Here is an 86,616-nt window from a genome sequence, read left to right on the forward strand (position 1 = left end):
GCTTTGCCCAAGATAGGTGAGGGGCGCTAACCAGCCATGAAAGAAAAACTCAAACTAGTCAAAAATCTTCTCGAAAAGCGCTCCGCCCGGCGGAAAGAGGGGAAGTTCGTGGTCGAGGGACCGCATCTGGTGGAAGAAGCCGGCCAGCGGATCGAGTTCATCGTCTACGCGGAGCGCTTGCCGATCGTCGAAAAGTTGATCGGGCTTAGCGTGCCGGCTTATAAGGTCTCGAGCAAAGAGTTTGCCGCGCTATCGGAAGTTGATGCTCCGCAAGGTGTCCTGGCGGTCGTCCGAACATTTCAGTCTAAGCTCGATGAGTTGTTAAAGGGCGCCAAGACTTTGATCGTTTACTGTGCCGGGATACAGGACCCAGGGAACCTCGGGACTATTATTCGCTCGGCTGACGCTCTTGGGGCGACCGGAGTTATTCTTTCCAAAGGGACAGTTGACCTGTATAACCCGAAAGTCGTTCGCTCAACGATGGGCTCTCTTTTTCACCTGCCGCTGGTGACGGTCGAGGACGACGCGGAAACCATCAAGCAATTAAAGAAGAATAATGTTAAAATTATTGCTACATCGGCTGAAGCGGAAAAGAGTTGTTCTGACACCGAGCTAAAGGGACCGGTAGCAGTTTTGATCGGGAATGAAGGTGCCGGATTGGCCGAGGAAATCATTGAACTGGCAGATGAAGTGATCAAAGTTCCAATGGCAGGGAAGGCCGAATCGCTGAATGCCAGTGTGACCACGGCGATTTTGCTTTACGAGATATCGAGGCAGCGTAGCGGCGGTCTTTAGACCGCCATTATTTGGCGACCTGAAGGTCGCCGCTACATTCCGAATTTTACCCCTCTCCCTCTGGGAGAGGGGGGGCAGGTTTAGCGTTGGCGGGTGAGGGCTTAAATATAAATGGAAAATAAGATCAAACAACTGACGGATGAAGCATTAAACGTCATTGCCGGGGCGCAGACGGTCGCGGCGCTTGATGAGGCGCGGATCCGCTTTGCCGGCAAGAGTAGCGAGTTAATGTCACTTCTCAAGTCGCTCGGTTCATTATCTCCTGAAGAGCGGCCCAAGGTCGGCGCTCTGGTCAACGCGGCCAAGCACACGATCGAAGGGGCGCTTCGCGACCGCCACGATATTCTCCTGCAGGGTGAACAGTCGCAAAAGATCGCCGCGGAAAAAGTTGATGTCACATTGCCGGGGAAGGGGATCCGCCGCGGCAAGTATCATCCCTTAACCCAGGTTATGGAAGAAGCCAAAGGGATATTCTTCCGGCTCGGCTTCGAAACGGCCGAAGGACCGGAGGTTGAGACCGAATATTACAATTTCGATGGCCTGAACATTCCGCCGTATCATCCGTCACGCGATATGTGGTCGACCTTCTTCATTAAGGACGATACTCTGCTCCGGACCCACACTTCGCCGGTCCAGGTCCGGGTGATGGAGAAAAGAAAGCCCCCGCTGGCGATCATCGCTCCGGGACGCGTTTACCGCTGCGATTCTGACGCCACCCATTCGCCGGTCTTTCACCAGCTGGAAGGGTTTCTGGTCGATAAGAAGGTGACCTTCGGCGACCTGAAAGGGACGCTGACCGAATTTCTCCGCCAGATGTTTGGCCAAGAGCGGAATGTCCGTTTCCGGCCGAGCTTTTTCCCGTTCACCGAACCGTCGGCCGAGGTCGACGTCGAATGCATGATGTGCGCGGGAAAAGGGTGCCGGCTCTGCAAAGAGACCGGTTGGCTGGAGGTCCTTGGTTCCGGGATGATCGACCCGAACGTTTTTAAGTCGGTCGGCTACGACCCGGAAAAGGTGAGCGGTTACGCTTTTGGCATGGGGATCGACCGGATCACCATGTTGAAATACGGTATTGATGACATTCGTTTGCTTTACGAGAATGATCTCCGCTTTTTGGAACAATTTTAATGAGAGTACCAATAGAGTGGCTAAAAGAGCTGATCAGTTTTCGCGCCAGTGCCGACCAACTGGCGGAAATGATGACGATGGCCGGCCTGGAGACGACCGTCCAGCCGAACGAGGTCCTCGAGATCGATATCCTCCCTAACCGGGCCGACTGCTGGAGCGTCCGTGGGATTGCCCGCGAAGTTTCGGCTTTGACTAAATTCAAGGTCCATAAGGCCAAAGCCAAAGTTAAAGAAACTGGCCGGTCGATCAAGGACGCGGTCAAAGTTGAAGTGCGCGATAAGGATCTCTGTCCCCGCTATATGGCGCGAGTGATCGAGAACGTTAAGCTCGGCGAATCGCCCGAATGGCTGAAAAAAAGGTTGGAGCTGGCCGGGATGCGGGCGATCAATAATGTCGTCGATGTGACCAATTATCTAATGCTCGAGCTCGGCCAGCCGATGCACGCCTTTGACGCCAACCTGGTCAAAGATAAGTTCATTATCGTTCGCCGGGCCAATCCGGGCGAAAAAGTTGTGACGCTGGACGGGAAAGAACACGAACTGCCGAGCGACGTGCTGGTCATCGCCGACCCGGATAAAACGATCGCAGTCGCCGGAACGATGGGCTGTGCCAATACCGAGGTAACTAACGCGACCAAAACGGTCATCCTTGAATCGGCTTACTTTAATTCCGTCTCCGTTAACCGGACATCCAAATTACTCAAGACCAGGACCGAGTCGTCCGTTCGTTTCGCTTACGGAGTTGACTGGGAGGCGGTGGAAGAGGCGCTCGATCGGGGTGCGGCGCTGATCGCCGAGCTGGGCCGGGGCGATGTCCTCAAAGGTAAGATCGATTCGATCGGCCAGGCGATGAAACCAAAAGTTATCGAATTGCGTCCCGAGCGGGTGAACGCCATCCTGGGGGCGGATATTACGGAAGGCGACATGATCAGCATCCTGAAACGGCTCGGTTTTGAGGTCAAGAAAGCTGAAGGCAAAAAACTAAAAGTCGAGATCCCGTTATTCCGGGCGATGGATATTGAGCGGGAGATCGACCTGGTGGAAGAGATCGCGCGGATCTGGGGCTTTAACCGGATCGAACCGACCCTTCCCAACACTTCTTTTCCTGGCAAAGAGGTCGAGCGTTTCGACCCGTTCCTCGCTAAGGTCAGGGAAATACTGACCGGGGAAGGGTTGGATGAGGTCCAAAGCTACAGCCTGATCGGCCCGCGGGAACTGGCCCAGATCGGCTATCCGGCTGATCAAACGGTCAAAGTGTCCAATCCCCTGACTGTTGAGCAGTCGGTCCTCCGGCCGTTGCTTTTGCCCGGAATGCTTAATGTCCTGAAGCATAACCAGAACCGGCAGGTCGAGAATGTCATGATCTTTGAAATAGGGCGGGTCTTTAAACCGTCCAAAGAGAAACTGCCGCTGGAAGGGTGGCGGGTAACCGGACTCCTGTGCGGACGGCCTTTCATGTCGGCTCTGGACAAAGGTGAGGTCGATTATTTCTTTGTTAAAGGGGTCGTCGAGAACCTTCTGGCCGGTCTCGGTATAGAAATGCCGGCGATCGCTCCGTCCGAACACGCGCTGCTCCAACCGGGGAAGGGGGCGGAACTGGCTGGGATCGGTCAGTTCGGAGCGCTTCATCCCGACATCGCGCGAAGAGCTGAATTGACCAAACCGGTTTTTTTCTTTGCCTTTGACCTCGACGCTCTGTTTAAATTAAAACCGGCCGAGGCCCGTTACCAGCCGTTGCCGAAATACCCAGCCGTCGATCGCGACATCTCGATGTTCATCCCGGCCGGCGTTTCGAACCAGCAGATCGTTGAGATGGTCGAGGCGATCGGAGGAGAGCTGGTCGAGGCGGTCTATCCCTTTGACAAGTTCAACGAGAGCATCGCTTACCGGATAATTTATCGTCACCCGGAGCGAACACTGACCGAAGAAGCGGTCAATGCCCGCCACCAGCTCGTTATTAAAGAACTGACCTCGACCCTCAACGTTCGGATAAGGATGTGACCGATGGCTGACCAAAGCCCGATGGTCAAGCAATACCAGGAGATCAAGGCCCTCCACCAGGACGCTATCCTGTTTTTCCGTCTGGGTGATTTTTATGAGATGTTTTATGAGGACGCGGCTCTGGCTTCTCGCGAATTAGACCTGACGCTGACCGGCCGCGGCAAGGATGACAACCGGATGCCGATGTGCGGGCTCCCTTACCACGCGGCCGAAGGTTATATCGCCAAGCTGATCGAGAAAGGTTACAAGGTCGCGATCTGCGAACAGGTCGAAGATCCCGCCCAGGCTAAAGGTTTGGTTAAGCGCGATATTGTCCGGATAGTTACCCCCGGGACGGTCTTCGAAGCCTCCATGCTGGCCGAGAAGAGCAGTAATTACCTGATGGCGGTCAACCACGATAAGGGGAACTTCGGTTTGGCTTACGTTGACGCGACCACCGGCGAGTTCAAACTGGCTGACTTTGCTTCGTTCACTCAGCTGGCGGATGAGATCGCGCGGGTCAGTCCTGCTGAATTGCTTGTTTCAGATGTTTTTCCGCAAAACCTGGAACCGCGACGTTCAGTCGCAGGTTCCAAGTATAAAGATATTTACGACGGCGCGACGGCCGGCGAGAAACTTCTCGAGCATTTCCAGGTCAGGTCGCTCGAATCGTTCGGTTTAACGGGGAAAGAAACGGCGCTGGGTGCGGCGGCCGCCATTATCGATTATTTGAAAGAGACGCAGAAGACGCGCCTCGACCATATTAACAAACTCCAATATTACCGCCCGGCCGATTTTATGTTCATCGATACAGTGACCCGGCGAAATTTAGAATTAGTCCAAACGGCCCGCGATAAATCGGCGCGGGGGAGCTTGCTCAATGTCCTTGACCGGACGCGGACGCCGATGGGAGGGCGCTTGCTCCGGCAATGGCTCCTCCAGCCGCTCTTGAATGTGGCGGCGATCAATGCTCGTCTGGACGCGGTGGAAGAATTGTTCCATCACGGCTTGAACCGCGCCGAGTTGAGCGCCGGCCTGAAAGATATCTTCGACTTGGAACGGCTGACCGGAAAAATCGCCAACCGTTCGGCTAACGCCCGCGACCTGGTCGCCCTGAAAGAATCGCTTCGCCAGCTCCCCAAGATCCGCGCCATTCTCTCCCGCTGTCAGGCTAAACTGCTGACCGATGGCGTGCTGGCCAGTGATACGGAACATTTTTCCACGGTCATCCAGCTGGTTGACCAGGCCATTGTCCCCGAACCACCGCTCCTCCTGAAAGAGGGTGGTTTGATCCGGTCGGGATACAACGCTGAACTTGATGAACTGAAGAGCGCTTCCGGCGGCGGCCGGCAATGGATCGCGGAACTAGAGGCGCAGGAGCGCCAGCGGACCGGGATCAAGTCGCTCAAGGTTGGCTATACCAGGGTCTTCGGTTATTACATCGAGGTATCGAATTCCAACCTCGAGTGGGTGCCGACCGATTATATCCGCAAACAGACGCTGGTCAATGCCGAACGATTCATCACCCCGGAATTGAAAGAGAAAGAGTCGTTCATCCTCAATGCCGACGAGCGCTTGCAAGAGTTGGAATACCAGCTCTTCGGCGCGGTGCGTGATGGGGTGGCGGCGCATGTGCGCCAACTGCAGACGATGGCGGCGAAAGTCGCCGAGATCGACGTTCTCCTCTCTTTAGCCGAAGTGGCGGTGGAGAACCGTTATTGCCGGCCAGTTTTTGAGGATGTAGGGACAGGGCTTGTCCCTGTCCGTGGACAGCCACAAGGGCTGTCCCTACATATAAAAGAATCCCGCCATCCGGTCGTCGAAAAAACTTTAGGCGAGTTCCAGTTCGTCCCCAACGATGTCCGAATGGCCGATGATTCCCGCTTCCTCCTGATCACCGGACCGAATATGGGGGGGAAGTCGACTTACATGAGACAGGTGGCGCTGATCAGCCTGTTGGCGCAAATGGGTTCGTTCGTTCCGGCGCAGCAAGCGGAGTTATGCCTGGTCGACCGGATCTTTTCCCGGATCGGGGCGATGGACGATATTTATTCCGGACAGTCGACCTTTATGGTCGAAATGACCGAGACCGCCAATATCCTAAATAACGCGACCGAGAGGAGCCTGATCATCCTGGACGAGATCGGGCGGGGGACCTCCACTTTTGACGGGATGTCGATTGCCGCGGCGGTGGCCGAGTTTATCCACCAGAAGATCGGCGCCAAGACACTGTTCGCTACTCACTACCACGAGCTCACCCAACTGGCCGAGAAACACCCGGGGATGAAGAATTTGAATTTGCTGGTCACGGAATCGGGCGACCAGGTGACTTTTCTGCGCAAAGTGGGTGAGGGGCCGGCGGACCGGTCATACGGCATCCAGGTGGCCAAGTTGGCCGGCTTACCGCCGGAAGTAGTGGCCCGGGCCAAGGAAGTCTACGCGACGCTGGAAATGGTCGAGAACGACCTCGGACAAAAAAAGCCCTCCACAATCAAGAAGAAATCAGGTAAAATAAGTCCGGTCACTAAGGCGCAAGCCAGTTTGTTTTGAAAGGAGTAAAGTAATGAAGAAATTGTTAGTTGTCAGTTGTTTGTTGTTGGTCGTTAGTTCAGTCGCCTGCGCGGCAGTTCCCGAGATCGTTGGTGGGGTGCGCGATGGTTTGGCGATCGGCCTGCAACTAGAGAGCAGTGTGGCCAGAAATCTAACGATCAGGGGTGGGATCGAATTCGATTCCGGCTCTCAACCGGTCGTTGCTTTTCTCGGAGGGAAAATACCTTTGACCAGCTTAGGGCGGATGCCGTTAGCGCTCGGTTTGGGCCTGGTCGGGTATTTCGGGAACAACAAAAACGATGTCGGCTTTTCTCTCTCTTTTGTTTTTGCCCGTTTCCTGGATATTGAACCGCTCTTCCTGGAAGTCGGTGTTGACGTGGCCGGTCACGGCCGGCCGCTGGCCCAGCTCGGTTACAAGGTCTATTAAGCATGAAAAAGGCGCTGACTTTAGCGCTGGCCTTGGTTGTCTTGAGCGGTTTGGCTTGGGCCAGCCATAATGAGATCACGGGTGGGTTCCGCAACGGGTTGGCGTTCGGATTAAAATACGAAGAGACCAAATTTGGCAGTCTGGCCTTGAACTACGGGCTGGAAGCGACGACCGGAGAGGATTTTTCCTTTACCGGTGACAACCCTGTGATCCTTTTTGGCGGGGTAGAACTTCCTTTATTCGAACTTGGCCCCAGAAAAATGCCGACCTCGCTGGAACTGGGGTTGGTCGGTTATTCCGGCAATCAGTCGCAACTCGGTGTTTACGCCTCGGTCATGGTCGATAATTTAAATGGGATAGAGCCGCTCGATCTTGAGGTTGGTTATGATTATTTTGGCGATCACGGCCACGTGACGCTCCAACTCGGTTATACTTTGGTCAGCGACCTGACGTCTACGCACTAATACCCGGGGACGACCTCAAAGCTGTCATATTGGTGGTCAAAGATCATGACCAGCTGATTGAATATCTCGCCGTAGCTCTGTTTGCCAGTGCGGCGCTGCAGCTCGATCATCCACTGCGCGGGTGGCGCGGGGTCGCCCCGGCCGGCGCGCATTTGCATCAGCTCGATCAGGACAAGATGGTCGCCCGGCTCCTCGGTCAGCACGCGGCGCGCGGCCAGGGCAACTTCGGCCAGGCCGATCCTTTTGGTCAGAGTGTGGATCATCGCCAGTTGCCCGATGGTCGTAATGATATGACGGGTCTCGGGGTTGACCCGGATGGCGGTCAGTTCGCGGCGGGTCGTCTCGATCGTTTCATTGAACGATCTGGCGAGATAATCGCGCGGCAGGCAGGGTCCGCACAGGGTCTGATAAATGGTCTTAAGGCGAGCCAGGTTTTGCCCGTAGAGCTGGGTGGTGGCTGATAACATTTGATGTAAACTTTCTTCGTCCAGGTTGAGTTTTCTTTCCCGGAGGTACGAGTTGGTTATGGCGACAGTGGCCGCGTCGACCAGTTCAGTAGTTTCGCCGGAGAAAAAGATGACCGGGGAGTGGCGTCCGGCTTTCCCGGTAGTCATCAGTTGGTAGAGGCCTTCGCCCAGGATCAGTGGGGCCAGCTCCAGGACCAGTCGCGGGCCGGCTTGAAGAAAAACGTGGATCTCCCGGCTATCCGGTTCGAGCTCGACGATCGACCGGTTGTTGTCCCTGGCCTCGAGCCCGACCAGTAGTTCCAGCGGGAGATTGTTCCGGGTCAGGCGGTGGAAATTATCCAGGATGCCGTGCAGGTCTTGCAATAATTTTGAGACGTTCTTCTGGGTCCAGCCTGCGAAATAGAGCTTGGTCTGTCCCTGAAAAAGCTTGCTCGCGGCTTGTGTGTTGGCCGGGATGGCCAGGCATCGGTTACGGTCGATCTTATTGCTGGGCATGGTTACACTCTTATCGCTCCGCCGGGACAATGATTTCAGCTCATTTGACAGTGAAAATAGCGGGGTGTACTATATGCGTCAGGAGGAAACGAAATGAAAAAACAATTATTGATTGGGTTGCTGGTCGCGGGGTTGGTCTTGCCGGGGTTGGCGTTCTGGGGTGCTGGGCAAACCTGTAAGGTGACGGCCGATACCTGGATCTATCAGTTCCGGCTTAATAAAAATTACGGGGATGGTTACGGCTGGAAAGATATTACCGGTCCGGTCGCGACCGCGACGCCACGCATTTTTATCGGCTGGGGAGGAAGCGACAAGAAGATCGGCCTGCTAAAGTTCGACCTGACCGGACTCAATAAAACTAAGCCGGTCAAGAGCGCCTCGGTCCTGCTCTACAATTGTTTTGCCGGTTCCGCTGCCGCCCAGCTGGTCGATGTTCGGATGATCACCGCCCCCTGGACAGAGAGCAAGGTTACTTATCAGAACAGGCCAAGTGCCGGCGCGGTCCTCTCGACCACCAATCTGCAGGGTTCGCGCAATTATAAAACAGAAGGAAAATGGTATAAGTTTGACGTCACCAAAGCGGCCCAGGCCTGGCAAAAAGGAACAGCCAATAACGGGGTCATGCTTGATCCACAGGGTGATGGGGGCGTTGATTTTGAGTTCGTCTGCAAGGAGTCGGCCGGCGGAGCGGAACGCGGTCCGAAGCTCGAGATCAACTACTAAAAGACCGCCGTCGGTTTGCCGGGCTGGTGCTGGTCATAACGGATCGCGCCCCAGTCGGCCAGTTGTTTAGTTTGTTTGGCTAGTCGGACCGACTTCTTGTAAGCCGGTGAGTTGATCTTGGCCAGCCACTCTTTCTTCTCTTTTTCTATGGAGACAAAGGCGATCTCGTGCATGGCGTAGCGCAGAATTCTTAAATAACGGTCGTAGGGCGGGACCGCTTTGTAAACGTAGATCAGGTCCATTAACTCGCCTGTCCGCCGATATTTATGGTACCACTTGGTGGTGGCGAGCAGACGATGGGTGTAATAAATATTCCCGTAGATAGAACGAAAGCCGTAGCGGCCATTGCTGATGCCGGTCAGGTTATAGGTATTCTTGGGGTAGTGCCGGCCATAGCCGCTCTCCGCGCCGGATATTGCCACGTACAAGCGGTAATCGAGGCCGAAACGGTCGGCGCAATGGACGATCTCCTGGGTATGGCTGACCAGCGGACTGCCGGGATAGCGCTCCAGGAACTTTTTCAGTTTAACCGCCCGGAAATCTATGGCTGCGCCGGTTGAGACCAGCGCCAGGACCAATAATCCGGCCGTAATGAGCTTTTTGACCATATAGTTATCTCGTCCGACCGTGCCGTCGATTTCAACCTGACCATTATATGATATAATCTGCCCCAGAGGTGCAATTATGGCTAAAGAAATTTCTGACGCGGATTTCCCAGTGGAAGTAGAACAAGCAAAAGGGGTCGCTTTTGTCGATTTTTGGGCGCCGTGGTGCGGGCCGTGCCTGAAGATGGCTCCGGTTTTCGAGAAGCTGGCGGCCAAATATCCTCAGATCAAATTCCGCAAGGTTAACACAACAGAACATATGCAAAAAGCCGGCCAATATGGGGTTAGCGGGATACCGTGCATAATCGTTTTCCGGGACGGGAAAGAGATCGACCGCCTGGTCGGATTCCGGCCGGAAGAGGCGTTTGAGGCGGAAGTGAAAAAATATGCGAAGTAAAACAAGCAGGTACCAGGGACTGGGGGCCAGGATATTATTAATAGTATTACTGTTAGCTTCAGTCGCTTGGGCTGGGTCGAAGGCGCCGCAGGCGGCGTCAAATAATACCAACCTGGCAGCAGCCTTGAAGTCCGGCCAGCCGGTTATTGCCAAGCTGGGGGCTGACTGGTGTCCGCCCTGCCGGGCGATGAAGCCGGAGCTTAAGGCGCTGGCGGCCGAACAGCAAGGGAAGATCGTTGTCCTTGATCTCGATATCGACCAGAATCGCCAGTTGGCCAGGGAATACAAGGTTAACCTGATCCCTACAACTTTGTTCTATTCGAAGTCCGGCCAATTTAAAGATAAAAAGACCGGCTTTATGTCCAAGACGGAATTGCTGGCCAAGGCCCGGGAGCTCGGCCTGGTCAAATAAATGGACTTCGGCAATCCACTTCTGGCTTATCTGGCCGCCTTTACGGCCGGAGTCCTTTCTTCCGCCAGCCCCTGCGTGTTGGCGGTCATTCCCCTGATCATCGGTTATGTCGGCGGCTATTCGGAAGGCGATTGGAGACGGTCGGCGCTCTATTCCGGCCTTTTTTCGGTCGGTCTGGCCGTGACTTTCAGTCTTCTGGGGGTGATCGCCGGCCTGACCGGTTCTTTGGTCGGCGATATTGGGGTTTATTGGAAATATCTCGTAGCGGCAGTCGCGATCGTGATGGGGCTCCAACTTCTCGGCTTGTTCCAGCTTCCTTCATTCGGAGTAGGGCAGAGTGGCCGCTTTAAACCGAAAGGGTTGTGGGGGGCACTGGCGCTTGGTCTCCTTTTTGGCCTGGTCATCTCTCCCTGTGCGACCCCCTTCCTGGCCATAGTTCTGGCCTATGTTGCTGCCAAGCAAAACACGATTTATGCCGGCACGGTCCTTTTTGCTTATTCGCTGGGTTATACGGCGGTGATCTTTATCTGCGGCCTATCGACCGGCATTGCCGGCGCGGTCCTCCGCTCGGAAAAGCTGCAAAAAGGTTATGAACTGGTCAGGAAAGCGAGCGGCCTCATCCTGGTCCTGGCCGGGCTATATTATTTAATTAACGGACACTAAAAAGTTAATTGCCCGCGTCCCGTTTTCGCGTTATAATCACTTCGTGCAGATCGTTCTGGCCGGTTATAACCTTGACGCCGAAGTCCTGGCTGAATTATTGCAAGCCGCCCCCCGCGCGGATGCCACGCCGGAGACCCTCTCGGCCGCTTACGCCCGGATCTCCCGCGATCCCCGGCCAATCACCGAGTTGCGCCGGGCGGCCCGCCAGGAAGTGGAGAAAGCGCGCCGCAGTAACGCCAATATCATTTTCAAGATGGGGCACCATTCGGTGGCCGAACATGCCGTTTTTAATTTTGACCTGATCGATGTCTCCCGCCTGGCCCTGGAGGAGATCGAGAAATTCCGCCTCTGTTCCTATACGGAAAAATCACAACGCTACCAGAAGCTCGAGGGCAACTTTATCGTTCCGGAAGAAATACGAACCACGAACCACGAACCACTATTCACGTCCCTTCTCGCCAAGCAGAATAAATATTATGGGGAACTCCTCGCGCGGGGGATCGAGGCGGAGGACGCCCGCTACGTGACCCCCCTGGCCACGACCGGCCAGGTCGGGATGACGCTTAATGCCCGCAACCTGGAACTCCTGCTCCGCCGTTTTGCTTCGAGCCAGTTGGCGGAAGTTCGCCAGATCGGGCAAACCATGTATGAACTCGTCTCGAAGATCGCTCCGTCGATCATCCTCTTTACCGCGGCCAACGATTTTGACGGCAAGACCTACGCGGAGTTAAGGGCTGGGGTTAAGGGGAACCGGAAAAGAAAACTCTCTGCCCGCTGTCAGTTGGTCGATTATACCAGGGATGCCGACCTAAAATTGATCGCCGCGCTCCTGCACACTTCGACCGGGACATCTTTTATCAATTGCCGCCGGCTGGCGAAAGCGCTGTCCAAAAAGGAGCGGCTGGAGTTCGTCAAAAAAGCCTGCCGTCATATGGAATTCTACGATTCGACTTTGCGCGAGTTTGAACATGTCGTCCTGACTTATGACCTGGTCATGTCCTCCAGTTGTTTCGGCCAGATGAAGCGGCACCGCCTGGCGACGATCACCAGCCAGCCTTACCAGGTCGAGTTGGGAGTGACCGTCCCGCCCAAACTGCGGGCGGCGGGTGAAGAAAATAATTATTTGCGATTGATGGCGGAGACGGAAGAAGTTTTCCGTCAACTGGCCGCAACCGTGCCGGCGGCGGCCCCCTACGTCCTGACCGGCGCCCACCGCAAACGTTCCCTGCTGACCGTCAATGCCCGGGAGCTTTACCATATCTCGCGCCTGCGCGAAGATAGCCATGCCCAGTGGGAGATCCGCGAGGTCAGCGCCGAGCTGACCCAGTTCGCCCGGCGGGTCATGCCGCTGACGATGCTGACCATTGGCGGCAAAGATAGTTACGTCGCTGTTTACCGGCAGGTCTTTGGCCGGGAGCCGAAGATCGCGCCGCCGAAAGAGTAAGCGGAGGTGAAAAAATAAATGAATACCGGTATCACTATCACCCTGATCATTTGCGGGACGATCGTCCTGGTCACCATTATCGCGCTGCTCTTTACCATGTGGGTCATTACCAAAGGGATCGCCATGAGTGAAAGGAAGTAAATGACCAGCCAACCCGTCTCCCTGGCCATTCTTTGGCATATGCACCAGCCGTTCTACAAGGACCTGGTAACGGGCGAGTATATCCTCCCCTGGGTCCGCCTCCACGCGGTCAAGGATTATTACGACATGGTGGCGATCCTCGACCGCTTCCCCGAAGTGCGGATGACCTTTAACCTGGTCCCGTCGCTGATGAGCCAGATTGAGGACTACGTTAATAATAAAGTATCTGACCGCTTCCTCGATCTGACCCTGAAAGAGCCGGCCGACCTGACCCTGGACGAAAAGGTTTTTATTCTGCAGAATTTTTTCATGGCCAACTGGGATAACATGGTCAACTGTTATCCCCGCTACCATGACCTCCTCCTCAAACGCGGCCGTTTTGTCGCCCCCGCCGAGCTGGTCCGGGTCGCCCGGCGCTTTTCCGCCCAGGAATTAATGGACATTCAAGTTTGGTTCAACCTGACCTGGTTTGGCTTTATCTCTAAGACGGAGGATCCGGTCATTCGCTCCCTGATCGCCAAAGGGAAATACTTTACCGCCCAGGACAAACAACTGGTCATTGCCAAACAATTTGAGGTGATGGGGAAGATCCTGCCGAAATACCGTGAACTGGCCGGGCGGGGGCAGATTGAGCTGACCACGACCCCGTTCTACCATCCGATCCTGCCGCTCCTCTGCGACAACGCCGTCGCCCGGGAGGCGATGCCGTTTATTAAACTGCCGGAGGCTCCGTTCCGCCATCCCGAGGACGCGGAGACCCAGATCCGCCTGGCGGTCGAGTACCATGAACAGCGTTTTGGCGTTAAACCGAACGGGATGTGGCCGTCGGAAGGTTCGGTCTCGGAAGAGATCATCCCGCTGGTCGCTAAGTATGGGATCAAATGGTTGGCGACCGATGAGGCGATACTCGAGCGCTCGGTCCACAAGATCGAAATGCGTTCGCGCACCCTGTCGGCGGTCGAGCTCTGCCAGCCGTACCTGGTGGAGAAGGACGGCTGTCAAGTGGCGATGATCTATCGCAACCACTTTATTTCCGACCAGGTCGGTTTTGTCTATTATCGCTGGCCGGAGCACCAGGCGTTGGATGACTTTGCCGGCCATCTCAACAACATCCGGATCAGCCTGCCGGAAGACGGGCGGCGCTATCTGGTCCCCGTTATCCTCGATGGTGAGAACGCCTGGGAATATTATCCCGGCGGCGGCAAGAGCTTTCTGGAAGCTTTCTATCATAAGCTGGCTAGTAACTCCCAGGTCAAGACGGTCCGCGTCTCCGACTACCTGGCTGAAAATCCGCCCCAGAAAAAGTTGAGCCGCCTTTTTGCCGGTTCCTGGATCAATAACAATTTCAAGATCTGGATCGGCCACGACGAGGATAACCTGGCCTGGGATTACCTGAACCGGGCCCGCCTGGCCCTGCAAGGGATCGACAACCCAACCGCCTGGCAGGAACTCTACATTGCCGAAGGGTCCGACTGGTGCTGGTGGTACGGCGACGACCATTCTTCGGAGAACGACGCGGCCTTTGACGCCCTCTTCCGCAAGCATTTACAGAACATCTACCACCTGATCGGCCGCCAGCCGCCGAAATATCTGGATACGCCGATCAAACAGCTTAGCCAGGTCCGGCCGATCAAGGAGCCGGTCTTCCTGATCCAGCCGGAGCTCGACGGCGAGATCACCAATTATTATGAGTGGCTCCCCGCCGGTTGCTTTGACATCACCAAGGCGCGCGGGGCGATGCACCAGATCGAGACGCTGCTGAAGGAAATATATTATGGCTTCAGCCGGAGCGATCTCTACGTCCGCCTTGGCGTCAATGTTTTCCTGCGCAGCGCGGAAGCCCGTTCGTTTTCCTTTGCCGTCTTGGTCCACGGGCAGCCGGAACGGAAAGCCGAGCTCTCATTTGACGGAGATAAGAACCGTTTTGTCTTTAAACTTTTCTGGCTGGGGGAGGACCACACCTGGTTGGAGGAGCGGGAGTTGGCGTCGTTTGGCGTCGGTCGGATCATTGAATTAGGGGTCCCTTTTACCGCTCTGGAGGCCAAGCCGGGCGATCGGCTCGAGTTCACCGTCGTCGTTTACAAAGAGGGGCAGGAAGTGGAACGCTGGCCGAAGGGCGGGGGGATTAGCGTGGCCGTTCCAACCGAGACTTACGAAGAGGAGCAATGGTACGTTTAACAACATCCAACTTCAAACATCAAACTTCAAAAACAAGGAGTTCGATTATTTAAAATGAAGAAAGTTAAGTTCCTGTTCGGGATCCATTGTCATCAGCCGGTCGGTAATTTTGAGCACGTCATGGACGAGTCGTATGAGAAGTCGTACCTCCCGTTCATCCAGGCGATGGACGCTCATCCCAGGGTCAAGTTCGCTATCCATTACAGCGGCATTCTCTACGACTGGTTCCTGGACAAGCATCCGGAGTTCATCGATTACCTCAAAAAGCTGGTCAAACGGGGCCAGGCCGAGATCATGACCGCCGGCTACTACGAGCCGATCATCCCGATCATTCCGGACGAAGATAAGCTCGGGCAGATTACCCGCTCCAACGAGTTCATCAAGGAGAAGTTCGGGGTCGCCCCGCGCGGCCTCTGGCTGACCGAGCGGATCTGGGAGCCGCACCTGCCCAAGATCCTGGCCCAGGCCGGCATAGAATATGTGATGGTCGACGATCAGCATTTTATTTCGGCCGGGGTCCCCCCGGAAAAATTACTGGGGCATTACATTACCGAAGAGGAGGGGGCGACCCTCAAGATATTTCCCATCAACAAGACGCTGCGCTACCTGATCCCGTTCAAGCTCCCCGAAGAGACGATCAATTATCTCCGCTCGATCGCGACCGAAGACGGGCGGAACGCCGGGATATTGGCCGATGACGGCGAGAAATTCGGGGTCTGGCCGGGGACCCATAAATGGGTGTTCGAAGAGGGGTATCTGGAAAAACTGCTGACCAGGCTGGAAGATAACTCGGAATGGATCGAGTCTATGACTTTTTCCGAATATTTGGAAGAAGTGCCGCCGCAGGCGCGCATCTATCTGCCGACCGCCTCTTATTTTGAAATGATGGAGTGGTCATTGCCGACCGAATCGGGCCGCCGCCTGGCCAAGATCACGGCCGAGCTCAAGCAGCAGGGTAAATTCGAGGAGTACAGCCAGTTCTTTAAGGGGGGCTTTTTCCGCAACTTCTTCGTCAAATATCCGGAATCGAACAACATGCACAAGAAAATGCTGCAGGTCAGCCAACGACTGCAAACCCTGAAAAAAGGGAAATCGCTGATCGGCGAAAGTGAACGGGAAAGCCGGCTCAAAGAGGCGCAGGCGGAACTCTATAAGGGGCAATGTAACTGCGCTTACTGGCACGGGGTCTTTGGCGGCCTCTACCTGAATTATCTCCGCCACGCGGTTTACGAACATTTGATCAAGGCGGAGAACCTGCTCGATAAATACGCCCGGGCCAAGGATGATTACGCCGAGATCGCCGTGACCGATTTTGATAAAGACGGTTTTGACGAGGTGATCCTCTCCAATAACCTGCTCAACCTTTATTTTTCGCCGAACTACGGCGGGGCGCTGTTTGAGCTGGATTATAAACCAAAGGCGTTCAACCTGATCAATACCCTGGCCCGGCGGGAAGAGACCTATCATCACAAACTGCGCGAGGCGCCTAACGCGCCGGGGAGCCACAGCGGCGCGGGGACAGCCTCGATCCATGAGATCGTCGCCGCCAAGGAAGAGGGCCTGGACCGGGCGCTTAATTACGACTGGCATCGCCGGCTTTGTTTCCTCGACCATTTCCTGGCCGAGGGGACGACTTTTGAATCATATCGCCGGGCGAGCTATCACGAGGTCGGGGACTTCACGATCAGGCCGTACGAGTTCATGCCCAAACGGCGGGGGAGCGAGACCGCGCTGGTCCTGCGCCGGCTGGGGAAGGTCCACGGCCAGCCGGTCAAAGTGGAGAAAGAGGTCACTTTTTACGCCCGGCAATCGATCGTGACCGTGGAGTATCAGATAACCAATCAGGGAAAAGAGCCGCTGCAGGCCTGGTTCGGGATCGAATCGAACATCAATTTATTGGCCGGACGGGCGGACGATCGCTATTATGAGATAGCAGGGGTTGACCTGACCGACCGGGCCCTGGCTAGCGTCGGAGAAAATGACGCGGTGCGGGTGGTCAAGTTCGTTGACAAGTGGAAAGGCTTTAGTGTATCATTTGACTCAAGTCAACCGGCGCTTTTGTGGCGCTTCCCGATCGAGACCGTCTCGCAATCCGAGTCTGGTTTTGAGAAGAATTTTCAGGGTTCATCCTTGCTCCACAGCTGGCGATTGGCGCTCGCCCCGGATGAGAAGTGGCACGTCAAGATAGTTTTACGCATTGAGGAGGGTTAAGCATGCCTGAGCTACGTAAAGATCCGATCTCCGACCGCTGGGTAATCGTTTCGACCGAGCGGGGAAGACGGCCGACCGATTTTGGCGGGACTACGGTCGCGGCGGAAGGGGAAGGCAAATTCTGTCCCTTTTGCGGCGGGAACGAAGCCAAGACCCCGCCCGAGATCATCGCCTGGCGCAAAGCGTCGACCGCCCCTAATACCGCTGGCTGGGATGTCCGAGTTATTCCCAATAAATTTCCCGCGTTGATCATTGAAGGCGACGTCAACCGGACCGGGACCGGCATCTACGACATGATGAGCGGGATCGGCGCGCACGAAGTGATCGTCGAAACCCCCCGGCACGACGAGACTATCCCCGACCTGGCTGATGAGCACGTGGAGAAGGTCCTCTGGGCGTACAAACAACGGATCCTCGATCTGGAGAAAGACAAGCGCTTCCGCTATATCCTGGTCTTCAAGAATTACGGAACAGCGGCCGGCGCCTCGCTCTCCCATCCGCACTCGCAGTTGATCGCCACGCCGATCACGCCGCGCTACGTCAAGATGGAGCTGGCCAATTGCCGGGCTTATTTCCAGGAGAAGGAGCGGTGCATTTTCTGCGACATGATCCGCCAGGAACTCGGTTCAGGCGAACGCCTGGTCTACGAGAACGAGTATTTTGTCTGTTTTGCCCCGTTCGCTTCGCGTTTTCCCTTTGAGATCTGGCTGATGCCCCGCCGCCATGAGGCCGGTTTCCAGATGATGCCCGATGAAGAGCGGTCACAGCTGGCCCGCTGTTTGAAAGACGTCCTGATGCGGCTCAAGAAGACGCTGAACGACCCGCCGTATAATTATGTCCTCCACACGGCGCCTAATTCCGTGCCGCGTCCGGGTAAACCTGATTACTGGGGGACGATCCAGTACGATTTCCACTGGCATATCGAGATCATCCCGCGGCTGACCAAGCAGGCCGGCTTTGAGTGGGGTTCCGGGCTCTACATCAACCCGACTGCGCCCGAAGAGGCGGCGAAGTATCTGCGAGAAGTAAAGATCTGACATGGTCAGGTAAACTGTATGGCGGAAAAAAAGAAAGCGGTCAAAACCGCTCAAGTGAAAAAACCACAGAAAAAACCACGGGCCGGGAAAGCCGCTCCGGTCAAGAAAACTCCGGTTAAACGTGCTCCGCGCCGCACCACTGTCAAACCACCAGTTATCAATCAATTTCCCGAACCCCAGGAACAACAGATCGAAGAGAGCAAGTACTATGCCGGCCCGGTCATCCAGAAATTAGCTGAAGAGCGGCCGGCCGAATTGCCTTCGGGTTACGGCGATAACCGGATCGTCCTGATGGTCCGTGACCCCTTCTGGCTCTACGCTTATTGGGAGGTCAACGAGGCGCGCCGCCAGGCGATCGCTCGCGAAGTCGGGGCGAGCGCTCTGGCCAATGCCCGCGAATTCCTCCGGGTTTACGATACCGGCGACTGGCGCAGTTTTGACATTGCAGTCCACGGCGGCGCGCGGACCTGGTATTTCAAGGTCCCGGTGCCGAACCGGAGCTATTGCGTCGACATAGGTTTCCTGCTGGCCGACGGCCGCTTTATCGCCGCCGCCCGCTCGAACTGGGTGACTACGCCGCTCGACCGGATGTCCGACGTGATCGACGAGCAATGGCTGACGCCTGACTGGGAGCGGCTCTACGCCCTGTCGGGTGGTTTCGGCATCGGCCGCGGCTCGGAAGAGATCCGCGAAATGATGAGGAAACGGTTCAACGAGGAAGGCTCCTCCGGCTGGGTCTCGTCCTTTAGTTCCCCGGTCAGGAAAATAGGGGAGCGGCCTTTTTGGCTGGTGGCTAATTGCGAACTGATCGTCTACGGCGCGACCGAGCCGACGGCGACCGTGACCGTGCAGGGCCATAAAATTGACCTCCGGGCCGATGGAACTTTTAGCCTGCGCTTCACACTGCCGGACGGCCAACAGGTCATCCCGATCGAAGCGATCCGCGATGACGGCGCCGAACGGCGCAAGATCACCGAGGTCGTGGAAAGAAAAACGGAATAACCCGGCATGGCAGAGCAGGGTTATCTCGCGCTCGTTCTCCACGCCCATTTGCCGTACGTCCGCCATCCGGAGTACGAAGATTTCCTGGAAGAAGATTGGTTCTACGAAGCGATCACCGAGACCTACCTGCCGCTCCTCAAAGTCTTTGAAGGTTTGGTGGATGACGGGGTCGACTTCCGCCTGACCATGTCGATCACCCCGACGCTCGCCTCGATGTTCATCGATCCGCTGCTGCAGGAACGCTACCTTAATCACCTCGAACGGCTGATCGAGCTTACGGCTAAGGAGATCGAGCGGACCCGCTGGCAGCCGGAATTTAACGAACTGGCCAGGATGTATAACCGGCAGTTGATCGAGGCCCGGGAGCTTTTTGCCGGCAAGTACGGCCGGAATTTAATTGTTGCCTTCAAAAAATTCCAGGACCTGGGGAAGCTCGAGATCATCACTTGCGGCGCGACCCACGGTTTTCTCCCCTTAATGGATATCAATCCGAAGGCGGTCCGGGCGCAGGTCAGGATCGCCGCCGCCCAGTACGAAAAACTGTTCGGACGGAGGGCGCGGGGGATCTGGCTGCCGGAATGCGGCTTCCAGCCGGGGCACGACGAGATACTGAAGGAGGCCGGCCTCCGTTATTTCCTGGTCGATACCCACGGCATCCTGCATGGCACCCCGCGGCCGAAATACGGCGTTTTCGCCCCGATCTACTGCCAGTCGGGAGTGGCGGCCTTTGGCCGGGACATGGAATCATCCAAACAGGTCTGGAGCGCCGTCGATGGTTACCCGGGCGATTACAATTACCGCGAGTTCTACCGCGATATCGGCTTTGACCTTGATTATGATTACATCCGGCCCTACATCCACGTCGACGGGACGAGGATCAACACCGGGATCAAATATTTCCGCATCACCGGCCAGGTCGATTTGGCTTTCAAACAACCGTATAACCGCCAGTGGGCGCTTGACCAGGCCGCCGCCCACGCCGGCAATTTTCTCTTCAACCGGGAGAAGCAGGTCGAGCACCTCAACGGTTACCTTGGGAAGAAGCCGTTGATCGTCTCGCCGTATGACGCCGAGCTTTTCGGCCACTGGTGGTATGAGGGCCCGGATTGGCTGAACTTTCTCTTCCGCAAGGCCTATCACGACCAGCAGACCGTCAAGCTGACGACCCCCACGGAGTATCTTGATTGGTACCCCAGGAACCAGATCGTTACCCCGTCGATGTCTTCCTGGGGTTACAAAGGTTACGCCGAGGTTTGGCTGGAAGGGTCAAACGATTGGATCTACCGCCATCTCCATAAAGCGGCCGACCGGATGGTCGAGCTGGCGAGTGCCTATCCTCGAGCTGAAGGCCTGCAGTCGCGAGCCCTCAACCAGGCGGCGCGCGAGCTCTTGCTCGCCCAATCGTCTGACTGGGCCTTTATCATGAAGACGGCGACCTGCGTCCCTTACGCCGTCAAGCGGACGAAAGACCATGTCGAGCGCTTTACCCGGTTATATGAGATGATCAAGTCCAACGCGATCAGCGAATCATACCTGGCGCAACAAGAGTGGAAAGATAATCTCTTCCCCGACCTTGATTATAAGGTGTACTCATGAAGGCGATCGTCCTAGCTGGTGGGCTAGGGACTAGGTTGCATCCCCTGACCGTTAACTTGCCCAAGCCGATGGTCCCGGTCGCCAACCGGCCGATGATGGAATATGCCATCTACCTTTTGCGCAAACACGGCTTCAAAGAGATCACCGCGCTCCTTTATCACCAGCCCGAGATCATCAAGAACTATTTTAACAACGGCGAGAAATTTGGCGTCAAGCTGAACTATGTTGAGGCTAAGGAGGATTACGGGACGGCCGGCGCCGTCCGTTTTGCCGCCCAGAGTTTCCGGGGGTTGCAAGCGCCTGTCCTCGTCATCAGCGCCGACGTTATCACCGATTTTGACCTGGAGGCGGCGGTTAAGTTCCATAAGGAAAAGTCCGCCCTGGCGACCTTGCTCCTGACCCGCGTCCCCAATCCCCTCCCTTACGGCATTGTGATCACCGACAAAGGGGGGAAGATCACGCGTTTCCTGGAAAAGCCGTCCCCAAGCGAGGTCTTTTCCGACACCGTCAATTGCGGCATTTATATCCTGGAGCCGGCAGCGATCGACTTTATCCCGCCAGGGAAGGGGAGCGACTTCAGCCAAGACCTTTTCCCTAAGCTGCTAGCGGCCGGCAAACCACTCTATGGTTATATCGCAACCGGCCTCTGGAAAGATATTGGCAGCTTAAAGGAATACTCCACGATCCACGACGATCTCTCGGGGGGGAAGCCTTACCAGATCGCCAAGGGGGCGAAAGTCTCTCCTTCGGCCAAACTCAAAGGGGTGGTGGTGATCGGCGAGAATAGCGTGATCGGTGATGAGGCCGTGCTGGAAGATGTTTCGATCGGCAGTCACTGCCGGGTGGAGCGGGGTGCGCTGCTCTTTAAGTCGATCCTCTGGGAGCGGGTCCAGGTCGGGGCCGAAGCGCAATTGTTCAAGGCGGTCGTCGCCAGCGGCACGGTCATCGGTGAGCGGACCATCCTGGAAGAGGGGTCGGTGATCGGTGCGGAGTGCAATATCGGCCGCGACGCCGTGATCAAGCCGTACGTCAAGATCTGGCCGAACAAGGTGATCGAAGAAGGGGCGGTCGTGACCAGCTCGATGCTCTGGAAAGAGCGCTGGACCAAGAGTATTTTTGGCCCGTTCGGGGTGACCGGTCTCTGCAACATTGAGATCACGCCGGAATTCGCCGCCTCGCTGGGCGCGGCCTATGGTTCCGTCCTGGGGAAAGGGGTATATATTTCCACCTCACGCGATTCTCACAAGGCGTCACGGATGATCTACCGGGCGCTCGTTTCCGGCGTCTTGTCAGCCGGGGTCAATATCTCCAACCTGGAAGAGGTGCCGATCCCCGTTAACCGTTACGAGCTCAAGGCGCTCAAGAGCCGCGGCGGGTTTCACGTCAGGAAATCGCCGTACGACCCGTCGGTCGTCGACATCAAGTTCTTCGACCAGGACGGGATGGACCTCCCGTCGTCGCGCGAAAAGAAGATCGAACGCCTTTTCTACGGCGAAGACTTCCAGCGGGCCGGGATCGAAGAGACCGGGGAATTGACCTTCCCGTTCCACCGGGTGGCCGAGTCCTACAAGGAAGGGATACTCAATTGCCTGGACCGCGAGGTCATCCGCGCGGCCAATTTTAAGGTCGTGGTCGATTACGCCTGCAGTTCCGCGGCCAATATCTTCCCGGCGATACTAGGGGAGCTGGGGATCGAGGTCATCTCGCTCAACGCGCATATCGACGAGACCAAGATCACCAAGAACCGGGTGATGTTCGAGAAAGGGTTAAAGCAGTTGTCGCAGATCGTCAAATCGCTTAACGCCGACCTCGGGGTGATGCTCGATACCGGAGCGGAAAAGATCTTTCTTTGTGACGAGCGGGGGAATATATTACAAGAAAATCTGGAACTGGCCGTCATGACGGTCCTGATCGCTAAAGCCAAGAAAAACGCCCAGATCGCCGTGCCGGTCAAGGCGAGCCGGATCGTCGACGCGCTTGCCCTTAAATACGGAGCGAAGATCATCCGGACCAAGACGAGCACCCGCGACATGATGGAGGTTTCGACCCGGCCGGATATCGACCTGATGGGGGAGACCCAGGGCGGCTTTATTTTTCCCGAGTTCCAGCCGGCCTTTGACGCGATGTTTGCCACCGCCAAACTTTTAGAGGTCATCTCGCGTGCCCAGGTCAAGCTCTCCGCGGTGGCCGCCGAAGTGCCGAGGGTCAACATGGTTTGCAAGGAGATCTCCTGTTCGCCGGAAATGAAGGGAACTGTCCTGCGCAGTATTATCGACGGTTGCGGCGAGCATGAGGCCGACCTGACCGACGGGGTCAAACTTTTCCACGGCGAGGATTGGGTGCTGGTCCTGCCGGACCCGGTCCGCTCGACCGTCCATGTCTGCGCCGAAGCGGGGAGCGATCGTGACGCCCAGAAGCTGGCCAACGAGTATGTCGAGAAGATCGATTCGATCTTATGAAAATATTATATCTTGCCTCTGAAGTCGTGCCGTTCGCTAAGACCGGCGGCCTGGCGGATGTGGCCGGCGCGCTCCCCAAGGCGCTAGCCGAGATCGGCCACGATATCCGCATTTTCATGCCGAGATACAAGAAAGTTGACCGGTCGGCCAAAACTTTGCCTGGGACCAAGGTGCCGGTCTATTTTTACGAGAACGAAAAGTATTTTGGCAGCCGGGAAGAGCTCTACCAGGTCAAGGGGGTCGATTATCCCGATAATCTGGAAAGGTTCTCGGCCTTCTGCCGGGCGCTGCTCCCTTTCCTGAAAGAGATCAACTGGAAGCCGGACATTATCCACTGCAACGACTGGCAGTCGGCGCTCGTTATAGCTTATCTAAAAGTTCTTTATAAAGACGATCCATTTTTTGCGCGTACGGCCGCCGTTTACTCCATCCATAATATGGGTTATCTGGGGATGTTCCCCAAGGAGAAACTGCCCCTGACCGGCCTGGGGCCGGAGCAATTTGTCCCCGAGAAGCTGGAGTTTTGGGGCGATCTCGCTTTGACCAAGGCGGGCTTTGTTTACGCCGATGTGATCAATACGGTCTCCGAGACCTACGCGAAAGAGATCCAGACCAAAGAGTTCGGCCAGGGGCTGGACGGCCTGCTCCGTTTTAGGTCGGGCGACGTTTACGGCATCGTCAACGGCATCGATTACGACATCTGGAATCCCGCCACGGACAAAAATATCCCGAAGCGCTACAGCCCGGCGACCTTGTCCTTGAAAGTCGAAAATAAGATCGAACTGCAGAAGCAAAATAATCTGCCGCAGAAAAAAGAGACGCCGGTCATCGGCCTGATCACCCGGCTGGCCGACCAGAAGGGTTTTGATATTCTGGCCGGGGCGCTGGAGGGGATCATAGAAGAGCACTGCCAGATCGTTATCCTCGGCGTCGGCGACCGGAAATACCACGAACTGTTATTGAAAGCCAGACAAAAATATCCCGATTACGTCGGGGTCAATCTCAAATTCGACGCCCTCCTGGCCGAGCTGATCTATTCCGGCTGCGATATGTTCATGATGCCCAGCCGTTACGAACCGTGCGGCCTGGGCCAGTTGATCGGTTTTAAGTACGGGACGATCCCGATCGTTCGGAAAACCGGCGGCCTGGCCGACACTGTCCATGATTTTGATCCCAAAACGGGAGCCGGGGAGGGTTTTGTCTTTGAGGAATATAGCTCAAAAGCCCTGTTAAATTGTGTTAAAAGGGCGATCGAAACGTTCCATAAGAAGACCAGTTGGAAAGCCTTGCAGGGAAAAGTGATGCAGCTCGATTACTCCTGGGACGCTTCGGCCAAGAAGTATGTTTCTCTTTATATGAAAGCGCTGGCCAAGATCGGGATCGCGGCGCTCTAAAGATCTATCGTAAGATCGCCTAAGTAAGAGATCATCAATGCCATATATTTATCTCCCATCATATCCGAATCACCGGTTTTATCAATGAATGAATTGCGGTCGAGAAGGTAGCTGGCAAATGCATAAGCGAAATCTTCTTTTTTAGTTTTTTTAGCGCTGGGGAATTTGATCGTTGGGAACGGGCTGTATTCCGTGATAAAATCCCGGTCGTCGGAGCTTAGAGGTTTGCCGTTTTCATCAAAGGCAATCGTGTCGAACCCGCCGTGATCGCAGGTATTTATAAAAACATTGTGGCCGACCTCGTGCATCAAAGTGTATTTCCAGAGCCGCTGGCCGTTAAAGATCAGAGGTTCCTTGTCATCGCCATGCCAGTTGAGGTTGATAACAATGCGGCAGTCGGCTGACGATGTTCCGTCGGATGATTCGCGGGTCTCGCAAACATAATCGCCGGCCGCATCGTTGATCGCTTTGTCGCCCAAAATTATGGTGCTTATGCCTTCAGTCGCGCAGGCAGGCAAGGCCTTGATCAGCAGCTGGGTGCGGGCGATGAGATCATTCTCATCTTGTTTATAGGTTTGGCTTTGGACGATCACTTGAACATCGTGCGGCTGGCAGACTCTTTCTTTGAACTTCAGGCACTGTTCCGGCTGGATCACTTGGCCGGTACAGGCGGCGCCCTGGAGGGCCAGGGGAATGGCCGCCAATTTTAGAGCTCTACAGGCGATGGCTCGAATGTTGATCATATCCGATATATTATCGCTATAATCCGCGCAGAATTTCATAGCTAAGATCGGTCTTGCCCCCCTCTGAAAATTATCGTATAATTGAACATTATGTACCGTCCACAGATCAAAGTCCTTGACTGCACTATCCGCGATGGCGGGCTGATCAACGAACATCTGTTCGAAGATAAGTTCGTCCGGGCGGTCTATCAGGCCGTGGCCGCCTCCGGGGCCGACTACGTTGAACTAGGCTATCGCGCCTCGACCAAGTTCTTTTCCCCCGACAAGTACGGCAAAGCGAAGTTTTGCACCGAGGATTTCGTCCGCAAAATGATCGAAGGGGTCGAGACCAAGGCCAAGATCTCGACCATGGTCGATATCGGCCGGGTCTTGCCGGAAGATATCCCCTTAAAAAAAGACAGTGTGGTCGACATGATGCGGGTCGCCTGTTACGTCAAAGATATCGATAAGGCGATCGAGCTCCTCAAGCATTGCGCCGATAAGGGTTATGAAACGACCGTAAATATCATGGCTATTTCCACCGCCCTGGCCCCGGACCTGGAAGAAGCGCTGGCCCAGTTGGCGAACACGCCGGTCAAGGCGGTCTATATTGTGGACAGCTACGGGGCCTTGTTCTCCGAACAGATCCATTTCCTGGTGGCGCAATACGCCAAGCACCTGGCTCCGAAAGGGATCGAGGTCGGCATCCATTGCCATAATAACCAGCAGCTCGGTTTTGCCAACACGATCGAGGCGATCCGCAAGGGGGCGAACTTCCTTGACGCGACCATTTTCGGCATCGGCCGGGCGGCCGGGAACTGCCCGCTGGAGCTTTTACTGGCTTTCCTGAAGAACCCCAAGTACCGCCTCGATCCGATCCTTGACGTTATCGAACAGGAATTTATCCCCCTCCGCCAGAAAATAGAGTGGGGGTACTTGATCCCCGATATGATCACCGGCATCCTTAACCAGCACCCGCGCGCGGCGATCGACCTCCGTTCCGGCAAGGAAAAGAAAAGTTTTTCCGAATTCTACCGCAGTCTGCTCAACGACGCGGAGTCGATTTAACATGTCAGGACACTCCAAGTGGGCGACGATCAAGCATGCTAAGGCGAAAACCGACGCCCAGCGCGGCAAGGTTTTTACTAAGATCATCAAGGAAATATCGACCGCGGCCAAGATCGGCGGCGGCGACCCCAACGGGAACCCTCGTCTCCGCCTTGGTATCGATAAAGCCAAAGCGGCCAATATGCCCAACGATAACATCAAGCGGGCGATCGAGAAGGGGATCGGCGGCGGCGAGGCGGTCATGGAAGAACTCAATTATGAAGGCTACGGCCCGGGTGGGGTCGCCCTGATGGTCGAAGTGATGACCGATAACCGGAATAGGGCGGCGAGCGAGATCCGGAGCATCCTGGAAAAGCACGGCGGTAACCTGGGCGCCAGCGGCAGTGTCTCCTACCTCTTTAAGCGGAAAGGGAGTCTCGTCCTGGATAAGGCCGGGGTGGACGAAGAAAAGCTGATGGAGGCGGCGCTCGAAGCCGGGGCGGAAGATGTCCTTTCCGAAGAGAGCGAGATCGAAGTGGTGACTACTCCGGAAAATTTCTTGAAGGTTCGCGACGACTTAAAAGCGAAGAATTTTGAGCTGACCAGCGCGGAAGTGACGATGATCCCCGAGACGACCGTTAAATTGACCGGCGAGGCCGCCCAGAAAATGCTGAATCTGATGAACAAACTGGAAGACCAGGACGACGTCCAGGCGGTCCACGCTAACTTTGACATCTCCGACGAAGAAATAGCCAAGTCCTCATGAAACTGGTCGCCGATCTCCATGTCCACTCCGTCTCCTCGGGCCATGCTTATTCCACGCTAGAAGAATACGTCACTCAAGCTAAAAAGATCGGCTTAAAGGGTTTTGCCCTGACCGATCACGGGCCGGCGATGCCTGGCGCCCCTCATTACTATCACTTTGCTAACATGAGGATGATTCCGCGGCTGATCAGAGGGGTCCGCGTGCTGCGCGGGATCGAAGCTAATATCATTAATGACCAGGGAGAGATCGATATCAAGCCGGTCGATATAAAATGGGGAGAATTGGACATAGTTATTGTCGCGATGCATCCGCGTTGCGGTTACGAGAACCAGGGCGAGGCGAAGAACACTGCGGTCATGGTCCGGGCGATCCAAAACCCGGTGATCAACATTATTGCCCACCTGGATAATCCGCAATTCCCGGTCAATATCAAGGAAGTTGTCGCCGCCGCTAAGGAAAGAAAAGTTGTCCCAGAATTGAATAACAGTTCGCCGCTTTCCCGCCCCGGCAGTGAAGCCATGGCCCTCGAACTGGTGAATGCGGTCAAAGCGGTTGATTGGCAGTTGGTGCTGGGGACCGACTCGCACATCGCTTCGATGTTGGGGGATTTTACCATTGCCAAGAAACTCCTCAAAAAAGTCGGCCTAAAGGAAAAGAATGTCGTTAATACCTCATGGGCAAAAATAGAAAAATATCTCCTTTCCAGAAAAAAGTTTACCGGGTAGTCAAAAAGATCCCGCGCGGTGAGGTCAGGACCTACGGTTGGGTGGCGCGGCAGATCGGCCAACCCGGCGCGGCCCGGGCGGTCGGTAACGCCTTGAACAAAAATCCTTTTGCGCCGATCGTCCCTTGCCATCGGGTCGTGGCCAAAAATGGCCCGGGGGGATTTGCCTGGGGGGCCAAGGCCAAGGTACAATTGTTACGAAGTGAGGGTTATAAATGCTAGCTAAAAGAATAATTCCTTGTCTCGATGTGACCGCAGGCCGGGTCGTCAAAGGGGTCAAATTCGTCGACCTGATCGATGCCGGCGATCCGGTCGAACAAGCCATCTTTTACGACAAAGCAGGGGCCGATGAGCTCGTTTTCCTCGATATCACCGCTTCGTCCGACAAACGCTACATCATGCTCGAGGTCGTCCGCCGCGTAGCGGAGAAGGTCTTTATTCCGTTCACCGTCGGCGGCGGGATCAACGATCTGGAAACGATGCGTGAGATACTGTCCGGCGGTGCCGATAAGGTCTCGGTCAATACTGCGGCGATCAAAGACCCCAGCCTGATCACCCGGGGGGCGGAGAAATTCGGCAGTCAGTGTATCGTCGTTGCCATTGACGCCAAACGAATCACGAACCACGAACCACGAACCACGACGCCGAAATGGGAAGTATATACGCATGGGGGGAGGACGGCGACGGGGCTGGATGCGGTAGAGTGGGCGAAGAAGGCGGAAAAATTGGGCGCTGGAGAGATCCTTCTGACCAGCATGGATTGCGACGGGACCAAGAATGGCTACGATCTGGAACTTACTCGGGCGATCGCTGACGCGGTCAACATACCGGTCATCGCCTCCGGCGGGGCCGGGACAAAAGAACACATCTATGAGGCATTTTCGCGCGGGAGCGCTGACGCGGCCTTGCTCGCTTCGCTCCTCCATTTCCGCGAACTGACGATCAGGGAGATCAAGGACCATCTGGAAGCGAAAGGAATTACCGTAAGACGGTAATGACTAATGTCTAATGACTAATGACGAATTAAGGAATATTAATCGAGAATTAAACCGGATTCTCCCAAGAAAAGGGAAGCTGGCGAAGGCGATGCGGTATTCGGTCCTGGCCGGGGGGAAAAGGTTCCGGCCGCAACTTTGCCTGCTGACCGCTAAAGTGCTTGGTGGTCGGCCGAAAAAAGTTTTGCCGTTCGCCTGCGCAGTAGAGATGATCCATACTTTTACGCTGGTCCATGACGACCTGCCGGCTATGGACAACTCGGACCTGCGCCGCGGCCAGCCGACCTGCCATAAAGCCTTTGGCGAAGGGGTGGCGATCCTGGCCGGAGACGCGCTCAGTACGCTGGCTTTTAAACTGATCGCCCGATATCCGACGGCGGTTGAAGAGCTGTCCAGGGCCTTGCTTGAAGTGGTCGAGGGACAGGTGGCCGATCTCGAATCGGCCAACCGGCAGCCGACGCTGGCCGAGTTGCGCCATATCCACGGCTGGAAAACAGCGGCCCTCCTCAAGGCGTGCGTCAGAGGGACGGCCAAGATCTGCGGCGCGACGCCGGGTGAGATCCGGGCGCTAACCGCCTATGCCAAACATCTCGGGCTCGCTTTTCAGATCGCCGATGATATACTTGATGCCACGGCGAGCGAAGCGGAGCTGGGGAAGCCGGTCCGGGCGGACGAGAAGAAAGGTTATGTTTACCTGGTCGGACTCGACCGTTCCCGGCGGATGGCCGCTACGGAGAAAGATCAAGCCATCAAGGCTTTAAGAATTTTTCGTGGCAAAGCAGCGCCGTTGGTCGAATTGGCGGAGTTTGTTCTGATCAGGAAGAAATAGGGAGACCAGCAGCCCTCATCTAGACTCGTTGAGGATTAAGACCTTCTCCCAGGGGGAGAAGGGTTTTAAATAAAATATTGAAAGAAGTATCCGATAGGTTTGAAAAGATAATCGAAAATCCCTCTCCCTCTGGGAGAGGGGGGATACTATGCGTCAGCGGGTGAGGGCTGTAAATTATGTTCTATCCAAACATTAACGAATTTAAGAAGTTAGCCCGAAAAGGGAACCTCGTGCCGGTCTACAAGGAGATCGTCGCCGACTTGGAGACGCCGGTCTCGGCCTTCAAGAAGATCGAAGGGGAGTATTCTTTCCTCCTCGAATCGATCGAAGGGGGGGAGAAGATCGCCCGTTATTCCTTTTTAGGGACCTGTGCAAAAAAGCAATTACTGACTTTTAGTTCCCTGGAAGAAGTTCGCGCGGCTTTGAAAAAGTATCGTCCGGTCGAGACGAAAGGCTTGCCGCGCTTCACCGGCGGCCTGGTCGGTTATATCAGCTACGATGCCGTCCGGGAGATCGAGCGGCTTCCCGATAAGAACTTAGACGATCTGAAAATGCCCCAACTCCAGTTCCTGCTGGCCGACGCTTTTCTCGCGTTCGACCACGTCAAACATAAGATCCTGATCATTGCCAATGCCCACATTACCGGCGGTTCCGATGAGGCTTATCGCTTGGCCTGCGCCAGGATAGCGGGGCTGGAGCGGAAGCTCAAACGGAAATTATCCGGGACCAAGGATGAGCTGGAGGTTCCCGCCCATTCAGAGCTGAAAGCGCCGGCCAGCTCTAACCTGACCCGGGGAGAATACGAAGCGATGGTCCGGCGGGCCAAAGAATATATCCGGGCCGGCGATATCATCCAGGTAGTTCTCTCACAGCGTCTGGAGATCAAATGTCCGGCCGACTCGCTCAATGTCTATCGAATTTTACGGATGATCAACCCGTCGCCTTACATGTACTACCTTAAATTGGGGAAGACGAGGATCATCGGTTCCTCTCCGGAAGTAATGGTTCGCTTGGAAAAAGGGGAGGCGACCTTGCGGCCGATCGCCGGAACGAAACCGCGCGGCCGGGACGAAGCCGAGGACCAGAAATTGGCCAGGGAACTGCTGGCCTCGGCAAAAGAACGGGCCGAGCATATCATGCTGGTCGATCTAGGCCGGAACGACCTCGGCCGGGTCTGCGCTTACGGCAGCGTCAAAGTGACCGAAGAGATGTCGATCGAAAAATATTCTCACGTCATGCATATCGTCAGCAATGTCACCGGTCAGCTCCAGCCCGGGAAAGACGCGATCGACCTGGTCCGCGCCTGTTTTCCGGCGGGGACCGTCTCCGGCGCCCCCAAGGTCCGGGCGATGGAGATCATCGACGAGCTGGAGAACCGGCGGCGCGGCCTCTACGCCGGCAGTGTCGGTTATTTCAGCTTTTCCGGCGACCTTGATTCAGGGATTGCTATCCGGACAATTTTAATACGTGACGGCCGGGCCTTTGTTCAGGCGGGAGCGGGGTTAGTGGCCGATTCCGTGCCGGCCGAGGAATATCAGGAAACATTGAATAAAGCCCGGGCGCTGCTGGCGGCCGTGGAACTGGCCGGATGATCAATTTCCGGATGCTGAAGCTGTCGGACCCCGCGGTCTGGCTGGCGGTCGGCGGTCTTCTGCTGTTCGGTTTCCTGGCGATCTTTAGCGCGACCTATCGCTTGCAGATCAAAATCGGGGCCGACCCTTTTACCTACGTTATCCGCCAATTTCTCGCTTTGCTTGTAGCCGGAGCGGGGATCTCTTTTTTTGCTTATCTCGACTACCGGCATTTGCAGAAGGCGGCGGCTGTTTTATACGGGCTGACGCTGGTCCTTCTTCTGGTGGTCTTGTTCGGCGGCGCGGCCGCCTCCGGCGCGCAGCGCTGGATCGCCCTGGGTCCGCTCTCTTTCCAGCCGTCAGAACTATCCAAGCTGACCCTCATCATTATCCTGGCCGCTTTCCTCGCCCAGCGCCAAAAAGTTTCCGGCCTCTGGGAGACAGGGATTATGCTGGCGCTGGTCGGGCTCCCTTTTCTAATGATCTTTAAACAGCCTGACCTGGGGACGGCGCTGGTCTTTATCGCCATCTTTGTCGGTATGCTGGCTCAAGCGGAATCTTCGCCGCGCCTGTTGATCCTCCTGGTGACGCCGTTCCTTTCCGTTCTCCTGCGACCCATTCTGCCGCTCTGGCTGGCCTATCTGGCCGTGCTCGTCCTGGTCCTTTTTTTGACCAGGGCCGAGTGGCTGGACTGGCTCCTGGTCCTCGGGGTTAACATCGGGGTGGGAGTTGCGGTACCTTATATGTGGGCGATGCTCAAGGGATACCAACAAAACCGGATAATTGCCTTCCTTAACCCGGCGGCCGACCCTTATGGCGCCGGTTATCATACGATGCAGAGCAAGATAGCCATCGGCGGGGGCGGCTTGTTCGGCAAAGGGTTCCTGCACGGCTCGCAGACGCAATTGCAATTCATTCCCGAACAGCATTCCGACTTTATCTTCTCGGTGATCGGGGAGGAGTTTGGCTTGCTCGGTTCGCTCCTGGTCGTTGCCCTGTTCGGGGTGCTGATTTGGCGGGCGCTGGTCATCGCCGACGGGGCTCGCGATCGTTTTGGGAAAATGCTGGCGAGCGGAGTGGCGGTCATGCTCGTCTTTCACGTCTTGGCTAACATCGGGATGGCCCTCGGCTTGCTGCCGGTAGTGGGGATACCTTTGCCGCTGTTAAGCTACGGCGGCTCGTCGCTCTTCATGACCCTGGCCGCCCTCGGGATATTGCAGAGCGTGGCGATGCGCCGGCATAAGCTGATATTTTAGCCCTCATCCGTGGCGTTGAGGATACGCACCTTCTCCCAGAGGGAGAAGGTGTTATGCAAGGCAACATACCCTCTCCCTTTGGGAGAGGGTGAGAGTGTTAAGGGAGTCGGGTGAGGGTTGGGTGATCCCTACAGCTTGAACTTGGCTTCGGTCACGCCGAGCGCCTCGAAGGTCTCCCGGCCGACGGAGACCACGACCTTGCGGCAGGCGATCCACTCTTCTCCCCGTTTCATAAAGACATTCCCGGAGAGGGTCAGTAATTCCTGCCGCTCATCGTAGAAGGCAGTCTCGGAACGGGCAGTCCGACCCTGTTGCTGTACCTCGACACTGCCGGTCGCGCGGGCGTCGCCCGTTTTGGTGGCAAAGAAGATCTCGTTTGCCAGGACGACAGTTTTGCCTTTTAAAATAGCCTGTTTGTCAGGACTGTTCAGCCTGGTCAGGGAGCCCGTCCGCAGAGCGGCCTCCGCTTTTTCCAGGATAGTTTTGGTCCGCCCGCTCAACGCCAGACGTTTCTGCCGGCGGGAGTAGGTTCCGGCGTCGGCGGCCGAAAGTTTTTTTCCCTGGGCGACCTCCAGGCTGCCGGCGAGGTTGAGGTCGCGATCGATATCGAGATAGAAGGTTGCCTGCCGGCATTTGATCCTGGTCTTCTGGGCGCTTTCTTTCAGGCTCATGTCGACCTGGCCAGTGGCGGTCATTTGCTCGGCTTCCCCGAGATATTCGAGAGAATCGGCGTTGATCAAGCCGTCGCGGCGGTCAATTTTGACCCCGCTGGTCAGCAGGGCGCTCTTTTTCTCGTGGTCGATGGCCATGTTCCCTGCCCGGATCACTCCGTTGCGCTCGGTCAGGACGACATGGCCATCGAGCCAGCTCTTCTTTTCCGCCGGGACGAACTTAATATGGTCGGCGCGGATGCTGACCCATTTACTTTTATTCGGGTTGGACCGGCCGACCCGGCCGAGATCGAGCCGGGTGCGGGCGTCAAATGCCTCCACGATCTCGCTGTGGCGGAAGGTCAGGCCGCGCGGCGCGGCCAAGTTGGCCAGGACCGGATGGCCCTCTTTGTCGTAAATGCGGCCGGCGGTGATCCCCTGCAGGGTGGTGACCTCCTGGGCCTTGTCGGTCCAGGCATAACCAACTTTAAGCTCCCAGAGCCTTTTTCCCTCACGCCGCCCTTCGATCCTGGTTTGCCGGAACTCGGCTATCTTTTCGAGCTTAGTGTCGTTGAAGAAGGTCGTGTCGCGGGGGGAGATGAGAAAGTAAGCGACACCCAGGACCCCGAGGGAGAAAAGGGCGGCCAGGATGATCACTTTCCAGGAGGAGGACTCTTCCATGGCGAGGATTATAGCACGAGTTGCGCTTTACCCGTGCTGATGATATAATTTTCGAAAGTCCAAAGTTTAGAAGGGGGAAAAGAGATGGCAGTTAAGGTTGGGATCAACGGTTTCGGTCGGATCGGTCGGCAGGTTTTGAGCGCGATGGCGGCTAAAGGTGTCTTGGGCCAGGAAATCGAGGTCGTGGCGGTGGTCGATGTCAGCACCGACGCGAAATATTTCGCTTACCAGATGAAGTATGATTCCGTCCACGGGCGCTTCGAGGGAAGCGTTCGCGCGGCGGCCGAAGATGTCCTGGAGGTCAACGGCCAGAAGATCAAATGCGTCATGGCGACCAAGGAGCCGAGCCAGTTGCCGTGGAAAGAGCTTGGCGTAGAGGTCGTCATCGAAGCGACCGGCCTCTTCACCGACTCGGAAAAAGCCCAAGGCCACCTGGCCGCTGGCGCCAAGAAAGTCCTGATCACAGCACCGGGCAAGGGCGAGGTCAAGACGATCGTCATGGGGGTCAACGACGGCGAATATGACCCGGCCATCCACAATATCATTTCCAACGCCTCCTGCACCACCAACTGCCTGGCGCCGCTCGTCCATGTTATCCTCAAGGAAGGGATCGGCATTGAGACCGGCCTGATGACGACGATCCATGCCTATACCGCCACCCAAAAGACCGTTGACGGCCCGTCCAAAAAGGATTGGCGCGGCGGCCGGGCGGCAGCGATCAATATCATCCCGTCGACTACCGGCGCGGCCAAAGCGGTCGGCGAGGTGCTGCCGGCGACCAAGGGGAAGCTGACCGGCATGGCTTTCCGCGTCCCGACCGCCGATGTTTCGGCTGTCGACCTGACTTTCCGTTCGCTCAAGGATTCCTCGATCGAAGAGATCGACGCCCTGCTCAAGAAGGCGAGCCAGAGCTATCTCAAGGGGATACTTGGCGTGGCCGACGAAGAAGTGGTCTCTACCGATTTTATCCATGACGACCGCTCTTCGATCTATGACTCACTGGCCACCTTGCAGAATAATCTGAAGGGAGAGAAACGCTTCTTCAAGGTCGTTTCCTGGTATGACAACGAGTGGGGTTATTCCTGCCGGGTTGTTGATCTCCTGAAACTGATCGCCAGCAAGAAGTAGTCAGTCGATCATGGCCAAACAGACAATCGAGGATATTAAAGAGTTAACGGGCCGGCGGGTGCTGGTTCGTGTTGACTTCAATGTCCCGCTGGATGAGAAACAGGCGATCGGAGATGATACCCGCATTCGGGCCGCCATTCCCACCATTAAATACCTGGCGGATAAAGGGAGCAAAGTTATCCTGGTCTCCCATCTGGGGAGGCCAAAAACCGGGCCGGAAGATAAACTGCGCCTGGCCCCTTGCGCCAAACGGCTCGGTGAGCTGCTGAAAAAAGAGATTAGTTACGTCAAGGATTGCCTCGGTCCGGAAGTGGAAGCGGCTGTCGGCAAAATGAAGGCCGGCGACATTCTCCTGCTGGAGAATGTCCGGTTTTACAAGGAAGAAGAGAATAATGATCCCGAATTCGCCAAAAAATTGGCCGCGCTAGCCGACGTCTATGTCAACGATGCTTTTGGCACGGCCCACCGCGCTCATGCCTCGACCGAAGGGGTGACCAAATACCTAAAAGGGTATGCCGGCTTCCTGATGGAGAAGGAGATCAAGTTCCTCGGGCAGTTGATGGTTAACCCGGCCCGGCCTTTTGTGGCTATCCTGGGTGGCGCCAAGATCTCCGGGAAGATCGAGGTCATCCAAAATCTAATGAAAAAAGTCGACGTTTTGATCATTGGCGGCGGGATGGCTTACACTTTTTTTAAAGCCCGCGGGGTAGAGGTCGGCAAGTCGATCGTCGAAGCGGATAAGGTCGGCCTGGCCAAAGAGATCCTAAAAACAGCGATCGACCGCGGCATTCCTTTCATGCTCCCGATCGACCACATTGTGGCCGACAAATTCGGCGCCAACGCCAACTCCCAGCACGTTACCCGGGCCGGGATACCGGCCGACTGGCAGGGGATGGACATCGGTCCGGAAACGATCACCAAGTTCGGCCACGCCATCAAGAAAGCCAAGACGATCTTCTGGAACGGCCCGATGGGGGTCTTTGAATTTGATAAGTTTGCCCAGGGAACGCTTGAGATCGCCAAAATGGTCGCGGCGGCGACCGGCCAGGGGGCGATCTCCGTGATCGGCGGAGGGGATTCGGTCGCGGCAGTGGAAAAGGCCGGCCTGGCCGACCAGATGACCCACATCTCGACCGGCGGCGGCGCCTCACTGGAATTTGTCGAAGGTAAGGTTCTTCCTGGAATTGCTTGTTTGCAAGATAAGTGACGTGGGGCAGTAGCTCAGTTGGGAGAGCGCGGCGTTCGCAATGCCGAGGCCAGCGGTTCGATCCCGCTCTGCTCCATATCTAAAAATAAGAGGTAATTAATAATTATGAAAATAATATTGATGCTGGCCCAGTTCCTGACCGCGGTTTTTCTGATCGGGGCTGTTCTGCTCCATGCGGCCAAAGGGGAGGGGTTAGGCGGCATCGGCGGTTCGGCGAAATTGTTCGGTAGTCCCAAAGGGATGGAAGAGGGGCTGGACCGGATAACCTGGGGTTTGGCGATTGCTTTCATGGCGATCTCATTGCTGCTGGCTATCATTAAAGCGTAAACAGGAGGTCTTTATATGGATTCATTTAATCTGGCCTGGTCGCAGCTCTATCCGCTTCTGATCAACGTCAAGATCGCCCTCGTCATCGTCCTGGTCGGTTATCTCCTGGCTCGCGGAATTAGCCTGGCCGTAACTTACCTGCTTAAGTTGGTCCAGCTCGACCGCTGGCTTAATCAGGTTGGTTTCAATTCTCTTCTGGAAAAAGGCGAGGTCCGGCGTTCCTTTTCGGAATTATGCGGTAACGCCCTCTACTGGTTGGTCATTTTCATTACGGTTATCGCTACAGCCAAATGGCTTGGCTTGATGATTGGTCCGGCATTGCGCGGTCTCTTGGCCTATTTCAGCCTGGTCATCATTGCCACTATGATCATGGGCTTTGGCCTCTTTTTCGCCGCGCTCTTTGCCGCGAGCATTAAACTGATCATGTTGAATTTAGGCATTGACGGCGGCAGGACCCTGGCCCGGGTCGTTTATTATCTTGTCATTACCGTCACCTTCATCGTTGCCCTGGCCCAGCTCGGGGTGAGAGCGGACCTGCCGCGGATGGATGTAGTTATTGGTGCCGTTGGCCTGGCTGCGGCGATCGCTTTCGGCCTCGGTTGCAAGGACATGGCGGCCGATTTTCTGCACAACCTGTTCAAGGGCAAATAACAGTCCTGCGATAAGTTCGGGACAAGGAGGTGAATAAATGAAAAAGTTCGCGTTTATTTTTGCGTTGATTATTTGTGTTGCTTCGGTTTCTTTTGCGGCACCGGTTAGCAAAGCGCCGGCTAGTAAAGCGCCGGCAGCGGAAGCTGTTTCATCGTCGATGGGGATGACGGCTATCAGCCTTAACTCGCTGGTCGGATTTCCATCCCTGCGCTTTGGCATGGGCAGCTGGAGCCTGGAAGTTGGCGGAACGATCGCTTCTCCCGCGGCCGGAACAACCAATGTTACGGTTGGCGGCAGAGCGGATATCCCGCTGAACACGATTTCCGACGAGCTGAGAACATATATGGCGCCGACACTGGTCCTGACATCAGCGGCCGGAACGTCAGTGATCACGGCCAGTTTCCTGCTGGGAGCCGAATATATGTTTGCTCCGCATCTGGCCATTTTTGCGGATCTGACAGCCTTTACCTTGACTTCGGCTGCCGGCACGACCACCTGGGGAGTGGGGACGAACTCCGCGCTGATCTACACGGGTGGACGGCTCTATTTCTAGCATTTATCGAATTGGTTTTAAAAAGCCCCCCGAGCGAATGGTGAGCGAGTCCGCCTCAGGCGGACGAGTCGAACCAGAGTCGAGGGGCTTTTTGTTGTCTTGTTAACCGTTGGAGACTGTGTTAATATTTATCGAACAAAAGGGAGGTGAAAAATGAAAAGAGTTTTAACATTTAGTTTGATCGCGATGTTGGTTTTGACGACGGCGTCCTTTGCGGCAGTGAAAAAGACCGTGAAACCGGCGGCCACCACCAAGACCGCCACGCCGGCCCCCGTCCGGGTAGAGAACCCGACCCCGGCGGATTACGGCACGACCGGCCATGTCGCCCAGAGTGGCGGCCTGGTTGTTTCGCCTAAACTCGGTTTCGGCACCGGCGGCTTGAATTCTTTCTTCCTCGGCTGTGAAGTAGCTTACCCGGTCATGCCCTCGGTTGACGTGATGGGTGAGGTTGAATATTACATGGTTTCCGGTGGTTCGATCATCACCGTGGCCGGTAATGGAGTCTATCATTTTGCCCCGATCGCCGGGGCGCCTGGTAACTTCTATGCTGGCGGCGGGCTCCTCTACCAGTCGATCGGCGGGGTCAATGCCTCGGCTATCGGTTTCCAGGGATTCGGCGGGATGGATTACCAGCTTGCCGGTTCAGGCACGGTCTTTGGGCAGATTAAATATGCCATTGCCAATTACACGTTCTCAGTCGGCGGCATTAGCTTCAGCACTTCTTCCGGCGGTTTAGTCCTGGAAGGCGGCTATCGCTTCTATCTCTAAATTATCGGCCGATAATTAACAAAGGCTCCCCGACGCGGGGAGTCTTTTGTTTTACCCCTAACCCCTCTTCTCCCCTTCCCCCTTATTAAGGGGGAAGGGGATGGGGGATAGGGGTGAAGGCGCTGAGTTTTCGTTGCTTCAACTCGCAAATTATTGTAAAATTATCAGGTGATCATCCCGATATTTACTTTTTTCTCCGCGGCAGTCATTTCCCTGCTGGTCACTTTCCCGGTCATCTGGTTGCTCCAGGTCTGGCATCTTGGCCAGCCGGTGCGGACGGAGGGGCCAGCCAGCCATCAGGCTAAAAGCGGGACCTTGACCATGGGAGGGGTCGGCTTTGTCCTGGTCATCCTGGCCATGACCGTGGTGCTGATCGACCTCGAGCTCTATCCGCAGTATTTGGCTCTCTTCCTGCTGACCTTGGCTTTTGCGGTTATTGGCCTGGCCGATGATGCCTGTAAGGTTTTTTTCCGCCGTAATCTCGGGTTGACCTTCTGGCAGAAGATATTAGTCCAGGGTGTCGTAGCGGCAGTTTTTGCTCTGGTCATGACCTTATTGGGACAGAACCTTACTCTGGGTGGATGGTTGGGGAGGTATGGGTTTGCCAATCCTTATCTCTACCAGTTGTTGGTGATCTTCCTAGTGGTCGGTTCCGCGAACGCGACCAACTTGACTGACGGCCTGAACGGCCTGCTGGCCGGGACAGCGAGCGTCGCTTTCCTGGCTTTTGGGATACTGGCCTGGCAAATGAACTTACCCCAAGCAGTGACTTTTGCCCTGGTCTGTTCCGGCGCGGTGACGGCTTTTCTTTACTTCAATTTCCCGCACGCCCGGGTCTTTATGGGTGATGTTGGGTCGCTCGCCCTGGGGGCGGCCCTGGCCGGGTTAGCGGTAATTATGCACGGGGAGCTCCGGCTGGCGGTGATCGGGGGGATCTTCGTCCTCGAGGCGTTATCGGTCATCATCCAGGTCGGTTCGTACAAGCTTATTAAGCGGCGGGTCTTTAAGATGAGCCCGCTCCATCATCATTTCGAGCTGATGGGGATAAAAGAGACGACGGTCGTGGTTGGGTTTTGGGTGTTTGGGGTGATCTTAGCGATCATAGGGTTATGGATCTAAAAGGGAAAAGGGTAACGGTCTTTGGGTTGGGGAAGAGCGGCCTGGCGGCGGTGCGGAAGTTAGCGTCACTGGGGGCCAGGGTTCTGGCAACCGAGGCCAAGCCGTCGCTCGATCCCGAGGTGACGAATGAGCTTCGCCGGCTCGGGGTTGAACTCGAGCTCGGTGGCCATACCGCCCGGAGCGTCACCGGTGCTTCGCTGATCGTGGTCAGTCCTGGTGTCCATCTCGATCTGCCGGTACTGGTTAAGGCCCGGGATATTGGGGTGCCGATCATTTCCGAACTTGAGCTGGCTTATCGTTTCCTGACCCGGCCGATCATCGCCATTACCGGGACCAACGGCAAGACGACCACGACCACGCTGATTGGCGAGATGCTGAAAGCAGCCGGGAAGAGGGTCTTTGTCGGCGGTAATATCGGCCAACCGCTGGTCGATCTGGACGATTCAGATCTTGATTATATCGTGGCCGAGGTCAGCAGTTATCAACTGGAATCAAGCGAAACCTTCCATCCCAAGATCAGCGTTATCCTGAACATCCAGCTGGACCATATCGAGCGCCATCACACGATGGCTTCGTATATCAAGGAGAAACAAAAGATCTTCCGGAACCAGGCAGGTGACGATTATCTGGTATATAATCAGGATGACCCAGAGGTAGTTGAGATGGTACGAGGGGCGAGGTGTGAGGTACGGGGGTTCTCAAAAGCCAAGACTGGGGAAATCATCACCATCAAGCCGAGCGAGATCAAGATGCCGGGGAGGCATAATCTGGAGAACGCCCTGGCGGCCGCGCAGGCGGCTTACTTGTGCGGCGTTTCCAAGGAGATCGTGGCTGAAGTATTGCGGACCTTTCCCGGGGTCGAACATCGGATAGAGTTTACGGTTAGCCGCCGCGGGGTCGATTTTTATAACGATTCCAAGGGGACCAACCCTGATTCGACCCTGGTGGCGATCGAGACTTTTGCCGGGAAAAAGAAGATGGTCCTGATCCTAGGTGGCCGGGACAAGGGGACCGATCTGGTCCCGCTGGTCGCGCAGATCAAGGCGTTCGTCAAAGAGGTCGTGCTGGTCGGGGAGGCTACGGAAAGATTTGCGGCTGCTCTGAACAGCGCGGGCTATACCAAAGTAGTGCGGGCCGGGTTCTCCCTGGAAGAAGCGGTCAAACTGGCTTATCGCGCCGCCTCGCCCGGGGAGATCGTTCTCTTCTCGCCGGCCGGCGCCAGTTTCGATATGTTCAATAATTATGAGGAAAGGGGTAGGGTGTTCAAGGAATTATGCCGAAAGCTAAAAGACTAGATCACCTCTTTTTACTGGCCGTTCTTTTCCTGCTGGCGCTCGGCACGGCGATGATCCTCTCCGCCAGTCCGGTCATGGGGATGAAGTATGGTGATACCTTTTATTTCATCAAGCGGCATCTTTTTTTCCTGACCCTCGGCTTGGCGGCCATGTTCTACGGCTTGAACCTGAACTTGGATAATTTGAAAGCGAAAGCGCCGCAAATTCTGCTGATCGCAATCGCTTTGCTGGTCGCTGTTTTTGTGCCGGGGGTCAGCCGGAAAGTGCTCGGGGCGTCACGCTGGATCGACCTCGGGATCATCTCTTTCCAGCCTTCGGAATTGATCAAATTCGCCATGGTCGTTTTTCTGGCGAAATGGCTATCGGAAAATAAAACTAACATCGGAAGCTTTACTCGCGGCTTCCTCCCCCCACTGCTGATCTTTTCTCTGATCGCTCTCTTGATCATGAAGCAACCTGATATGGGGACCGCTTTGACCATCGGGACGACCGTCTTTGCCCTGCTCCTGCTGGCCGGGGCGTCATATCTTCATCTCGGGTCGATCGGCTTGCTCGGGATCATCGGTGTATTGGCCTTGAGCATCACCAGCCCATATCGCCTAAGGCGTTTGACCTCCTATCTTGATCCGTGGAAAGACCCGCTCGGTTCCGGTTTCCAGGTGATCCAGTCGCTCTTGGCGGTCGGGTCCGGCGGGGTGCTCGGCCTGGGCTTGGGCGCCTCGCGGCAAAAGTTTTATTACTTGCCGCAGCAATTCACCGATTTTATCTTTGCCATTCTCTGCGAAGAGCTCGGCTTGATCGGGGGTTTAAGCGTCCTGATCGCTCTGGCTGTTTTTGCCCACCGCGGTTTCCAGATCGCTCTCCAGACCAAGGACCTCTTTAAACGTTTGCTGGTCGGCGGGATCGTCTCCTGGCTGACGGTCCAGGCTTTGCTCAATATTTCGGTCGTCCTCGGCCTGGTCCCGACCACCGGCATCCCGTTGCCTTTTATCAGCTACGGGGGGACCGCGGCGATCATCAACCTTTTTGCGGTCGGTGTTGTCCTGAACGTTTCGAGGCAACCGTGAGCGTCCGGCGAGTCGCCATTGTCGCCGCCGGGACCGGCGGGCACATTTATCCCGGCGTAGCGGTAGCCGCGGCACTGCGGGAAAAAGACCCGGCAGTTGAGGTCCTCTTTATTGGCAGTCTGAAGGGTTTAGAAAAAGAGCTGGTGACGAAAGCCGGCTGGCCGATCAAGCTGGTCCGGCCGCAGGTGGCCGTCGCTTTTTTCCAGGCGCTGATGATCCTCCGCTCTTTCCGGCCGCAAGCTTTATTGTCGACCGGTGGTTTGATCAGCCTGCCGGTGGTCCTGGCGGCTAAGCTCTTAGGTGTGCCGCTCTTCATCCAGGAGCAGAACGTCCTGCCTGGCGCGGCTAACCGCTTTGGCGCGAGATTGGCCAAAGAGGTCTTCCTCTCTTTCCCCGAGTCGCTCCAATATTTGCGGGGAACGGTGGCCGGCAATCCTGTCCGGCCGGAGATCATCCGGGCCGAGCGAGCTGCTGCCCGTCAAGCCCTCCACCTTACTGGCCAGAAAAAAGTTCTCCTGGTGATGGGTGGGAGCCAGGGGGCGAGGAGCATCAATCAGGTGGTCATCGATTCTTTACCCTCGATCGATGGCGAGCGTTGGGAGCTCTTTCACCTCATTGGGCCGCGGGATTTTGGCGGGCGCGAGCTGCCGGAGCGTCCCTTTTACCACCCCCTGGCTTACCTGTATAATGTAGGGGATCTCCTGGCGGCGGCCGACCTGGTCATTAGCCGGGCCGGTGCTTCGGCCATCGCCGAATTTACCGTGCGGGGCTTGCCGATGGTCCTGGTCCCGTATCCCTATGCGGCGGATAATCATCAGGAATTGAATGCCGCTGCGGTCGAGTCAGCCGGAGCCGCGCTCGTGGTCAAGAACGAAAAACTTACTCCCGCCAGTTTTATCTCGGCCCTGGCCGACGCGGAAAGTGAATTACCCGCCATGGCGGCGGCCGCGCGGCGCCTGGGGAGGCCGGAGGCGGCCAAACTGATCGCGGAAAGGATACTTAATGGGTCTTGATCTCGAACGGAACAGGAATATTCACCTGGTCGGAGTAGGGGGCTGCGGCATGTCCGGCATTGCCCGCGTTTTGCACGAGATGGGCTTTAAGGTCAGCGGCTCGGACAGCAAAGAGGGGACGAATACGATGCGGCTTAAGGACCTGGGGGTCAAAGTCTACATCGGCCACGAGGCTTCCCAGGTGCGCGATGCCGATATCCTGGTCTATTCTTCCGCGGTCAATATGGAGAACCCGGAGCTGCGGGAAGCGCTGGCCAAGGGGATCAAACTGGCCCGCCGGGCGGAGGTCCTTGCTTGGATACTCGAACGTTCGGAGCACCGGATCGCCGTCGCCGGCACGCACGGCAAGACGACGACCACGGCGATGATCGCCCGGGTGCTGGAAACAGCCAAAATGAACCCGACCTACCTGATCGGTTGCGACATGGATTACGCCGACGGCAACGCCAAGTTGGGCGACGGTAATATCATCGTGGTCGAAGCGGACGAGTCCGACAGCTCGTTCCTCTATTACGAGCCGACCGTCGAAGTGATCACGAACATCGAAGCCGACCACATGGAGCATTTTGGCAGCATGGACGAGTTGCTGGCCACGTTCGAGCGTTTTGCCGAGCGGACGGCGGAAGACGGTCTGATCGTCATTGACGGGACCGATCAGAATAACCAGCATTTGATGGAGCGGGTCAAAAGGGACTACCTGACTTACGGGCTCGACCCGGCGATGGACTACAGTGCCGGCGAGATCAGCTACGAGAATTTCTGTTCGACCTATACGCTGTTGCGGGGCGGGGAGCCGGCGGGGGAAGTTAACCTTTCGGTCCCCGGCTGGCAGAATGTCCTGAACAGTTTAGCGGTCTTTGCCGTGGCACAACATTACGGCCTCGAATTAGGGGTAGTGGCCAATGCTTTGAAGTCGTTCGTCGGGGCGCGGCGGCGTTTCTCGACCGTCGGCGATCAGGACGGGATCTTGGTCATCGACGATTACGCTCATCATCCGACCGAGATCAAGGCGACTTTGAGCGCGGCCCGCTCCGGCTGGCCCGGACGGCGGATCATCTGTATCTTCCAGCCGCACCGTTACACCCGGACCTTTCTCCTGCGCGATAAATTCGCCGGTGCCTTCGGCGACGCGGACCGGACGATCATCACCGATGTCTATGCCGCTTCCGAAGCGCCTATGCCGGGAGTTTCCGGCAAGACGATCGTCGAGTTGCTGGACCCGGAGCGGACCGAGTATATCCCCAAGAAAGAATTGATCGCCGAGCACCTGGTCAAAGAACTGCGCGCCGGCGACATAATCATGACCCTGGGGGCGGGCGACATCCATACGGTCGGCAAAGAGATCCTGGCCCGCTTGAGGATGAAACCGTGAGACTGATCAGGAACGAACCGCTGAAAAAACATACCTCCTTCCGGGTCGGCGGCCCGGCCGATTATTTTTGCGTCCCGGAAAATGCCGAGCAGCTTCGCGCGGCCCTCCATTTTGCCCGCGAGCGGCGTCTGCCGGTAGCGGTCATGGGGGCGGGTACCAATCTCCTCGCGCTCGACCGAGGGTTCCGCGGCCTGGTCGTCAAGCTCGGTGGTGGGCTGGTGGGGATGAAAGCCAAGGGGCGTTATCTTTACGTCGGCAGCGGGGTCCCGCTCCCCAAATTGGTCCATTATGCCGTCGGGAAAGGGCTGGCCGGTCTCGAGTTCCTGGCCGGCATACCTGGTTCGGTCGGCGGGGCGGTGGCGATGAACGCCGGCGCTTGGCAAAAGTCGATCGGCGCGGTCATCTCGCGGGTCAAAGTCCTCGACGCCCGCGGGCAGGAAAAGGTCTTGAGCAAAAAAGCGCTCCATTTCTCTTATCGCCGCAGCGTCCTGCAACGCCGTAAATTGATCGTGACCGAGGTCGTCTTGCGCCTCCGCCGGGGGAAGCGGCCGGTCATGAAAAAGAAGGTCCAGGAATATCTCAAACTGCGTGCTCATCGCCAGCCGCTCGGCAGTCCCAATGCCGGCAGCGTCTTTAAAAACCCGCCGCGTAAATTCGCCGGCCAATTGATCGAGGCGGCCGGCTGTAAAGGGTGGCGGGTCGGTGACGCCCAGGTCTCGAACAAGCACGCCAACTTTATCGTTAATTTAGGCGAGGCTAAAGCGGCCGATATTATCAAGCTCATGACTAAAGTTCAGAAAGCGGTAAAAAGGCGGCTTGAGCCGGAGATAAAGATCATGGTAAAATCAAATTATGGTTACTAAAGAAAAGATCAAAGAATTACAGGCGCAAGCCGTTAAACTCCGCCGCCACATCATTGAGATGACCTGCGCGGCCGCTTCGGGCCATCCCGGCGGCTCGTTGTCGGCGGCTGACATCGTGGCCGCCCTCTATTTTTCCGTGCTAAAACATCGGCCCAAAGAGCCGGCCTGGGCCGACCGTGACCGCTTTGTCATGAGCAAGGGGCACGCGGCGCCGGTCCTCTATGCCGCGCTGGCCGAAGCCGGTTATTTCCCGGTCGATTACCTCAAGACCTTGCGCCGGATCGGCAGTTCCCTGCAGGGGCACGTTGACATGCTTTCCTTGCCGGGGATCGAGATGTCGACCGGTTCGCTGGGCCAGGGTTTATCGGCGGCCAACGGGATGGCGCTGGCCGGGCGCCTCGATAAAAAAGCTGGCCGCGTTTATTGCCTGATGGGCGACGGCGAATGCCAGGAAGGACAGGTCTGGGAAGCGGCCATGACCTCGGCCCATTACAAGCTGGACAATCTGACGGCGATCATTGACCACAATAAATACCAGATCGACGGGCGGATCGAGGATATCAAAAATCTGGCGCCGCTGGCCGACAAGTGGCGCGCTTTCGGCTGGAACGTCTTGACGGCCGACGGCCATGATTTCGGATCGATCCTGGAAGCGCTGGCCCGGGCCGAACAGGCCAAAGGTAAACCAACGATGATCGTTGCCGACACGGTTAAGGGAAAAGGGGTCAGCTTTATGGAAGCGAAGCCGCTCGATTATCACGGCAAAGCGCCGACGAAGGACGAAGAGAAAAAAGCGATCTGTGAGATCTGCCAGATTAAAGAATTTGAAATATGAACGAACCTAAAATGCTCGCAACCCGTGATGTCTATGGCCAAGTCCTCGTTGAACTGGGGAAGAGCAACCAGAACATTGTGGTCCTTGATGCCGACCTCTCATGTTCGACCAAGACCGCCGGATTTGCCAAGGCTTTTCCGGAGCGCTTTTTCAATATGGGGATCGCCGAGCAGGATATGATCGGCACTGCCGCCGGCTTGGCTGCCGCCGGTAAGATCGCCTTTGCTTCGACCTTTGCTGTCTTTGCTTCCGGCCGGGCCTGGGACCAGATCAGGATGTCGGTCGCTTACACCCGATTGAACGTCAAAGTCGTGGTCACTCACGCCGGCATTACGACCGGTGAGGACGGGGCTTCCCACCAGGCGAACGAAGATATCGCTATTATGCGCGCCTTGCCAAATATGACAGTTGTGGTCCCGGCGGATGGGGTGGAGACGGAGAAAGTTATCAAGGCGGCGGTTGAATTCAACGGCCCGATGTATATCCGTTTGAGCCGGCCCAAGACCAAAGTCATCTACGACAACCCGAATTATGATTATCAGATCGGACGAGGGGTCGTCATGCGGGAAGGACGGGACGCGACCATAGTTGCCTGCGGCCTGATGGTCGGGGTTTCACTGTCAGCGGCCGAACTCCTGGCCAAGGAAGGGCTCAATGTCCGGGTAGTTAATATGCATACGATCAAGCCGCTCGATGTTCCCCTGATCATCAAATGCGCCGCAGAGACCGGGGCGATCGTCACGGCCGAAGAACATTCGATCATCGGCGGGTTGGGCGGGGCGGTGGCCGAGGTCCTGGTCGAGAACGCGCTGGTGCCGATGGCCCGGGTTGGGTTGCGCGATACTTTTGGCGAGTCCGGCCAGCCGGACGAATTGCTGGTCAAATACGGTTTAACGGAGAAAGAGGTCGCCGCGGCGGTCCGGGTTGTTGTTGGGAGAAAAAAGTGACGGCGGTAGGGTATTCGCAGCCCTCACCCTAGACGAGTTGAGCTTGTGCCCCCTCTCCCAGAGGGAGAGGGGTAAAAAAAGTAGCGGCGGTCTTTAGACCGCCATTTGGATGGCGACCTGAAGGTCGCCGCTACATTTCGGAACCGATCGTTGCAAGGTGAATAAAGGCCGCCATTTAGGAGCAGCATGAAAAGACCAAGTTGGGACGACTATTTCCTCAAGATCACGGCTGACGTGGCCGAGCGGGCGACCTGCGTTAAGCGGCAGGTCGGCGCGATCATTGTTAAGGACCACCGGATACTCTCTTCCGGTTATAACGGCGCCCCCAAAGGTTTTGACCATTGCACGGATGAGACCTGCATCCGCAAGCAGATGAACGTCCCTTCCGGCCAGCGGCACGAGCTCTGCCGCGGCCTGCACGCCGAACAGAACGCGATCATCCAGGCCGCCTGGCACGGCGTCAAGATCGAGGGGGGGACTCTCTATTGCAACTATCAGCCGTGCGTCATCTGTGTTAAAATGATGATCAACGCCGGGATCGTACGGGTCGTCTATGCCGGCGGTTATCCCGACGAGTTGGCCCAAGAAATGCTCAAAGCTTCGGACATGGAGGTTGTGAAATATGAGAGTAGGTTATCTCGGTCCTGAAGGGACTTTTTCCGAAGAAGCGGGGAAGGTCTATCTCCGCCGCTTAGAGGGGAAGACCGAACTCTTTCCTTTTAGTACTATCCACAGCCTGTTGCTGGCCGCGCAGCACGGCAAGGTAGTTGAAGCCGTTGCCCCGATCGAGAACTCGATAGAAGGGACTATCTCCGCTGTGACCGATATGCTGGCCAAAGAGGTCTCGCTGGTCATCAGACAGGAATTGGTCCTGCCGGTCTACCATTACCTGATCGCCCAGAAGGGAGTCAAGCTGAACCAGGTCACCGATGTGATCTCTAACCCGCCCGCTCTTGACCAATGCAAAGATTTTATCCGCCGCCAGCTTCCCCACGCTAAACTCCATCTCTCCTACAGCACGGCTGATGCCGTTAAACAGGTCGCTTTTTCTCTGGGGGAGAGGGTCATCTCGCATGGCAAGGTCAAGGGGAGTGTCTTCGCGGCGATCGGGACCGCGGCCTCGGCGAGGCTTTACGGCTTGAGCGTGGTGGCCAGAAAGATCAATGCCCATGATAATCAGACCCGTTTTATCGTCCTGGCCAAAAAAGACCATCCGCGGACCGGCCGGGATAAGACCTCAATAGTATTTTCCATTGCCGCGGACCGGCCGGGCGGTCTGCATGATGTTTTGAGCGAATTTGCCATCCGTGACATCAACCTGACCAAGATCGAATCGCGCCCGTCAAAACGGGCGTTAGGTGACTACTATTTCTTTGTCGATATGCAGGGGCACCGCGAGGACAAGGTCATTGCCGACGCCCTGCGCGAGATCAAGCGCAAGGCCTCTTTCCTCCGGCTGCTCGGCTCCTACCCGAGGGCGAAGTAACATGGCGGAAGAGCGATCAGGTCTGCTGGAAGGGATGCTGGTCGGCGGTTTGCTTGGGCTGGCGGTGGGGGTCTTGTTCGCCCCGGCGGCCGGCGAGAAGAGCCGGGCGTTCCTGAAGGCGAAACTGGAAGAGGCCGGCCTGGAAGGGCTGGTCGATAAATTCTCGGAAGCACTGACGGCCGGCCAGGCGGAAGTCGACCGGGCCTTGCAAGAAGACGAGATGACGGAAGGGGAGGGAGTTTAATATGCAGTTGTATCTGATCAATATCCTGTTCTTCTGCCTGATCCTGTTGGTACTGGCCTTGACCGTGGGGGCCGTGCAGCTGGTCATTATCCTGGTCGATGTTCGGAAGACCTCGAGCGAGATCAGCAGCAAAGTCCGGATGGTCGCTTCGCTCTTTGATATCGTGACGATGGTCGTCGGTGGGCTGGGTTCGGCTAAGCGGAAAATGAACGATTCTTCCCTGGCCGCTTTTGCCGCCGGGCTAAAGAAGTCTTTCGAAGTCCTGTTCAAAAAATAAGGGAGGAAATGAAATGGGAAAAATGAGCGGTTGGTTAAAGACCCTGACTTTCGGTGGTTTGCTCGGTTTGGTTGCCGGGTTGTTGTTCGCCCCGACCAAAGGTGAAGAGACCCGTGAAAAACTGCAGGGCGCCCTGGCCAAAGGTAAAGAGAAGTTCCAGGAGATCAAGGGCGATTTAACGAAGAAGGACAACTAACTCTTTTTGTTATGGCTCAACAGCGACTGGCGCAACTTGTTCGGGCGGCGCTGGCAGCCCTCGGCGTACCAGAGCCGCTCCCCTTTAAGGTCGAGAGCTCCCCGCGCAAGGAGTACGGCGATTATGCCGTCAACGCGGCGATCATCGGCGCGAAGAAGTTTTCCCGCAATCCTCTGGAGCTGGCTGCCGAGCTGTCGGCCAAGATCAAGGAATTGGATGCCGGCCAGCTCATCGCCAAACTTGATATAGTCAAACCCGGCTTTATCAATATTTTCCTCAAAGACGCTTACCTGCAACAAAATCTTTGCCAGATTATTGAACAGGACCATAACTATGGGATGGGAAAGCGACTGACGATTGACGACGGACGACCGATGACTGTTTTGCTCGAGTTTGTTTCAGCCAACCCAACAGGACCCCTCCACGTCGGCCACGGCCGCTGGGCGGTGGTCGGCGACGTGATCGCCCGGCTCCTGCGGGCCGATGGCTGGGCGGTCAGTACCGAATTCTACGTCAATAATGTCGGCAATCAGGTCGAGAAACTCTGGCTCTCCGTCCAGGCGGCCCGGGCCGGCCAGCCTGTTCCGGAGGGGGGCTATGGCGGAGTTTATATCAAAGACGTCGAGGGGGAGACCAAGGCAGAAGCCCTGGCTTCGATCCTGGCCGGGCAGAAGCAGGCGCTGGCCCAGGTCGGGGTAAGTTTTGATAATTTCTTTTTTGAAAATACATTACATGATGCTGGCAAGGTCCGCGGAGCGGTCAAACAGTTAGAGGTGATGGGGAAGACGGTCATCGAGGGTGGGGCGGTCTGGTTTAAATCGCAGGAGATGGGGGACGACAAGAACCGGGTCCTGATCAAGGAAGACGGACTGTCGACCTATTTTGCCGCCGACATCGCTTATCATCTCGATAAGTTCCAGCGCGGTTTCCACCGGCTGATCAACATCTGGGGAGCCGACCACCACGGTTACGTCAAACGGTTGAAGGCGGCGCTCCAGGCGCTTGGCCTGCCGGTCGAGAACTTCGATATTATCATCGGCCAGCTGGTCACGCTCTACCGGGGGGAGGAGCCGGTCAGGATGTCGAAGCGGACCGGCGAAATGGTCACCCTCCAGGAAGTGCTCGATGAGGTCGGCTCGGACGCGACCCGGTTCTTCTTCGCGGCGACCGACGTTAACTCCCATCTTGATTTTGACCTAGAACTGGCCAAGAAAAAATCGAACGATAATCCGGTCTACTACGTCCAGTACGCGCACGCGAGGATTTGCAGTATCCTGAAGAAATCCGCCTCACCCCCTTCCGTCCCCCTCTCCATCAAAGATGGAGAGGGGGAAACTCCGACGATAGTCGGAGAGGGGGTGAGGATTGATCTATCCGCATTGAAGCATCCGGCTGAGCGAGAACTAATGCTTAAGCTGTTAACCTGGCCAGAGATGGTTAGCCTGGCCGCGCGACTGCGCCAGCCGCACCGGATCACCGAATATGGCAAGGAGCTGGCGATCGTTTTTCACCACTTTTACGAGCAGTGCCGCGTGCTGGGTGATCCGTCGAGAATAGTGCTGGTAAATGCTTCTCGAATCACCCTCCGGAATGTGTTAGAATTACTGGGAATAACGGCCCCGGAATCAATGTAGCGGAGCGGAGGGTCCCGGCAATGAAATACGCGTTTTTTAAAGATAAAATAGTCCCGTTTAGCGAAGCCAAGATCGGTATCATGACCCACGCTTTTAACTACGGGACCGGCGTCTTCGAAGGGATCCGCGGCTACTGGAACGCCGAAAAGAGCCAGATGTATATCGTCAAGCTGCGGGAGCATTATGAGCGGCTGGAACGATCGACGAAACTGGCGCTGAAAAGCACGCTTAAATACTCCCTCTCGGAACTGGAAAACATCACCGTCGAACTGGCGAGAAAAAACGACTATCGCGAGGACATTTATCTCCGCCCGATCTATTATAAATCACAGGAAAAGATCGGTCTGGGGCTGATCGGCGTAGAAGAGGATTTCTGCCTCTTTGTTTCGCCCTTCGGCGCTTATCTCGACATAACCAAGGGGATCAGGGTCTGCGTTTCCTCCTGGTGGCGGATCTCCGAAAAGTCGGCGCCGCAGGGGGCCAAGATCACCGGCAGTTACTTTAATTCTTCGCTGGCCAAGGCGGAAGCGCTGGAAAAGGGTTTTGACGAAGCGATCCTCCTGTCGCACGAAAAGACCGTGGCCGAGGGGTCGGGCGAAAACCTATTTATGGTTAAGAATGGACAACTGGTTACCCCGCCGCTTTCGGAAACGATCCTCCCCGGCATTACTCGGGTTTGTGTCATGACCCTGGCGGCCAAGGAGCTGGGAATCAAGACGGTAGAACGGCAGGTGAAGCAGGCTGAACTGTACACGGCCGATGAGCTCTTTTTCTGCGGCACCGGCGCCCAGATCTCGCCGATCGTTGATGTCGACGGCAAAAAGATCGGCGACGGTAAGCCCGGTTCGATCACGCGGAAATTACAGAAAATTTATTTTGCCGCGGCGCGCGGCGATAATCCCAAATACGCCGATTGGGTTACGCCGGTTTATTAGTTACCGGCCGTTTTCTTAGGTCGTGGGCAAAGATTTCTTTATGAGAAGCATAATAATTTTTGGGCTTTTGATCTTTTCTCTTTTTGGACCGGCCTATGCAGCTGCCGATTATTATGTCGACCCCGCCGGTTCAAATTCTAATGACGGCTTGACCGCCGGCACGGCCTGGAAAAACCTGACCTATGCGGCGACCATGTCGGCGGTCGGCGACACCATTCACGCGGCGGCCGGGACGTATAATGCGGCGCTCGGTGAAGTTTTTCCGATAACTGTAGCCAACCGCACAATAACCTCAAGTGCCTCGAACCTGGCGACGATCGATGCTGGTAGTTCAGATAATAATATGCTCAACGTCGGGGCAAATACCACACTAGAGGGCCTGACGATCAAGAAAACCTCGACTAACAACTACGCGGTGAATGTGACGGGTGCCAACGTCCAATTATTGACCAGTATCGTTTCGGGAGGAGCCAGTTCCCTCTATTTAACCAGCGGTGCCGATTACTGTCTGGTCCAGGGTAATGCCATCAATAATTGCGGTAGTAATGTTTACTATCCGATTTATGCGGCCAGCGGAGCTGATTATTTGATCTTCAGGAACAATACTATAACTAATTCATATGGCAATAGTTCTGCGACCGGTATTTACCTGATAGGAATTTCATATGCCACGATCGAAGGCAATACGATAACGGCTGACAACGGTATTTACATGTCTGGTACCTGTACCGGCTTTGATATTAAGACCAATAAATTGATCGGCTACAGCAATAATACCAATGCTTACGCTGGTATAATAACCAGGGGGAACGGGGCAATAACCTCGAACGAGGTGCGGGGCTATCTGAACACAGGTGTCGGCAGCATCTATATCACCGGCGGTAATGATCCGGTCACGATCAGCAAGAATACGATCGTCGATAACGCTGTCGGTATCCGTAATGTTTCTAGCGGGGCGGTAACGGTCAAGAATAATATCATCGCCGGCCGGACAAGACCGGGGAAATATTATGATAACAGCGTCGGCCTTTACAATAACACTTCAAACGGTTCGATCAACAGCTCGTACAACCAATTATTCAATGTCGAAACGGGTTATTACGTGGCTTATGGGACGATCAACGGGCGGACGAATGATGCGACGGCCTGCCCGCGCTTTGCCAACCCGGACGCGAACAATTATTTACTTTGCACCGACTCGCCGTGTTTGAACAGCGCCGATCCGGCCGACGGGGGTAACCGGGGCGCCTACGGTGGCGCCGCGGCCAGTTCGGGGATAGTCGCCGTCTCCTACGTCAGCAACAGCGGGAATGATTCGACCGGGGACGGCAGTCTGGGCAGTCCCTGGAAGACGATCGCCAAGGCGCTGGGCTCGACCGAAGGGACGGTGTACGTGAGGGGCGGGACGTATAACGCGGCGGCGGGCGAGACCTTTCCGTTGACTTTGGAAGTGAGCCAGGGCTTGAAGCAGTACCTGACGGAGGCGGCGACGATCGATTCGGCGGCCGCGACTGTCTCGACAGTCATGCTGGGGACGGGCGCGACGCTGGACGGCATCGCGATCAATAACACTGCGAGCGGGGATTATTATGATGTAAGCATACTCGGGCCTTATTGTCAGGTCTTGAACAGCACTCTGACCAAAACCAACGGCTCCGCGATTTATATAAACGGATCGGCCTCCCAACTGTCGGACGGCTCCGACAACTGCCTGGTGCAGGGGAACACGATCACCTACGGCGGGTGGTACTATCCGATCTATGCGGCCGGCGGGGCTGATTATTTGATCTTCAAGAACAATACGATAACAAACTCATACGCCGGCGTTTATTCGAACGGCATTTACTTGGCCGGTAACAGCAATTCTTATACCACGATCGAGAGCAATACGATAATGGCTGATGTCGGTATTGGCATGGCCTACACCTGCAGTAATTTTGATATTAAGACTAATAAATTGATCGGTTACAGCAGCAATACCAATGCCGCCACGGGTATCCAAGTTAATGGGACCGGGACAATCATTTCGAACGAAGTGCGGGGCTATCTGAACACCGGTTACGGGGGCATCCATTTTACCGGCGGCGGGCCGATCACGATCAGCAAGAACACGATCGTCAATAACGCGGTAGGGGTCCGCAACGTTTCCAACGGGGTGGCGACGGTCAAGAATAATATCATCGCCGGCCGGACAAGGCCGGGGAAATATTATGATAACAGCGTCGGTATTCTTAATGCCGCGTCCGGCATGACCAACAGTTCGTACAACCAGTTGTACAATGTTGAAATGGCTTATTATATTGTTTCTACCGGCACGATCAACGGGCGGACGAACGACGCGACGGCCTGCCCGCGCTTTGTCAACCCGGACGCGAACAATTATTTACTTTGCACCGACTCGCCGTGTTTGAACAGCGCCGATCCGGCCGACGGGGGTAACCGGGGCGCCTACGGTGGCGCCGCGGCCAGTTCGGGGATAGTCGCCGCATCCTACGTCAGCAACAGCGGGAATGATTCGACCGGCGACGGCAGTCTGGGCAGTCCCTGGAAGACGATCTTCAAAGCGCTGGGCTCGACCGAAGGGACGGTGTACGTGAGGGGCGGGACGTACAACGCGGCGGCAGGAGAGACCTTCCCGTTGACTTTGGAAGTAAGCAAGGGATTGAGGCGGTACCTGACGGAGGTAGTGACGATCGATTCGGCGGCCGCGGCTGTGACGACGGTCATGCTGGGGACGGGCGCGACGCTGGACGGCATCGCGATCAATAACACTGCGAGCGGGGATTATTATGATGTAAGCATACTTGGGCCTTATTGTCAGGTCTTGAACAGCACTCTGACCAAAACCAACGGCTCCGCGATTTATATAAACGGATCGGTCTACCAACTGTCGGACGGCCCCGACAACTGTCTGGTCCAGGGGAACACGATCACCTACGGCGGGTGGTACTATCCGATCTACGCGGTCGGCGGGGCCGATTATTTGATCTTCAGGAACAATACGATAACGAATTCATACGCCGGCGTTTATTCGAACGGCATTTACTTAGTCGGCAACAGCAGTTCTTACGTCACGATCGAAGGCAATACGATAACGGCTGATGTTGGTATTGGCATGGCCAACACCTGCAGTAATTTTGATATTAAGACCAATAAATTGATCGGTTACAGCAGCAATACCAATGCCGCCGCAGGTGTCCAAGCTTACGGGAGCGGGACAATAACCTCGAACGAAGTGCGGGGCTATTTGAACACCGGTTACGGCGGCATCTATATGGTCAGCGGCAATCCGATCATCAAGAAGAACACGATCGTCAAAAATGTTATTGGTATACGAATTGTCGGCGGCACGGCCACGAGTGAAAATAATATAATAATAAACAAACCGACCGGCGGGGCTCCCGATGCCGGCAGTTACGGCATCAAGCGGGTTGGCGGCACCATTACGTCATTATACGACGATGTCTGGAATAATGAGACCAGTTGGTCGCCGGCGACAATTTCGGGGGTTGGGACCATCTCGGCGGATGCCGTGTTCGTTGACCCGACAAATAATGATTTTCATCTTCAAGGCAGCTCTCCCTGCATCGATGCCGGAGATCCAACGTCTCCGCTCGATCCCGACGGCAGCCGCGCCGACATGGGAGCTTACTCTTATTACCAAACCGATTTTACCGGGCCGGCAGTCGAAGTTACCTCACCGGTCGGCGGGGAAAAGTGGCAAGGTGGATCGTCTCAAAATATAACCTGGACCCTTTCTGATTCGAGCGGCATTAAGGCAAACTCCGTTAATATTTATTATTCGACCGATAGCGGGGCAACTTATCCGAACACGATCGCGACCGGCGTCGCTACCAATGCGGCCTACCCCTGGAATCCGGTGCCGAGTTTGGACTCGTCGATCGTCAGGGTCAGGGTCACGGCCCAGGACAATTCGGCTGCCCATAGTACAGGAACAGGAGAAAGCGCGGCGAATTTCACGATCGACTCAACGGCGCCGAGCGCGCCGACGCTGTCAACCCCGGCGAATAACAGTTATGCTACAAGCCCCACGCCAACTTTTACCTGGCAGGCGGCGACTGATAGCGGCTCGGGAGTGGGCAGCTATGAAATAACGATCGATTCGACGGTGACGACGCAGGGGGCGACAACGACTTACACGCCCGGGACGGTACTTTCGGAAGGCGCTCATGCCTGGAAGGTGAGAGCCAAAGATGCGGTTGGCAATTGGGGCGCATTTTCGTCCACCTGGATCGTGACGGTCGATGTAACCGCGCCGAGCGCTCCGACACTGTCGACCCCGGCGAATAACAGTTACGCTACAAGCACTACGCCGACTTTTACCTGGCAGGCGGCGACGGACAGCGGTTCAGGTGTTGGCAGTTACGAAATAACGATCGATACGACGGTGGCGACCCAGGGAGTGACAACGACTTATACGCCCGGGACGGCGCTGTCGGAAGCCGCCCATACCTGGAAGGTGAGAGCGAAGGACGTAGCCGGCAACTGGGGCGCCTTTTCGTCCACCTGGACGGTGACGGTCGATGCGACCGCGCCGAGTGCGCCGACACTTGTAACCCCGGCCAATGGCGCTTCTGTCGCGACACCTACGCCGACCCTGACCTGGGAAGCGGCAACGGATAGCGGTTCAGGCATAGGGAGTTATGAAGTTACGATCGACACGACAGCGGCAACTCAAGGGGCGACAACGAGTTACACTACTCCTATTTTGACCGAAGCCGCGCATACCTGGAAGGTGAGAGCGAAGGACATAGCTGGCAACTGGGGGGGCTTTTCTTCCACTTTCGGTTTGACTGTCGACCTGACCGGGCCGGGGATCACGGGCATCACATTAAAGGACATAACAAGTGAAAGCACGCGTTATACCAATTTGCCGATAATTACGGTCGAAGCCGCCGGGACCAGCGGCTCGCCGGCGCAGATGCGCCTGGCGGAAAACACCGGCTTTTCGACCAATGATTCCGGCTGGCTGGCCTATGTTAATCCAACGCGATATTCTCTGACGGCCGGAGATGGCGGCAAAACCGTTTACTACAAATTGCGGGACAATGTTTCAAATGAAAGTGTAGTGGTGACAGCCGGTATCACCCTGGATTCAACGGGCCCGGGCGCGCCGGTCTTAGTTACGCCGGCAAATGGTGACACGACAATCGAAACGACGCCAACTTACAGCTGGAGTGCGGCGACCGACGCGTTAAGCGGAGTTATCAGTTATGAGATCAAGGTTGATACGACTGCGACTACCCTTGGGGCGGTAACAAGCTATGTCCAGCCGACGGCACTGTCGCTGGCCGCTCATACATGGCAGGTGAAGGCGAAAGACGGTGCGGGCAACTGGGGCGATTACAGCGGTTCGTGGAGCTTTACTGTTGTTACTGCAACCACCACAACCACTACTACAACTACCACTACGACAACGGCCACCACAACGACGACAACTGTTGCGGGAGCAACCACGACTACCACTACCACAACAACTACGGTTGCCGACACGACTGCGCCCACAGTCGTGGTCAATATCGAGGGTGTTGCAGTCAAGGATGGCGATCATATCGGCAAACAGCCGACTTTTGAAATCACGCTTAATGATAATCTGGCGCTGGATACTTCTTCGATCAAGGTCTGGCTTGACGGGAACATTGTTTCGTCGGCTAAAGCGACGGCGGCTACGTCCGTTACCAGCACAAAGCTGCAGATCAAACCGACGACCGAGCTAGCGGACGGCTCCCACACTTTGAGGATCGAGACCAAAGACATGGCCGGCAATCAAGTTGTTAAGGCATTTACCTTGCTGGTCTCTTATGAGAGCGCGGCCAAGGTGCTGGGGAATGTCACGGTCTCGACTCCGGTCTTTTCGCCGGCCAAGGATCAAACAATGTCAATGGCTTTTAATCTGACCAAGGATGTGAACACGATGTTTTTGATGGTCGGGCCGGGCGGTGAATCGGTCTGGACGCGCCGGTTCACGGCCGGAGCCAACGGCGCCAGGGCCGGTTATAACGAAATAAAATTCAACGGCGTTTCGGATATAAGCGGCACCCAACTCGCCAACGGCATCTATGTTTATAAGATAGTGGCGGAGGGCAAAGTGATCGGCTCCGGCCATCTTGTCGTGTTCAATCAATAAACATGGCCTTGCCTTTAAAACGCGCATTATTACTTATTATTTTTGTCACGGCGTTTAGCTGCGCCGCCTCGGCCCAAACCAGGGTGGCCACCGACCCGTCGCGCATCGGGGTCGGGGCCCGCATTCTCGGTATGGGGAAAAGTTTTATCGGTTTGTCGGATGACGTGTCCGGCATGTTCATCACCCCGGCTTCGTTGTCCTCGATCAAGAATTTTCAGGCGACCACCATGTCCGGCCGCTTCATCAACGAATTTGATTATATGAACCTGGCGGCAGCTGCGCCGACAAAGTTCGGGAATATCGGTTTGGGTCTGGCGGGCAGCAACATCAGCTTCCTGGGTTTTACCTCAACGACCGAAGTCCTCGACGGCACCAGGCTCATTCCCTCAACTACCGAAGGTTCGACGTATGGCTTCAACAACCGGGTCTATTTGCTTTCCTGGTCGGCCGGTTTGGGGGGGCTGCTGGAAAAATTGTCGCTGGGCGCCAGCTATAAATTCTTTATGGTCGATCTTTCCGGCCCGGGAATAGTCGGCGGCCGGGCGAAGGGCAATGAATTGGACTTTGGCCTCAATTTTAAGCCGAGCGCTTCGGTCAGTACCGGACTGGTCGTCCAGAACGCTTTGCCCGCTGCCTGGGGCGGCAAAATTAGGTACGATAACGGCAACGAAGAAACCTTTCCCTCGATCTTAAAAGTAGGCTTGAGCTTAAAACTCCTGGGCGAAGACGGCTTCCGTAAAATAGGGAACAACGAGTTGTCCTTTAATCTGGATGAAGATATTTCCCCTCTCCGGCCGTCTCTGCCTGCGCTGACGCACACGGGCCTTGAGTGGTCGCCATTGCCGGTCATCGATTTAAGGGTTGGGATTGACCAGGAAACGGTGGGAACCGGCACCGGCAGCCAGTTGGAAGCTTCGAACAATTTGACCGCCGGAGTGGGTCTTTATTTTGGCGAATTTCGCTTTGATTACGCCTATCATCAATACTCGCAGCTGTCGGAAAACACCACCAATTATTTTTCCATCACCTACGGCGCGGCCAGAAAAAAAACTAAGCCGGGGCCACCCGTGAAAACGGCTTCATTTAAGCTTTCACCTGCCGACAAGAGCATTATGTATGGGGAGCTGGTCACGATCGAAGGCCGGGTGCTTAACAGGGAAATTAAGTCGGTAAAGGTGAACGGTCTCGAAGCGGCACTGATAAACGATCAGTTTAAAATTGAATTCCCGCTGATTATGGGTAAGAATTTTTATCGGATTGATGGGTATGACGGCAGAAAAAAGCTTTTCGACAGCCAGAGGATCAGGCTCCTGCGGCTCAAGGATTTCAAAGATGTTCCGCCGGATTACTGGTCAGGCATTCCGATCGGCGCACTGGCGATGGAAAACATCGTCACCGGTTATCCCGACGGGACTTTCCAGCCGGAAGGGAACATCAGCCGTGCGGAGATGTGCTTGCTGTTGATCAAAACGAGGTCTTTAACCGCCGGCAACGAACTTAAATTTCCTTTCAAGGATGTAGCGGCCGGGCACTGGGCGGCGCGGTCTATCGCACAGGCGGTTGATCTGGGTATCGTCAAAGGTTATCCGGATGGCAGGTTCAAGCCGAATGGCTTGATCAGCCGCGCGGAGGGAGTGGCCATGCTGTCCAGATTCGGCGGCTTACCAGCGGCCAAAGGAGAAAGTTTGCGTTTCACCGACGTGCCCGGCCGCAGCTGGGCTTATCGGGCGGTGGCGTCCGCGGACGAAGCCGGACTGCTGGGCTATTTGAAAGGGGATTTATTTGAGCCGGATAAAAAATTGACCCGTTCGGAAGCAGCCGCAATGCTGGCCGGGATCGCTCCGTTCTCTTTGCTGCTGGCCGACATTCTGGATTGGGAAAAGGAAACTTTCCGTCAATTTTATCTGCCGGAGGCAATGAAACCGGCGGCAGTCAGGACCGAAGAAGTTAAACCTAAAATAATAACGCCCGAAGTAATTAAGCCGGTAGAAATTGGGCCGGAAACAATTAAAGCTGAAGCAATAAGGCCGGTTGAAGCTAAACCAACAGCAATTAGACCCGAAGCAATTAAAGCGGCAAAAATGGAGGAAGTTACGCCGGCAGAAGTCGAGAAGAAAGAGACCCGGAAATTTAAAAAGCCTTCTTTTTCAACCAGACCGATGGATAAAACTATTGTCTATAATTCCATCGTTACTTTTGAGGGGCAGGTTATCAACCCGGAAGTAACCAGGGTGCAAATTAATAATATCAAGATTGTTTTGTCGGGTAAAAAATATAAAGTCAGCCTGCTGCTGAAACCGGGGAAAAATTCTTTTTCCATTAACGGCTATAACGCAAAAGGCAGACTGGTCGGCAGGCAAAGGATCAGGGTTTTGTCGCTTAAGGACTTTAGCGATGTCGTGCCGGGCCACCCGGCCAAAATGCGGATCGCGCTGGTAGCAACACTGGGAATAATGAGCGGTTTTGCTGACGGCACTTTTAAGCCCGGCTTAGATATCAGACGGGCTGACTATTTAATTAAATTGCTGTCGCTCGGCAAAATACCTGCAGCCGGGTCGTCGGAACTGCCTTTTATCGATATAAAACCAACTGATCAGGCCGCCCCGTATATAAAAGCCGGTTATCAGCGGAAAATTATCACCGGCTATCCGGACAGGACTTTTCGGCCGAAGCGGCCCACCAGCCGCGCAGAAAGCGTCGTCATGTTGCTTAGGTTTACCCGGCAGGAATTGCCTCAGGTAAAAAACAAACCTTATCCAGATGCTCCGGTCGGGCATTGGGCGGTTCGGGAGATAACAGCGGCCAAACAAACCGGAATGTTAAAATATGTGCTGATCAACTTTTATCCCAATCAGGCGATTAGCCGAGCAAATACGGCGGTCATGCTGTCCAATTTAGGGCCGATAAAGGACAGGATCGATGATCTCTTGGACTGGGAAAATGGTTATAATTGATTATGCTATAATATGTACCAGCTATTATGATCAAAGGGATCGGCATAGATATTATCGAGATCGACCGGATCAGGTCGGCGGTCGAGACTTACGGCGAAAAATTCCTGGCGCGGGTCTTTACCGCCCGGGAGATCAGCTATTGCTGGCGCAGTAAAGCCTACCGGATCCCGGAACTGGCGGTCCGTTTTGCCGCTAAAGAAGCTTATTCCAAAGCGCTGGGGACAGGGATCACCGGGTTTGGCCGGCGGAACAGCGGGGTCAGCTGGCAGGACATCGAGATCGTCAATAATGTTCAGGGGAAACCGTTGATCTCCTTTAAAGGGATGCTGGCCGACAAAGCTCAAGTCAGCCTGTCGCACAGCCGCGATTACGCGGTCGCTACCGTATATGTTGAAGAGTGAAATAAAAAAAGTCCTGCCTAAAAGACACCCGGGGACCCACAAGGGTGATTACGGCCGCGTCCTGATCGTGGCCGGTTCAAAAGGGATGCTGGGCGCGGGAGTTTTGGCCGCGCGCGCCGCTTTGCGGGCCGGCGCAGGAGTCGTCTATTGGGCCGTGCCGGACGATCTGGTCAACTTAGCCAACACCATCACGCCGGAAATCATTGTCATCCAGCATAAACAGATCACAGAAATAAAAGTTGATGTTGTCGCTATCGGTCCAGGTTTGGGAACATCGGAGCAAACCAAAAAACTTTTGTCGTTAGTCGTTAGCCTGCCTGCCGGCAAGGCAGGTCGTCAGTCGTTAGTTGTTATTGACGCTGATGCCTTGAACGTTATTGCCAAGCACCCCCAACTTTTGCCCAAGGACAAGAACAAGGACAAGAATATATTGACCCCCCACCCAGGCGAAATGTCCCGTCTCCTTGGACAAAGCGTTGCTTCGATCCAGGCTGACCGCCCGGCTGCGGCTAAATTGGCAGCAGCCAAGTTCAACGCGATCGTGGTACTCAAGGGAGATAAAACGGTCGTGGCTAACCCGCAGGGGAAGGTTTACTTGAACAACACTGGCAATCCCGGTATGGGGACGGCCGGCTCGGGTGACGTTCTAACCGGGCTGATCGCCGGTTTGCTCGGACAAGTCCCGTCCGCTTATGAGGCCGCCCAGATCGGCGTCTATCTGCACGGGCTGGCGGGCGACCTGGCGGCTAAAGAGAAAGGCGAGGTCAGCTTGATCGCTTCCGACCTTGTCGACTACGTTCCGGCTGCTGTATTACGTAACTCGTAATGCGTAACGTGTAATGCGTAATTGGTTATTGGAATTTGGATATTGATATTTGTTTTGAGGTTTGAAGTTGGATGTTTGAGGTTGTATAAAGATGCCATACAGAAAAGTCACTGAAAATATCGGCAATAGAACGCTTCATATCCTGGAGATAGTGGGCGAGATCTCCAGTTTGGCCGGAAAAGTTGTTCGAGATATCTTTCGGGGCAAGGTCAACCTCAAGCTGACGCTCGAACAGATGGTCAAGGTCGGTTTCGATTCTCTTCCCCTGGCGCTGACCACTTCGGCCTTTGTCGGCATGGTCTTTGCCATGCAAATAGCGGCAGAATTTTCCAAGTTCGGCGCCGGGAAATTCGTGGGCGGGCTGATGGGGGTCGCGATCTCCCGGGAACTTGGCCCGGCGATTACCGGGATAGTGGTCGCGGCCCGCGTGGCCGCTTCTATTACCGCGGAGATCGGGACGATGAAGGTGACGGAACAGATCGACGCGATGGAAGCGCTGGGGGTAAGCCCGATCCGCTACCTGATCATCCCGCGGTTCCTGGCGACCACCCTGATGCTCCCGCTGCTGACCATTCTGACGATCATTACCGCTTTTATCGGCGGTTACTTTGTCTCGATCTTCGTCGGCCGGATCAACCCGGTCGAATATATGGAAACGGCCCGCTCGCTCTCCAAATTGTCGGATCTTTACGGGGGATTGGCGAAAACAGCCGTTTTTGGCATGATCATTTCGATCGTTGCTTGCTACCGGGGACTGAATACCAAGGGCGGAGCCAAGGGGGTAGGCGAGGCGACCACTTCGTCGGTCGTGATAACGCTGATCAGCCTCTTTATCGTGAATTACTTTTTGTCGATGTTATTATTTAGATGATCAAATTCAACAAGCTGACCAAATATTTTGATAAAATAAAGGTCATTGAAAAGTGCGACCTGCTTATCGAGGACGGCTCTTCCGTGGCGATCATCGGGCCGTCCGGTTGCGGTAAAAGCACTCTCTTGAGGCTGATCATTCGCCTGACCGAGCCGACCTCCGGCTCGGTCCTGGTTGATGGCCAGGAGGTCGGCCGGCTCGGAGGTGAGGGGCTGATCGAATTGCGCAAGAAGACCGGGATGATCTTCCAGACCTCGGCCCTTTTTGATTCCATGAACGTCTTTGAGAACGTCGCTTTCGCCCTGCACGAGCATACGAAAAAGAGCGTAACGGAAATCAGGAAGATCGTCGCGGAGAAACTTAAAATGGTCGAACTGGAAGGGGTTGGCGACATGATGCCGTCGGAACTTTCGGGCGGGATGCAGCGCCGGGTCTGCATCGCCCGGGCGCTCGCTTTCGACCCGAAGATCATCCTCTACGATGAGCCGACCACCGGCCTCGACCCGATCACTTCTGTCACCATCGAGAATTTAATGGTAAAATTGAGCCAGGAGTTGAAGGTGACGTCGATTTTAGTCACCCATGTGCTGCAGACCGTTTATCGGGTGGCGCATAAGGTCTACATGCTCAACAATGGCGAGCTGCTCGACATCGGGACGCCGGAGCAGGCCAGGAACTCTAAGGATCCGGTCGTGGCTAAATTTATTTCGGGAGGTTTGTAATATGGGCCTGTCCACATCGGCTAAGGTCGGGATCGTGACGATCGCCGCGCTGACCCTCCTGGCGATGGTCATCGTCTGGAAGACCGAAATATTCAAGATGAGGGAAGGTTACAAGCTGACCGGAATATTCAACAGTGTTGAGGGTTTGACGATCGGCTCGGAGGTTCGCTTTCGCGGGCTGAAGATCGGCAAGGTGACCGAGATCGATCCCGGCCCTTATGATATCAGAATTTATTCCGTGGTCGAGCCGCGGATCAAGATCCCGAGCGATTCCCTCCTGCGCGTCGCCTATGACGGGATAGTTGGCCTGAAATATCTGGAGATCAAGCCGGGGACCTCGGAAACGATGTATGCACCGGCCCTGGCGCTCCGGGGCGAGCGGACGGCCGCCATTGTCGACTTTATCGATATCGGCGCCCAGAACCTGGTCCAGACCAGGCTGATCCTGGAAAATGTCCGAAAAATAATCGAGAATCCGGCTCTACAGCAAGCCTTTATGAACGCCGTATTTACGGCCGATAAGACGGCGACCGGCCTGGAGAAATTAACCGCCGAGCTGCGCGAGACCAATCAGGGGATCAGGGACATTGTCGGCGATCCCAAGTTCCAGGCGAACGTCAAAGGGACGATCAAGGAGACCGAACGGACCCTCTCTTCGGCCAACCAATTCTTCGAGAACGTTGGGCGGGTCAACATGCGCGCCTCGGGCGGGGTCGACGTCGGCTCCAAGGCGAACGCCGTTCGCGGCGATGTGGACGTCATCCAGAGCAACAAGACCTATTACCGCGTCGGCTTCGGCGAAGGGCCGAGCCGGTCGCCGGCGCTGCTTGACTTCCTCCTGACCAACAAGACGACCGATAACCTCGGTTTCCGCCTCGGCGTCATCAACAGCCAGCTCGGCGGCGGAGTGATAATGTATCCGAACTCGAAGGGGAATATCCTGGCCGATATTTATGACATCAATAACCCCCGGCCGAACAATCCGAAGCTGCGGGTAGGGTACGAACACGAGATGCAGGACTTCATGGATGTTCTGGTCCAGGGTGACGATCTGCTCAACGACGGGAACCGCAACTACATGTTCGGCATCCGCGTCAAGCCGACGGGGGAGAAGCTGTACTAGCCGCGAAATAGTGGAACCGCGACGTTTAGTCGCAGGTTCCACTGGCAGGTTCCACTTGACACCAGGGCTCTCTGGTCGTAGAATCGCTTAATTGATCATTAGACTGAAGGAGGTGCGAGAATGGCGGATGCTAAAGCAGATGTTAAAGCTTATTGCGTAAAGTGCAAAAAGAAGCAGACTATGGAATCACCCAAGCAGGTTACGATGAAGAACGGCCGCAAGGCGAGCAAGGGAAAATGCCCGGCCTGCGGGACGAGCATGTTCAGGATCGGCGGCTAGTTCCAGTTTTTCAATAGCTATTGAAAGAGACCGTCCGGCGTTAATTGAGCCGGGCGGTCTTTTTTGTTATAATGGCCATCTATGCCCCACGGCAATTTCGTTCATCTCCACGTCCACAGCGAATACAGCTTGCTCGATGGGGCCTGCCGTATTGCCGACCTGGTCGCCCGCGCCAAGGAGCTGGAAATGCCGGCGGTGGCGGTCACCGACCACGGCAACATGTACGCCGCCGTAGAATTTTACCTCAAAGCGAAAGAGGCGGGGATCAAGCCGCTGATCGGTTGTGAGATGTATGTCGCTCCCCGGACCAGGTTTGACAAAGAGACCAAGGAAGACCGCTCTCCGAACCACCTGACCCTCCTCTGCAAAGACCAGGCCGGTTATAAAAATTTGATCAAGCTGGTCTCCCTCGCTTCGATCGAAGGGTTCTATTCGCGCCCCAGGGTTGACCAGGAGCTCTTAAAGCTGTATCGGGGAGGGCTAGTCGCCCTGTCCGGCTGCTCGGAAGGGGAGATCGGCCGCCGCCTCCAGGCCGGGAATAAGGCGGAGGCAAAAGCCGCCGCTCTCCGCTACCAAGAGATCTATGGTGACGATTTTTATTTGGAAATAATGGATATCGGGATCGAAGAGCTGAAACATCTTCGCCCCCAGCTGATCGAGCTGGCCAAAGAGACCGGTATCCCGCTCGTCGCTACCAACGACGTCCATTATGTCAAAAAAGAAGATGCTTATATCCAGGACATTCTCGTCTGCATCCAGACTAACTCGCTCCTGACCGATACCAAGCGGCTGAAATTCGGCGGCGAGGAGTTCTACCTCAAGTCTTACGCCGAGATGAAGCACCATTTTGCCGACCTGCCGGAAGCGATCGAGAACACCCTGGTCGTGGCCGATAAATGCAATTTTGAGCTGGAGACCGGTGTCCTCCACCTTCCGATCTTTGATGTCCCGGTGGGAGAGACCCCTGAATCGTACCTGGAAAAGTTAGCTTGGGACGGGGTTAAACGGATCTACGGCAACCTCTTACCTCCGGAAGTGATCGACCGGGTCAAATATGAGCTCTATACGATCGAAAAAATGGAATACGCCTCCTATTTTCTCATCGTCGCCGATTTTATCAACTGGGCGAAGAGTAATGGGATCCAGGTCGGGCCGGGTAGGGGTTCAGCGGCCGGGAGTGTCGTTTCCTATGCCCTCGGGATCACCAACGTCGACCCGCTCAAGTATGGGCTGATCTTCGAGCGTTTCCTTAACCTGGAGCGGATCTCCATGCCCGATATCGACGTCGACTTCTGCTTCGAACGGCGGGGCGAGGTCATAAGTTACGTGACGAAAAAGTACGGTGCCGACCATGTGGCGCAGATCATCACTTTTGGGACGATGATGGCGAGAGGGGCGATCCGCGACGTCGGCCGGGTTTTGGACCTGCCGCTTCCGGAAGTTGACCGGCTCGCCAAACTGGTCCCCTTCGGGCCGGAAGTGACCCTTACTTCCGCCCTGGAAGGGGTCAAGGATATCAAGGAGCTCTATGCCAGGGATGAGAAGATCAGAAACCTCATCGATACGGCCCAGCGGATCGAAGGGATGGTCCGCCATGCCTCGGTCCATGCCGCCGGCGTCGTCATCTCCAAGGAGCCGGTCATGGAATACGCGCCGCTCCAGCAACTCGACGAGAATACCCTGGTCATCCAGTACACCATGGAGGAGTTGGAAAAGATCGGCCTCCTTAAGATGGATTTTCTCGGCCTGCGCAACCTGACGATGATCGCCCACGCCGTCGAGCTCCTCAAGAAGGACCAGGGGGTCGAGCTCGACATGAACACCCTGCCGATGAACGACCTCAACACTTACCGCCTCTTCTCGGCCGGTGAGACGATCGGCATCTTCCAGTTGGAGAGCCGGGGGATGCGGGCGCTGATCCGCGACCTGCGGCCGTCGTATTTTGAGGAGATCATCGCCTTGCTCGCCCTTTACCGGCCGGGACCGCTGGAGAGCGGCATGGTCGAAGATTACGTCAAGCGCAAGCATAAAAAGATCCCGATCAGGTACGAACTGCCGGAGCTGCAGCCGATCTTGAGCGAGACCTACGGCGTCATCCTCTACCAGGAGCAGGTCATGCAGATCGCCAGCAAGGTCGCCGGTTTCACCCTCGGCCAGGCCGATGTTTTGCGCGGAGCCATGGGTAAGAAAAAGGTCAAGGAGATGGAGCATCAGAAGGAGTTTTTTATCGAGGGAGCGGTCAAGCGCGGCGTCTCCCGGCATAAGGCGACCGAGCTCTTTAACCTTTGCGCCAAGTTCGCCGGTTACGGCTTCAATAAATCACACTCGACCAGCTACGCCTTGATCTCTTACCAGACCGCCTATCTCAAGGCGAACCATCCGGGCGAGTTCATGGCCGCCTTGCTCACTTCGGTCATGGGGAATACCGATAAGGTCCGCCTCTACCTGGCCGAAGCCCAGCGGATGGGGTTGAAGATCCTCCCGCCCGATGTCAGTGAGAGTGACCGGAACTTTACCGTTTCGCCGCAAGGGATCCGCTTCGGGTTGACCGCCATCAAGAATGTCGGGACCTCCGCGATCGATTCTCTCCTCGAGGCGCGGCAGAAAGAAGGTAAATTTAAGTCGTTCGACGATTTTTATCGCCGGATCGACTCGCACGCCGTTAATAAGAAAGTGATCGAGAGCTTGATCAAGGCCGGAGCGTTTGACTCCTTCGGCCAGGGTAGGGCGCAACTATTGTCCAGATATGAAAAAGTGATCAGCCGGGTCAACGCTGAAGTCAAAGAACGGGCCAACGGCCAGGAGGCGTTATTTGCCCTGGCCCCTCAGTCACATAGTCCCTCAACCCCGGAAGAGAATGCCGCGGAAGTTGCCGAGTTCTCGACCGACCAGCTCCTGAAAATGGAAAAAGAATTGCTCGGTGTCTATATTTCCTCCCATCCGCTGGCCCGGCTGATCGACTCGCTGGAGGCGCAGACGACGATCCATGTCTCCGACATTGCTGACATGAGCGAAGGGGAGCCGGTGACGGTCGGCGGCCTCTTGACCGATTGCCGCCGCCTGCAGACGAAAAAAGGGGACACGATGCTGATCGCTAACATCGAGGACCTGACCGGCTCCATTCCAGTCATCGTCTTCCCGCGCTCGTACGAGAAATGCGCGCCGCTCCTCAATAACGATGAAGTACTCATCGTCAAAGGGAAATTGAACCGCGATACCCGGACCGAAGAGCTGAACGTTATGGCCGACACGATCACGCCGCTGGTGGAAATGGCGAAGACTAGGTCGCTCCAGGTCGAGCTGGTCGATGTGAAGGACCAACAGATCTTGACCCGCCTGAAGGACCTCCTGACCCTCTACCATGGCGGCGACCCGGTCTATATCCGGATGGACGGGCGGAGCGTCGAGCTGGGGAAGAGCCATTGGGTTGACATCAACCCCGAACTGGTGGAACAATTGGAGAAACTGCTAGGCAACGGCGCGGTCAATGTCAGTTTCAGCGTGCGGAAAAAAAGCGAAGTAGAAGTTAACCCCTAACCCCTCGCTCCCCTTCCCCCTTAATAAGGGGGAAGGGGATGGGGGATAGGGGTATTTAGGAGGCAGGAAAATGGATATAAATGTCATCAAGTTTAATGCGGAAGGTTTGGTCCCGGTCATTGCCCAAGACTACAAGGACGGGGCGGTGTTGATGCTCGCTTACATGAACAAGGAGTCGCTCCAGAAGACGCTGGCGACGAAAGAGATGGTCTACTGGTCGCGGTCAAGAAAAGTCCTCTGGCATAAGGGGGATACTTCCGGCCACATCCAGAAAGTGAAGGAACTATATTACGACTGCGACGCGGATGCGATCCTGGCTAAGATCGAACAGGTCGGCGACATCGCCTGCCATACCGGCAACCGGAGCTGTTTCTTTAACAAGATCTTATAAGGAATCGAGAGGATAAATATTATTTGCCTAGCAGTTTTAATACGGCTTGTTTGATGTCTGTAAACTTTTTGTAAGTATCTTCCGCTTCTTTGAATTCAATTACATCTCCATAGGGATAGCGCAATTTTGGCAGATAAAGATTAATAGCCAGAATGCTTTCTTCGTGCTTCGATAATTCAGGATAAAATTCAATGGTTTTAGCCAGCAATTTATCCAAGAAGTGAGTTTTTTCAAAAGTTCCGCCGGCTTTAATAAGCAGAGCTTTGAGCAGCTTTTCAACGGCTTGATGAATGTGATAAATTATAACATCGGCATGTCCTCTCTGCTTTATAAGCAAATCAGCCGTATCGGCGTCATGGTTAGCCAGTAAAATCCATTCTTTGAAATCAGCTTCGCTCATATACCTTTTTGCCTTTTGCCATGATTTCTATCCAAAAACCAAGCTGTCTTTTCTGTTTTTTCTGAATTTCTTCGGAAGAAGCGACAATTAAATCAAGTCCAAAATTTCTCGGAAAGAGGGACTTGCTGATCTCCAGCGCCAGCCGGTTTTTATCCCGGTTTGAATCGTCAACCACCAGCAGGTCCAGATCGCTTTTTTCCGTGGCTTTGCCGTAAGCATAACTGCCGAATAAATAAATTTTATTTGGTTTGGCCTTATCTTTAATGACCCCAACTATTTTATCGATCTCATTTTGGTTTAACATCTAGAAGTAAGTTTAGCATGAAGAATTTGTTTAATTCAAGCGGAATTCAAGCGGAATTCCGTTCAATTGGCGATATCGCCTGCCATACCGGCAACCGGAGCTGTTTTTTTAACAAGATGATCTGAGCCTGAATAGAACTAGTTAGATAATTTATCTATTAATTGTTTCACGTATTTACCAATAAACGGGTGATCTTTGTATTTTTCTAGTTGAGGTATCATGTTCTTATTCCCTTCATATTCGAGATTGTCGATGATCCTATAGCAATTTTCCGTATTATCGATAGATACTTCATTCTCTAATGCCTTGAGAAGAAGATCTCCGAATTTTGCTTCAGTCCATATCCGATGCATTTCCAACGGGGAGTTGTGAAATCTGTTCCAATGGGACTTAGGAAACCTTTTGGCGTCATATTGATTCGCGTTTATATCCTGATAAGCCTCATGACGGTTACGTGCATTTTCATCTGAAAGGCCCTGGATCAATGTGTTTACAAAGACCCGATAGTCTTCCGTTGTTTGCAATATCCTCCAATAAAGTGTGTGCCTGAGCCAAGGATTTTTGTTTGACGAATAATCAGAAGGTAAAGAAGCTTCTGCGGCTTTTCGCATTGTTTCCAGACGGTTGCCTTTAAGCGTTTGACAAAGAGCTTCATTTTTAAAAGGATCGGTCTTTGAGAACGTTCTTCCATGAAACACCCAATCCCTGAAGAAAACATAAACCAACTTGCCAAATTCCTTGTTTTCTCTGCTCGTTGCTGGGTCCTGTATTTTTGCGATAAATTCATCAGGATGTATTCTGTAGATCATAAATGAGCTGGCGAACAATTCGCTTGAATTGTCCCAGGGATGACCGAGATTATGATCGTTGCCGCAGACCCTGTTCCGTTCCCTTATTATTGCCGGGTCGATATAATTTTGGTCCCGTACGAGTTCATAATTCTTGTGGCCTAGCGAAATATTGTTAAGTTTCAACCAAATACTTCCGATTCCCTGGTCGCGCGGCCCAAAATCATGATAAACTGAGTGGCCAACTTCATGCGCGGCCGTTTCCAGAAAAACAGAATCAGAGATGGTGATTGCTTCCCCAAAACTTTCTCCGCCTTGACAGGTTGAAACCGGATAAATGGTCTTCACGGGATGGTCAGGGATCAGCTGGTTTAGCTCGGCGACCAGCCTGCTTATTTCCCCCATTTTATCTTTCGGGTATTCGGCGGGAAGCTTGGACATGTCCGGAATGACCGATGCGTCCCTTTTGATCATGGGTGGACGCGGGCCGCAAACGATAGATTCATCATATGACATAGAAGGGGATTCGGATAAAGCGATCCGGACTCTTGGTTTACTGCCGCAACCTGTCGTTGACGACAGTGCCGTCAGCGCAGTCATTAACAGTCCGGCATGAAATATTCTTCGGCCAAGTTTAGGTAAAATCATCTTAAAATCTCTCCATTTCATTATCGATGCTTATATTCGATAGTTTCAGGCAATTATGATAAAATTAGTAAATAATGGAAACGGAAAAGATAGTAATTAAAGGCGCGCGGGAGCATATGAACGGAAGTGGTAAACAATGACTGAAAATATATTTGAACAGATCAAAAAGACTAATGAATATGGGAAAGAATACTGGAGCGCTCGTGAGCTCATGGCGCCTCTTGGATATGGACGCTGGGAAAACTTTGAAGAAGCGGTTTCACGAGCAAAAGAATCCTGTAAGAACAGCGGGCAAGGAGTAAGTGACCATTTTCGTGATGTCACGAAAATGGTCCCAATTCATACTAGGATTGTGGGAAAAAATCAACAATTCGTCATTTAAACCCGTCGAATTCGACGGGTTTAGAACCGAAATGCACATTGCAATGCTGATAAGGAAATAATGGACAAAATAGTCATCAAAGGTGCCCGGGAACATAATCTCAAGGACATTAACCTTGAGATCCCGCGCAATAAGTTCGTTGTTTTCACCGGCCTCTCCGGTTCGGGGAAATCGTCACTTGCTTTCGACACCATCTACGCCGAGGGACAGCGCCGCTATGTCGAGTCGCTCTCGGCCTATGCCCGCCAATTCCTCGAGCAGATGCAAAAGCCGGATGTCGACTCGATCGACGGTCTTTCGCCGGCGATCTCGATCGACCAGAAGTCGCCGCCGCGCAACCCGCGCTCGACCGTCGGCACGGTTACCGAAATTTATGATTATATGCGTTTGTTGTTCGCCAACATCGGCATCCCGCATTGCCCCAAATGCGGCCGCAAGATCGAGCGCCAGACGCCGCAACAGATCGTCGATATTATTCTGCACGATCTGACCGGCAAACCGATCGTCGTCCTGGCCCCGTCTATCCGCGGCCGGAAAGGGGAGTACAAGGAGCTCTTCGCCGATATTGCCAAGGATGGTTTTATTCGCGTCCGGGTCGACGGGAAGATCCGGGAGATCGGCGAGGTCCCCGCGCTGAACAAGAAACTAAAACACGACATCGAGATCGTCGTCGACCGGCTGGCCGCGACCGTCCAGAACCGGAAAAGGCTCAACGAATCGGTCGAGACCGCTTTGAAATACGGTAACGGCTTGATGATCGTCAGCCATGGGGAAGGGAAGAAGAGAAAAGACGAGCTCTATTCCGAAAAGTTCGCCTGTCCGCATTGCGGTACCTCGCTCGACGAGATCACGCCCCGCATCTTCTCTTTCAACAGCCCTTACGGCGCCTGCCCCAAATGCAGCGGTCTCGGCAACAAGCTGGAATTCGATCCCGACCTGATCGTCCCCGACAGGAACCTGACTTTGGCGGAAGGGGCGCTCGCCCCCTGGGGTGAGGCCGCTTCATATTATTTGCAGAAACTGGAAGCGGTTGGCCAGGCCTACAACTTTGACCTGAACACCCCCTGGAAGAAGCTGACCAAGGAACAGCAGAATATCATTTTTAACGGAAGCAAGAAGCCGATCAAGTTCAAATACGCCATGGAGCGGAGCTACTGGGAGCATGAGGGGGAGTATGACGGAATAGTCAACAATCTTCGCCGCCGCTATCTGGAGACCAAATCGGAGAATGTCCGCTTCGCCCTCTACCGTTACATGAGCGCCGTTAAATGTTCCGATTGCGGCGGCCAGCGGCTCCGGCCGGAAAGTTTGGCGGTCAAGATCGGCGGCCAATCGATCGCCGAGGTCTCCGGCCGGCCGATCAAGCGGATCATGGCTTTCATCGATAGCCTGACCCTGACCGAACGGGAAGGGATCATTGCCAAGCAGATCGTCAAAGAGCTGAAGTCGCGCCTCAAGTTCCTGGTCGATGTCGGCCTCGATTACGTCACCTTGTCCCGTGAATCGGCCAGCCTCTCCGGCGGGGAGGCGCAACGGACCCGCCTGGCGACCCAGGTCGGCTCCGGACTGGTCGGGGTCCTTTATATTCTCGACGAACCGTCGATCGGGCTCCACCAGCGGGACAACCGCCGCCTGATCGAGACCCTCTTTCGCCTGCGCGACCTCGGCAACACGATCATCGTCGTCGAACACGATGAAGAGACGATGCGCGAAGCCGACTTCCTGGTCGACATTGGCCCGGGAGCGGGGGTCCACGGCGGCGAGATAATCGCCACCGGGGGAGTGACCGATATTATTAAAGAGGAGCGATCGATCACCGGTCACTATCTGTCCGGAAAGTCACGGATAGAGATCCCGTGCGAAAGGAAACCTGGTAACGGCAAGTTCGTGACGGTCAAGGGAGCCAAACACAATAATCTGAAAAACATCGATGTCGCTTTCCCGCTCGGTCTCCTGACCTGCGTGACGGGGGTCTCCGGCTCCGGCAAGAGCTCGCTGGTCAATGACATCCTCTATAAAGCGCTGGCCAAGAAGTATTTCCGGACGATCGACAAAGCCGGGGAGCACCGCGAGATCACCGGCCTCGAAGAGATCGACAAAGTGATAATTATCGACCAGACGCCGATCGGCCGGACCCCGCGCTCCAACCCGGCGACTTACACCGGCGTTTTCGACCATATCCGCAACCTGTTCGCCCTGACCCAGGAGGCGCGCCTGCGGGGCTACAAGCTCGGCCGCTTCTCCTTCAACGTCAAAGGGGGGCGCTGCGAAGCGTGCGCGGGCGATGGCCTGGTCAAGATCGAAATGCACTTTCTCCCCGATGTTTACGTCCCGTGCGATGTTTGTAAGGGGAAACGTTATAACCGGGAGACAATGGAGGTCCATTACAAGGGAAAAAGCATTTTTGATGTTCTCGACAGCACCGTCGAAGAAGCACTGCGGATTTTTGAGAACATCCCGCAGATCGCCCGCAAACTGCAAAGCCTGGTCGATGTCGGCTTGAGCTATATCAAGTTGGGCCAGTCGGCCACGACCCTCTCCGGCGGCGAGGCCCAGCGGGTCAAGCTGGCGACCGAGCTCGCCACCCGTTCGACCGGCCGGACCCTTTATTTACTGGATGAGCCGACGACCGGGCTCCATTTTGACGACATCAAGAAGCTACTCGAAGTTTTACATCGCCTGGTCGTGACCGGCAACAGTGTCATAGTCATCGAACATAATTTGGATGTCATTAAAACTGCCGACCATATCATCGATCTCGGGCCGGAAGGCGGGGAAGAGGGAGGGCGGATCGTCGCGCAAGGAACACCGGAGGAAGTAGCGAAAACTCCCGGCAGCTATACCGGCAAGTACCTGAAAAAGAGCTTGGGGGTTAAATGAAAAACACTTTAGCTATCTTTGAGGATTTCCAGATCAGAGTGAGTTGGTGACAATTTGTCACCAACTGAAGTATCCCGGGTTTGGGCAGAAATAATTAGCTGATAAAAAACGAGCTTTATTAAGATGGTAGCATATTTGTTATAAATAAATGAAAAAAGTAAAGGGAGAAAATCAACATCAACAATGTATATATTAATTAAATTGGTAGATAAATGTATTTTGAAAATTACAACATTCTTCTTTATTCTCATGCCAATCTATATGATTTTAGGTGGCTCCATAATGTTGTTATATTTTACAACAGCTGTAATTCTAGCCTTTTCCATAAACCATCAATTCTTATCAACGGAATTTTGGTATTTATTATTTTGTATTATTATTGTTTGGATGGGTCTTAAATGGGACGAAGCAATTATTGAACTTTACCCAACCGCCATTGAACGCAAGGAAAACACAATACATCATAATAAAACAAAATAATCTAGTGCATTATTACAAACATAGTAGATAATTATGCTTTGTAGCGCAAATCGTCAACCCAAACCGCCTCGTTAATAATAAAGAAACTTTAGCAATTTTATCGTTGGTTTTCTATTGAGCAAATACCCAGGCCCCAAAAACGCGCTTGAATTAACAAACTATGGCCAATGAGAGAATTTCCCCGTAACTTAGCCGCTATCATGTAGGCTTAAGTTTCCTTGCTACCCCTCTAAAATTGTGGGATAATTAATTGTCAATATGCGTAGAAAGATAATCACGGTTTTTGGGGAAGAAGTCTCTTTGAACCAGGAAAAACTGACCCATATTAAGCAAAGACATCCCGAAGTCGGCCCATATCTCAAGAAGATTCCCGAAGTCCTGAATTCGCCCGATTTGGTTAAGTTAAGTAAAAAAGACAAAGATGTGCATTTGTATTACAAATACTATGACAATATATTCGGAGGCAAGTATTTGTTAGTGGTTTCCAGCAATAAGAGAAAAGAGATACTGACGTTTTTTATTACAGACAAAATAAAGGTGGGTGAGACTATATGGCAAAAGAAATAACGTTCCATTACGACAAAGACGATGATTTGCTCGACATAGCTGTCGGCAAGCCCAGGAAGGCGATCTCCACGGAAGTGGCGGATGATTTTTTTATCAGAAAGGACGTTAAAACTAAAAAGATCATTGGTTTTACTATTTTGAACTTTGAGAAGTGGTTTAGAGATAAAAAGGAAAAAAGGGCGATCCCCTTATCGGCGGAGTTTCATCTCGCTAAAAGTTAAAGGTATTTAAGACATGGCTGATGAAAAGATCCCCCCACAGAACCTGGCGGCCGAGCAGTCGGTCATCGGCTCTTTGCTGCTCGATAAGAACGCGGTCGTCCGCGCCATCGATATTCTGCGCCCGGACAGCTTCTACCGCGATGCCCACCGTTTTATCTTTGAAGCGGCGCTGGAGCTGTTCGACCGGGGAGAACCGATCGACCTGGTCACGGTCACGGAAACGCTCCGCAAATCGGGCAAACTGGACGCGGTCGGCGGCTCGGTCTACGTGGCCGATCTCCTTAATTCCGTCCCGACCGCCGCCAATGTGGAGTATTACGCCAAGATCGTCGAAGAGAAGGCGGTCCTGCGGCGGCTGATCGAAGCGGGTACCCGGATCGTCGGCGAGGCTTTTGCCGATCCGGACAACGTTGACCGGGTACTCGACGACGCGGAAAGATCTATTTTTGATATCGCCATGAAGCGGGAACGGGAAGGGTTCCACAAGATCGAAAGCGTCATCAAGCGGGTCCTCGACAAGATCGATTCGCTCTACGGCAAGAAAGAGGCGATCACCGGCACGACGACCGGTTTCCCCGACCTCGACCAGATGACGGCCGGCTTCCAGAACTCCGACCTGATCATCATCGCCGCCCGTCCCTCGGTCGGTAAAACAGCCTTTGCGCTCAATATCGCCCAGGAGGTCTCGATCCGCCATAAGATCCCGGTGGCGATCTTCTCGCTGGAAATGAGCAAGGAACAGCTCGCCCAGAGGATGCTCTGTTCCGAAGCGGAAGTCGACGCCCAGCGGCTCAAGACCGCCAGCCTGACCGATACCGGCTGGAAGAAGCTGACCCGGGCACTGGGGAAACTTTCCGAGGCGCCGATCTTTATCGACGACACGCCGTCGCTCTCGGCCATTGAGATCCGGGCCAAAGCGCGCCGGCTCAAGCTTGAGGTCGGCCTCGGTCTGGTCATCGTCGATTATCTCCAGCTGATGCGCGGCCGGGGCAAGATCGAGAACCGGGTCCAGGAGATCTCCGATATCGCCCGCTCGTTGAAAACGCTCGCCCGCGAGCTCGATGTCCCGGTCGTCGCCCTGTCACAGCTTTCCCGCGCCGTGGAACAGCGGCCGGACAGGATCCCGCGGCTGTCCGACCTGCGCGACTCGGGCGAGATCGAGCAGACCGCCGACCTGGTCATGTTCATCCACCGCGAGGATTACTACAACCCGCAGACCGACCGCGGTAACGTGGCCGAGATCATCATTGCCAAGCAGCGCAACGGCCCCGTCGGCACCATCGAGCTCGTCTTCCGCAAGGAGATCGCCAAGTTCAGCAGTAAAGAATCGCGGTATGAGGCCGTTACTTAGCCTCCTGCTCGGCCTGGCCCTCCTCGGTTGTGCCGCCGAAGCTAAACTCAAAGACCTGACGATCGACGCCGACCGCGTCTCCCTGGAAAAAGATAAACAACGGCTCGAAGCGAGCGGTTCGGTCGAGGTCAAATATAAAGATTTCCACCTGACCAGCGCCCATCTCATCTATAACACTTCCGCCGAAACTCTCCAGGCGGAGGACGGTTTTCAACTTAATTACTCCGGCCTGACCTTCGAAGGAGCCTCGCTCGCCTACGATATCAATTCGCAAAAGGGGACGGCGACCGGGGTCAGTTTCCATTACGGTGGGATGGAGGTCGACGGCGGCTGGATCGGTATCAGCCGGGAAAGGTTAGAGCTAAAGTCGGCCGGGTTCACGACCTGCGAATTGGAGCACCCGCATTACCGGGTCACCGCGGCCAACCTGACCCTTTACCCCGAATACGGCTGGTTAGTCGCTTACTGGGGTTATTTCTGGTTGAACGGCCTGCCGGTCGTCCCGATGCCGACCTACATCTACGACTTCCGCGCGTCGGAGCGAGCGCAGAAGAACCTGCCGCCATTCCCCGAGGTCGGCTTCAATGATGATGACGGCACCTATATCAATGAGCGGCTCGCCTGGCACCAGCGGCGGGAATTCTCCGGCACTTACTCGCTCGGCTATGCGGCCAATAAAGGGTTACTACTCGGCGCCACGGCTAATTACTCTTTGAACGAGCGTAATGTAGGTGATATCCGGCTCGACTGGAATGGCGTCAACGGCCTCTTTGGCGGGGTGACGAATCTTTATTCTTTCGGAGGCGAGAGCACATCGACCGAAAAGCCGCTGTTTGATTTCGTATTGGCGCCGCGGCTGAAGCAGTATGAGCTCGCCGCGACCATTTCTTATAAGGAACGGATCAATTACCAGCGGGTCAGTTTAACGCCCGATATTCATCTGCGCTCCCAGGGGGGACAGTTCTTCACGCCTCTGGCCAAATACGACCTGGAACTGCAGAGCGGTCTGGTCAAAGAAGAGGGGACCGGCCGCTATCTGCGCGGCGGCGGACAATTCAAGGTCTATGCCGACCTCCCTGGCTCTATCGTCACCCCGGCCTTGCGCTGGGATTCGCTTTACTATTCCAACGGAGCAAAATGGGTCAAGCCCTCGGCTCTGGTCGACCTCGGCGGCGATCTTGGCAATGATGTTAATGCGCACCTCGGATATCAGCACTACTTTTTCTTTGACGGGCAAAGCCCGTTCCTTTTTGAAATGTACCGTTTCCGGGCGGCCGACCGGCTCCTGCCGGACCTCCGCTTCCGCATTGGCGAGACGGCCTGCCGGGTCAAAGCTTCCTATTTTCTTGACAACTGGTCGCCCGAGGATATAGACTATACTTTATTCTTCCGACTGCATTGTTATAATCTTGAAGTAACTTATCGTTCGATGCGCCGGGAATTCATGCTGGGCTTTAGCCTGGCTGCCAGCTAGAAAGGACAAGCAATGTTCATAACTTTTGAAGGACCGGAAGGGTGCGGTAAATCGACCCATTCGACCCGGCTCAAACCGTACCTGGAAAGCCTCGGATTACAGGTCCTGTTGACCCGCGAACCGGGTGGGACGCAGGTCGGCAAGCAGATCCGGACCCTCCTCCTTGACCCGGACAGTGTCCTCGACGAAACGACCGAGGTCTATCTTTTTGCCGCCGACCGCTCGGAACACGTCAGCAAGATCATCGCTCCGGCTCTGCGGGAAGGGAAGGTCGTCATCTCTGATCGTTTTACCGACTCGACGATCGCCTACCAGATCGGCGGTCGGCGCTTGCCCGAAGACCTGGTCCGCTACCTCAACATGGTCTCCTCCAAAGGGATCCAGCCTGACCTGACCATTCTGCTCGATGTTTCACCCGAGATCGGCCTGAAACGGGCGACCCAGTCGCGCGGCCCCGACCGTTTTGAACAGGAAGTGCTCGACTTCCACCAGCGGGTCAGGGGGAAATATCTTGAATTAGCCGGGGCTGATCCCGCCCGGATCAAGGTCGTCCGGACCGATAACCAGGGGATCGATGAGATCCAGGCCAAAATAAGGGAGATAGTAGATGCAAAGCTCGGAAATAAGAGCTAAGTTCCTCAAGTTCTTCGAAAGTAAAGGGCACAAGGTCTTGCCGGGTTCTTCACTGGTCCCGGCCGATCCGTCTGTGCTATTAACGCTGGCCGGCATGCTCCAGTTTAAACCGATATTTTTGGGGCAGGAAAAGCCGCAGTTCAAGCGGGCGACCACCGTGCAGAAATGTATCCGGACGAACGACATCGAACAGGTCGGCCGGACGCCACGCCACCACACCTTCTTCGAAATGCTGGGAAACTTTTCGTTCGGCGATTATTTTAAGCAGGAAGCGATCCAGTTAGCCTGGGAACTGCTGACCAAGGAATTCGCTATTCCGGTGACCAAGCTGAAGATCGCCGTTTATGAAAAAGACGACGAGGCCTACGACATCTGGCAGAAGCATATCGGCCTGCCCAAGGAGATCATTTTCCGGCTGGGCGAGGATAATAATTTCTGGGCGGCCGGCCCGACCGGCCCCTGCGGTCCCTGTTCCGAGATCTATTACGACCTGGGGGAAGATCACGGCTGCGGTAAGCCGGATTGCGCGCCCGGCTGCGATTGTGACCGTTTCCTCGAGATCTGGAACCTCGTCTTTATCCAGTTCAATCGAAACGAGAAAGGGGAGCTTATCCCGTTGCAGCAGAAAGGGATCGACACTGGTCTGGGCCTTGAGCGGATCACCGCCGTCCTGCAGGGGGTCAGCGATAACTTCGAGACCGATCTTTTCGCCCCGCTCTTGAAAAAGCTGGAAGCCTTTGCCGCGACGAACGATACCGTCGCCAGTAAGATCGTCGCCGATCACGCGCGGGCAGTGACCAACCTGATCGCCGACGGCGTCCTGCCGGGTAACTCCGGCCGGGGCTACATCCTCCGCCGGCTGATCCGCCGCGCCGTCCGTTACGGCCGCAAGCTCGGCATCGACCGGCCGTTCCTGGTTGAACTGGCCAAAGTGGTGATCGCCGGGATGGGTGAATTTTATCCGAACCTCCCGGCCAAGGCGGCCCTGATCGCGGATGTCCTGGCCGAAGAAGAGACTAATTTCCTGGCCACCCTGGAAATGGGGCTCAAGCTGTTCGAGGAGATGGCGGCCCGGCATGGTGATGATAAACTTTTATCCGGGGCGGAAGCTTTCAAACTGCACGACACCTATGGCTTTCCGATCGAGCTGACGATCGAGCTCTGCGCCGAAAAAGGTTTGCAGGTCGATCAGGCCGGGTTTGCTAAAGAGATGGCGGCCCAGAAGGATCGGGCGCGGCAGAGCGGCCTCGAAGGTGACCGGAAAAAGATACTCTTAAGCCTCGACCTCGCCCATCTCAAGCCGACCAACTTCACCGGTTACGAAAAGACGGTCGAAGAGAGCCGAGTCCAGGCGATCTTTCCCGACCATAATCTGGTTGTCCTGGAAAAGACCCCCTTTTACGGCGAATCGGGCGGCCAGATCGGTGATACCGGCATACTGGCGTTCGATAAAAAGGAATTAATGGTCCTGAACACGCTCGTCACCCCGCAGGGGACGGTCTTGCACGAAGTTGACCGTCTCGAGGACCTAAAAGTCGGCCAGAGCGTCAAGGCGACAATCGACGCGGCAAAACGAACAGCTACCCAGGCCCATCATACCGCGACCCATCTTCTCCACCAGGCGCTGCGCGAGACGCTGGGTGAGCATATCAAACAGGCCGGGTCATATGTCGGGCCCGATAAGCTCCGTTTCGACTTCGGCCATTTCCACGCTCTTTCCCTAAATGAACTGCAGAAAGTTGAATCGCTGGTCAATAAAAAGATCAACGAGAAACTCAAAGTCGAGGTGCTGAAAAAGTCCTATAAAGAAGCGGTCAAGCTTGGCGCGACTGCCCTGTTCGGCGAGAAGTATGGCGACCAGGTCCGGGTCCTCAAGATCGGCACCTATAGCCTCGAGTTGTGCGGCGGGACCCATGTCGCTAATACCGGTGATATCCATTACTTCAAGATCGTTAGCGAAGGGGCGCTTGGTTCGGGGGTCCGCCGGATAGAGGCGCTGGCCGGCCAGGCGGCCAAGGTCTACGTCGTCTATACGGCCAAACAGCTCCGCGATGACATTGAAGCGATGATCAAACGCTACCGCAAACTGCAGCTCGACAAGGAGCAGGCGGGCGGGAGCAAAACCTTAGAAACGAACATTTTCGAGATCGAACTGACCGAGATCGAGCGGCTTGGGACGTGCGTCGATTGCCAGGACGCGGTGACCGTCAATAAATTCCTCGACCACCTGCGCGGCCGGGCTGATTGGCTGAAAGAGCGGATCGCCAAGGCGGAGCGCGAGATCGAAGGTCTCATGGCCAAGTCGGCCAGCGGCGGCGTCGACGCCTATCTGGGCGAGGTCAAAGAGCTTAACGGCCATAAGGTCTTGCTCAAGGAGTTACCGGGCTATAACATGGATATGCTCCGGGCTGTTTCCGATTCGCTCCAGGGGAAGCTCGGCTCCTGCGCGCTAGTCCTGGTCGCCTCATACCCCGGCCGTTTGACCTACCTGATAACCGTTACCCAGGACCTGGTCGATAAAGGGCTCTCTGCCCGCAAGCTGGCTGACGTTTTCACTGGAGTCGTTGGCGGCAAAGGTGGCGGGAAAGAGACCAAAGTTGAGGGTGGGGGGAAGGACCCGAGCAAGATTGCCGAGGCTTTCCTGGCGCTGGCCAAATCACTATGAGGATACTCGGCCTCGATTACGGCGAAAAAAGGATCGGCGTGGCGGTCTCTGATCCGCTGGCGATTATCGCCCAGGGGGTAGCGGTGCTGGGCAAAGGGGAGACCTTTGCCGACGACCTCCGCGAGTTGAAGCGGATCATCAAAAAATACGACGGGGTCGACGAGATCGTCGTCGGCTTACCGAAAAGAATGTCCGGCGAGATCGGGATCGCGGCCGAGAAAGTCCTGGCTTTCGTGGCCGAGTTGAAGAAAGAGTTCAAACTTAATATCGTCACCTGGGATGAGCGTTTAACGACCGTCATGGCGGAAAGATCGTTGATCGAGGCCGGGCTCTCCAGGGAGAAAAGAAAGAAAGTGATCGATCAGTCAGCCGCCGCCAATATCCTCCAGGGATACCTCGACAGTAAGAAACGATGAAAAATCAGCCATTACTCGTCTGGTTCGGCCTCCTGGCGATCTTTACGGTCCTCTCCTGGCCGGCCGATCCGTTCAACCTCGAAACGACCCGGGTCAACATCCCGCCCGGCGCCTCGGTTAAAGCAACCCAGCAGACCTTACAGGCCAAAGGGATTTTGCCTCGCTTCAGCGCTTTTGCTCTGACCGTGCGTTTGTTGGGTTTGCAAAATAAGATCAAGGCGGGCGAATATTCATTCGCGCCGGCTGACCCGCTCCCGGCGATCATCAGCCGGCTCCTCCATAACGAAACGGTCCCGCAGGCCGAGATCAGGGTGACCTTTCCGGAAGGGAGCTCCATTTATAAGATGGGTTTAGCCCTGAAAGAGACCGGCTATCTCCATTGGGCGGAATTCCAGGGTCTGGTCAACGAGGGGATCACAGCCCAGCTCCGGCTCCGCCACTGGGGGATTTTCAAGTTCATTCCTTCGGAATCACTGGAAGGGTATCTCTTCCCCGATACTTATCATCTTTTCATCACCGCTTCACCGGAAACGGTCGCGGAGGCGATGGTCAACCGCTTCGAACAGGTCGTTGTCCCGTTCTGGTTGACTGCTCAAAAAGAGACGAAACTGACCCTGCATGAGACGCTGACGCTCGCTTCGATCATTGAAAAAGAGGCGCAAAAGCCGGAGGAGCGGGCGGTCATCTCGTCGGTCTTCCATAACCGGCTGGCCAAAGGGATGCCGCTGGCCGCCGATCCGACCGTCAAGTACGCGCTGGAGCGGCCGAGCAAGATCGTTTATCTTGACCAGCTGTCGGTAAGATCGCCTTATAATACTTATAAGCGAAGAGGATTACCGCCGGGGCCGATCTGTAATCCGGGGTTAGAATCGATCAAAGCGGCGGTCTATCCGGCCCAGACCAATTATTTCTTTTTTGTGGCAAAACCTGATGGGGGTCATATTTTCTCAAAGACCTGGCAGGAGCATCAACGGGCCAGGCAAACGGTTGTCCGTTAGAAATGTGGATGACGGTTCTGTTCCGGAATGTAGCGGCGACCTTTAGGTCGCCATTTATTCTTGGGATGGCGGTCTAAAGACCGCCTCTACATTTGTCGGTGATTGCCAAGAAGATACGTAGCGGCGACCTTTAGGTCGCCATTTATTTTTGGGATGGCGGTCTAAAGACCGCCGCTACACGACATTTCCCCTACTTTGTTATAGATAGGGTGAGGGCTATTCCCACTCAATTGTCGACGGGGGCTTGCTGGAGATGTCGTAGACCACCCGGTTCACTTCCGGGACCTCGTTGACTATCCGGTTAGAGATCTTTTCCAGGAGATCGTAGGGGAGGCGGGCCCAATCGGCGGTCATCGCGTCGGTCGAAGTGACCGCCCGAACGGCCACGGTATTGAGATAAGTCCGCTTGTCGCCCATGACGCCGACCGTCCTGATCGGCAGGAGGACGGCAAAAGATTGCCAGACCTTCTTGTAAAAACCGGCCAGCTTGATCTCGGAGACGACGATGTCGTCAACCGCCTGGAGGACATTGACCCGCTCTTCGGTCACTTCGCCGATGATCCTGATGGCGAGACCAGGACCGGGGAACGGTTGGCGGGTGATGATATCTTCCGGCACCCCCAGTTCGAGCCCGATCGCCCTGACCTCGTCCTTAAAAAGCATCCGGAGCGGTTCGATCAGCTTAAAGCCCATCTTTTCCGGGAGTCCGCCGACATTATGGTGGGTCTTGATCTTCTTGGCGACCTTGCCGGCCGTCGTCCCCGGCACGGCGCTTTCGATCACGTCAGGATAAAGCGTCCCCTGGGCCAGATAGAGGATCTCGCCCAGTTTCTTTGCCTCCACCTCAAAGGTCCGGATAAAATTCTCGCCGATGATCTTCCTTTTTTCTTCCGGGTCAATAATCCCCCGGAGCTTGCCGAAGAAAAGTTCCGCCGCGTTGATGTTGAGAAAATTAACCTTGAACCGCTTGACGAAGAGCTCGTCGATCTTGGCCGCTTCGTTCTTGCGCATAAAACCCTGGTCGATGAACATGCAGATGAGCTGGTCGCCGATCGCCCGGCTCATCAGGGCGGCCACCGTGGTCGAATCGACACCGCCGGAGAGGGCGAGCAGCACTTTTTGCCGGCCAACCAGAGCGCGAATATCTTTAACCTGTTCTTCGATAAAATTGGCTGTCGTCCAGGTTGGCTTGCAATCGCAGACGATATAAACGAAATTTTTGATGATCTCGAGCCCCTGGGGGGTATGGACAACTTCGGGGTGGAATTGGACCCCGAACAGCTTCCGCGCTGGATCGCCGGCCGCGGCCGCTACGGTATTATCCGTATGGGCTAATTGTTTGAATCCCGGTGGGAGGCTGGCAACTGTGTCGCCATGGCTCATCCAGCAGGGGATCTGTTTAGGGAGGCCGGCAAAAAGATTTGATTGGTCGTCGATCTGGAGGTCGGCCTTGCCGTATTCCCGTTTCTTCCCCGGCTTAACCTCGCCACCCAGCTCCTTGGCCATCAGTTGCAGGCCGTAACAGATACCGAGGATAGGAATACCCGAACGCCACAGCTCCGGGTCGGCCTTGGGGGCGTCTGGTTCGTAGACCGAGCCGGGGCCGCCAGAGAGGATCACTCCTTTGACCTGGCGCCGTTTCAGTTCAGCCACGGAGACATCGTGGGGGAGGACTTCGCAATAGACGTTGCATTCACGAACGCGGCGGGCGATCAGCATACTGTACTGTGCCCCGAAATCGAGGACAACGATCAGGTCGTGTTTCAGCGTCATTTATACATTCCCAACTGCTGGGCCTTCTGGTAAACTTTCCCTTCGGTCAGGAGGGAAGGGGCGATATAGACCTCGACCTGCTGCATCTCTTTAAGCGTCGCCGCGCCGAGCGTCCCCATCGAAGTGCGGAGGGCGCCAACAAAGTTCATCGAGCCGTCGTCGAACTTGGCCGGCCCAAAGATGATCTCGCGCAGGGTGCCGATCGTCCCGACCCGGATGCGGGAACCGCGGGGTAGGGTCGGCGACGGGGTGGCCATTCCCCAGTGGAAACCACGGCCTGGTGCTTCCGCCGCCTTGGCGATCGGGGAACCGATCATTACCGCGTCGGCGCCGCAGGCGATCGCCTTACATATATCACCACCGACCGCCATGCCGCCGTCGGCGATGATCGGGACGTAAACGTTGTTTTCCTTGAAGTACGAGTCGCGAGCCGCCGCGCAATCGGCAATGGCGGTCGCCATCGGGACGCCGACCCCCAGGACGCCGCGCGAAGTACAGGCCGCGCCCGGGCCGATGCCGACCAGAACGGCGGCGACGCCGGTCCCCATCAGGGTCAGCGCCACTTCGTAGGTGACGCAGTTGCCGACGATCACCGGGATCTTCATTTCGGCGCAGAATTTCTTTAGCTCCAGCGGGGCGGAACTGCTCGACTTGTGCTTGGTCGAGAGGACGGTCGATTGGACGACAAAAATATCGGCGCCGGCGTCGCGGGCGATCGGTCCGAGCTCGAGCGCTTCCTGCGGGATAGAGGAGACCGCGGCAATGCCGCCGGCCGCCTTGATCTCTTTGATCCGTTTGATGACCAGCTCCGGCTTGACCGGTTCCAGGTAGAGCTTTTGCATCAGCGGGACGTATTCATCCTTGGAGACCGCGGCGATCTGTTCCAAAATCTTCTCGGCATTTTCATAACGGCTCCAGACCCCCTGGAGGTTCAGCACGCCGAGCCCGCCCAGCCGGCTCATGATGGCGGCGGTCTTCGGGCTGACCACGCCGTCCATGGCGGAGGCGATGATCGGGACGGTCAGCTTTTGCCGGCCGATCTCGACCGAGATGTCGGTATCCTCCGGATTGATGGTGATGATCGAGGGGACGAGAGATATTTCGTCAAACCCGTACGCCCGCCGCGATTTTTTTGATTTGCCAATTTCAATTTCCATCGATCATTTCCCCCTTTTAGTTATCTTTGGTTTCCGCTTGACGGCCGGGACCGCCGGGACCACCGGGAGAGCGTGCTTGCTCTTGGCGGTCTCGATCATCTTCTCGAATTCTTTCATGATCGGCTCGGGGACCCAGATTTCGCCGCACTCCTGGCAAACGTAGGCGGGGACACCTTCCATCATGTAGAGTTTGCTGTCTTGATAATCTTCGAGGTTGACTTTTTCCAGGTCGAGGGCGCCGCCGCAGGCTTCGCATTCTTCCGGCGCCTCGCCGATCAGCTCTTTATACTTTTCGTAGATTTCGTCTTTTTTCCCGTGGTCGTCGCTTCGCATAAGGAATTATATAATATATCCGATTTCTTGGCAAGGAAGAGAGTCCCGAGTTCAACAAAGAAATGCAACACCTGATATAAAATATCAGGTATATGACAAAACCAAAGCAAAGTAAGAATAAAGGGACAGGGCGTCAATTTATCCATTTAACCCTCGATGAGCGAATAAA

General features: G+C 55.3%; 79 protein-coding genes and 1 tRNA gene (1 of these 80 running past the window's edge). 70 read left to right on the forward strand and 10 right to left on the reverse strand.

What is annotated here, in order from left to right; genetic code table 11:
- The 7 genes from WC903_04515 to WC903_04545 form a co-directional block, all read left to right on the forward strand.
- Positions 1–30, forward strand: partial view of an endonuclease domain-containing protein gene (locus WC903_04515; GenBank protein ID MFA5893205.1) — the final stretch only. It extends 384 nt beyond the left edge of the window; only the last 30 of its 414 coding nucleotides appear in the window; its start codon lies beyond the left edge, outside the window; its stop codon occupies positions 28–30.
- A gap of 6 nt (positions 31–36) precedes the next feature.
- Positions 37–795 carry a 23S rRNA (guanosine(2251)-2'-O)-methyltransferase RlmB gene (gene rlmB / locus WC903_04520; GenBank protein MFA5893206.1) on the forward strand — a complete coding sequence of 253 codons (759 nt, stop codon included), beginning with the start codon at positions 37–39 and terminating at the stop codon, positions 793–795.
- A gap of 111 nt (positions 796–906) precedes the next feature.
- Positions 907–1,923, forward strand: coding sequence for a phenylalanine--tRNA ligase subunit alpha (gene pheS, locus WC903_04525; GenBank protein ID MFA5893207.1), 1,017 nt, complete (start codon positions 907–909; stop codon positions 1,921–1,923).
- The gene (gene pheT / locus WC903_04530; protein MFA5893208.1) at positions 1,923–3,923 is read left to right on the forward strand and encodes a phenylalanine--tRNA ligase subunit beta; all 2,001 of its coding nucleotides are present in this window, start codon (positions 1,923–1,925) and stop codon (positions 3,921–3,923) included. Before pheS ends, pheT begins: the two co-directional genes overlap by 1 nt.
- Positions 3,924–3,926: 3 nt before the next feature.
- Positions 3,927–6,452, forward strand: coding sequence for a DNA mismatch repair protein MutS (mutS, locus tag WC903_04535; protein MFA5893209.1), 2,526 nt, complete (start codon positions 3,927–3,929; stop codon positions 6,450–6,452).
- A gap of 13 nt (positions 6,453–6,465) precedes the next feature.
- A complete protein-coding gene (locus WC903_04540) occupies positions 6,466–6,879 on the forward strand; it encodes a hypothetical protein (protein MFA5893210.1) in 414 nt (137 codons plus the stop codon).
- A 2-nt stretch (positions 6,880–6,881) separates the two neighbouring features.
- Positions 6,882–7,343 (forward strand): hypothetical protein, encoded by a 462-nt coding sequence (locus WC903_04545; GenBank protein ID MFA5893211.1) that lies wholly within the window; start codon positions 6,882–6,884, stop codon positions 7,341–7,343.
- On the opposite strand, the gene WC903_04550 is transcribed toward WC903_04545, so the two are convergent.
- On the reverse strand, positions 7,340–8,305 hold the full coding sequence (locus tag WC903_04550; GenBank protein MFA5893212.1) for a hypothetical protein: 966 nt from the start codon (positions 8,303–8,305) through the stop codon (positions 7,340–7,342). The two genes, WC903_04545 and WC903_04550, sit on opposite strands and share 4 nt — an antisense overlap.
- Before the next feature lie 93 nt (positions 8,306–8,398).
- Here WC903_04550 and WC903_04555 point away from each other — a divergent pair, with 93 nt between their 5' ends.
- The gene (locus tag WC903_04555; protein ID MFA5893213.1) at positions 8,399–9,028 is read left to right on the forward strand and encodes a DNRLRE domain-containing protein; all 630 of its coding nucleotides are present in this window, start codon (positions 8,399–8,401) and stop codon (positions 9,026–9,028) included.
- Here WC903_04555 and WC903_04560 read toward each other — a convergent pair.
- Positions 9,025–9,636 (reverse strand): hypothetical protein, encoded by a 612-nt coding sequence (locus tag WC903_04560; protein ID MFA5893214.1) that lies wholly within the window; start codon positions 9,634–9,636, stop codon positions 9,025–9,027. The two genes, WC903_04555 and WC903_04560, sit on opposite strands and share 4 nt — an antisense overlap.
- A gap of 76 nt (positions 9,637–9,712) precedes the next feature.
- Between WC903_04560 and trxA the strand changes: the two genes are divergently transcribed.
- From trxA to glgA, 12 genes are read left to right on the forward strand one after another with little or no spacing between them, the layout of a single operon-like run.
- Positions 9,713–10,030: a thioredoxin gene (trxA, locus tag WC903_04565; protein MFA5893215.1), complete on the forward strand. Its 318-nt coding sequence runs from the start codon at positions 9,713–9,715 to the stop codon at positions 10,028–10,030.
- A complete protein-coding gene (locus WC903_04570; protein MFA5893216.1) occupies positions 10,020–10,442 on the forward strand; it encodes a thioredoxin family protein in 423 nt (140 codons plus the stop codon). The genes trxA and WC903_04570 overlap by 11 nt, the downstream gene beginning before the upstream one ends.
- Entirely contained in the window at positions 10,443–11,105 is a 663-nt protein-coding gene (locus WC903_04575; protein MFA5893217.1) for a cytochrome c biogenesis protein CcdA, read from the forward strand. It abuts the gene before it with no gap.
- 43 nt (positions 11,106–11,148) lie between these two features.
- Positions 11,149–12,549 carry an FAD-dependent thymidylate synthase gene (locus tag WC903_04580; protein ID MFA5893218.1) on the forward strand — a complete coding sequence of 467 codons (1,401 nt, stop codon included), beginning with the start codon at positions 11,149–11,151 and terminating at the stop codon, positions 12,547–12,549.
- Positions 12,550–12,567: 18 nt separating this feature from the next.
- The gene (locus WC903_04585; protein MFA5893219.1) at positions 12,568–12,690 is read left to right on the forward strand and encodes a hypothetical protein; all 123 of its coding nucleotides are present in this window, start codon (positions 12,568–12,570) and stop codon (positions 12,688–12,690) included.
- Positions 12,691–14,868, forward strand: a complete 2,178-nt coding sequence (locus WC903_04590; GenBank protein MFA5893220.1) for a glycoside hydrolase family 57 protein — start codon at positions 12,691–12,693, stop codon at positions 14,866–14,868.
- A 54-nt stretch (positions 14,869–14,922) separates the two neighbouring features.
- Positions 14,923–17,079: an alpha-amylase/4-alpha-glucanotransferase domain-containing protein gene (locus WC903_04595; GenBank protein MFA5893221.1), complete on the forward strand. Its 2,157-nt coding sequence runs from the start codon at positions 14,923–14,925 to the stop codon at positions 17,077–17,079.
- Between the two features lie 2 nt (positions 17,080–17,081).
- Positions 17,082–18,116, forward strand: coding sequence for a galactose-1-phosphate uridylyltransferase (gene galT, locus WC903_04600; GenBank protein ID MFA5893222.1), 1,035 nt, complete (start codon positions 17,082–17,084; stop codon positions 18,114–18,116).
- A gap of 18 nt (positions 18,117–18,134) precedes the next feature.
- Positions 18,135–19,118: a DUF4912 domain-containing protein gene (locus WC903_04605; GenBank protein ID MFA5893223.1), complete on the forward strand. Its 984-nt coding sequence runs from the start codon at positions 18,135–18,137 to the stop codon at positions 19,116–19,118.
- A gap of 6 nt (positions 19,119–19,124) precedes the next feature.
- A complete protein-coding gene (locus tag WC903_04610; GenBank protein ID MFA5893224.1) occupies positions 19,125–20,714 on the forward strand; it encodes a 1,4-alpha-glucan branching protein domain-containing protein in 1,590 nt (529 codons plus the stop codon).
- The gene (locus WC903_04615) at positions 20,711–23,173 is read left to right on the forward strand and encodes a mannose-1-phosphate guanyltransferase (protein MFA5893225.1); all 2,463 of its coding nucleotides are present in this window, start codon (positions 20,711–20,713) and stop codon (positions 23,171–23,173) included. The genes WC903_04610 and WC903_04615 overlap by 4 nt, the downstream gene beginning before the upstream one ends.
- On the forward strand, positions 23,170–24,567 hold the full coding sequence (gene glgA, locus WC903_04620; GenBank protein ID MFA5893226.1) for a glycogen synthase GlgA: 1,398 nt from the start codon (positions 23,170–23,172) through the stop codon (positions 24,565–24,567). Before WC903_04615 ends, glgA begins: the two co-directional genes overlap by 4 nt.
- On the opposite strand, the gene WC903_04625 is transcribed toward glgA, so the two are convergent.
- Complete coding sequence (locus WC903_04625) at positions 24,564–25,310, reverse strand: hypothetical protein (GenBank protein ID MFA5893227.1); 747 nt, start codon at positions 25,308–25,310, stop codon at positions 24,564–24,566. The genes glgA and WC903_04625 overlap by 4 nt on opposite strands.
- 90 nt (positions 25,311–25,400) lie before the next feature.
- Between WC903_04625 and WC903_04630 the strand changes: the two genes are divergently transcribed.
- The 8 genes from WC903_04630 to rodA all read left to right on the forward strand — a co-directional run bounded on the left by WC903_04630 (position 25,401) and on the right by rodA (position 32,477).
- The gene (locus tag WC903_04630; protein MFA5893228.1) at positions 25,401–26,357 is read left to right on the forward strand and encodes an aldolase catalytic domain-containing protein; all 957 of its coding nucleotides are present in this window, start codon (positions 25,401–25,403) and stop codon (positions 26,355–26,357) included.
- Between the two features lies 1 nt (position 26,358).
- Positions 26,359–27,102: a YebC/PmpR family DNA-binding transcriptional regulator gene (locus WC903_04635; protein ID MFA5893229.1), complete on the forward strand. Its 744-nt coding sequence runs from the start codon at positions 26,359–26,361 to the stop codon at positions 27,100–27,102.
- Positions 27,099–27,827 carry a PHP domain-containing protein gene (locus WC903_04640; GenBank protein ID MFA5893230.1) on the forward strand — a complete coding sequence of 243 codons (729 nt, stop codon included), beginning with the start codon at positions 27,099–27,101 and terminating at the stop codon, positions 27,825–27,827. Before WC903_04635 ends, WC903_04640 begins: the two co-directional genes overlap by 4 nt.
- Positions 27,776–28,048, forward strand: a complete 273-nt coding sequence (locus tag WC903_04645) for an MGMT family protein (GenBank protein MFA5893231.1) — start codon at positions 27,776–27,778, stop codon at positions 28,046–28,048. Before WC903_04640 ends, WC903_04645 begins: the two co-directional genes overlap by 52 nt.
- On the forward strand, positions 28,042–28,821 hold the full coding sequence (gene hisF, locus WC903_04650; GenBank protein MFA5893232.1) for an imidazole glycerol phosphate synthase subunit HisF: 780 nt from the start codon (positions 28,042–28,044) through the stop codon (positions 28,819–28,821). Before WC903_04645 ends, hisF begins: the two co-directional genes overlap by 7 nt.
- A gap of 13 nt (positions 28,822–28,834) precedes the next feature.
- Positions 28,835–29,650 (forward strand): polyprenyl synthetase family protein, encoded by an 816-nt coding sequence (locus tag WC903_04655; protein MFA5893233.1) that lies wholly within the window; start codon positions 28,835–28,837, stop codon positions 29,648–29,650.
- A gap of 176 nt (positions 29,651–29,826) precedes the next feature.
- Positions 29,827–31,242 carry an anthranilate synthase component I gene (gene trpE, locus WC903_04660; protein MFA5893234.1) on the forward strand — a complete coding sequence of 472 codons (1,416 nt, stop codon included), beginning with the start codon at positions 29,827–29,829 and terminating at the stop codon, positions 31,240–31,242.
- A complete protein-coding gene (gene rodA, locus WC903_04665; protein ID MFA5893235.1) occupies positions 31,239–32,477 on the forward strand; it encodes a rod shape-determining protein RodA in 1,239 nt (412 codons plus the stop codon). Before trpE ends, rodA begins: the two co-directional genes overlap by 4 nt.
- 128 nt (positions 32,478–32,605) lie before the next feature.
- Here the strand turns inward: rodA and WC903_04670 are convergent, their stop codons facing one another.
- Positions 32,606–33,808, reverse strand: coding sequence for an LptA/OstA family protein (locus WC903_04670; GenBank protein MFA5893236.1), 1,203 nt, complete (start codon positions 33,806–33,808; stop codon positions 32,606–32,608).
- Positions 33,809–33,892: 84 nt separating this feature from the next.
- On the opposite strand from WC903_04670, the gene gap reads away from it, so the two are divergent.
- The 32 genes from gap to hisI all read left to right on the forward strand — a co-directional run bounded on the left by gap (position 33,893) and on the right by hisI (position 68,977).
- Complete coding sequence (gene gap, locus WC903_04675) at positions 33,893–34,936, forward strand: type I glyceraldehyde-3-phosphate dehydrogenase (protein MFA5893237.1); 1,044 nt, start codon at positions 33,893–33,895, stop codon at positions 34,934–34,936.
- Between the two features lie 10 nt (positions 34,937–34,946).
- Positions 34,947–36,143: a phosphoglycerate kinase gene (locus WC903_04680; GenBank protein MFA5893238.1), complete on the forward strand. Its 1,197-nt coding sequence runs from the start codon at positions 34,947–34,949 to the stop codon at positions 36,141–36,143.
- Positions 36,144–36,146: 3 nt separating this feature from the next.
- Positions 36,147–36,219: transfer RNA gene (locus WC903_04685), tRNA-Ala, on the forward strand.
- A 29-nt stretch (positions 36,220–36,248) separates the two neighbouring features.
- A complete protein-coding gene (secG, locus tag WC903_04690; protein ID MFA5893239.1) occupies positions 36,249–36,470 on the forward strand; it encodes a preprotein translocase subunit SecG in 222 nt (73 codons plus the stop codon).
- A gap of 15 nt (positions 36,471–36,485) precedes the next feature.
- Complete coding sequence (locus WC903_04695; GenBank protein ID MFA5893240.1) at positions 36,486–37,121, forward strand: hypothetical protein; 636 nt, start codon at positions 36,486–36,488, stop codon at positions 37,119–37,121.
- Positions 37,122–37,158: 37 nt separating this feature from the next.
- A complete protein-coding gene (locus WC903_04700) occupies positions 37,159–37,674 on the forward strand; it encodes a hypothetical protein (protein ID MFA5893241.1) in 516 nt (171 codons plus the stop codon).
- A gap of 153 nt (positions 37,675–37,827) precedes the next feature.
- Entirely contained in the window at positions 37,828–38,442 is a 615-nt protein-coding gene (locus WC903_04705; GenBank protein ID MFA5893242.1) for a hypothetical protein, read from the forward strand.
- Between the two features lie 168 nt (positions 38,443–38,610).
- Entirely contained in the window at positions 38,611–39,561 is a 951-nt protein-coding gene (mraY, locus tag WC903_04710; protein MFA5893243.1) for a phospho-N-acetylmuramoyl-pentapeptide-transferase, read from the forward strand.
- A complete protein-coding gene (murD, locus tag WC903_04715; protein ID MFA5893244.1) occupies positions 39,552–40,856 on the forward strand; it encodes a UDP-N-acetylmuramoyl-L-alanine--D-glutamate ligase in 1,305 nt (434 codons plus the stop codon). The genes mraY and murD overlap by 10 nt, the downstream gene beginning before the upstream one ends.
- Positions 40,835–41,923, forward strand: a complete 1,089-nt coding sequence (ftsW, locus tag WC903_04720; GenBank protein ID MFA5893245.1) for a putative lipid II flippase FtsW — start codon at positions 40,835–40,837, stop codon at positions 41,921–41,923. Before murD ends, ftsW begins: the two co-directional genes overlap by 22 nt.
- On the forward strand, positions 41,920–42,936 hold the full coding sequence (gene murG, locus WC903_04725) for an undecaprenyldiphospho-muramoylpentapeptide beta-N-acetylglucosaminyltransferase (protein MFA5893246.1): 1,017 nt from the start codon (positions 41,920–41,922) through the stop codon (positions 42,934–42,936). Before ftsW ends, murG begins: the two co-directional genes overlap by 4 nt.
- Positions 42,926–44,308 carry a UDP-N-acetylmuramate--L-alanine ligase gene (murC, locus tag WC903_04730; GenBank protein ID MFA5893247.1) on the forward strand — a complete coding sequence of 461 codons (1,383 nt, stop codon included), beginning with the start codon at positions 42,926–42,928 and terminating at the stop codon, positions 44,306–44,308. Before murG ends, murC begins: the two co-directional genes overlap by 11 nt.
- Entirely contained in the window at positions 44,305–45,171 is an 867-nt protein-coding gene (gene murB / locus WC903_04735) for a UDP-N-acetylmuramate dehydrogenase (GenBank protein ID MFA5893248.1), read from the forward strand. The genes murC and murB overlap by 4 nt, the downstream gene beginning before the upstream one ends.
- Complete coding sequence (locus WC903_04740) at positions 45,161–46,006, forward strand: transketolase (GenBank protein ID MFA5893249.1); 846 nt, start codon at positions 45,161–45,163, stop codon at positions 46,004–46,006. Before murB ends, WC903_04740 begins: the two co-directional genes overlap by 11 nt.
- Positions 46,003–46,953 (forward strand): transketolase family protein, encoded by a 951-nt coding sequence (locus tag WC903_04745; protein ID MFA5893250.1) that lies wholly within the window; start codon positions 46,003–46,005, stop codon positions 46,951–46,953. The genes WC903_04740 and WC903_04745 overlap by 4 nt, the downstream gene beginning before the upstream one ends.
- 186 nt (positions 46,954–47,139) lie before the next feature.
- Positions 47,140–47,601, forward strand: coding sequence for a cytidine/deoxycytidylate deaminase family protein (locus tag WC903_04750; protein ID MFA5893251.1), 462 nt, complete (start codon positions 47,140–47,142; stop codon positions 47,599–47,601).
- A complete protein-coding gene (gene pheA / locus WC903_04755; GenBank protein ID MFA5893252.1) occupies positions 47,576–48,439 on the forward strand; it encodes a prephenate dehydratase in 864 nt (287 codons plus the stop codon). The genes WC903_04750 and pheA overlap by 26 nt, the downstream gene beginning before the upstream one ends.
- Before the next feature lies 1 nt (position 48,440).
- Positions 48,441–48,683, forward strand: coding sequence for a hypothetical protein (locus tag WC903_04760; GenBank protein MFA5893253.1), 243 nt, complete (start codon positions 48,441–48,443; stop codon positions 48,681–48,683).
- A 1-nt stretch (position 48,684) separates the two neighbouring features.
- Complete coding sequence (locus WC903_04765) at positions 48,685–48,960, forward strand: hypothetical protein (GenBank protein ID MFA5893254.1); 276 nt, start codon at positions 48,685–48,687, stop codon at positions 48,958–48,960.
- A 22-nt stretch (positions 48,961–48,982) separates the two neighbouring features.
- Positions 48,983–49,156, forward strand: a complete 174-nt coding sequence (locus tag WC903_04770) for a YtxH domain-containing protein (protein MFA5893255.1) — start codon at positions 48,983–48,985, stop codon at positions 49,154–49,156.
- An 11-nt stretch (positions 49,157–49,167) separates the two neighbouring features.
- Positions 49,168–50,790 carry an arginine--tRNA ligase gene (locus WC903_04775; GenBank protein MFA5893256.1) on the forward strand — a complete coding sequence of 541 codons (1,623 nt, stop codon included), beginning with the start codon at positions 49,168–49,170 and terminating at the stop codon, positions 50,788–50,790.
- 20 nt (positions 50,791–50,810) lie between these two features.
- Positions 50,811–51,725, forward strand: a complete 915-nt coding sequence (locus WC903_04780; protein MFA5893257.1) for a branched-chain amino acid transaminase — start codon at positions 50,811–50,813, stop codon at positions 51,723–51,725.
- 40 nt (positions 51,726–51,765) lie between these two features.
- On the forward strand, positions 51,766–57,873 hold the full coding sequence (locus WC903_04785) for a right-handed parallel beta-helix repeat-containing protein (protein MFA5893258.1): 6,108 nt from the start codon (positions 51,766–51,768) through the stop codon (positions 57,871–57,873).
- 2 nt (positions 57,874–57,875) lie between these two features.
- Positions 57,876–60,827, forward strand: a complete 2,952-nt coding sequence (locus WC903_04790) for an S-layer homology domain-containing protein (protein ID MFA5893259.1) — start codon at positions 57,876–57,878, stop codon at positions 60,825–60,827.
- 26 nt (positions 60,828–60,853) lie between these two features.
- Positions 60,854–61,228, forward strand: coding sequence for a holo-ACP synthase (acpS, locus tag WC903_04795; protein MFA5893260.1), 375 nt, complete (start codon positions 60,854–60,856; stop codon positions 61,226–61,228).
- Complete coding sequence (locus tag WC903_04800; protein ID MFA5893261.1) at positions 61,215–62,054, forward strand: NAD(P)H-hydrate dehydratase; 840 nt, start codon at positions 61,215–61,217, stop codon at positions 62,052–62,054. The genes acpS and WC903_04800 overlap by 14 nt, the downstream gene beginning before the upstream one ends.
- Before the next feature lie 91 nt (positions 62,055–62,145).
- On the forward strand, positions 62,146–62,925 hold the full coding sequence (locus WC903_04805) for an ABC transporter permease (protein ID MFA5893262.1): 780 nt from the start codon (positions 62,146–62,148) through the stop codon (positions 62,923–62,925).
- Positions 62,922–63,647, forward strand: a complete 726-nt coding sequence (locus WC903_04810) for an ATP-binding cassette domain-containing protein (protein ID MFA5893263.1) — start codon at positions 62,922–62,924, stop codon at positions 63,645–63,647. The genes WC903_04805 and WC903_04810 overlap by 4 nt, the downstream gene beginning before the upstream one ends.
- A 1-nt stretch (position 63,648) precedes the next feature.
- Complete coding sequence (locus WC903_04815; GenBank protein ID MFA5893264.1) at positions 63,649–64,770, forward strand: MlaD family protein; 1,122 nt, start codon at positions 63,649–63,651, stop codon at positions 64,768–64,770.
- Between the two features lie 120 nt (positions 64,771–64,890).
- Positions 64,891–65,049, forward strand: coding sequence for a DUF5679 domain-containing protein (locus WC903_04820; GenBank protein ID MFA5893265.1), 159 nt, complete (start codon positions 64,891–64,893; stop codon positions 65,047–65,049).
- Positions 65,050–65,130: 81 nt separating this feature from the next.
- On the forward strand, positions 65,131–68,586 hold the full coding sequence (locus WC903_04825) for a DNA polymerase III subunit alpha (GenBank protein MFA5893266.1): 3,456 nt from the start codon (positions 65,131–65,133) through the stop codon (positions 68,584–68,586).
- Positions 68,587–68,656: 70 nt separating this feature from the next.
- Positions 68,657–68,977, forward strand: a complete 321-nt coding sequence (hisI, locus tag WC903_04830) for a phosphoribosyl-AMP cyclohydrolase (protein ID MFA5893267.1) — start codon at positions 68,657–68,659, stop codon at positions 68,975–68,977.
- 19 nt (positions 68,978–68,996) lie between these two features.
- Here the strand turns inward: hisI and WC903_04835 are convergent, their stop codons facing one another.
- The 3 genes from WC903_04835 to WC903_04845 all read right to left on the reverse strand — a co-directional run bounded on the left by WC903_04835 (position 68,997) and on the right by WC903_04845 (position 71,117).
- Positions 68,997–69,377, reverse strand: coding sequence for a HEPN domain-containing protein (locus WC903_04835; GenBank protein ID MFA5893268.1), 381 nt, complete (start codon positions 69,375–69,377; stop codon positions 68,997–68,999).
- On the reverse strand, positions 69,364–69,681 hold the full coding sequence (locus tag WC903_04840; protein ID MFA5893269.1) for a nucleotidyltransferase domain-containing protein: 318 nt from the start codon (positions 69,679–69,681) through the stop codon (positions 69,364–69,366). Before WC903_04840 ends, WC903_04835 begins: the two co-directional genes overlap by 14 nt.
- 137 nt (positions 69,682–69,818) lie before the next feature.
- Complete coding sequence (locus WC903_04845) at positions 69,819–71,117, reverse strand: hypothetical protein (GenBank protein ID MFA5893270.1); 1,299 nt, start codon at positions 71,115–71,117, stop codon at positions 69,819–69,821.
- A 136-nt stretch (positions 71,118–71,253) separates the two neighbouring features.
- On the opposite strand from WC903_04845, the gene WC903_04850 reads away from it, so the two are divergent.
- The 10 genes from WC903_04850 (at position 71,254) to mltG (ending at position 83,184) form a co-directional block, all read left to right on the forward strand.
- Positions 71,254–71,499: a hypothetical protein gene (locus tag WC903_04850; protein MFA5893271.1), complete on the forward strand. Its 246-nt coding sequence runs from the start codon at positions 71,254–71,256 to the stop codon at positions 71,497–71,499.
- A gap of 60 nt (positions 71,500–71,559) precedes the next feature.
- Positions 71,560–74,379, forward strand: coding sequence for an excinuclease ABC subunit UvrA (uvrA, locus tag WC903_04855; protein MFA5893272.1), 2,820 nt, complete (start codon positions 71,560–71,562; stop codon positions 74,377–74,379).
- 738 nt (positions 74,380–75,117) lie between these two features.
- Positions 75,118–75,426, forward strand: coding sequence for a PBECR2 nuclease fold domain-containing protein (locus WC903_04860; GenBank protein ID MFA5893273.1), 309 nt, complete (start codon positions 75,118–75,120; stop codon positions 75,424–75,426).
- Positions 75,411–75,647, forward strand: a complete 237-nt coding sequence (locus WC903_04865; GenBank protein ID MFA5893274.1) for a DUF2283 domain-containing protein — start codon at positions 75,411–75,413, stop codon at positions 75,645–75,647. Before WC903_04860 ends, WC903_04865 begins: the two co-directional genes overlap by 16 nt.
- A 13-nt stretch (positions 75,648–75,660) precedes the next feature.
- Complete coding sequence (dnaB, locus tag WC903_04870; GenBank protein MFA5893275.1) at positions 75,661–76,998, forward strand: replicative DNA helicase; 1,338 nt, start codon at positions 75,661–75,663, stop codon at positions 76,996–76,998.
- Positions 76,982–78,472: a hypothetical protein gene (locus WC903_04875; protein MFA5893276.1), complete on the forward strand. Its 1,491-nt coding sequence runs from the start codon at positions 76,982–76,984 to the stop codon at positions 78,470–78,472. The genes dnaB and WC903_04875 overlap by 17 nt, the downstream gene beginning before the upstream one ends.
- Positions 78,473–78,484: 12 nt before the next feature.
- Positions 78,485–79,105, forward strand: coding sequence for a dTMP kinase (gene tmk, locus WC903_04880; GenBank protein ID MFA5893277.1), 621 nt, complete (start codon positions 78,485–78,487; stop codon positions 79,103–79,105).
- A complete protein-coding gene (gene alaS / locus WC903_04885; GenBank protein MFA5893278.1) occupies positions 79,080–81,770 on the forward strand; it encodes an alanine--tRNA ligase in 2,691 nt (896 codons plus the stop codon). The genes tmk and alaS overlap by 26 nt, the downstream gene beginning before the upstream one ends.
- Positions 81,767–82,186: a Holliday junction resolvase RuvX gene (ruvX, locus tag WC903_04890; protein MFA5893279.1), complete on the forward strand. Its 420-nt coding sequence runs from the start codon at positions 81,767–81,769 to the stop codon at positions 82,184–82,186. Before alaS ends, ruvX begins: the two co-directional genes overlap by 4 nt.
- Positions 82,183–83,184 (forward strand): endolytic transglycosylase MltG, encoded by a 1,002-nt coding sequence (gene mltG, locus WC903_04895; protein ID MFA5893280.1) that lies wholly within the window; start codon positions 82,183–82,185, stop codon positions 83,182–83,184. Before ruvX ends, mltG begins: the two co-directional genes overlap by 4 nt.
- Positions 83,185–83,400: 216 nt before the next feature.
- Here the strand turns inward: mltG and guaA are convergent, their stop codons facing one another.
- The 3 genes from guaA to WC903_04910 are packed head-to-tail and all read right to left on the reverse strand — an operon-like array spanning position 83,401 to position 86,447.
- On the reverse strand, positions 83,401–84,957 hold the full coding sequence (gene guaA / locus WC903_04900) for a glutamine-hydrolyzing GMP synthase (protein MFA5893281.1): 1,557 nt from the start codon (positions 84,955–84,957) through the stop codon (positions 83,401–83,403).
- Positions 84,954–86,114 carry a GuaB3 family IMP dehydrogenase-related protein gene (locus WC903_04905; protein MFA5893282.1) on the reverse strand — a complete coding sequence of 387 codons (1,161 nt, stop codon included), beginning with the start codon at positions 86,112–86,114 and terminating at the stop codon, positions 84,954–84,956. Before WC903_04905 ends, guaA begins: the two co-directional genes overlap by 4 nt.
- A 3-nt stretch (positions 86,115–86,117) precedes the next feature.
- Positions 86,118–86,447 carry a YgiT-type zinc finger protein gene (locus tag WC903_04910; GenBank protein MFA5893283.1) on the reverse strand — a complete coding sequence of 110 codons (330 nt, stop codon included), beginning with the start codon at positions 86,445–86,447 and terminating at the stop codon, positions 86,118–86,120.
- Positions 86,448–86,616 lie beyond the last annotated feature (169 nt).

It is taken from the genome of Candidatus Margulisiibacteriota bacterium, assembly GCA_041658645.1.
Taxonomy (GTDB): domain Bacteria; phylum Margulisbacteria; class WOR-1; order O2-12-FULL-45-9; family XYB2-FULL-48-7; genus JBAZZV01.

What these genes read in the sequence shown, in the direction of transcription:
- WC903_04765 (MFA5893254.1), top strand. Translation starts at nt 48,685, where the DNA reads ATGCAGTTGTATCTGATCAATATCCTGTTCTTCTGCCTGATCCTGTTG.
- WC903_04815 (MFA5893264.1), top strand. Translation starts at nt 63,649, where the DNA reads ATGGGCCTGTCCACATCGGCTAAGGTCGGGATCGTGACGATCGCCGCG.
- WC903_04790 (MFA5893259.1), top strand. Translation starts at nt 57,876, where the DNA reads ATGGCCTTGCCTTTAAAACGCGCATTATTACTTATTATTTTTGTCACG.
- WC903_04605 (MFA5893223.1), top strand. Translation starts at nt 18,135, where the DNA reads ATGGCGGAAAAAAAGAAAGCGGTCAAAACCGCTCAAGTGAAAAAACCA.
- WC903_04550 (MFA5893212.1), bottom strand. Translation starts at nt 8,305, where the DNA reads ATGCCCAGCAATAAGATCGACCGTAACCGATGCCTGGCCATCCCGGCC.
- WC903_04560 (MFA5893214.1), bottom strand. Translation starts at nt 9,636, where the DNA reads ATGGTCAAAAAGCTCATTACGGCCGGATTATTGGTCCTGGCGCTGGTC.
- WC903_04545 (MFA5893211.1), top strand. Translation starts at nt 6,882, where the DNA reads ATGAAAAAGGCGCTGACTTTAGCGCTGGCCTTGGTTGTCTTGAGCGGT.
- WC903_04615 (MFA5893225.1), top strand. Translation starts at nt 20,711, where the DNA reads ATGAAGGCGATCGTCCTAGCTGGTGGGCTAGGGACTAGGTTGCATCCC.
- WC903_04625 (MFA5893227.1), bottom strand. Translation starts at nt 25,310, where the DNA reads ATGATCAACATTCGAGCCATCGCCTGTAGAGCTCTAAAATTGGCGGCC.
- rlmB (MFA5893206.1), top strand. Translation starts at nt 37, where the DNA reads ATGAAAGAAAAACTCAAACTAGTCAAAAATCTTCTCGAAAAGCGCTCC.
- WC903_04640 (MFA5893230.1), top strand. Translation starts at nt 27,099, where the DNA reads ATGAAACTGGTCGCCGATCTCCATGTCCACTCCGTCTCCTCGGGCCAT.
- ruvX (MFA5893279.1), top strand. Translation starts at nt 81,767, where the DNA reads ATGAGGATACTCGGCCTCGATTACGGCGAAAAAAGGATCGGCGTGGCG.
- WC903_04570 (MFA5893216.1), top strand. Translation starts at nt 10,020, where the DNA reads ATGCGAAGTAAAACAAGCAGGTACCAGGGACTGGGGGCCAGGATATTA.
- WC903_04850 (MFA5893271.1), top strand. Translation starts at nt 71,254, where the DNA reads ATGACTGAAAATATATTTGAACAGATCAAAAAGACTAATGAATATGGG.
- pheS (MFA5893207.1), top strand. Translation starts at nt 907, where the DNA reads ATGGAAAATAAGATCAAACAACTGACGGATGAAGCATTAAACGTCATT.
- WC903_04775 (MFA5893256.1), top strand. Translation starts at nt 49,168, where the DNA reads ATGGCTCAACAGCGACTGGCGCAACTTGTTCGGGCGGCGCTGGCAGCC.
- WC903_04595 (MFA5893221.1), top strand. Translation starts at nt 14,923, where the DNA reads ATGAAGAAAGTTAAGTTCCTGTTCGGGATCCATTGTCATCAGCCGGTC.
- WC903_04910 (MFA5893283.1), bottom strand. Translation starts at nt 86,447, where the DNA reads ATGCGAAGCGACGACCACGGGAAAAAAGACGAAATCTACGAAAAGTAT.
- WC903_04645 (MFA5893231.1), top strand. Translation starts at nt 27,776, where the DNA reads ATGGGCAAAAATAGAAAAATATCTCCTTTCCAGAAAAAAGTTTACCGG.
- WC903_04875 (MFA5893276.1), top strand. Translation starts at nt 76,982, where the DNA reads ATGAGGCCGTTACTTAGCCTCCTGCTCGGCCTGGCCCTCCTCGGTTGT.
- hisF (MFA5893232.1), top strand. Translation starts at nt 28,042, where the DNA reads ATGCTAGCTAAAAGAATAATTCCTTGTCTCGATGTGACCGCAGGCCGG.
- trxA (MFA5893215.1), top strand. Translation starts at nt 9,713, where the DNA reads ATGGCTAAAGAAATTTCTGACGCGGATTTCCCAGTGGAAGTAGAACAA.
- tmk (MFA5893277.1), top strand. Translation starts at nt 78,485, where the DNA reads ATGTTCATAACTTTTGAAGGACCGGAAGGGTGCGGTAAATCGACCCAT.
- WC903_04760 (MFA5893253.1), top strand. Translation starts at nt 48,441, where the DNA reads ATGGCGGAAGAGCGATCAGGTCTGCTGGAAGGGATGCTGGTCGGCGGT.
- mutS (MFA5893209.1), top strand. Translation starts at nt 3,927, where the DNA reads ATGGCTGACCAAAGCCCGATGGTCAAGCAATACCAGGAGATCAAGGCC.
- WC903_04575 (MFA5893217.1), top strand. Translation starts at nt 10,443, where the DNA reads ATGGACTTCGGCAATCCACTTCTGGCTTATCTGGCCGCCTTTACGGCC.
- gap (MFA5893237.1), top strand. Translation starts at nt 33,893, where the DNA reads ATGGCAGTTAAGGTTGGGATCAACGGTTTCGGTCGGATCGGTCGGCAG.
- alaS (MFA5893278.1), top strand. Translation starts at nt 79,080, where the DNA reads ATGCAAAGCTCGGAAATAAGAGCTAAGTTCCTCAAGTTCTTCGAAAGT.
- WC903_04810 (MFA5893263.1), top strand. Translation starts at nt 62,922, where the DNA reads ATGATCAAATTCAACAAGCTGACCAAATATTTTGATAAAATAAAGGTC.
- WC903_04860 (MFA5893273.1), top strand. Translation starts at nt 75,118, where the DNA reads ATGCGTAGAAAGATAATCACGGTTTTTGGGGAAGAAGTCTCTTTGAAC.
- WC903_04805 (MFA5893262.1), top strand. Translation starts at nt 62,146, where the DNA reads ATGCCATACAGAAAAGTCACTGAAAATATCGGCAATAGAACGCTTCAT.
- WC903_04670 (MFA5893236.1), bottom strand. Translation starts at nt 33,808, where the DNA reads ATGGAAGAGTCCTCCTCCTGGAAAGTGATCATCCTGGCCGCCCTTTTC.
- WC903_04590 (MFA5893220.1), top strand. Translation starts at nt 12,691, where the DNA reads ATGACCAGCCAACCCGTCTCCCTGGCCATTCTTTGGCATATGCACCAG.
- WC903_04610 (MFA5893224.1), top strand. Translation starts at nt 19,125, where the DNA reads ATGGCAGAGCAGGGTTATCTCGCGCTCGTTCTCCACGCCCATTTGCCG.
- WC903_04845 (MFA5893270.1), bottom strand. Translation starts at nt 71,117, where the DNA reads ATGATTTTACCTAAACTTGGCCGAAGAATATTTCATGCCGGACTGTTA.
- WC903_04770 (MFA5893255.1), top strand. Translation starts at nt 48,983, where the DNA reads ATGAGCGGTTGGTTAAAGACCCTGACTTTCGGTGGTTTGCTCGGTTTG.
- WC903_04695 (MFA5893240.1), top strand. Translation starts at nt 36,486, where the DNA reads ATGGATTCATTTAATCTGGCCTGGTCGCAGCTCTATCCGCTTCTGATC.
- WC903_04800 (MFA5893261.1), top strand. Translation starts at nt 61,215, where the DNA reads ATGTTGAAGAGTGAAATAAAAAAAGTCCTGCCTAAAAGACACCCGGGG.
- WC903_04750 (MFA5893251.1), top strand. Translation starts at nt 47,140, where the DNA reads ATGAAAAGACCAAGTTGGGACGACTATTTCCTCAAGATCACGGCTGAC.
- ftsW (MFA5893245.1), top strand. Translation starts at nt 40,835, where the DNA reads ATGCCGAAAGCTAAAAGACTAGATCACCTCTTTTTACTGGCCGTTCTT.
- trpE (MFA5893234.1), top strand. Translation starts at nt 29,827, where the DNA reads ATGTTCTATCCAAACATTAACGAATTTAAGAAGTTAGCCCGAAAAGGG.
- acpS (MFA5893260.1), top strand. Translation starts at nt 60,854, where the DNA reads ATGATCAAAGGGATCGGCATAGATATTATCGAGATCGACCGGATCAGG.
- glgA (MFA5893226.1), top strand. Translation starts at nt 23,170, where the DNA reads ATGAAAATATTATATCTTGCCTCTGAAGTCGTGCCGTTCGCTAAGACC.
- WC903_04585 (MFA5893219.1), top strand. Translation starts at nt 12,568, where the DNA reads ATGAATACCGGTATCACTATCACCCTGATCATTTGCGGGACGATCGTC.
- WC903_04630 (MFA5893228.1), top strand. Translation starts at nt 25,401, where the DNA reads ATGTACCGTCCACAGATCAAAGTCCTTGACTGCACTATCCGCGATGGC.
- pheA (MFA5893252.1), top strand. Translation starts at nt 47,576, where the DNA reads ATGAGAGTAGGTTATCTCGGTCCTGAAGGGACTTTTTCCGAAGAAGCG.
- WC903_04865 (MFA5893274.1), top strand. Translation starts at nt 75,411, where the DNA reads ATGGCAAAAGAAATAACGTTCCATTACGACAAAGACGATGATTTGCTC.
- WC903_04740 (MFA5893249.1), top strand. Translation starts at nt 45,161, where the DNA reads ATGGTTACTAAAGAAAAGATCAAAGAATTACAGGCGCAAGCCGTTAAA.
- murC (MFA5893247.1), top strand. Translation starts at nt 42,926, where the DNA reads ATGGGTCTTGATCTCGAACGGAACAGGAATATTCACCTGGTCGGAGTA.
- WC903_04705 (MFA5893242.1), top strand. Translation starts at nt 37,828, where the DNA reads ATGAAAAGAGTTTTAACATTTAGTTTGATCGCGATGTTGGTTTTGACG.
- WC903_04700 (MFA5893241.1), top strand. Translation starts at nt 37,159, where the DNA reads ATGAAAAAGTTCGCGTTTATTTTTGCGTTGATTATTTGTGTTGCTTCG.
- WC903_04655 (MFA5893233.1), top strand. Translation starts at nt 28,835, where the DNA reads ATGACTAATGACGAATTAAGGAATATTAATCGAGAATTAAACCGGATT.
- WC903_04840 (MFA5893269.1), bottom strand. Translation starts at nt 69,681, where the DNA reads ATGTTAAACCAAAATGAGATCGATAAAATAGTTGGGGTCATTAAAGAT.
- hisI (MFA5893267.1), top strand. Translation starts at nt 68,657, where the DNA reads ATGGATATAAATGTCATCAAGTTTAATGCGGAAGGTTTGGTCCCGGTC.
- WC903_04825 (MFA5893266.1), top strand. Translation starts at nt 65,131, where the DNA reads ATGCCCCACGGCAATTTCGTTCATCTCCACGTCCACAGCGAATACAGC.
- WC903_04540 (MFA5893210.1), top strand. Translation starts at nt 6,466, where the DNA reads ATGAAGAAATTGTTAGTTGTCAGTTGTTTGTTGTTGGTCGTTAGTTCA.
- dnaB (MFA5893275.1), top strand. Translation starts at nt 75,661, where the DNA reads ATGGCTGATGAAAAGATCCCCCCACAGAACCTGGCGGCCGAGCAGTCG.
- WC903_04745 (MFA5893250.1), top strand. Translation starts at nt 46,003, where the DNA reads ATGAACGAACCTAAAATGCTCGCAACCCGTGATGTCTATGGCCAAGTC.
- WC903_04905 (MFA5893282.1), bottom strand. Translation starts at nt 86,114, where the DNA reads ATGGAAATTGAAATTGGCAAATCAAAAAAATCGCGGCGGGCGTACGGG.
- WC903_04780 (MFA5893257.1), top strand. Translation starts at nt 50,811, where the DNA reads ATGAAATACGCGTTTTTTAAAGATAAAATAGTCCCGTTTAGCGAAGCC.
- pheT (MFA5893208.1), top strand. Translation starts at nt 1,923, where the DNA reads ATGAGAGTACCAATAGAGTGGCTAAAAGAGCTGATCAGTTTTCGCGCC.
- secG (MFA5893239.1), top strand. Translation starts at nt 36,249, where the DNA reads ATGAAAATAATATTGATGCTGGCCCAGTTCCTGACCGCGGTTTTTCTG.
- guaA (MFA5893281.1), bottom strand. Translation starts at nt 84,957, where the DNA reads ATGACGCTGAAACACGACCTGATCGTTGTCCTCGATTTCGGGGCACAG.
- uvrA (MFA5893272.1), top strand. Translation starts at nt 71,560, where the DNA reads ATGGACAAAATAGTCATCAAAGGTGCCCGGGAACATAATCTCAAGGAC.
- galT (MFA5893222.1), top strand. Translation starts at nt 17,082, where the DNA reads ATGCCTGAGCTACGTAAAGATCCGATCTCCGACCGCTGGGTAATCGTT.
- WC903_04835 (MFA5893268.1), bottom strand. Translation starts at nt 69,377, where the DNA reads ATGAGCGAAGCTGATTTCAAAGAATGGATTTTACTGGCTAACCATGAC.
- WC903_04785 (MFA5893258.1), top strand. Translation starts at nt 51,766, where the DNA reads ATGAGAAGCATAATAATTTTTGGGCTTTTGATCTTTTCTCTTTTTGGA.
- WC903_04635 (MFA5893229.1), top strand. Translation starts at nt 26,359, where the DNA reads ATGTCAGGACACTCCAAGTGGGCGACGATCAAGCATGCTAAGGCGAAA.
- WC903_04555 (MFA5893213.1), top strand. Translation starts at nt 8,399, where the DNA reads ATGAAAAAACAATTATTGATTGGGTTGCTGGTCGCGGGGTTGGTCTTG.
- WC903_04820 (MFA5893265.1), top strand. Translation starts at nt 64,891, where the DNA reads ATGGCGGATGCTAAAGCAGATGTTAAAGCTTATTGCGTAAAGTGCAAA.
- WC903_04680 (MFA5893238.1), top strand. Translation starts at nt 34,947, where the DNA reads ATGGCCAAACAGACAATCGAGGATATTAAAGAGTTAACGGGCCGGCGG.
- murD (MFA5893244.1), top strand. Translation starts at nt 39,552, where the DNA reads ATGGATCTAAAAGGGAAAAGGGTAACGGTCTTTGGGTTGGGGAAGAGC.
- rodA (MFA5893235.1), top strand. Translation starts at nt 31,239, where the DNA reads ATGATCAATTTCCGGATGCTGAAGCTGTCGGACCCCGCGGTCTGGCTG.
- mltG (MFA5893280.1), top strand. Translation starts at nt 82,183, where the DNA reads ATGAAAAATCAGCCATTACTCGTCTGGTTCGGCCTCCTGGCGATCTTT.